86 protein-coding genes, 1 tRNA gene and 1 pseudogene (2 of these 88 cut by a window edge) are annotated in these 115,343 nt (G+C 71.3%); 50 read left to right on the top strand and 38 right to left on the bottom strand.

Annotated elements, in window-relative coordinates; all coding sequences use genetic code 11:
* From WME76_RS23705 to WME76_RS23685, 5 genes are all read left to right on the top strand, one after another.
* Window positions 1-1,680, top strand: the 3' portion of a protein-coding gene (locus tag WME76_RS23705; RefSeq protein ID WP_437954558.1) for a hypothetical protein. 507 nt of this gene lie to the left of the window's left edge; only the last 1,680 of its 2,187 coding nucleotides appear in the window; the start codon falls outside the window, past its left edge; it ends in the stop codon at window positions 1,678-1,680.
* A 79-nt stretch (window positions 1,681-1,759) separates the two neighbouring features.
* The gene (locus WME76_RS23700; protein ID WP_437954557.1) at window positions 1,760-3,268 is read left to right on the top strand and encodes an FAD-binding oxidoreductase; all 1,509 of its coding nucleotides are present in this window, start codon (window positions 1,760-1,762) and stop codon (window positions 3,266-3,268) included.
* Between the two features lie 4 nt (window positions 3,269-3,272).
* Window positions 3,273-3,812 carry a crossover junction endodeoxyribonuclease RuvC gene (gene ruvC / locus WME76_RS23695; RefSeq protein ID WP_437954556.1) on the top strand — a complete coding sequence of 180 codons (540 nt, stop codon included), beginning with the start codon at window positions 3,273-3,275 and terminating at the stop codon, window positions 3,810-3,812.
* A gap of 196 nt (window positions 3,813-4,008) precedes the next feature.
* Window positions 4,009-4,698 carry a LolA family protein gene (locus WME76_RS23690; RefSeq protein WP_061619525.1) on the top strand — a complete coding sequence of 230 codons (690 nt, stop codon included), beginning with the start codon at window positions 4,009-4,011 and terminating at the stop codon, window positions 4,696-4,698.
* A gap of 351 nt (window positions 4,699-5,049) precedes the next feature.
* Entirely contained in the window at window positions 5,050-6,750 is a 1,701-nt protein-coding gene (locus WME76_RS23685) for a PrsW family glutamic-type intramembrane protease (RefSeq protein WP_437954555.1), read from the top strand.
* 27 nt (window positions 6,751-6,777) lie between these two features.
* Here the strand turns inward: WME76_RS23685 and WME76_RS23680 are convergent, their stop codons facing one another.
* Window positions 6,778-7,347 carry a serine O-acetyltransferase gene (locus tag WME76_RS23680; RefSeq protein ID WP_437954554.1) on the bottom strand — a complete coding sequence of 190 codons (570 nt, stop codon included), beginning with the start codon at window positions 7,345-7,347 and terminating at the stop codon, window positions 6,778-6,780.
* A gap of 247 nt (window positions 7,348-7,594) precedes the next feature.
* On the opposite strand from WME76_RS23680, the gene WME76_RS23675 reads away from it, so the two are divergent.
* From WME76_RS23675 to WME76_RS23645, 7 genes are all read left to right on the top strand, one after another.
* Window positions 7,595-8,302: a response regulator gene (locus WME76_RS23675; protein WP_437954553.1), complete on the top strand. Its 708-nt coding sequence runs from the start codon at window positions 7,595-7,597 to the stop codon at window positions 8,300-8,302.
* Window positions 8,303-8,479: 177 nt separating this feature from the next.
* Window positions 8,480-9,253, top strand: coding sequence for an energy transducer TonB (locus WME76_RS23670; RefSeq protein ID WP_437954552.1), 774 nt, complete (start codon window positions 8,480-8,482; stop codon window positions 9,251-9,253).
* A gap of 57 nt (window positions 9,254-9,310) precedes the next feature.
* Window positions 9,311-10,018: a MotA/TolQ/ExbB proton channel family protein gene (locus WME76_RS23665; RefSeq protein ID WP_437954551.1), complete on the top strand. Its 708-nt coding sequence runs from the start codon at window positions 9,311-9,313 to the stop codon at window positions 10,016-10,018.
* Window positions 9,972-10,430, top strand: a complete 459-nt coding sequence (locus WME76_RS23660) for an ExbD/TolR family protein (RefSeq protein ID WP_437954550.1) — start codon at window positions 9,972-9,974, stop codon at window positions 10,428-10,430. Before WME76_RS23665 ends, WME76_RS23660 begins: the two co-directional genes overlap by 47 nt.
* 4 nt (window positions 10,431-10,434) lie before the next feature.
* Window positions 10,435-10,872 carry an ExbD/TolR family protein gene (locus WME76_RS23655; protein WP_437284470.1) on the top strand — a complete coding sequence of 146 codons (438 nt, stop codon included), beginning with the start codon at window positions 10,435-10,437 and terminating at the stop codon, window positions 10,870-10,872.
* Window positions 10,873-11,064: 192 nt separating this feature from the next.
* Window positions 11,065-13,989, top strand: a complete 2,925-nt coding sequence (locus WME76_RS23650; protein ID WP_437954549.1) for a TonB-dependent receptor domain-containing protein — start codon at window positions 11,065-11,067, stop codon at window positions 13,987-13,989.
* A gap of 103 nt (window positions 13,990-14,092) precedes the next feature.
* Entirely contained in the window at window positions 14,093-15,496 is a 1,404-nt protein-coding gene (locus tag WME76_RS23645; protein ID WP_437954548.1) for a T9SS C-terminal target domain-containing protein, read from the top strand.
* A gap of 128 nt (window positions 15,497-15,624) precedes the next feature.
* Here the strand turns inward: WME76_RS23645 and WME76_RS23640 are convergent, their stop codons facing one another.
* A complete protein-coding gene (locus WME76_RS23640; RefSeq protein WP_061617161.1) occupies window positions 15,625-16,272 on the bottom strand; it encodes a hypothetical protein in 648 nt (215 codons plus the stop codon).
* A gap of 206 nt (window positions 16,273-16,478) precedes the next feature.
* Between WME76_RS23640 and WME76_RS23635 the strand changes: the two genes are divergently transcribed.
* Window positions 16,479-17,873 carry a sigma 54-interacting transcriptional regulator gene (locus WME76_RS23635; RefSeq protein WP_437954547.1) on the top strand — a complete coding sequence of 465 codons (1,395 nt, stop codon included), beginning with the start codon at window positions 16,479-16,481 and terminating at the stop codon, window positions 17,871-17,873.
* Window positions 17,874-18,905: 1,032 nt separating this feature from the next.
* Window positions 18,906-20,222 carry a GRAS family protein gene (locus WME76_RS23630; protein WP_437954546.1) on the top strand — a complete coding sequence of 439 codons (1,317 nt, stop codon included), beginning with the start codon at window positions 18,906-18,908 and terminating at the stop codon, window positions 20,220-20,222.
* 46 nt (window positions 20,223-20,268) lie between these two features.
* On the opposite strand, the gene WME76_RS23625 is transcribed toward WME76_RS23630, so the two are convergent.
* The 4 genes from WME76_RS23625 to gltB all read right to left on the bottom strand — a co-directional run bounded on the left by WME76_RS23625 (window position 20,269) and on the right by gltB (window position 28,311).
* Window positions 20,269-20,685, bottom strand: a complete 417-nt coding sequence (locus WME76_RS23625) for a hypothetical protein (protein ID WP_437954545.1) — start codon at window positions 20,683-20,685, stop codon at window positions 20,269-20,271.
* 584 nt (window positions 20,686-21,269) lie between these two features.
* The gene (locus tag WME76_RS23620; protein ID WP_437954544.1) at window positions 21,270-22,265 is read right to left on the bottom strand and encodes an MDR/zinc-dependent alcohol dehydrogenase-like family protein; all 996 of its coding nucleotides are present in this window, start codon (window positions 22,263-22,265) and stop codon (window positions 21,270-21,272) included.
* A 9-nt stretch (window positions 22,266-22,274) separates the two neighbouring features.
* On the bottom strand, window positions 22,275-23,714 hold the full coding sequence (locus tag WME76_RS23615) for a glutamate synthase subunit beta (protein ID WP_437954543.1): 1,440 nt from the start codon (window positions 23,712-23,714) through the stop codon (window positions 22,275-22,277).
* Complete coding sequence (gene gltB, locus WME76_RS23610) at window positions 23,707-28,311, bottom strand: glutamate synthase large subunit (protein ID WP_437954542.1); 4,605 nt, start codon at window positions 28,309-28,311, stop codon at window positions 23,707-23,709. Before gltB ends, WME76_RS23615 begins: the two co-directional genes overlap by 8 nt.
* A 253-nt stretch (window positions 28,312-28,564) precedes the next feature.
* Here gltB and WME76_RS23605 point away from each other — a divergent pair, with 253 nt between their 5' ends.
* Window positions 28,565-29,404 (top strand): metallophosphoesterase family protein, encoded by an 840-nt coding sequence (locus WME76_RS23605; protein WP_437954541.1) that lies wholly within the window; start codon window positions 28,565-28,567, stop codon window positions 29,402-29,404.
* Window positions 29,405-30,145 (top strand): 4'-phosphopantetheinyl transferase family protein, encoded by a 741-nt coding sequence (locus WME76_RS23600; protein ID WP_437954540.1) that lies wholly within the window; start codon window positions 29,405-29,407, stop codon window positions 30,143-30,145.
* Between the two features lie 84 nt (window positions 30,146-30,229).
* Here the strand turns inward: WME76_RS23600 and WME76_RS23595 are convergent, their stop codons facing one another.
* Window positions 30,230-31,840 carry a metallophosphoesterase gene (locus tag WME76_RS23595; RefSeq protein ID WP_437954539.1) on the bottom strand — a complete coding sequence of 537 codons (1,611 nt, stop codon included), beginning with the start codon at window positions 31,838-31,840 and terminating at the stop codon, window positions 30,230-30,232.
* A gap of 278 nt (window positions 31,841-32,118) precedes the next feature.
* Between WME76_RS23595 and WME76_RS23590 the strand changes: the two genes are divergently transcribed.
* From WME76_RS23590 to WME76_RS23570, 5 genes are all read left to right on the top strand, one after another.
* On the top strand, window positions 32,119-33,354 hold the full coding sequence (locus WME76_RS23590) for a YncE family protein (protein WP_437954538.1): 1,236 nt from the start codon (window positions 32,119-32,121) through the stop codon (window positions 33,352-33,354).
* Window positions 33,351-34,106, top strand: coding sequence for a c-type cytochrome (locus WME76_RS23585; RefSeq protein WP_437954537.1), 756 nt, complete (start codon window positions 33,351-33,353; stop codon window positions 34,104-34,106). The genes WME76_RS23590 and WME76_RS23585 overlap by 4 nt, the downstream gene beginning before the upstream one ends.
* Before the next feature lie 6 nt (window positions 34,107-34,112).
* On the top strand, window positions 34,113-34,742 hold the full coding sequence (nth, locus tag WME76_RS23580) for an endonuclease III (protein WP_437954536.1): 630 nt from the start codon (window positions 34,113-34,115) through the stop codon (window positions 34,740-34,742).
* Window positions 34,743-35,006: 264 nt separating this feature from the next.
* Window positions 35,007-36,059, top strand: coding sequence for a 3-oxoacyl-ACP synthase III family protein (locus tag WME76_RS23575; RefSeq protein WP_437292363.1), 1,053 nt, complete (start codon window positions 35,007-35,009; stop codon window positions 36,057-36,059).
* A 530-nt stretch (window positions 36,060-36,589) separates the two neighbouring features.
* Window positions 36,590-38,266 carry a protein kinase domain-containing protein gene (locus WME76_RS23570; RefSeq protein WP_437954535.1) on the top strand — a complete coding sequence of 559 codons (1,677 nt, stop codon included), beginning with the start codon at window positions 36,590-36,592 and terminating at the stop codon, window positions 38,264-38,266.
* A gap of 39 nt (window positions 38,267-38,305) precedes the next feature.
* On the opposite strand, the gene WME76_RS23565 is transcribed toward WME76_RS23570, so the two are convergent.
* Entirely contained in the window at window positions 38,306-39,286 is a 981-nt protein-coding gene (locus WME76_RS23565; protein ID WP_437954534.1) for a BON domain-containing protein, read from the bottom strand.
* A 205-nt stretch (window positions 39,287-39,491) separates the two neighbouring features.
* On the opposite strand from WME76_RS23565, the gene WME76_RS23560 reads away from it, so the two are divergent.
* Window positions 39,492-41,189, top strand: coding sequence for a MutS-related protein (locus WME76_RS23560; protein ID WP_437954533.1), 1,698 nt, complete (start codon window positions 39,492-39,494; stop codon window positions 41,187-41,189).
* Window positions 41,190-41,243: 54 nt separating this feature from the next.
* Complete coding sequence (locus tag WME76_RS23555) at window positions 41,244-42,227, top strand: aldo/keto reductase (protein ID WP_437954532.1); 984 nt, start codon at window positions 41,244-41,246, stop codon at window positions 42,225-42,227.
* Window positions 42,228-42,498: 271 nt separating this feature from the next.
* Here the strand turns inward: WME76_RS23555 and WME76_RS23550 are convergent, their stop codons facing one another.
* A complete protein-coding gene (locus WME76_RS23550) occupies window positions 42,499-42,858 on the bottom strand; it encodes a phage holin family protein (protein ID WP_437954531.1) in 360 nt (119 codons plus the stop codon).
* A 133-nt stretch (window positions 42,859-42,991) separates the two neighbouring features.
* Window positions 42,992-44,344, bottom strand: a complete 1,353-nt coding sequence (gene argG / locus WME76_RS23545; protein ID WP_437954530.1) for an argininosuccinate synthase — start codon at window positions 44,342-44,344, stop codon at window positions 42,992-42,994.
* Between the two features lie 196 nt (window positions 44,345-44,540).
* Here argG and WME76_RS23540 point away from each other — a divergent pair, with 196 nt between their 5' ends.
* Window positions 44,541-45,368 carry a GNAT family N-acetyltransferase gene (locus WME76_RS23540; RefSeq protein WP_437954529.1) on the top strand — a complete coding sequence of 276 codons (828 nt, stop codon included), beginning with the start codon at window positions 44,541-44,543 and terminating at the stop codon, window positions 45,366-45,368.
* 455 nt (window positions 45,369-45,823) lie between these two features.
* On the opposite strand, the gene WME76_RS23535 is transcribed toward WME76_RS23540, so the two are convergent.
* The 3 genes from WME76_RS23535 to WME76_RS23525 form a co-directional block, all read right to left on the bottom strand.
* Window positions 45,824-47,977: an anthranilate synthase component I gene (locus tag WME76_RS23535; protein ID WP_437954528.1), complete on the bottom strand. Its 2,154-nt coding sequence runs from the start codon at window positions 47,975-47,977 to the stop codon at window positions 45,824-45,826.
* A 91-nt stretch (window positions 47,978-48,068) separates the two neighbouring features.
* Window positions 48,069-50,222, bottom strand: coding sequence for an aminodeoxychorismate synthase component I (gene pabB, locus WME76_RS23530; protein WP_437954527.1), 2,154 nt, complete (start codon window positions 50,220-50,222; stop codon window positions 48,069-48,071).
* Between the two features lie 97 nt (window positions 50,223-50,319).
* Window positions 50,320-51,600, bottom strand: coding sequence for an isochorismate synthase (locus WME76_RS23525; protein WP_437954526.1), 1,281 nt, complete (start codon window positions 51,598-51,600; stop codon window positions 50,320-50,322).
* A 736-nt stretch (window positions 51,601-52,336) separates the two neighbouring features.
* Between WME76_RS23525 and WME76_RS23520 the strand changes: the two genes are divergently transcribed.
* The 3 genes from WME76_RS23520 (at window position 52,337) to WME76_RS23510 (ending at window position 55,665) form a co-directional block, all read left to right on the top strand.
* Window positions 52,337-53,743 (top strand): ABC transporter substrate-binding protein, encoded by a 1,407-nt coding sequence (locus tag WME76_RS23520; RefSeq protein ID WP_437954525.1) that lies wholly within the window; start codon window positions 52,337-52,339, stop codon window positions 53,741-53,743.
* A 103-nt stretch (window positions 53,744-53,846) separates the two neighbouring features.
* The gene (locus WME76_RS23515) at window positions 53,847-54,779 is read left to right on the top strand and encodes a carbohydrate ABC transporter permease (protein WP_437954524.1); all 933 of its coding nucleotides are present in this window, start codon (window positions 53,847-53,849) and stop codon (window positions 54,777-54,779) included.
* Between the two features lies 1 nt (window position 54,780).
* Window positions 54,781-55,665: a carbohydrate ABC transporter permease gene (locus WME76_RS23510; protein WP_437954523.1), complete on the top strand. Its 885-nt coding sequence runs from the start codon at window positions 54,781-54,783 to the stop codon at window positions 55,663-55,665.
* A 30-nt stretch (window positions 55,666-55,695) separates the two neighbouring features.
* Here the strand turns inward: WME76_RS23510 and WME76_RS23505 are convergent, their stop codons facing one another.
* The 3 genes from WME76_RS23505 to WME76_RS23495 all read right to left on the bottom strand — a co-directional run bounded on the left by WME76_RS23505 (window position 55,696) and on the right by WME76_RS23495 (window position 57,357).
* On the bottom strand, window positions 55,696-56,232 hold the full coding sequence (locus WME76_RS23505; RefSeq protein WP_061619504.1) for a hypothetical protein: 537 nt from the start codon (window positions 56,230-56,232) through the stop codon (window positions 55,696-55,698).
* Entirely contained in the window at window positions 56,229-56,888 is a 660-nt protein-coding gene (locus tag WME76_RS23500) for a DUF4166 domain-containing protein (protein WP_437954522.1), read from the bottom strand. The genes WME76_RS23505 and WME76_RS23500 overlap by 4 nt, the downstream gene beginning before the upstream one ends.
* Window positions 56,889-56,979: 91 nt before the next feature.
* The gene (locus tag WME76_RS23495) at window positions 56,980-57,357 is read right to left on the bottom strand and encodes a hypothetical protein (RefSeq protein ID WP_437954521.1); all 378 of its coding nucleotides are present in this window, start codon (window positions 57,355-57,357) and stop codon (window positions 56,980-56,982) included.
* Between the two features lie 207 nt (window positions 57,358-57,564).
* On the opposite strand from WME76_RS23495, the gene WME76_RS23490 reads away from it, so the two are divergent.
* From WME76_RS23490 to WME76_RS23460, 7 genes are all read left to right on the top strand, one after another.
* Window positions 57,565-58,830 carry a hypothetical protein gene (locus tag WME76_RS23490; RefSeq protein WP_437954520.1) on the top strand — a complete coding sequence of 422 codons (1,266 nt, stop codon included), beginning with the start codon at window positions 57,565-57,567 and terminating at the stop codon, window positions 58,828-58,830.
* A gap of 80 nt (window positions 58,831-58,910) precedes the next feature.
* A complete protein-coding gene (locus tag WME76_RS23485; protein ID WP_437954519.1) occupies window positions 58,911-59,594 on the top strand; it encodes an RNA polymerase sigma factor in 684 nt (227 codons plus the stop codon).
* Window positions 59,595-59,602: 8 nt separating this feature from the next.
* On the top strand, window positions 59,603-60,790 hold the full coding sequence (locus WME76_RS23480; RefSeq protein WP_437954518.1) for a hypothetical protein: 1,188 nt from the start codon (window positions 59,603-59,605) through the stop codon (window positions 60,788-60,790).
* Between the two features lie 314 nt (window positions 60,791-61,104).
* Window positions 61,105-63,042 (top strand): hypothetical protein, encoded by a 1,938-nt coding sequence (locus tag WME76_RS23475; RefSeq protein ID WP_437954517.1) that lies wholly within the window; start codon window positions 61,105-61,107, stop codon window positions 63,040-63,042.
* A 167-nt stretch (window positions 63,043-63,209) separates the two neighbouring features.
* Window positions 63,210-65,183 (top strand): hypothetical protein, encoded by a 1,974-nt coding sequence (locus WME76_RS23470; protein ID WP_437954516.1) that lies wholly within the window; start codon window positions 63,210-63,212, stop codon window positions 65,181-65,183.
* Between the two features lie 180 nt (window positions 65,184-65,363).
* The gene (locus WME76_RS23465; RefSeq protein ID WP_437954515.1) at window positions 65,364-67,478 is read left to right on the top strand and encodes a hypothetical protein; all 2,115 of its coding nucleotides are present in this window, start codon (window positions 65,364-65,366) and stop codon (window positions 67,476-67,478) included.
* Between the two features lie 455 nt (window positions 67,479-67,933).
* On the top strand, window positions 67,934-68,692 hold the full coding sequence (locus tag WME76_RS23460; protein ID WP_437954514.1) for a hypothetical protein: 759 nt from the start codon (window positions 67,934-67,936) through the stop codon (window positions 68,690-68,692).
* Window positions 68,693-68,755: 63 nt separating this feature from the next.
* Here WME76_RS23460 and WME76_RS23455 read toward each other — a convergent pair whose 3' ends face one another.
* From WME76_RS23455 to WME76_RS23445, 3 genes are all read right to left on the bottom strand, one after another.
* Entirely contained in the window at window positions 68,756-73,696 is a 4,941-nt protein-coding gene (locus tag WME76_RS23455; protein WP_437954513.1) for a translocation/assembly module TamB domain-containing protein, read from the bottom strand.
* A gap of 237 nt (window positions 73,697-73,933) precedes the next feature.
* Complete coding sequence (locus WME76_RS23450) at window positions 73,934-74,209, bottom strand: hypothetical protein (protein ID WP_437954512.1); 276 nt, start codon at window positions 74,207-74,209, stop codon at window positions 73,934-73,936.
* 32 nt (window positions 74,210-74,241) lie between these two features.
* Entirely contained in the window at window positions 74,242-74,406 is a 165-nt protein-coding gene (locus WME76_RS23445; RefSeq protein ID WP_081426868.1) for a DUF1328 family protein, read from the bottom strand.
* A 363-nt stretch (window positions 74,407-74,769) separates the two neighbouring features.
* Between WME76_RS23445 and WME76_RS23440 the strand changes: the two genes are divergently transcribed.
* On the top strand, window positions 74,770-76,077 hold the full coding sequence (locus WME76_RS23440) for a DUF362 domain-containing protein (protein WP_434041229.1): 1,308 nt from the start codon (window positions 74,770-74,772) through the stop codon (window positions 76,075-76,077).
* Window positions 76,078-76,499: 422 nt separating this feature from the next.
* Window positions 76,500-76,862, top strand: coding sequence for a VOC family protein (locus WME76_RS23435; RefSeq protein WP_437954511.1), 363 nt, complete (start codon window positions 76,500-76,502; stop codon window positions 76,860-76,862).
* A gap of 62 nt (window positions 76,863-76,924) precedes the next feature.
* Here the strand turns inward: WME76_RS23435 and WME76_RS23430 are convergent, their stop codons facing one another.
* Both WME76_RS23430 and WME76_RS23425 read right to left on the bottom strand, forming a co-directional pair.
* Window positions 76,925-77,509, bottom strand: coding sequence for a Uma2 family endonuclease (locus WME76_RS23430; RefSeq protein ID WP_437954510.1), 585 nt, complete (start codon window positions 77,507-77,509; stop codon window positions 76,925-76,927).
* 172 nt (window positions 77,510-77,681) lie between these two features.
* On the bottom strand, window positions 77,682-79,733 hold the full coding sequence (locus tag WME76_RS23425; protein WP_437954509.1) for a B12-binding domain-containing radical SAM protein: 2,052 nt from the start codon (window positions 79,731-79,733) through the stop codon (window positions 77,682-77,684).
* Between the two features lie 110 nt (window positions 79,734-79,843).
* Here WME76_RS23425 and WME76_RS23420 point away from each other — a divergent pair, with 110 nt between their 5' ends.
* The gene (locus tag WME76_RS23420; protein ID WP_437954508.1) at window positions 79,844-80,875 is read left to right on the top strand and encodes a synaptic vesicle VAT-1 family membrane protein; all 1,032 of its coding nucleotides are present in this window, start codon (window positions 79,844-79,846) and stop codon (window positions 80,873-80,875) included.
* Window positions 80,876-81,238: 363 nt separating this feature from the next.
* Here WME76_RS23420 and WME76_RS23415 read toward each other — a convergent pair whose 3' ends face one another.
* The 6 genes from WME76_RS23415 to WME76_RS23390 form a co-directional block, all read right to left on the bottom strand.
* Window positions 81,239-82,528, bottom strand: a complete 1,290-nt coding sequence (locus WME76_RS23415) for a hypothetical protein (RefSeq protein WP_437954507.1) — start codon at window positions 82,526-82,528, stop codon at window positions 81,239-81,241.
* Between the two features lie 23 nt (window positions 82,529-82,551).
* Window positions 82,552-83,508: a hypothetical protein gene (locus tag WME76_RS23410; RefSeq protein ID WP_437954506.1), complete on the bottom strand. Its 957-nt coding sequence runs from the start codon at window positions 83,506-83,508 to the stop codon at window positions 82,552-82,554.
* A 263-nt stretch (window positions 83,509-83,771) separates the two neighbouring features.
* Window positions 83,772-83,918, bottom strand: coding sequence for a hypothetical protein (locus tag WME76_RS23405; RefSeq protein WP_437954505.1), 147 nt, complete (start codon window positions 83,916-83,918; stop codon window positions 83,772-83,774).
* A 564-nt stretch (window positions 83,919-84,482) separates the two neighbouring features.
* A tRNA-Thr gene (locus tag WME76_RS23400) sits at window positions 84,483-84,557 on the bottom strand.
* 58 nt (window positions 84,558-84,615) lie between these two features.
* Window positions 84,616-85,581 carry an alpha/beta fold hydrolase gene (locus WME76_RS23395; RefSeq protein WP_437954504.1) on the bottom strand — a complete coding sequence of 322 codons (966 nt, stop codon included), beginning with the start codon at window positions 85,579-85,581 and terminating at the stop codon, window positions 84,616-84,618.
* Window positions 85,582-85,716: 135 nt separating this feature from the next.
* Window positions 85,717-86,493, bottom strand: coding sequence for a peroxiredoxin (locus tag WME76_RS23390; protein ID WP_437954503.1), 777 nt, complete (start codon window positions 86,491-86,493; stop codon window positions 85,717-85,719).
* 78 nt (window positions 86,494-86,571) lie between these two features.
* On the opposite strand from WME76_RS23390, the gene deoC reads away from it, so the two are divergent.
* From deoC to WME76_RS23375, 3 genes are all read left to right on the top strand, one after another.
* On the top strand, window positions 86,572-87,525 hold the full coding sequence (deoC, locus tag WME76_RS23385; RefSeq protein ID WP_437954502.1) for a deoxyribose-phosphate aldolase: 954 nt from the start codon (window positions 86,572-86,574) through the stop codon (window positions 87,523-87,525).
* 93 nt (window positions 87,526-87,618) lie between these two features.
* Window positions 87,619-89,175 (top strand): aldehyde dehydrogenase family protein, encoded by a 1,557-nt coding sequence (locus WME76_RS23380; protein ID WP_437954501.1) that lies wholly within the window; start codon window positions 87,619-87,621, stop codon window positions 89,173-89,175.
* A 119-nt stretch (window positions 89,176-89,294) separates the two neighbouring features.
* On the top strand, window positions 89,295-90,134 hold the full coding sequence (locus WME76_RS23375) for an aldehyde dehydrogenase family protein (RefSeq protein ID WP_437962149.1): 840 nt from the start codon (window positions 89,295-89,297) through the stop codon (window positions 90,132-90,134).
* Between the two features lie 34 nt (window positions 90,135-90,168).
* Here the strand turns inward: WME76_RS23375 and fmt are convergent, their stop codons facing one another.
* Both fmt and WME76_RS23365 read right to left on the bottom strand, forming a co-directional pair.
* Window positions 90,169-91,104, bottom strand: a complete 936-nt coding sequence (gene fmt, locus WME76_RS23370; RefSeq protein WP_437954500.1) for a methionyl-tRNA formyltransferase — start codon at window positions 91,102-91,104, stop codon at window positions 90,169-90,171.
* A 73-nt stretch (window positions 91,105-91,177) separates the two neighbouring features.
* Window positions 91,178-92,011: a formylglycine-generating enzyme family protein gene (locus tag WME76_RS23365; protein ID WP_437954499.1), complete on the bottom strand. Its 834-nt coding sequence runs from the start codon at window positions 92,009-92,011 to the stop codon at window positions 91,178-91,180.
* A 341-nt stretch (window positions 92,012-92,352) separates the two neighbouring features.
* Between WME76_RS23365 and lon the strand changes: the two genes are divergently transcribed.
* Both lon and WME76_RS23355 read left to right on the top strand, forming a co-directional pair.
* On the top strand, window positions 92,353-94,806 hold the full coding sequence (gene lon, locus WME76_RS23360) for an endopeptidase La (RefSeq protein ID WP_437954498.1): 2,454 nt from the start codon (window positions 92,353-92,355) through the stop codon (window positions 94,804-94,806).
* Between the two features lie 372 nt (window positions 94,807-95,178).
* Window positions 95,179-96,282 carry an FHA domain-containing protein gene (locus WME76_RS23355; protein WP_437954497.1) on the top strand — a complete coding sequence of 368 codons (1,104 nt, stop codon included), beginning with the start codon at window positions 95,179-95,181 and terminating at the stop codon, window positions 96,280-96,282.
* 3 nt (window positions 96,283-96,285) lie between these two features.
* On the opposite strand, the gene WME76_RS23350 is transcribed toward WME76_RS23355, so the two are convergent.
* Together WME76_RS23350 and WME76_RS23345 are read right to left on the bottom strand one after the other, a co-directional pair.
* Window positions 96,286-97,350 carry a hypothetical protein gene (locus tag WME76_RS23350; protein WP_437954496.1) on the bottom strand — a complete coding sequence of 355 codons (1,065 nt, stop codon included), beginning with the start codon at window positions 97,348-97,350 and terminating at the stop codon, window positions 96,286-96,288.
* 101 nt (window positions 97,351-97,451) lie between these two features.
* A complete protein-coding gene (locus WME76_RS23345; RefSeq protein ID WP_437954495.1) occupies window positions 97,452-98,078 on the bottom strand; it encodes a hypothetical protein in 627 nt (208 codons plus the stop codon).
* Window positions 98,079-98,303: 225 nt separating this feature from the next.
* Between WME76_RS23345 and WME76_RS23340 the strand changes: the two genes are divergently transcribed.
* Window positions 98,304-99,011, top strand: coding sequence for a hypothetical protein (locus tag WME76_RS23340; RefSeq protein WP_437954494.1), 708 nt, complete (start codon window positions 98,304-98,306; stop codon window positions 99,009-99,011).
* 128 nt (window positions 99,012-99,139) lie between these two features.
* Here WME76_RS23340 and tssG read toward each other — a convergent pair whose 3' ends face one another.
* The 5 genes from tssG to tssD (WME76_RS23315) form a co-directional block, all read right to left on the bottom strand.
* Window positions 99,140-100,273, bottom strand: a complete 1,134-nt coding sequence (gene tssG / locus WME76_RS23335; protein WP_433926679.1) for a type VI secretion system baseplate subunit TssG — start codon at window positions 100,271-100,273, stop codon at window positions 99,140-99,142.
* The gene (gene tssF / locus WME76_RS23330) at window positions 100,237-102,006 is read right to left on the bottom strand and encodes a type VI secretion system baseplate subunit TssF (RefSeq protein ID WP_061619265.1); all 1,770 of its coding nucleotides are present in this window, start codon (window positions 102,004-102,006) and stop codon (window positions 100,237-100,239) included. Before tssF ends, tssG begins: the two co-directional genes overlap by 37 nt.
* A 73-nt stretch (window positions 102,007-102,079) precedes the next feature.
* Window positions 102,080-102,499 (bottom strand): type VI secretion system baseplate subunit TssE, encoded by a 420-nt coding sequence (tssE, locus tag WME76_RS23325; protein ID WP_433926678.1) that lies wholly within the window; start codon window positions 102,497-102,499, stop codon window positions 102,080-102,082.
* 46 nt (window positions 102,500-102,545) lie between these two features.
* Window positions 102,546-103,031 carry a type VI secretion system tube protein TssD gene (gene tssD, locus WME76_RS23320; protein WP_437954493.1) on the bottom strand — a complete coding sequence of 162 codons (486 nt, stop codon included), beginning with the start codon at window positions 103,029-103,031 and terminating at the stop codon, window positions 102,546-102,548.
* Window positions 103,032-103,165: 134 nt separating this feature from the next.
* Window positions 103,166-103,675 carry a type VI secretion system tube protein TssD gene (tssD, locus tag WME76_RS23315; protein ID WP_437954492.1) on the bottom strand — a complete coding sequence of 170 codons (510 nt, stop codon included), beginning with the start codon at window positions 103,673-103,675 and terminating at the stop codon, window positions 103,166-103,168.
* Window positions 103,676-104,214: 539 nt separating this feature from the next.
* On the opposite strand from tssD (WME76_RS23315), the gene WME76_RS23310 reads away from it, so the two are divergent.
* The gene (locus WME76_RS23310) at window positions 104,215-105,132 is read left to right on the top strand and encodes a hypothetical protein (protein ID WP_437954491.1); all 918 of its coding nucleotides are present in this window, start codon (window positions 104,215-104,217) and stop codon (window positions 105,130-105,132) included.
* A 307-nt stretch (window positions 105,133-105,439) separates the two neighbouring features.
* On the opposite strand, the gene WME76_RS23305 is transcribed toward WME76_RS23310, so the two are convergent.
* Together WME76_RS23305 and WME76_RS23300 are read right to left on the bottom strand one after the other, a co-directional pair.
* On the bottom strand, window positions 105,440-106,180 hold the full coding sequence (locus WME76_RS23305; RefSeq protein WP_437954490.1) for a hypothetical protein: 741 nt from the start codon (window positions 106,178-106,180) through the stop codon (window positions 105,440-105,442).
* 39 nt (window positions 106,181-106,219) lie between these two features.
* Window positions 106,220-107,518 (bottom strand): type VI secretion system-associated FHA domain protein, encoded by a 1,299-nt coding sequence (locus WME76_RS23300; protein ID WP_437954489.1) that lies wholly within the window; start codon window positions 107,516-107,518, stop codon window positions 106,220-106,222.
* Window positions 107,519-107,707: 189 nt separating this feature from the next.
* Between WME76_RS23300 and WME76_RS23295 the strand changes: the two genes are divergently transcribed.
* From WME76_RS23295 to tssM, 6 genes and pseudogenes are all read left to right on the top strand, one after another.
* Window positions 107,708-109,546 (top strand): transglycosylase SLT domain-containing protein, encoded by a 1,839-nt coding sequence (locus tag WME76_RS23295; RefSeq protein ID WP_437954488.1) that lies wholly within the window; start codon window positions 107,708-107,710, stop codon window positions 109,544-109,546.
* A 37-nt stretch (window positions 109,547-109,583) separates the two neighbouring features.
* Window positions 109,584-112,065: pseudogene (gene tssH, locus WME76_RS23290) on the top strand (type VI secretion system ATPase TssH); the annotation flags it as partial.
* 35 nt (window positions 112,066-112,100) lie between these two features.
* The gene (tssJ, locus tag WME76_RS23285) at window positions 112,101-112,919 is read left to right on the top strand and encodes a type VI secretion system lipoprotein TssJ (protein WP_437954487.1); all 819 of its coding nucleotides are present in this window, start codon (window positions 112,101-112,103) and stop codon (window positions 112,917-112,919) included.
* Window positions 112,920-113,063: 144 nt separating this feature from the next.
* Window positions 113,064-114,425 (top strand): type VI secretion system baseplate subunit TssK, encoded by a 1,362-nt coding sequence (gene tssK / locus WME76_RS23280; RefSeq protein ID WP_437954486.1) that lies wholly within the window; start codon window positions 113,064-113,066, stop codon window positions 114,423-114,425.
* A gap of 34 nt (window positions 114,426-114,459) precedes the next feature.
* Window positions 114,460-115,137: a DotU family type IV/VI secretion system protein gene (locus tag WME76_RS23275; protein WP_437954485.1), complete on the top strand. Its 678-nt coding sequence runs from the start codon at window positions 114,460-114,462 to the stop codon at window positions 115,135-115,137.
* Between the two features lie 42 nt (window positions 115,138-115,179).
* Window positions 115,180-115,343, top strand: the 5' portion of a protein-coding gene (gene tssM, locus WME76_RS23270) for a type VI secretion system membrane subunit TssM (protein ID WP_437954484.1). Its footprint extends 3,553 nt past the window's final position; only the first 164 of its 3,717 coding nucleotides appear in the window; the start codon lies at window positions 115,180-115,182; its stop codon lies beyond the right edge, outside the window.

The raw sequence follows: 115,343 nt of genomic DNA, 5'->3' as shown, positions 1-115,343 counted from the left end.
GTCCTCTACGCGCTCGACGAGCGCGCCGGCGCGCTCCTGACGCTGCGCCCCGCCCGCGCCGGCGCGGGCGGCCGCCTCGACGTCGAGCGCTGGGACGAGCCGATCGGCGCCGGCCCATTCCGCGTCGTGCGCCTCGCGCGTCACCTCATCGTCGCCTGTCTCCTCGACCACGCGCTCGTCGTGCTCCCGGTCGGCGCGGACGGCCGCCCGCTCTCCGGCGGCGCCGCGCGCATCCGTCACGACGGCCCCCTCTGGAGCTTCGACGCGCTCGAGACTGAAGGCGGCGGGCTCCTCCTCGCCGCGGGCGGGGTCGAGGATCACCCGCTCGACCGGACCGGCGGCTCGTTCGGCTACATCGACTCGTTCGTCTTCCTCTACCGGGTCGCCACGGGCGCACGGCCCGAGGTGACGCGCCTCTCGGCCGTGAACGTCTCGGAGCACGGCGTCCTCACCCCGAAGGCGATCTCGCTCTCGGCCGTCCCCGGCGCGGCCGACGTGCGCGTGATCGCGACCGGCTACGGCGGCGATCGCCGCGCCGAGCTCCTCTTCCGCGCCTCGCCCGCCGGCCTCTCGCCCGCGCCGGAGGTCTCCACCCGCGCGCTCGTCCCCGGCGTCGCCGCGATGGCGGCGCTCGGCGACGGCGCGTTCGCCTACGCGAACCCCCTGCTCGACGCGTGGCTGCTCGACACGGGCGGCGCGCTCGAGAAGCGGCCGGTCCCCGACGGCGGCGGCGATGCCCGCGCCGAGGAGGTCCGGCTCGGCGAGGCGCTCTTCTTCACGTCGCTGATGGCTCCCTGGAACACGACCGACGGGCCGCTCAGCCGGTTCACGTGCGAGACCTGTCACTTCGAGGGGTACGTCGACGGCCGCACGCACCACACCGGCCGAGGCGACGTGCGCGCCACGACCAAGCCGCTGCTCGGCCTGTTCAACAACCGCCCCCACTTCTCGCGCGCCCTCGATCCGGATCTCACCACGGTCGCGGACAACGAGTTCCGCGTCGCCGGCGCGCTGAGCGGCCACGACCCGTGGTTCTCCCTCCCGAGCGAGGCCGCGCCGTGGCTCGCCGACCTCGGGGTCTTCAGCGCCGGGGGCGCCGAGCGCGCCGAGCTGCCGCCCGAGGCGCTCCGTCGCGCGCTCATGAGCTTCCTCATGGCGTTCTCGCACCGCGCGAACCCCGCCGTCCTCGGCCGCGCGGCCTTCACCCCGCTCGAGCGCGACGGCGCGCGGGTGTTCCTGGACCGCTGCGCGCGCTGCCACGCGCCCGTGCTCCGCAGCGACGATCCCGGCTCCGCGGTGCCGTTCGAGCGCTGGGAGGAGCTCGTGCTCGCGCCCGAGGGGGCGATCGTGTGGGGGAGGGCCGGGTACGAGAAGACCGGCGTCGTGCCGTACGTGCACGAGGAGGGCGCGCGGGTGCCGTCGCTCCGGCGGCTCTACAAGAAGCGGCCGTACTTCACGAACGGCTCGGCCAGGACGCTGCGCGACGTGCTCGAGCGGGCGCGCTTCGCCGCGCCGCTCGGCGCGGGCGCAATCACCGCGCCGCCCGGCGCGGGCCCCTCCGCCGCGCCGGGCGCCTTCTTCCACGACGGCGCGCCCGCGGGCGCGCCCGCGGGCGCGGGCCTCGCCGCGCTGGAGCCCGGCGCCATCGAGGCGCTCCTCGCCTTTCTCGACCTGCTCTGACGGCCCCACCCCCGAGCCCGCCCGCGCGGATCCCGCAGCATCGCCGGGCGATCCGCGGTAAGGTGAGCGGAGCAAGGTCATGCGACTTCACCCTACATTCCCTCGCCCGTCGGCGTCGGCCATCGACAAGGCGCGCCGGCTCCTCGAGCGCGCGCTCGGCCCCTCCAAGGTCATCACGTCGGCCGATGGGTGCGCTGCGTACGCGGGGGACGAGTCGGATCAGCCGCCGGTGAGCCCGGATGCGGTCGTGCTCGCGTCGTCGCCGGCCGACATCGAGAAGGCGGTGCGGGCGGCGAGCGAAGCGGAGGTGCCGGTCGTGCCGCGCGCCGCCGGCAGCGGCAAATCGGGCGGCGCGGTGCCCGTGGGGGGCGGGATCGTCATCGCCACGATCGGCATGAACTCCATCAAGGAGATCAGCCGCGAGGAGCAGGTCGCGGTCGTCGAGCCGGGCGTCATCCTCGCCGATCTGCACGCGGCGGTGGAGGCCGAGGGGCTCTTCTACCCGCCCGATCCGAACTCGCTCAAGATGTGCGCGCTCGGCGGCAACATCGCCGAGAACGCCGCCGGGCCGCGCGCCTTCAAGTACGGCGCCACGCGCGACTACGTGCTCGGCCTCGAGACGATCCTCATCGACGGCACGCGCCTCCGCACCGGCCGGCGCACGGTGAAGGGCGTGACGGGCTACGACGTCACGGCGCTGCTCGTCGGCAGCGAGGGCACGCTGGCGATCACGACGGAGGCGACGGTCCGGCTCATCGCGAAGCCCCCGTCGGTCATGACGATGCTCTGCCTGTTCCCGGACGTCCGCGCGAGCGGCCGCGCGGTGAGCGCGCTCGTCGCGGCCGGCGTCGTCCCGCGCTGCCTCGAGCTGCTCGACCGCCCGACGCTCGAGGCGGTCCGGGCGCGCGGCGTCGGGGTCGACGAGCGCGCGGGCGCGATGCTGATCATCGAGGTCGACGGCGAGCCCGCGGACTGCGAGGTCCAGACCGAGCGGGTGGGTCAGGTCTGCATGGATGCGGGGGCGCTCGACGTGCTCGTCGCGCAGGACAAGGCGCAGCGCGACCGGCTCTGGGAGGCGCGCCGCCAGCTCTCGCTCGCGACGCGCGCGATGGCGCGCCACAAGATCTCCGAGGACGTCGTGGTCCCGCGCGACAAGATCCCGGCGCTGCTCGACGAGGTCGCGGAGATCTCGGCGGCGACGGGCGTCCGCATGCTGACGTACGGCCACGCCGGCGATGGCAACCTCCACGTGAACCTGCTCTGGAACGACCCCGAGCTCGTTCCCCAGGTCGAGACGGCGCTCTCGCGCCTGTTCCGCGCGGTGATCGGCATGCGCGGCACGCTGAGCGGCGAGCACGGCATCGGCACGTCGAAGGCCGAGTTCCTCGGGCTCGAGCAGTCGCCGGAGCTCATCGCGATCGAGAAGCGGATCAAGGCCGTCTTCGATCCGAAGGGCCTGCTCAACCCGCACAAGATCTTCCCGCGGCGCGCGCTCGAGGCGGCCGAGCGCGGCGAGCGTGACGGCGGGGCCGAGCGCGCGCCGGGCTTCCCCACCCACGTCGCGGCGCCGTCGCACGGGGCGTGCTGAGCCCATGAGGGTCCTCGGCATCGATCCCGGGTCGCGCCACCTCGGCTGGGGCCTGCTCGTGCGGCAGGGCACGCGGGTCGAGCACGTCGCGCACGGCGTCATCGACATCGACACGAGCGGGACGTTCGCCGGCCGGCTGGTGGAGATCGACGACGAGCTCGGCAAGGTGATCGCGTCGCACGCGCCCGACGCGGCGGCGGTGGAGAGCCTGTTCTTCGCGAAGGACGCGCAGAGCGCGGCCAAGCTCGGCCACGCGCGCGGGGTCGTGCTGCTCCGGCTGGCGCGGGCCGGCGTGCCGATCTCGGAGTACCCGCCGGCGCTGGTGAAGCGGACGATCGTCGGCCGGGGCGCGGCCGAGAAGGCGCAGGTGGCGCAGGTGATGACCGCGGTCCTGCGCCTCGCCGCGCCCCCGCGGCCCGACGCCGCCGACGCGCTCGCCATCGCGATGACGCACCTCAGCGTCGCGGGCTTCGCCGCCGCGCTGGCGGCCTCCGGAGCCCCCGCCCCGTCCCGGTCCCGGCCGCGCCGGGCGCGCCTGGCCTGAGCGTGGCGCCGGGGGGCGTGTGCTATGGAGGCTGCATCGGACGCGCCCGCGCCGCGTCCAAAATGAAAACGGTGCGGCGCGCCCCGTCTTCAGCGAGGGCGGCGGCCGCCGGGGGAGCCGGCGATCACCACCGGCGCCCCTGTCTCACGGAGCGCGGAGGCGACACGCCTCTGGACATCAAAGGAGATCGGGAAGGATGACGCGAACCTCACTTTACCGCCTCGCCGCCGCGTGCCTCATCGGGCTGACGGCGCCCCTCACGGTCGTGATGGCGACCGCCGGCGAGTCCCAGGCCGCGGGCCCCACCGCCGAAGAGCTCGGCAGGCGCGTCCAGCAGTTCTACGACTCCACGAAGACCTTCAAGGCGACCTTCACGCAGACGTACACGATCAAGGTCCAGGACGTGAAGAAGGTCTCCACGGGCAAGGTGACCTTCGAGAAGCCCGGCAAGATGAGCTGGATCTACGACGCGCCGAACGGAAACCGCGTCGTCTCCGACGGCGTCACGATCAAGGTCTACGAGAAGGACAACGAGCAGATGTTCGAGACGCCGGTGAAGGGGTCGCAGTACCCGGCGGCGCTCGCGTTCCTGATGGGCAAGGGGCAGCTCACCAAGGACTTCTCGCTGCGCCTGCTCGACCCTGCGCAGATGAAGTTCGAGGGCGGCTATGTCCTCGAGGGGACGCCGAAGGAGGCGACCCCTGCCTATCAGAAGATGCTTCTTTACGTCGACGGGCAGACCAACCAGGTCCGCCGCGTGCTGATCCTCGACGCGCAGGGCAACCGGAACCGGTTCGACTTCTCGTCGCCGGTCGTCAACCAGCCTGTCACGAAGGGCGAGTTCGACTTCACGCCCCCTCCCGGCACGCGCGTCGTCCGCCCCTGACGCCATCCCGCCACGCACCGTTCGCCCGCGCCGGGCAGCGACCGCTGCCAGCGCCATCGCCATCAGCTCGCGTCAGATCGCGTCAGATCGAGGAAGCGGAGCGTCACCTCGTCTGCGCGCGTCGCGGCCGCGCGACGCGCTGACGCTTCCGGGATGTATGCCCGGCGCGTCCGCGTCGTGGTAGAAATATCGAGTGACGCTTCGATCCGACGCGCGTGGACGACAGGGCCGAGACGGCCGTCGCCCGCCGCGGATCGTGGCCGTTGCTGGCGGCTCCCTGCGTGGGGTGGGCGTTCGTCTCGGCTGCACGGTCCCCCGCTGCCACGAGGACATCGCGAGCGCGCTCGAGCCATGAACAACCCCCCCGGACACCGTCCCGAGTTCCCCGGCGTGCCGCAGCAACCCCGGCCGGCGGAGCGCCCGAGCGAGCACGCCCACCCGGGCGGCGCGCAGGTCTCCCCGGGGTATCCGGCGCGCGGCGCAGGACATGTCCCCTCGGCTCAGCCGCCGCAATGGCCTCAGCGCCACGGGCAGGCGCCGCAACAGGGCTACGGGCAGGCGCCGCAACAGGGCTACGGGCAGCCGCCGCAACAAGGCTACGGGCAGCCGCCGAAAGGCCACGGGCAGGCGCCGCAACAAGGCTACGGGCAGGCGCCGCAAGGCCATGGGCAGCCGCCGCAACAAGGCTACGGGCAGCCGCCGCAAGGCTACGGGCAGGCGCCGCGAGGCCATGGGCAGGGGCCGCACGTCCACGCGCCGCCGGGCCGCTCGCCGATGCCGGCGCAGGGGCATGCGCCGCAGCACGGCGCTCCCGGGCAGTACGGCTTCCCCGTGCGCCCCATGGCGGGGCCCGCTCCGCACGGCGCCCCGCACCCGGCGTACGCGCATTCCCCCGCCGGCTACCCTGCGGTCATCCGGGTCGCGCGGAGGCCCGACCCGGACCGGCGGCGGCGCATCGCCGGGCTATGGCTCTGGGCGAACGGCATCATCGCGGGCGTGGTCCTCAACGTGATCTTCACGCTCTTCGGCGTGCTCGGGTCCGGGGGGAGCATGCTGAGCGCCATGGTCGTCGGAGCGCTCTTCGCGTTCCCGCCGCTCGTCATCTACCTGTTCGTCCCGATGATCATCGATCGGTACGACCCGGAGCCGTGGTGGTGCCTGCTGATGGCGTTCCTCTGGGGCGCGCTCGCGGCGACCGGCTTCTCGATCCTGATCAACACCGGCGTTCACGTCGGCGTCTCCAGCAGCTTCGGCGAGCCGCTCGGAGAGCTCGTCAGCGCGTCGGTCAGCGCGCCGTTCGCGGAGGAGCTGTTCAAGGGGCTCGGCGTGTTCGGCTTCTTCTACTTCCTGCGCCGGGAGTTCGACGGCATCGTCGACGGCATCATCTACGCCACCTTCTGCGCGCTCGGCTTCGCCGCGGTGGAGAACGTCCTCTATTACGCGCGCGCCTCGATGCAGGGCAGCGACGTGCTCGCCGGCACCTTCGTCCTGCGGGGCGTGTTCACGCCCTGGCTTCACCCGCTGTTCACGTCGATGACCGGGATCGGCTTCGGCCTCGCCCGGGAGTCGTCGAAGACCTGGGTGCGCGTCGCGGCCCCGATCGGCGGCTACCTGCTCGGCGTCGCGTTGCACGCGGTGTGGAACTTCCTCCCGACCGCGCTGGGTCGCGCAATGGGGGACCTCTTCATGCCGTGGCTCCTGCTCTGGCTGTGCTTCGTCGCCTCGTTCTTCGGCATCATCGTGGCGCTCGTGATCCGCAAGGGCTGGGTGATCCGCGATCATCTGCGCGACGAGGTGGCGCTCGGCATGTTGACGCAGGACGAGCTCGAGCTCGTCTGCTCGCCGATCGGCCGGCTCCGGTGCACCCTGGGCTGGCGCGGCGCGACCGGGCGGAGCTTCATCCGCGCCGGCGCGCGCCTCGCCCTCAGCAAGTGGCACACGGCGCGCGCGATGGAGGGTCGGAACCGGACGCTGAGCGCCGACTTCATCGGCCCGCTCCGCGACGAGATCGCGCAGCTCCGGCAAGAGCTCCTCGCCCGCGCCCCCCGCTGACTCCACGCGCGGGCGGCGCTGCGCGGATCAGCTCTGCGAGCCGTTCGTCTCGTCGGCGCTCGGCCGCGCGGCGGCCTGGGCCGCTCGGTCCTCGCGCCGCTGCACGGGCTTCGCGGGGATGCCGACGACCGTCGTGTTCGGCGCGACGTCGTGCACGACCACCGCGTTGGCGCCGATCCGGGCGCCGTCGCCGACCGTCACGCCGCCGACGATCTTCGCGCCCGCGCCGATGAAGAGGTCGCTCCCGAGCACCGGAGTCTGCCGCCGATCGGCGCCGATCGTCACCTGGTGCTCGATGAGCACGTTCGAGCCGCCGCGGACGTTGCCGTTGATGACGACGCCGTTCGAGTGAATGAGCACGAAGCCCGGCCCGAAATCCGCGCCGCGACCGATGACGCAGCCGCCGGCGAGGTTGGTCGCCTTGTTGAGCACCATCTCGAGCACCGGCATCCGGTGGACACGGGCGGCCTGCGTGAACCGGTAGAGGACCATCGCCGCCGTGCCGTCGGTCGCCAGCGTCTTCAGGATCGTCGGCAATGGAGCGCTGCCGTAGCACCATGTCGCCTTCTGGCGCACGTCGGCCGCGATGAGTCGCAAGGTTCGCAGCATCGCGACGAGAATAGCGCATCCCGCCCCGCCGGTGCGACCTTTCGCGGCCGCCACCGCCCGCGTCGGCGACGCGCGCCGCCGTGCCCGCGCCGCGCCTCACGCGCGCCGCCGGGCCCACCTCCACGCGAATCGCGAGCAACGGGGGCACCGTGTCGCCAGGCGAGCTCGGCCGCACGTCGCTGTTGCTGTTCGGTCATCGGCCCGTCACATCGCTCGGGTACACGCGCTATTCAGCATGGCGCGTATTTTGGTTATCGAGGACGAGCCGGCGCTCCAGAAGGTGCTCGACTACAACCTCAGGCAGGCCGGGCATGAGGTGCTCCTCGCGGGGCAGGGCGGTGAAGGGGTCCGGCTGGCGATGGACCAGCGGCCCGATCTCGTCCTGCTCGATCTGATGCTGCCGGACATCTCCGGGACCGAGGTGTGCCGCGCGCTCCAGCAGGGCGAAGGCACCCAGCAGATCCCCGTGATGATCGTCTCGGCGCGCGGAGACGAGGTCGATCGCATCGTCGGCTTCGAGCTCGGCGCCGTCGATTACGTGGTCAAACCGTTCAGCGTCCGGGAGCTCGTGCTGCGGGTGCAGGCCGTGCTCCGGCGCGCCGGGTCCTCCGGGGCAGGGGACCGGTGCATCGAGTTCGGGTGCCTGCGGATCGACGAGGGCGCTCATCGCGTGTGGGTCGACCGCGAGGAGGTCGAGCTGACGCTCCTCGAGTTCAAGCTCCTCGTCGCGCTCTACGAGGCGCGCGAGCGCGTGCAGACGCGCACCGCGCTCCTCGACGGCGTCTGGGGCATCGACGTGAGCATCACGACGCGGACCGTCGACACCCACGTCAAGCGGCTGCGCGACAAGCTGCGCCGCGCCGGCGATTACATCCAGACCGTCCGCGGCATCGGGTATCGATTCGCCGCGTCGCCCGAGGTGCCCGAGAGCCGCAGCGCCTGAACGCGGTATCGGGAGATCCACGACAATCGTTGCCTCCCCGTCATCCTGCCGCAACGCAATCGCACTACGGTGCGGACATCGGCTCACACGATGGGCCACACCGATGAAGCCACCCTGTCCCTCTCATGAGATCAGGCGGTGCTCCGGTGTTCGCGCCACAGGGCGCCGGGAGCTTCGATGCACCTTGAGACGTGGAATGCGGGGGAGGCCGATCCTGACCGGGCGAAGCGGCTCGCCATCGGGTACGCGGCGGGTCTCCTGCTGTTCGCGGGCATCGGGCTCTCCGCGGCCCGCCTGAGCGGCGCGATCAAGCCTCCTCCGCCCGAGGAGGACGTCGTCGACGTCAAGCTCGCCGCCCGCATTCCCGAGGCGCCTCCCGTTGCCGCGGCGCCTACGCCCCCGCCGCCGGCGGCGGAGGCGCAGGCGCCTCGCCCTGCGACGCCCAGGCGCCCGGCGCTGGTCGCGCCGACCGCGGTACCGAAGGAGGCGCCGCCCGAGGCCGACCCGAGCGAGGCCACGCCGAGCGACGACGACACGTACGGGGAGCCCGGCGGTGCGCCAGGTGGCGTGCCCGGCGGGGTCCCCGGCGGGACGGGGACGGCTGTGGTGGAGGCGCCGCCGCCGCCGCCGCCGCCGCCTCCTCCTCCTCCGCAGCCGAGAGGGCCGATTCACCTGCCCGAGAACGCGACGCCGCCGGTCGCGCTCTCCTGCGCGCCGCCCGTCGCTCCCGAAGCTGCGCTGAGCGCGGGGGTGGAAGCAACGGTGGCGGTCCGGTTCGTGGTCACCGAGACGGGCGAGGTCACGAATGTCACGATCGTCCGCGGCCATCCCCTCTTCAATGACGCGGTCCTCGCGGCGATGAAGGCGTGCCGCTACAGGCCGGCGATCTCCGAGGGGAGGCCGGTGTCCGTCTGGAGGACGGTGCCATTCCGCTTCAAGGCGAAGCGATGATTTTCAGCGCACGGCCGCGCACGCGGCCTATCGCGAGAGGAACGAAGGAGGTTAGCCATGATGCAGTTTGATCTCGGGCACATCTGGGCGAGCATGGGGCTCTTGAGCAAGCTCGTCGCGTTCGCCCTCGTGCTCATGGCGCTGGCGAGCGTCGCTGTCGTGGTCGAGCGGCTCATCGCCCTCGCGCGCCAGGCCGCCGAGACCCGGCGCTTCGCGAGCGAGGCGCGGCCGGTGATGGAGGCGTGGGACACCGCGCGGCTCGCGCAGATCGCCGGCGAGTACGAGCGATCGGCGCTCGCCCGGGTCGTCGCGGCGGCGGTGCGCCGGTTCCAGCGCGCCCTCGACGCCGGCGAGGGCGGCGTGCCCCCGGTGGAGCTCGCGCGCCGGGAGGTGTCGCGGCGCCGCGAGGCGATCTCGGCCGATCTGCGCCGCGGCCTCTCGGTCCTCGCCACGGTCGGCTCGGTGGCGCCTTTCGTCGGGCTGCTCGGCACCGTCATCGGCATCATCACCGCCTTCCAGACCATCGCGTCCACCGGCTCCGGTGGCCTCGGCGCCGTGAGCGCCGGCATTGCCGAGGCGCTCATCGTGACCGCGCTCGGGCTCGGCGTCGCCATCCCGGCGGTGCTCTGCTTCAACTACCTCACCACCCGGATCGCCGCGGTCGAGCTCGCGCTCGAGCGCAGCGCGGGTGAGCTCATCGACGAGATGGAGAACGAGCATGGGCGTTCAAGTGGAGAGCAAGCGCTCCGGTCGGCAGCAGCCTGAGCCGGACATCAACGTCACGCCGCTCGTCGACGTGGTGCTCGTGCTCCTCATCATCTTCATGGTCATCGCGCCCCAGATGGAGCACGGCGAGCGGGTCGAGCTCCCGGCGGTGTTTCAGCCGGATTCGAGGTCGAGATCGAAGCTCGATCCCATCTATGTCACGATCACCGGCGCCGGCACCGTGTACCTGGAGAAGGAGGCGGTCGCCGACCTGCGGTCGCTCGGCGAGAGGCTGCGGGCCATCCGCGCCGCGGAGCCGGAGCGCCGGGTGGTCATCAAGGGCGACGCCTCCGTGAGCTACGGCCGCGTGCGGGAGGCATTCGCGCTGTGTCAGGAGGTCGGCTTCAACGGGATCTCGCTGCAGGTGAGCCAGCGAGGCGGCGGGGCCGCCGAGCAGCCGGAGGAGGGATGACGCCGTGGGGATGAGCGGTCCGCAGAGCGGAGGCAGGAGAGGCGGCGTCGCGCCGAGCATGAACGTGACGCCGCTCGTCGACGTGGTGCTCGTGCTCCTCATCATCTTCATGGTCGTGACGCCGCTGCTCGCGAAGCAGTTCTGGCTGAACCTGCCCAGGAAAGACGACACAGCGAAGCTCGAGCCACCCCCGGACGACGCCAGCAAGCCCGTGGTGCTCACGGTGGATCAGCGCGGCGTCCTCCGCATCAACCAGACCGAGGTGCAGCGCGGCGAGCTGAAGGAGCGGCTCGCCCGCATCTTCGCGGCGCGCTCGGACGACGTGCTTTACTTCGACGCGGAGGACGAGGCCGCCTACGCGATCGCGGTGGAGGCCATGGACGCCGCGCGCATGGGCGGGGCGAAGACGATCGCCGTCCTGACAGAGAAGACCGGGCGCTGAGCGGCGCTCAGCCCCGATGAGCCGCTGACGGGGCGCGCACGGGCGCCTGCGCCCGAGGGCGCGATCGCGGCGCGGTGCACACGAGGGGACGGCGGGGAGCTGGCTCTCCGCTCTCCTCATCGAAGGGCGCTGGTGCGCCCAACCATCGGATCGACAGGCGCGCCCGATCTCGGGGCGTGAAGGGACAGGTGCATGATTCGCAGAAGGATCTCGGGGGTAGTCGCGGCGCTCGTGGCACCGCTGTGCTGGGGGGCCGCGGCCCTCGCCCAGGGCGATCCCGGCGCGGCCGCGCCGCCGCCCGGAGGCGCGGGGACCCCGGCCGACGCCTCGGCGGCGGAGAACGCCGCCGGGCTCGACGCGCCGAGCCCGGCGCGCCCGCCCTCCGCCGGGAAAGGCGTCGTGTGGGGCGTCGTCACGGACTCCGCCACGAAGGAGCCCGTCTTCGACGCCCAGGTGTCCGTCATCGGGACGAAGCTCAAGGTCATCGCGGATCTCGACGGACGGTATCGCCTGGAGCTCCCGCCAGGGAGCTACCAGCTGCGGGTCTGGTACGAGGCGTACAAGGCCCAGCGCGTGCAGGACGTGCGGGTGACCGCCGGGCAGGTGGTACAGGTCGACGTCGGCCTCGATCCGGATCAGCAGGTCGAGGAGGTCGTCGAGGTCGAGTTCGAGCCGGAGCGGGCGAGCGTCGCGGCGCAGCTCCTCCTCCGGAAGAACGCGGCCCACGTGGGCGACGCCGTCGGCGCGAAGGAGATCGCGAAGACGCCCGATCGCAACGCCGCGGAGGCCGCGAAGCGCGTCGTCGGCGCGACCGTGATCGACGGCAGGTACGTGGTTGTGCGTGGCCTCGGCGATCGCTACACGAACGCTCTGCTGAACGGCGCGCCGCTTCCGAGCCCCGAGCCCGACCGGCAGGCCGTCCCGCTCGATCTCTTCCCCTCGCTCGTCCTCAGCGACATCACCATCGTCAAGACGTTCACGCCCGACGTCCCCGGCGACTTCGTTGGCGGTTCGGTCCAGATCAACACGCGCGAGCTCCCGACCAGGTTCCTCCTCCAGGCATCGCTCTCGCTCGCGGCGAACACCCACAGCACGTTTCGAGATCGCCTGACCTACTCCGGATCGAGCACCGACTGGCTCGGGATCGACGACGGCGCGCGCGCGTTGCCCGGCGAGATCCCCGAGCACAAGGTGGCCCGCGGGATCCGCCGGCCAGACGGCACGCTGATCACGAGGGACGACATCGCGGTCTACGGGAGGGCGATCAACTCGTCGATGGCGACCCGCCGGTCGTTCACGCCGCCGAACGGGAGCGGCAGCGTCGTCGTCGGCGACACCCTGGAGCTCCGCGGCGAGCAGCGCCTCGGCTACCTCGCCACGCTGAGCTATGGCCGGAAGTTCGCCCCGCGCGCCGACGAGATCGGCCGGACCTACGCGTTCGATCCCACGCGCGAGAGCGGCCTGAGGCAGCTCAACGACTCCGCGGTGGACAGCATCCGCGATCAGGTGTCCTGGGGGAGCTTCGCGAGCGTCACCTACACGCCCGATCGAGATCACAAGGTGATGCTCACCGCGCTCCACAGCCGCTCGTCGGACGACGTGGCGCTTCAGTCGAGGGAGGTCATCGAGGAGAGCGGCGGGGCGGTGTACCGCGACACGCTGCAGCGCTTCGTCTCCCGGGCGCTCACCCTGGGCCAGCTCTCGGGGGAGCATCGCATCGCGGCGCTCGGCAACGGCACGCTCGACTGGAAGGCGTCCGTCTCCCGGGCGACCTCGGACGAGCCCGACGCGCGGGAGAACGTCTACGCGAGGGACGACACGAGCGGCGCCTGGTCCTGGGACGACGGCACGCTGAGCGGTTCGCACGTCTTCATCGAGCTGGCGGACACGAACTACGGCGGGCAGCTCTCTTACGCGCTGCCGCTCATCCGTGGAGACGCCCCGACCCGCCTGAAGCTCGGCGGCCTGCTGAATCTCCGAAAGCGTGAGTTCGACGCGCGCCGGTTCCGGTTCAAGACGCTCCGGCTCGCCGACACGACCGTGCTGCGACAGGAGCCGGGCCCGCTGTTCTCGGACGAGAACATCGGCACCCTCTTCGAGCTGGAGGAGACCACGCGCGACACGGACGACCACACGGCCAGCACCGATCTCTACGCGGGCTACGTGATGACCGACGCCCACGTCACGCGGTGGCTCCGGGCGATCCTCGGCGCCCGGGTCGAGGCCTCCATGCTGTCGATGGATGTCCCGGATGATGCCGAGAAGCATGTCGACGACGAGGACGTGGATCTCTTGCCCGCGGCCAGCCTCGTGTTCAAGACGACCCCGAGATCGAACCTGAGGCTCAGCGTGACGAGGACGCTCGCTCGACCCCAGCTCATCGAGCTCAGCCCGGCGCTGTCCCAGCCGGGATACAGCGCGCGGGAGGTGGAAGGCAATCCCGACCTCGAACGGACGCGCGTGGTGAACGGCGACCTCCGGTTCGAGCTCTTCCCGACCACCGGCGAGGTGGTGGCTGCAAGCATCTTCTACAAGCACTTCGAGGACCCGATCGAGGAGATCATCAAGCCCAGCAGCGGCAAGGGGAGGCTGAGCTGGACGAACGGGGACAGCGGCTATGTCGCGGGCCTCGAGCTCGAGATCAGGAAGAGCCTGGACTTCATCAACCCGCTCCTGCGGGACGTCACCGTGCTCGGCAATGTCACGCTCGCCACCTCGGAGGTCGAGATCAACCCCGAGTCGGACGAGGGAGGGATCGCGATCCAGAGCACCGCGACGCACCCGCTCCAGGGGCAATCCCCCTTCGTCGTCAACCTGGGGCTCGACTACAGCGGCGAGTCGACCGGCACGAGCGCCCGGCTCCTCTACAACGTGTTCGGCGCCCGGCTCCGGACGGTGGGGAAGAACATGCCGGACGAGTACGAGCAGCCGCGGCACCAGATCGATCTCACGGTCGCGCAGCGCCTCGGCGACCACGTCGAGCTGAAGCTGGCCGGCGAGAACCTCATCGATGCTCCCGTCCGCGTGACGCAGGGTAAAGAGAGCACAGACGACAACATCGTGCTCGAGTACCACGTTGGTACGACTGTGACATTGAGCGCGGCGCTGACCTATTGACGGCGTTGCCATTGAATCGTCACGTGGCGACATTCGCGATGTTGCCAGTGCGGACTACTTTCGCCCTGGAGGTAAGAAGACCATGAGGATATCGAGAACTGCCTTGGTTTGCGCGTCGGCGCTCGCCGTCGCGATGGTCGCCGCTTGCGGCGGTGGCGAGGGCGGGCCGAACCCGGTCAGCACGTCGACGACGAGCGGCACCGGCGGTGGGGGCGACGGCGGCGGCGGCGACGGCGGCGGCGGCAGCGGCGGCGACGGCGGCGGCGGCAACGGCCCTGACTGCGCCGCCCCGGTGGAGATCGCCGAGTCGATCGACGCGGACACGACGTGGAGCGCTGATAACTGCTATCTCATGAAGGGCACCCTCTTCGTCGAGGACGGCGCCACCCTCACCATCGAGCCTGGCACGACCATCATGGGTGACAAGGAGAGCCTCGCGACGCTCGTCGTGAAGCCCGGCGCGATGATCGACGCCAAGGGCACCGCCGACAAGCCCATCGTGTTCACGAGCCAGAGCCCGAAGGGCGAGCGCTCCGCGGGCGACTGGGGCGGTGTCATGCTGCTCGGCAACGCCCCCATCAACGTTCCTGGTGGCAGGGCGGAGGTCGAGGGGATCGTCGGCGTCGAGTACGGCGGTGACGTGGCGGACGACAGCAGCGGTGTCCTCCAGTACGTCCGCATCGAGTTCAGCGGGATCCTGCTCTCTCAGGACAACGAGGTGAACGGCCTCACGCTGGCCGGCGTGGGCTCCGGGACGACGGTCGATCACGTGATGGTGCACCACACGCTCGACGACTGCTTCGAGTTCTTCGGCGGCACCGTCAACGCGAGGCACCTCCTCTGCGCGCAGAACGGCGACGACGGCTTCGACTGGGACCTCGGCTACGCCGGGAAGCTCCAGTTCCTCGCGCTCCAGCAGGATCCCACGGTCGCCGACGAGACGAACGGCTTCGAGGGCGACAACGACGCGGAGGGATCCGAGAACACGCCGGTCAGCGAGCCGACGATCTACAACGTGACCCTGTGCGGCAAGGACAAGGACGTCGACAAGCAGCAGTACGGCATGCTGCTCCGCCGCGGCACCAAGGCCCATATCTTCAACACGATCGTGACCGGCTTCGAGGCGGGCCTGGATCTCAGGAACGAAGGGACCGAGGTCGAGCTCGCGAGCTCCATCATCTCGGGCAACGTCAACGCGGAGGCGAACATCGCTTACGAGGAGACCGACGTGAACGAGTCCACCGAGTCGACGCTCGACGACGACGACGACGGCGGCGCGGACGAGGTCGCGTGGTTCGAAGGCGAGGAGACCAACAGCGTCGAGGATCCGGAGCTCGCCGACTGCTTCGCGGCCACGCCGGACTTCCGCCCGGCAGCCACGCTCACCGAGAACGCTGCGACCCCGCCCGACGACGGCTTCTTCGACGCCGAGGCGACCTATATCGGCGCCTTCAAGGCCGATGACACCTGGGCGACGGGCGCCTGGGTCTCGTTCGACGCCGAGTGAGGCCGCGCCGTCCGCCCCATCTCACACGGTCGCTCGGGGCGGACCGGACCCGCTTCACGCAAAATGGCGAAGGCCGGCTCTTCAGCCGGCCTTCATCGTCTCCAGCATCGCGGCTCCGCCGCAGACGCTCAGCGCACCCGCGGCGTGAATCCGGACACGTGGCTCCGGTGCTCGCCGCACACGCCGCGCGCGTCCGGGCTGTCCTTGAATGACACCCTCCCGCACACCTCACAGATGCAGAGGTGTGCGCGATAGAACTCGCGATCGAGCAGGATGTCGGCAGCGAGCAAGCTGAGCACAATGTCACCGAGGAAGTCGATCTCGCGGGGCGAGGCGACCCAGACGGGACGGCCGCCGACCGCGGCCCGGCGGACCCTGCCGCCGTAGATCGCCGCGTTCAGGAACCGATCGTCGGCGACGGGCGCGATGAGCCCCCTCAGCGCCGTGATGACGCGGCCGCGGGCCTTGTAGATCAGCTCCTCGAGGTTGCTGCCGCCGTCGGCGCGCGGATCGAGCATCACGGGCGTCGCGCCGGGCTCGCGCACGATCTGCGGGCGCTTCATCAGGCCCGGGGTCACGAGGTGGTCGACGAACCAGTCCTGAAGATCCTTGATCGTCCACTCGGACGCCGGCCATTCCAGGAACTCGAGCGCGCCGCGCAGGCCGGTGATGCTCTGGAGGCCGGGGTGGGTGGGGAAGCTCGGCAGGGTGCGGGATGCGTGCAGGCGCCGGGGTGATCGGCGACCAGCCTCGTCGATGTTGCGGCCGGAACCCATGTTCACCTCGAGGGCAGACCCCCGGTCCCGATGGATGCGAGCTCGTGCAGAGGCCACCATACCGAGGAAACAAGCACAACTTGTGCCGAAGCTGGCGAACGGGGCGAGCGGGATTTTCCGGGACTTGTACCCCCGGAAACCAGGGGCGTCGCGTAAGTGGCCGGCCACTGGCCGGCCAGGTTCTTGAACGGGTAAGATAGCTCCTGATGGACCACTCCACTGTCCGCGTCTCGGTTCCCCCCGAGCCCTCGGTTGCCGAGCCAGTTCCCGGCATCGTGCTGATTTTCTCGGGGAATCAGCCACGATGCGCGCCGATCCCGCTGGACGGCGGCGCCGTCGTGCTGGGCCGCGGGGGCGTGGGCGGCGTGCCCCTCATGGACGACTCGCTCATGTCGCGGCGGCACGCCCGCATCGCGTACGACGGGGCCGCGTGGACCGTGGAGGACCTCGGCAGCACCAACGGCACCTCGGTCAACGGCGAGCCCATCCGTGGCGAGGTCCGGCGGGAGGCGATCCAGGTCGTCGGCGCGGGGACGTCGGTGTTCCTCGCGCTGCCGGACATCCGGTGCTTCGCGCGCGGGGGCGTGCGCATCGAGAAGGAGAGCGTCCTCGGGCCCAGGCTACAGCAGACCTACGACACCATCGTGCGCGCGGCGGCCGCGGGCGACAGCCTCCTCGTGACGGGCGAGAGCGGCACGGGCAAGGAGCTCGCGGCGCGCGCCTACCACGAGGCGGGGCCGCAGGCGCGCGGCCCGTTCGTGGCCGTCAACTGCGCGGCCATCCCGGAGGGGCTCGCCGAGCGGCTCCTGTTCGGCGCCCGCCGCGGCGCCTACTCCGGCGCGACGCACGACACCGAGGGCTACGTGCAGGCCGCCCACGGGGGCACGCTCTTCCTCGACGAGGTGGCGGAGCTCGACGCGGCGGTCCAGGCGAAGCTGCTGCGCACGATCGACACGCGGCAGGTGCTCGAGCTCGGCGCCGTCGCGCCTCACCCGGTGCAGATCCGGATCTGCGCAGCGACGCACGACCTGCGCGCCCGCGTCGCCCAGGGCCGCTTCCGTGACGACCTCTACTACCGCATTGGTCGTCCCGAGGTCCGGCTCCCGCCGCTCCGCGAGCGGGTCGAGGAGATCCCCTGGCTTCTCGCGCAATGCGCGAAGGCGGTCGGAGCGACGTTGCACGGCGCGCCGCCGACGATTCACCATTCGCTGATCATCGCGTGCGCGCTGCGCCGCTGGCCAGGGAATCTGCGCGAGTTCGTGGGCGAGGCGCGGCGCGCGGTGACGCGCGCGCTCGACGAGGGGCGCCACGCGGTCGAGGCCAAGGATCTGGACCCGCTCGCGGGCGTCGGGCTGGGCCCGGAGGCGCTCGACGCGCACGCCCGGCAGACAGCGAGCGATCTTCGGCCGGCGCCGGCGCGCGCGAGTCAGGCGCCGCCTGAAGATGAGATCGCCGAGGCGCTTCGCCTCGAGCGAGGCAATGTGTCTCGCGCGGCCAGCAGGCTCGGCGTGCACAGGAATCGAATTCGACGCTGGCTGGAGAAGAATGGCGTGGATCGCTCGCATTTCGCCGAAGGAGGCGAGCTGCCCGATAACGACTGAGCCGCGCCCGCCGACGTATGCACAGGCACAGGAGCGGGTCAATGTCGGCGCCGCCTCGCGGACAGCGGTTGCCCGCCTCGCCGCGGTCCGATGACGACGTCACGCCAGGCGTAGGCGGCTGAGCCCGACAGGGCGGCCGTTCCATACATTGCCTCCGGCGAGCGCTGAGTCCCTCCACGGCATTGGAGCTCGACGTGACGGCGCGCTCTCTCGGCGACGACGAGCCCGGTCGTCGCAGGGTTGCCTTCATCCGGCGACGCGGCGCCGGCGCGATTCGACCGTACAGCCATGTACAAGGTCTTTACAGACCCCGTTATGCAGGATGTAATATGGTGTGTAAGCCCCGTCCCCGGCGACGGTGCTGTCACGACCACGGTCAAGTCAACGCGTCCGGCGCGCGCGGCGCGCCAGGTCGAAGCGCGCGCTGCGCCATCGCGACGCGCCATCAAGAGAGCTGCGGTGATGTGCCCGGTATGCTGTGCCTCGCGCTCGGTCCGTGTGTTCGAGTCCACGCGCGCGTCGCGCGGCCGGTGTGTTCGAGTCGGCGCGCGCGACACGCGCGGCCCGCGTGCTCGAGACCGCGCGTGTCGCGCGGCGGGGGATATCCACCTGCGTCGGGGCCGCGGCGCCCTCGTCGGACGCCCACGCGCGCCTACGTCTGCCGCCAGGAGGCTCGCGTGGCGCGAGGGACACGAGGAAGGCAGCGCCACGCAACATGACCATCTTGGGCTTGACCAAGCGGGCGGCTTCATCGATGAACAAGTACAGGGAGTTGCTTGTCGGGCCCTCGTGCGAGCTCCATCCGATCGCGTCACGGGCGGTCGCCGCGCTTCGCGGCCTCGCCGCGTGCGCTCTGAAGCGGAGCGCCTGCTCCCCTGCTCGCCGTCGGGCTCTCCCGCAGCGACGTCAGCGAACATTGAAACCCCCGGCTCCTGCGAGGTGGTCGACCTCATGCGTTCGCGCTTGAAATCGGCTGATCGCGGAGAGCCCAGCCAGGACGGCGGGCCTCCTGGCTGAACAGCCCTGGACACCATGACCGCGATCCGTAGATACGCATCGTCCGAAGAGGCGCCTGTCGGCCCGGGAGCGCACGTCGAGGGGCCCGCGAGCGGCGCCGCCTCGGCACCCGGGGCGGGGCAGCAGCCGAGCTCGGGAACCCGGCAGACGCACTCCCGACGCCGGCCGTTCCTGAGCCGCCTCCTGGCGGCGGGCGAGGCGATCGACGTGGGAGACCGCGAGCGCGCGCGGGCCCTCGTGGAGGGCATCCTGCGGGCAGAGCCCGATACGGGGGATGCCTCGGAGCGCATCTCGGGTGTGTTCGGCCGGGCGCTGCTCGCCCGCCTGGACGGAGATCGCTCCGGCGACGGCAACCTGTACCTGCGCAGCGCCGGCCCGCGGGACATGCTCGCGGCGTTTCAGCTCCTCGTGCACGCGACGCCGCTCATCCGGTTCGGCTACCTCAGCGCCAACGCGGCCATCGTCGAGGCGTTCCAGGGGGAGGATGAGGTCCATGTCATCGACATCGGCGTCGGTGGCGGGACGCAGTGGCCCTTCCTGCTACATCGGCTGGCGTCGCGGCCGGGCGGCCCGCCGCGGGTCCGCCTCACCGGGATCGACCTGCCGTGCCGGGGCCCTGATCCCGAGCAGCGGCTGCGCTGGGCGGGCGCGTTCATCGGGGGCTGGGCGGAGCGGCTGAACGTCCCCTTCGAGTTCCACGGCGTCGCTTCCTCGGTGGAGCGCGTCGACTGGGCCCGTATCGCGGCGCGCTCCGCGGCGCCGATCGCCGTGAACGCCGCCTTCGCATTGCACCACGTGCCCGACGCGTCGGTGCACCCCACCGCGAACCGCGACACCATTCTCACCAGGATCCGCGCGCTGTCGCCGCGCGTGCTGACGCTGGTCGAGCCGGACGTGGAGCACAACGCGCTCCAGTTCCTCCCGCGGCTGTCCGAGGCGATCGGCCATTACTATGCGGTATTCCAGGCGCTCGAGGCGCTGCTCCCGCCGCATATCGCCGCGCGCGAGACCATCGAGCAGGTCTTCTTCGGGCAGGAGGTGATGAACGTGGTGGTGGGGGAGGGGGCGGCGCGGGTCGAGCGGCACGAGCGCCGGGGCGCCTGGCAGCGCCGCCTCCGCATGAACGGCTTCGAGCCGCTGCGCGTCTCGCCGCACGAGCCGCTGGTGCGCGGAGGGCTCCGCCTGAACCAGGGGTTCGACGTCCGGTCGGACGAGCCGGCGCTCCTGCTCATGCGCAACGGGGTGTCCATCGTGGCCGCGTCGGCGTGGCGGCCGCGGCAGGTCCCGCCGCCTTCGCGGTTCATCTCCGGGCTGTTCCGCCGGGCCGGCTGAGCGCTCCCCTGCCGAGAAACGCAGGCGATGCGAGCGGCGCGGGCCCTCAAGGCCTCAGGCTTGCGAGCGCCGCCCAGAGCATCAGCGCGCCGATCGCGACGGCCGCAAGGACGAGCCACGAGGCGCGGCGCCTGCGCGAGAGCATGGCGCCTGCGCCCGGCAGGAGCTCCGGCGTGCGACCGACAAGGCCCTCGGCCTCGGGCGCGACGTCGCGCGGAGGGAGCGGGCTCAGGCCATGAGTCCTGACCATATCGAAGAGCACAGAGCCGCGCGCCTGCGCCCGCGCGAGCCGCTCCAGCATCTCACGACGGCAATGGAGACAGAACATCGACGCATCGACCTCGACGTCATCGAGGCCGAGCTCCCGTAGCTTCTGCTGCTCCCAGCTCTCCCTTGCTTGCCGGGCCTCGCGCAGATCGTCCGCTCGACGGCCGTGGTGGTGTGGGCTGTCCTTGGCGCTCATCGCTGCTCCTGATCCCTGCCGCAACGTGCGACTCCTACCAGGATCTATTCCTGTTGGCTGCGTGAAATTCTCCTGCGGCGCGCGCCGAGGGGCCTCCCGCATCCCGGCGCGCAGAGCCGAGCAGGCGCCTTCCGATGAGAGGCCTGCGGCTCCTCGCGGCTGTTCGGGTTTGCTCACAGGACTTACGGCTGCCGGGGAATTTCGTCACGAAGACACGGAGGTTCTCTGCGTCTGGTTCGATTGTTTCATGTCACGACGTCGTACCCAGCGATCTGGGGCGGCGTCCGTTCCCCTGGGCGCTGGGCAACTCCGTCGTTCTGCGGACGCGTGCGTGGATGCACGGCGTGCATGACATGTCGCTGCCGTGCTGCACGGAACTCATGGCGTGGTGGCGCGAGAGAGGACGGGCGAGCACATGGGCCGGAGGTTCTCGCGGGAAGATAGAAATGAAGGAGACCTGCCTGTCGACGAGGTGAAGAACACAGGGACGGCGTCGAGCGACAGCCGACCTCGCCGAGGGCGAAGGGCGCGCCGCGCTGGTCTCCGTGCCCAGGTCCAGGCTGCCGGAGAGCCGCGGCCCGAGCTCAGCGCGTGACGAGCACCTTGAGGGCGCCTGGCGCCGCCGCGGCCTGCAGCGCCTCCGCGGCGCGCTCGAGCGGGAGCCGTGCAGACACAAGGGAGCGGACGTCGATGCTGCGGTCCTCGAGGGCGCGCAGCGCCGGCTCGAACAGCCCGCAGCGAGACCCGACGACCGTGATCTCGTGCACGACGAGCTCGGCGAGGTGGACGCTGGAGAGCCCGGCCACCGTGCTCTTCAGCACGAGCGTGCCGCGCGGCCGGGTCGCGCGGACCGCCCTCGCGAACCCCTCGGCCGTGCCCGTGGCCTCGACCACGAGCTCGGCCGGCTCGCCTGCCCACGCGCCCCGGCGAGACGCCGCGCCGGCGTCCGCCTCGCCCGTGGCCTCGGGGCGAAGGACCTCGGTCGCGACGCCCCGCGCGCACAGCAAGGCGAGCTTCTCCTCGTGCTTGCCGACCGCGAGGACGCGGGCGCCCGCCTGCTGGAGCACCTGCGCGATCAGCAGGCCGAGCTTCCCGTCCCCGAACACGAGCGCCGACGTGCCCGGCGCCACGCGCACCTGCTCCAGGATCGCGAACGCCGCTGCGAGCGGCTCCGTGAACACCGCCTCCTCGTCGTCCACGCGGTCGTCGACCGCGTGGAGGTTCGCGACGGGCACGGCGACGCGCTCCGCCAGCGCGCCGTCCGCGCCGACGATGCCCATCACCGTGCGCGCCGCGCAGTGCCGCCCCAGCCCGCGCGCGCAGGTGCCGCAGCGGCCGCACGCGAAGTTGATCTCCCCCACCACGCGGCGACCCCGCCACGCGGCAGGCCCGTCCACGACGTCGCCGACGAACTCGTGCCCGAGCGTGCCCCGGAAGCCCATGTACCCCCGGACAATCTCGAGATCCGTGTTGCAGATGCCCGCGCACCGCACCTCGACCACGGCCATGCCGGCCGTGGTCGAGGGGGGCTCGCGGTCGACGACGCGCGCGACCGTGCCGTCCCAGACCAGCGCGCGCACGGGCGAGCTCTAGCTCGCCGCCAGCGCCAGCCGGCGCCTCGCCGGTTGCATCAGGTACGCGTCGACCGCGTCCGCGGCCTTGCGCCCCTCCGCGATCGCCCAGACGACGAGGCTCTGGCCGCGCGACATGTCGCCCGCGGCGAAGATGCCCTCCACGCTCGTGCGCCCGCCCGGGGCCTTCACGTTGCCGCGCTGGTCCATCTCCACGCCGAGCTGCTCGATCAGGCCCTCGCGCTCGGAGCCGACGAAGCCCATCGCGAGCAGGACGAGCTCGCACGGGATCTCGAAGTCGCTCCCCGGGACGGGCACGAACTTCCCGCCCTCCAGGCTCACCCGCGTCGCCTTGAGCGCGCGGACGTGCCCGCGCTCGTCCCCGAGGAACGCCGTCGTCGAGACCGACCAGTCCCGCTCGCCGCCCTCCTCGTGCGAGGACGACGTGCGGAGGATGAGCGGCCACGCCGGCCACGGGTTCGTCAGGGAGCGCTGCTCCGGCGGGCGCGGCAGGAGCTCGAGCTGCGTGACGTGCGCGGCGCGGTGGCGGTGGCTCGTGCCGAGGCAGTCCGAGCCGGTGTCGCCGCCGCCGATGACGACCACGCGCTTGCCCGTCGCGAGGATCGCCTCGCTGTCGGGGATCACGTCGCCGGCGACCCGCTTGTTCTGCTGGGTCAGGAAATCCATCGCGAAATGGACGCCCTTCAGCTCCCGGCCCGGCACCGGCAGGTCGCGCGGCCGGCGCGCCCCGCCGCAGAGCACGATGGCCTCGTACTGCTCGCGCAGCGCGTCGCCGGTGATGTCGACCCCGCAGTTCACGCCCGTGCGGAAGGTCACCCCCTCGGCCTGCATCTGCTCCATGCGCCGGTCGATGAGGTGCTTCTCCATCTTGAAGTCGGGGATGCCGTACCGGAGCAGGCCGCCGATGCGATCGTCGCGCTCGAACAGGGTCACGTCGTGCCCCTTGCGCGCGAGCTGCTGCGCGGCCGCGAGGCCGGCGGGCCCCGACCCGATCACCGCGACCTTCTTGCCCGTGCGCTGCTTCGCGACGACCGGCACGATCAGGTTCCGCTCGAACGCGCGATCGGCGACGCCGCGCTCGACGTTCTTGATCGTGACCGGCGTTCCCTCGATGTTCAGCACGCACGCCGCCTCGCACGGCGCCGGGCACACGCGCCCGGTGAACTCGGGGAAGTTGTTCGTCGCGTCGAGCGCCGCGATCGCCTCGGGGAGGCGCTCGCGGAACATGTGATCGTTCCAGTCGGGGATCAGGTTCCCGAGCGGGCAGCCGTCGTGACAGAACGGGATGCCGCAGTCCATGCACCGCGCTGCCTGATCGCGCAGCTCGGTGTCAGGGATCGGGAGCTCGAACTCCTGCCAGTCGTTCAAACGCTCGGAGACGGGCCGCTTCTTGATGTCGACCCGCTGGATCTCGAGGAAGCCTCGTACCTTACCCATGGGCGGCCGACCTCTCTCCCGTGCTCGCGGGACCCGCGTTGGCGGGGATGTAACGTCCAGTGGAAACGTAGGGGGTGGAGGGTGAAAGGAGCGACACGATCCCGCTGGTCGCGTCCGCCCCGTTGGTCGCGGGCGCGGAAGCGGCCTCGAGGGCGCGCCGGTACTCGCTCGGGACGACCTTCACGAACTTCGGCAGGACGGCCTGCCAGGAGTCGAGCAGCTCGGTCGCCTTGCGGCTGCCCGTCCGCCGCACGTGCTCCTCGAGCAGCGCCCGCACCGACTCGGCGTCGGCCGCGGTCATCGTCTCGAGCGCCACCATCTCCTTGTTGCAGCGCGCCTCGAACAGCGCGTCCTCGTCGAAGACGTAGGCGAGCCCGCCGCTCATGCCGGCGCCGAAGTTGCGGCCGGTGGTGCCGAGGATGATCACGGTGCCGCCCGTCATGTACTCGCAGCCGTGGTCGCCCACGCCCTCGACGACGGTGGTGGCCCCGCTGTTCCGGACCGCGAAGCGCTCGCCGGCGCGGCCGTTGAAGAACGCGCGGCCGCCCGTCGCGCCGTAGAGCACGACGTTGCCGACGATGACCTGATCGTCCGCCTTGAACGGCGCCTCGCGCGGCGGGCGCACCGCCACAACGCCGCCCGAGAGGCCCTTGCCGACGTAGTCGTTCGCGTCGCCCTCGAGCTCGATCGTCATGCCGCGCGAGGCGAAGGCGCCGAAGCTCTGGCCGGCGCTGCCGGCGCACTTCACCACGATGCTGTCCTCGGGCAGCCCGGCGCCGCCGTGGCGGCGCGCGATCTCGCCGCTCAGCATGGCGCCGAGCGTCCGATCCGAGTTCCGCACGCGGGTCTCGATGACGACCGGGGGGCCGCCGTCGATGGTCGCGCGCGCCTGCTCGATCAGCTTGAGATCGAGCACCCGATCGATCTTGTGATCCTGCAGCTCGACGCAGTGGGTCGGGCTCGTGAGGGCCTCCTTCGGGCGGTAGAGCACCTCGGAGCAGTCGATCTTCCTCGCCTTCGCGTGGAGCCCGGTGCGCCGCTGCACGATGCAGTCGGAGCGCCCGACCATCTCGGTCAGCGTGCGGAAGCCCAGGCTCGCCATGATCTGCCGGAGCTCCTCCGCCACGTAGAAGAAGAAGTTGATGACGTGCTCCGGCGCACCCGTGAACTTCTTGCGGAGCTCCGGGTCCTGCGTGGCGATGCCGACCGGGCAGGTGTTGAGGTGGCACTTGCGCATCATGATGCAGCCCGTCGCGACGAGCGGCGCCGTGGAGAAGCCGAACTCCTCGGCGCCGAGCAGGGCGGCGAACGCCACGTCCCGGCCGGTCATCAGCTTGCCGTCGGTCTGCACGATGGCGCGGCCGCGGAGCCCGTTCATCACGAGCACCTGGTGCGCCTCGGCCAGCCCGAGCTCCCACGGCACGCCCGCGTGGTGGATCGACGTGAGCGGGGAGGCGCCGGTGCCGCCCGAGTCGCCGCTGATCAGCACGACGTCGGCGTGCGCCTTGACGACGCCCGCGGCGATGGTGCCGACGCCGGCCTCGGCGACGAGCTTCACGCTGATGCGCGCCTTCGAGTTGATGTTCTTCAGGTCGAAGATGAGCTGCGCGAGGTCCTCGATCGAGTAGATGTCGTGGTGCGGCGGCGGCGAGATCAGCGTCACGCCGGGCGTGGAGTGGCGCACCTTCGCGATCACCGCGTCGACCTTGTGGCCCGGGAGCTGGCCGCCCTCGCCGGGCTTGGCCCCCTGCGCCATCTTGATCTGCAGCTCGTCGGCGTTGACGAGGTACTCGGCGGTGACGCCGAACCGCCCCGAGGCGACCTGCTTCACCGAGCTCCGCTTCGAGTCGCCGTTCGAGAGCCGGAGGAAGCGCGACGGGTCCTCGCCGCCCTCGCCCGTGTTCGACCGCGCGCCGATGCGGTTCATCGCGATGGCGAGCGTCTCGTGCGCCTCCGCCGAGATGCTCCCGAAGGACATCGCGCCGGTGGCGAAGCGCTTGACCAGCGAGGCGGCGGGCTCGACCTCCTCGATCGGCACCGGCGGGCCCGCGGGCCTGAAGTCCCACAGGCCGCGGAGCGACATCGGGTGCTCCTGCTGCTCGTTGATGACGGCCGCGTACTCGCCGTAGCTCTTCGCGTCGTTGAGGCGGACCGCCCGCTGGAGCGTCGAGATCGACTGCGGCGTCCAGAGGTGCCGCTCGCCGAACACGCGGAAGTGGTGGTGGCCGCCGACGTCGAGGTGCGCGCGCGCCCGCTCGCCGTACGCCGCCTGGTGGCGCGCGAGCGTCTCCTCGGCGATCTCGCGCAGCCCGACGCCGCGGACGCGCGACGCCGTGCCGGTGAAGTACGCGTCGATGATGATCTGATCGATGCCGATCGCCTCGAAGATCTGCGCGCCCTGGTAGCTGGAGAGCGCGCTGATCCCCATCTTCGACATGATCTTCAGGATGCCCTTCTTGAGCGCCTTCACGTACCGCGAGCTCGCCGCGGACGGCGAGAGGTCGCCGAGGGTCCTGTCGCGGCACATCGCCGCGATCGACTCGAACGCCATGTACGGGTTCACCGCGCCCGCGCCGTAGCCGATGAGCAGCGCCATGTGGCCGACCTCGCGCGCCTCGCCGGTCTCCACGATGATGCCGGCGCGCGTGCGCGTCCCCTCGTTGATGAGGTGGTGGTGCACGGCGCCCATCGCGAGCAGGCTCGGGATCGGGGCGAGCGTCTCGTCGATGCCGCGGTCGCTGAGGATGAGGATGCTCGCGCCGTCGGCGATCGCGCGGCTCGCGTCCTTGCACAGCTTCGCGAGCGCGGTGCGCAGGTTGTCCTCCGGGTCACCGTCGACCGGGAAGTACATCGGCAGGGTCGCCGCCCGGAAGTCGGGGAAGACGTTCTTGCGCAGCTTGGACAGATCGTCCTGCGTGAGGATCGGGTGCGGCAGCTCGAGCATCCGACACTGGCGGGGCGTCTCCTCGAGGAGGTTGCCCTCGCCGCCGACGCAGCTCACGAGCGACATCACGATCTCCTCGCGGAGCGGGTCGACCGGCGGGTTCGTGACCTGGGCGAAGAGCTGCTTGAAGTAGCGGAAGAGGAGCTGGGGCTTCTCGGAGAGGACGGCGAGCGGGATGTCGATGCCCATCGACCCCACCGGCTCCTCGCCGAGCGTGGCCATGGACGCGAGGATCATCCGCAGGTCCTCCTCGGTGTAGCCGAAGGCCTGCTGCAGGGTCCGCAGCTCCGCGTGCGGGACGGTGTAGAGGCTCGGCACGTCCTCGAGGGCGCGCAGGTCGATCTTGTTCTCGGCGACCCACGCCGCGTACGGCTTCTGCGTCGCGACGCGGCGCTTGATCTCGTCGTCGCTGACGACGCGGCCCTCGCTCGTGTCGACGAGGAACATCTTGCCCGGCTGGAGGCGCCCCTTCTGGATGACGCGCGCCGGCTCGATGTCGAGCACGCCGAACTCGCTCGCGAGCACGACGAGCCCGTCGCTCGTCACGACGTACTTCGCGGGGCGCAGCCCGTTGCGGTCGAGCGTCGCGCCGATCAGCCGCCCGTCGGTGAAGCACAGCGCCGCGGGGCCGTCCCACGGCTCGATCAGGCAGCCGTGGTACTCGTAGAAGGCCTTCTTCTCGGCCGACATGTCCGGGTCGAGCGCCCAGGCCTCGGGCACGAGCATCATCATCACGTGCGGGAGCGACCGGCCGCTCGCGAGCAGGAAGTCGACGACGTTGTCGAGCGCGGACGAGTCGGACCCGCCGGGGCGGATGATCGGCTTGAAGTCCTCGATCGCGTTCGCGAACACATCGCTCTTGAGCAGCGCCTCGCGGGCGCTCATCCACGCGGTGTTGCCGCGGACGGTGTTGATCTCGCCGTTGTGCGCGATGACCCGGTACGGGTGCGCGCGCTCCCACGTGGGGAAGGTGTTCGTGGAGAAGCGCGAGTGCACCATCGCGAGCCGCGACACGGTGCGCTTGTCGGAGAGGTCGGGGTAGAACGCCGAGACCTGCTCCGCGAGCATCAGGCCCTTGTAGACGACGGTGCGCGACGAGCAGGAGGCGATGTAGAAGTCGTCGGCGTGCGCCGTGCGGCCGGCGCGCTTGCGGATCGCATAGAGGACCTGCTCGAAGGACTGGCGAGGCGCGACCCTGCCGATGAAGAGCTGGCGGATCGCGGGGCGCGAGTCGCGCGCGACGGGGCCGATGGCCGCGTCGTCGATGGGGACGTCGCGCCAGCCGAGGACGCGCTGGCCGTGGTGCACGACGGCGGCCTCGAGGATCGCCTCGCACTGGCGGCGGCGGGCCGGGCTCTGCGAGAAGAACACCGTCGCGACCGCGTAGTCGCCAGGAGCAGGCAGCGCGATGCCCAGGGCCGCGAGGGACGCGGCGAACAGCTCGTGCGGGATCTGGAGGAGGACGCCCGCGCCGTCGCCGGTGCAGGGGTCGCAGCCAGCGGCGCCGCGGTGGGTTAGATTTTCGAGGATCTCGAGCGCTTGGCAAACGACCTCGTGCGTCGCTTCACGGCGGAGCGTGGCGACGAATCCGAGACCGCATGCGTCGTGTTCGAAAGCCGGATCGTAAAGACCTTGTCGTTGGGGCAGAGGCATGGTGCTGACTTCACACGCGCGTAGCACAGGTGGCACAAGGATTGGAGCCCTAGTTAATGCGCCGCGCCAGCTCCGGAGGAATCAGGCGTAAATCGGGCGTAAATTGAGCTTGGCTCGGGCGGCGCGGTCCCCCTCTCCGGGGCCGGACGGGGGGAGGGCGGCGGCGCTCGGCAGTGGACGCCCGTCGTCGCCCGTGGTCTGTGGGTGGGGCTGGCCGGCCTGCTGGCTCGTCCGCCGGCGACGTGTCATTAGGATGAAGCTCTTCGCACTCAGTGATCTCCACGTCGGCTATGCGGAGAACCGGTGGGCCCTCGAGCGCGTCACGCCGCGGCCGAGCGACTGGCTCATCCTCGCTGGGGACCTCGGGGAGACGGAGCAGCACCTGCTCTACGTGCTCGACACGCTGGGCCCGCGGTTCAAGCAGCTCGTGTGGGCGCCGGGCAACCACGAGCTCTATACGATGCCGAGTGAGCGCGGCGGGCCGCGCGGGCAGGCTCGGTACGATCGGCTGGTCGAGCTGTGCCGGAGCCGCGGCGTGATTACGCCGGAGGACCCCTACGTGGTTTGGGACGGCGAGGGCGGGCCGCACGTCCTCGCGCCGATGTTCCTGCTCTATGACTACAGCTTCCGGCCGGCCGACGTGCCCGAGCGCGACGCGGTGGCGTGGGCGGTGGAGAGCGGCATCCTCTGCAGGGACGAGGAGCTGCTCGACCCGGCCCCGCACGAGAGCCGGCCGGCGTGGTGCCGGGCACGCCTCGCGCAGACGGAGCCTCGACTCGCCGCGATCGGAGGGCGCCCCACGGTGCTCATCAACCACTTCCCGCTGCGCGAGGAGCTCGTGCGCTTGCGGCACATCCCGCGCTTCTCGATCTGGTGCGGGACGCGGCGCACGCACGATTGGCACACGCGGTTCAGCGCGCGCGTGGTCGTGTCGGGCCACCTCCACATCCCGCGCACCGACTGGATCGATGGTGTTCGTTTCGAGGAGGTATCGTTTGGTTATCCGCGCCAGCGCCCCATCGACCGCACCGCCGACAGTTGCCTGAGGGAGATCCTGCCGGGGCCGGCGGCCGCGGCGCAGCCGGGGGCGTAGATGCTCGAGATCGGTCCTGGCGCCGCGCACCTCTGGTACGTCTTCTCCGACGCGGTCCGCGACGAGGCCCTGCTCGCGGCGTACCACCGGCTGATGGCGCCGGACGAGGCGACCCAGCAGGCGCGCTTCCTGTTCGCCGACAACCGGCACGAGTACCTGCTGACGCGGGCGCTCGTGCGCACGGTCCTCTCGAAGTACGCGGACGTCGCGCCCGAGGCGTGGACGTTCGTCCGGAACGAATTTGGCCGGCCCGCGATCGCGGGTCCGCCGGGCGTGCCGCCGCTCCGGTTCAACCTGTCGAACACGCAGGGGCTCATCGCCTGCCTGGTGGCGCTGGACCGCGACGTGGGGGTCGACGTCGAGGACACCGAGCGCGCGAGCAGCGCGACGGAGATCGCCGACCGGTTCTTCTCGCCCGCCGAGGTGCGCGCGCTGCGCGCGCAGCCGCCGGAGCGGCAGCGGGCGCGCTTCTTCGAGTACTGGACGCTCAAGGAGTCGTACATCAAGGCGCGCGGGATGGGGCTCGCGATCCCGCTCGACCGCTTCTCGTTCCACCTCGACGACGGCCCGACGATCGGCATCTCGTTCGATCCGCGGCTCGACGACGACCGCGCGGCCTGGCAGTTCGCGCTCTACCGGCCGTCGGCGCGGCACATGATGGCCGTCGCCCTCCGCCGGGGGAGCGACCCGCCGCTGTCGATCGAGCTGAGGGAGACGGTGCCGCTGCGCGACCGGGGATGAGCCGCGGCGGGCGTCGCCCAGCGTGAGGCGCGCGGCCTCGACGTGCGCTCGCTGTCAGCGCCGCGCGCCGCGCACGGCTCGCCGTCAGTCCGGCCGCTCGATCGAGAGCTCGACGTTGCGCCACGAGGGATCGCCGCTGCCGTCGCGGCCGAAGCCGGATGTTACGTCCACGACGGCGCGACGGCGTCCCTCGGCGGCGACCGGGTCGTCGTCGACGGCGTAGTCGAGGGCGACGCCGCGGATGGCGAGGAAGCCGTTGTCCTCGTCCCAGATCTCGATCACGCGGACCTGGTGCGGGTAGTCGGAGAGCGCGGAGGTCTCGACCTCCCAGTAGGCGTGCCCGCCGCTCGGCCTCACCTCCGTGACGCGGTGCACGTGCGTGTGGCCGGCGAGGTGGAGCAGCACGTTGTCGTAGCCGCCCACGAACGCCTGCCATGCGTCGGGGGTGAGCGCGCCGGGCACGGTGGGCGCGCCCGTCCCCGCGAACGAGCCGTCGCCGAGCAGGCGCGACGCGTGGTGGGAGGCGAGGATGACCCACCTGCCGTCGTGCTGCGCTCGGTCGAGCGCCGGTCGGATGAACCGATCGACGTCGTCCTGGACGATCACGCCGCCCGGCCCGCCTGTCTCGGCGGCCGTGTCGAGCACGACGACGCGCAGGGGCGTGTCCTTCACGTCGAACGCGTAGAACGCCTTGCCGTACGCGCGCGTGTCCGGCCCGATCCCGTGACCGTCGCCGGACGCCGCGAGCTGATCGAGCAGGGCGGGCCGGCTCAGGAAGGCCCTCTGCGGGTCGGGGATGACCTCGCCGGTGACCACCGGGCCGCCGGGGAGCGACCAGTCGCGCGTCCCGCCGTCCGACGTGCTCCCGATCGCGAGCTCGGCGCGGGTGTCCACCGGGAAGTTCCCCTGGTGCAGGACGTCGTGGTTGCCGGTCACCCAGCGCCACGGCACGAGCAGCCCCTCGGCGAAGAACGGGTCCTTGGGATCGTTGCCCGGGCCCTGCACCGGATCGTCGTCGGCGCCCGAGTCGCACTCGACGCGCTCGGCGCCGTCGAGGATGGCCGTGAACCACGAGATCTCGTTCGTCTGCGCGCTGTCGGCGTTGTCGCCGCCGAGCAGGACGAAGTCGACCGGCGTGCTCCGGTGGAGCGCGTTGATCGTGCGGACGGCGGCGTTGAGGATCCGGCACTCGTGCCCTTCCTGCGGGCGGAACGCCGACGCGAAGGGGCCGGGCCCGTCGAAGATCGCGAGGCGGGCGGGCGACTCGTCGTCGGCGAGCTGGGTGTCCGCGAGGTGGACGAAGCGCGTGAGGAGCTTCGGCCGCGGGCCCCGCGGCGGCGGCACGGCGTCCTCGAGCGTGGCCGGCGCGAGCGGCTGCCCCGGCCCGACCTCGACCTCGCCGTAGCCCTCCGCGAGCAGCGCCTCGATCACCGCCGGCACCGCGGGGTTCCTCTCCGGCGGATCGAGCACCGCGGAGCGCGGCATCAAGGTGCGATCGGTCGTCAGCGGCGGCGCGCCGCGGAGCGCCGGCAGCGGCTCCGGCGCAGCGAGGGGCGCGGGCGCGACGGACTCCTCCGACGCGCAGGCCGCGAGCGCAAGGAAGAAGAACGCCGCGGGGCGGCCCCGGCGCGCGCGCGGGATCAGCGGCCTGCCGTGCTCTGCCGCGCCGGCGCCCACAGCTCGTGTCTGGCTCATCGCTTCCTTACATGACAACACGACAGCGCCTGATCAACCTGATCGAGAAATGTTCATCCTGGCGGTAAGAGCGTTGTCGACAGCGGGCGTCGATCGAGGGCACGAGGGGAGTCCCGAGCGGGCGTGGTGCATCTCACGTCATGCGGCAGGACGTCGCAGGGCGTCCTGCGGATGCGCACGAGCGGGCTGAGCCATGGTAGGGCGATGTCGCGGCCCTCGCGCCGGCGGCTGCTAGGATGCGGCGCGTCGGGGCTCCGGGCTCCCTCTCGAGGTCATCCATGGTCCTTTCGCGATTCCTGGGCTGCGCGCTCGCGGCGGCGACGCTGGCGAGCTGCGGCGAGCCCGATCCCATCATCGAGACCCGTTATGATGCGTACGAGGGGGACGCCTATCCGAACCGGCGCCCCGGCATCGAGATCCCCGAGGGGGGAATGGGGGTGGTGAGCGATAGCCTCTCTGACACGATCTCCCTCGTCTCGCTCGCGACGGGGGAGCGGTTCGGCGTTCACCCCGTGGGACGCGATCCCGTGACGATCGACGGGCCTCATCACGTGGCCGTGGACCCCTCGGGGGACGCCGTGTATGTCGCGCTGTCGTATCCTGCCCTCGCGGGCACGATCGGCCCCCACGCGACCCACGGCGAGAGCGTGATGTCAGGCTATGTCCAGAAGCTCGCGCTCGACGACATGCGCGTCCTCGGGCAGGTGCGCGTCGAGACCAACCCGGGTGATCTCGTGATCTCCGAGGACGGCAGCCGCCTCGTCGTCTCTCATTTCGATCTCAAGCGCGTGATCGACAATCCCGGCGACATCGAGGCGCAGCGCTCGTCTCTCGCGGTGATCGATCCCCGGAAGATCCTCCTCTCGGGTTCTGCCGAGCCGGTGCTCATCCCGGTCTGCAGGGCCGCCCACGGGATCGTCCTCTCGCGCCCGGACGCCGCGCGCGCCTACGTCGCTTGCTATAGCGAGGACGTCCTCGCGATCGTCGACCTGACGGACCCCACCGCCGAGGTGAAGCGCGTGCCCGTGGGGCCGAGCCCGTCCCGCAGCCCCGACCCGTCCTACGGGCCTTACGCCGCCGCGATGTCGCCCGATCAGAAGACCATCGCCGTGAGCAACACGAAGAGCAGGGACGTGCGCTTCTTCGATGTCGCGTCGGAGACGTTCGACGATTCCCTGACGATGCCCTTCTTCGGCGCGCCCTACTTCGTCGCGTGGACCCCCGACGGGAGCCGCATCTACGTGCCGACGCAGGTGCCCGACGCGATCGCGCTGGTCGGCGTGGATCCGGAGCACAGCGACGCCATCTCCCGGCAGCTCTCCGGGGAATGCTTCAGGCCGCACCTCGCGGACCTCGACGAGGAGAACGGGCTCTTCGTCGTCTGCGAGGGGGATCAGACCACCACCCCGGGCCGGGTGCTCCGGCTCGACCCGGAGACGCTGGAGACGCGCAGCGACACCCAGGTGGGCCTCTATCCCGACGCCTTCGCGCGCGTCGCGGCGGAGGCGCCGTGAGGGCGCCCGGAGGCCTCGCGGCCGCGCTCGCCTGCGCGGCGCTCGTCGGCGGCGTCTGCGGATGTCCGGGCGATCCCGAGACGAAGATCGTCGACGCGACCGCCGTCGAGCACGGCGCGGCGCTCTTCCGCGACCCGTCCATCGCCGAGACGAGCTTCAACCGTTATTCCTGCGCGACCTGTCATGAAGCCATCCCCGGCGACGCGGGGGACGCCATGCTCCCCGGCGCCCCGCTCGCCGGCGCCGTGAATCGTCCACATTACTGGGGCGGGCAGGAGGTCGATCTCCTCGCCGCGATCAACCATTGCCTCTATTACTTCATGACGAAGGACCTGCCCTGGACCGCCGACGACGAGGCCGCCCAGGCCATGTACGCCTACCTGGAGTCGCTGCCCGGCGACGGCGCGGCGGCCGAGGCCGCCCCCTTCACGCCGGTCTTCGCGCTGGGCCAGCCGCCGCCCGGGGACCCGAAGAAGGGCGAGCTCATCCACGAGCGCGCCTGCGCCTCGTGTCACGGCCGCGCTCGCTCGGGGGAGGGGAGGCTCGTCGCGCGCGCTCCGGCGCTGCCAGACCAGACGCTCGACGAGCACCCGCTCGGCGAGTACACGGAGGCCGACCGGCTGCTGGTCTTCGTCGAGAAGGTCCGGCACGGCGGGTTCCTCGGCTACGGCGGGCAGATGCCGCCTTTCTCTCTCGAGGTCCTCTCCGAAGAGGAGTTCGGTGATCTCCTCTCGTTCTACGAGCTGCCCTGACACGCCGTGAAGCGCGCCGACAAAGCCGCGAGGATCGGCGAGGTCCTCGATCGCTTGTACCCGCAGCCCGCCATTCCGCTCGTCCACGAGGATCCGTATTCGCTGCTCGTCGCGGTGATGCTCAGCGCCCAGACGACGGACAAGATGGTCAACGCGGTCACGCCGGCGCTCCTCGCGCGCGCCCGGACGGCCGCGGAGATGGCGGAGGTGCCCGTCGAGGAGATCGCCCGGCTCATCCGGACGGTCGGGCTCGCGCCCACCAAGGCGAAGAACCTGAAGGCGCTGAGCGAGCGGATCGCGCGCGAGCACGGCGGCGTCGTCCCCGCCTCGTTCGAGGCCCTGGAGGCGCTGCCGGGGGTCGGCCACAAGACGGCCTCGGTGGTCATGGCCCAGGCCTTCGGCCACCCCGCCTTCCCCGTCGATACCCACATTCACCGGCTCGCGTTCCGCTGGGGGCTGTCGTCCGGAAAGAACGTGGTCGAGACGGAGCGCGACCTCAAGCGCACGTTCCCCCCGGAGCAGTGGAACAAGCTCCACCTGCAGCTCATCTACTTCGGCCGCGAGCACTGCCCGGCGCTGCGCCACGACCTGGCGAGTTGCCCCATCTGTAGCTGGGCCGCGCGCCGACGGCGCTGAGCGCGGCGCCCCGGCGGCCCAGCGGCCGGCCGGCGCACGCCGCGGCTGGCACACGCACCCCGCCCTCGGGAAGGGCGCCAGGCTATCCGGAGCGCCGGTGGCCGTCAAGCAGGGCGCACCGCGCCGGCGAGGTCAGGAACGCGGGCGCGAGCGCGTTCCGCCGGCCGTTCGCCGCGCCGCGGCGTCGCCCGTTTCGCGCGCGCTCCGGTGCGGATCCTCGTCGCCGCGGGCGTGCGGTTCGAGTAAGGCATCCCGGTGGCAAAGATGGGATTTGAGATCATCGGGACGGGGCACTACGTGCCCGGCGAACCAGTCACCAACGACGACCTCGCGCGGGTAATCACGACCTCCGACGAGTGGATCTACCAGCGCTCCGGCATTCGCCAGCGGCATTACGCGCCGGACGGCGTGGGGGTGAGCGACCTGGCGTGCGAGGCGGCGAAGCGCGCCATCGAGTCCGCCCGCATTTCACCGTCGGAGATCGACTACATCCTCTTTGCCACGATGACGCCGGACTACATCTTCCCCGGCTCGGGGGCGCTGCTCGGCGCCAAGCTGGGGATTCCCGGCGTCCCGGCGCTCGACATCCGGCAGCAGTGCGCCGCCATGCTGTTCGGCCTCCAGACGGTCGACGGGCTCATCCAGACCGGGGCCGCGAAGACCGTCCTGTTCGTGGGCGCGGAGGCGCACGCCGGCTTCATGCCCTGGGAGGACTGGGGAGCGCTCGACCCGAAGAACGGCAGGTCCGCGACGCCGGAGGCGCGGGAGCGCGCCGACCGCCACCGGAACCTCGCGGTCCTGTTCGGGGACGGGTCCGGCGCGCTCGTGCTCCGCGCGACCGACCGGGACGCGGGGCTTCGCGCCAACAAGATCTGCTCCGACGGGCGCTTCGCCGAGCTCCTCTTCGTTCCGGGCGGCGGCTTCCGCTCGCGCCCCTACTGGAAGCAGGGGTCGTTCGAGGACGACGCGCACATCCCCCGCATGGACGGCCGCGAGCTCTTCAAGTTCGCGGTGACCAAGCTCCCGGCGACCGCGCGGGAGCTCTGTGCCTCCCAGGGCGTCACGATCGACGACATCGACGTGTTCCTGGCGCACCAGGCGAACGGCCGCATCAACGAGCACATCCGCAAGGATCTCGGCGTGCCCGTCGAGAAGCTCCCGAGCAACATCGACCGGTTCGGCAACACGAGCGGCGCGACGGTGCCCATCCTCCTCGACGAGGAGATGCGCGCTGGCAGGGTGAAGAAGGGGCAGCTCGCCATGGTCCTCGCGCTCGGCACCGGCGTGCACTGGGGCTGCGCGCTCTGGAAGCTGTGAGCGGCTGAGCTTCCGCACGCGCGCCGCCGGCCTGACCCAGCTGCTGAGTCCGGCGCCGATCACGCTCTGCCACCGGACCGGGCCAGTAAGGTGGAAGCCGTGGAAGCCGTGGAAGCCGTGGAAGGCGCAAGGCCGCACGATTTTCCACGGGAACCGCCAGTGGCGGATTGCACGTGCCGTAGCCTTTGTTACCTTTCATCCACCGCCCGCAGCGAACCCGCGTCCGCAGCGCCGTCGACCTGACGCCGGCCTGCGCGGCGCCTCTCCGGCAGATCCGGCCAACACGCGCAGCGGTGACACGAGCAGCGGTCGTAGGAGCGCGCGCCCGCGCCGCCCAGCACGCGGCGCTGCGCAGTGAACCGCCGAACACCGCGTGAGCGGCTGTGCTCGGATGTCGTTTCATCTCGTTCTTGTGCGCACGATTCCCGGCCCTTCATGCCAGTGGGGCATGTTGCCTCAGCGACAACAACCGAAACTCTTCGTATTGAGTATTGACTTGGACGCGCAATTATTGAATTTTGCATACTGAGGTGGGTGTGACCGGAGAACACGGAGCGTCGATCTTGAGGGACACGCCGACCCAGCTTGGGCTCGGCCGATATCGCCCCATTGCGAAGCTCGGCCGCGGCGGAATGGCCGACGTCTTCCTCGCGATGGCGCACGGGCCGGCTTCCGTGAACAAGCTGGTCGTCGTCAAGCGGCTTCGCACCTTCGCCGACGAAGAGGATCGACACGTCCTCATGTTCATGGACGAGGCGAAGCTCTCGGCGCGCATGAACCACCCGAACGTCGTCCAGACCTACGAGGTCGGCAGCGATCAGGACGGGTACTTCATCGTCATGGAGTACCTCGACGGGCAGCCGCTCAAGCGCGTCATGAAATCGGCCGCCGACCGGGAGCCGGGCACGGGCGGGCTGGTGCGCGCCACATGGCTCCGGATCGTCGCCGAGGTGCTGCGCGGGCTGCATTACGCGCACGAGCTCTGCGATTTCGACGGCAAGCCGCTCGGCATCGTCCATCGCGACGTCTCCCCGCACAACATCTTCGTCACGTACGACGGCGCGGTGAAGCTCGTCGATTTCGGCGTGGCCAAGGCCGCGGTCAACTCCTCCCGCACCGAGAGCGGGACCTTCAAGGGCAAGCTGACCTATATGGCGCCCGAGCAGGTCACGGCGGGCAAGTCGGTGGATCGCCGGGCGGACATCTTCGCGGTGGGCGTCGTGCTGTGGGAGCTCCTCGCCGGGCGACGCCTGTTCGAGGGCGACCAGATCAGCGTGATGCACCAGCTCCTCCTGGGGAAGCTGCCGCGGCTGTCGACCGTGGTCCCGGGGATCCCGATCGCGCTCGACCAGATCGCCGCCAAGGCCCTCGAGCGCGACCCGTCGAAGCGCTTCTCGACCGCGCAGGAGATGTGCGATGTGATCGAGAGCTACCTGCAATGGTCGGGCGAGGACGTCCGCGGCGAGTTCCTCGGCGCGTGCATGCGGGGGATCTACGCGGAGAGCAGGGCGACGATTCGCCACCAGATCAAGGCGCAGATCGAGCGGGTGGCCAAGGCGTCGGGCCTGAGCGAGCCCTCCAGCCCGGTGACGCTCAGCGGCATCGGCCTCGCGATGGGGCCGTCGAGCTCGCGCTCGGGGTCGGGCTCCGCGAGCAAGCTCCCCTATCTCGGCGAGCCGAGCCACCCGGGCATCGAGCCCTATTCGGGCGTCGAGCGGTATTCCGGCCTCTCGCGCCATTCGGGCGTCGAGCGGCCGAGGACGCCCGTGAGCGATTCGGTGAGCCTGCGCGCGACCGCGATGCCGGCGCCGCCCTCGCGGCGCGGCTTCCTGGTCGGAGCGTCCGGCCTGGTCGCGCTGGCCGCGGTGGCCGGGGGCGCGCTCTATGCCGCGAGCCAGCGCGCGCCCGTCGCCGCGCCCGCCGCGGCCGCCGCGCCCCAGGCGGCGGCCGTGGAGGCTGTCGAGAAGAAGCCCGAGGAAGCCCCCAAGGCGAGCGTGGCGATCGCGAGCGACCCGCCGGACGCGATCGTGAGCTGGAAGGGCAAGACGCTCGGCAAGACGCCGCTCAAGACCGAGCTGCCCGTGGGGACACAGGTCGTTGTCGTGTCGAGGTCGGACTGCTTCGATGAGACGATCATGCTGACGCTCGCGCCCGCGGAGACCGTCGAGCGCTCCGTCAAGCTGCGGCCCACGAACTACGCGAAGTAGCCCTGTCCGGGCGAACGCCGCCTCGACCGTCGGCGGTCATCAGTCGTGGCGGACATAGGAGATCACCTTGGTGACGCCGTCGGCGTCCATGGCCTCCTTCATTGCCTCGGTCGCCTCCTTGACGCTGACGACGCGGCCCTGCAGCGTGACGACCCCATTGCGCACGGTCACGCTGAGCTTCTTCACCGCCTCGTGATCGCTGTTCGCGAGCTTGCCGCCCACCGCGTTGCGGAGCGCCTCGTCCGGCGGCCGCTTGTCCGAGCCCTTGGCCTCCTTGGTGGCGACGACGGAGCCGTCGCGGTTGAAGCTGACCTGATAGTCGTCGTCCTTGGCCGCCTGCGTCCAGGCGTCGTGCTCACTCGCCGCGGCGCTCCCGGGCTGCCCCTTGTCCCTGGCGCCGCCGGCCTGACCCTGCTGCGCCTCCTTTCCTTGCTGGCCACCTTGCTGCGGCGCGGCCTGCTCCCTGGGCGCCGCGGGCTGCCCGGCCTGCGCGCGCCCGGCCTGGGCGCGGTCGTCCTTGGGCGCGCCTGTCTGCTCGCGCCCGGCCTGGCCGCGGTCGTCCTTGGGCGTGCCGGTCTGCTCGCGCCCGGCCTGGGTGCGGTCGTCCTTGGGCGTGCCGGTCTGCTCGCGCCCGGCCTGGGCGCGGTCGTCCTTGAGCGCGCCGGTCTGCTCGCCGACCCGGTTCATCTGGTTGCTGACCTCGCTGCCCACCTCGCGCCCTCGCTCGGCGAGCTGCTCGGCCTTCTCACCCACCTTGTCCGCCTGCTCGCGCGCCTCCTTGCCGAGCTCCTGGCCCTCCCGGGCGAGCTGCTCGGCCTTGTCGCCCAGCCGCTCGGCCTGATCGCGCCCGTCTTTTCCGGGCGACTGGCGCTGGCCATCGGGCGGCGCGGCCCTGTCGCCGGTCTGGTCGCCTGGCTCGCGGACCGCTCCTTCGGCTCTCTCGCTCTCGCTCCTGCAGGCGGTGCCGACGAGGGCGAGCGCGAGGATGGTGGGGCCGGAGAACCAGCGTATTCTGCTCATCGTGCAGCGGTAACTCATGGTGCCTCTCCGGCCGTCCACCCAGGCAGACGTCGTGCCATGAACGCGGTCGCCCCTGGCCGTTCGGGAACAACCGCGCGGCGCGCGTGTCGGCACGGCCATGCCGAGAACTCCCCTGGCCACCGCGCGGCGGCGGCAATGGACACCGGACGAGCGCTCCGGCCCGACGCATCGTAGGCTCGAGGCCGTGAGCGCGGCGTCGCCGGAACCCGTCCTGCTCGACGCCCTGCCCGGGCAGCGCGCGGCGCCGGATCTGCTCTCGCACCGGCCCGCGCTCCGGGTCGACGCGCGCGCGGTCAAGGAGTCGCTGACGTTCGCGTTCGCGGGCGGCGCCCCCGCGGGCGCGTTCGACCGGCACATCGAGTCGGCGTCGCTGCCCGCGTCGACGTGGGACCCGGCGCGCTTCGCGCAGCACGTCTTCCTGCAGGAGCTCATCGTGGGCTGCCTCCACTTCACGAGCGACGGGCGCACGTACATCCCGAGCCCAGCGCTGCTCGGGCGCGCGCTCTCCCGGCCGCCGAGCGACCGCGACACCGTCGAGCTCCGGCGCGACATCTTCCGGGAGCTCGCCGGGTCGGAGGCGCTGCGCCGCGATCTCGGCCGCGCGTACGCGGCGCTCCGCCGCTGGGTGGGCCAGCTCGAGACGATCTCGATCTCCCGCCGGGAGGGCAGCCGGCGCCGTCTGGACATCCTCGTGGCCGCGAAGGAGGCGCTGGACGCCCTCGCGGACGGGTTCGCGGGCGCCCGATCCGGCCTCGCGCGGCTCCCCGCGTTCGGCGCCGCGGTGCGCGAGACGGAGGCGTACCGCCGCCTCGCGGACCTGCTCGCGTACGACGAGGAGCTCGCGACGCTGGATGTCCGGATCCGCGTCGGCTCCGACGGCCACGTGCGCGATCTCCGCGCGCTGTCGATCCGCGAGAACGACGGGAACCGCTTCTACCAGTCGCCGATCGGGCGCGTCGTCACGAAGCTCGTGATGCTGTGGCGGGGGTACCGGTTCAGCGACGACGAGCTGCTCACCCGCTACGTCAACAGCGTGTTCGAGGGCATCGAGGACGAGCTCGTCGCGCTCGTCCAGCTCCTCGGAGATCTCGAGTTCTACCTCGCGGGCCTGGCGCTGCGCGATCGCGCCCGCGCGGCCGGCCTCTCCGTCTGCCTGCCTGAGCTCGCCTGGCCAGGCGGAGCGCCCGGCGAGCCCCCGGCGCGCGAGCTCAGGGGGCTGTTCAACCCGCTCCTGCTCGCGAGCGCGGCGAGCATCGTGCCGTGCGACATCGCGACCGAGCGCCACGACGCCACGGTCATCGTGACCGGGCCGAACTCCGGGGGGAAGACGCGGCTGCTCGAGGCGCTCTCGCTCGCGCAGATGCTGGGGCAGGTGGGCTTCTTCGTGCCGGCCGCGGAGGCCCGCCTCTCGCCGTGCCACGGGCTGTTCGTGTCGCTGATCGAGCAGGCGCAGGCGGACCAGAGCGAGGGGCGCCTCGGGATGGAGCTCCTGCGCATCCGGTCGCTGTTCGAGGCGATGCAGGTCGGCGACATGGTGGTGCTCGACGAGCTCTGCTCCGGCACGAACCCGTCCGAGGGGGAGGAGATCTTCCAGCTCGTGATCTCGCTGCTCGGGGAGCTCCGCCCTCAGGCGTTCATCACGACGCATTTCCTGGAGCTCGCGGCGCGGCTCGAGCGGGAGCGGCCTGTCGATGGGCTCGTGTTCCTGCAGGTCGAGCTCGACGCGCAGCAGTGGCCGACGTACCAGTTCGTCCACGGGGTGGCCCGGACCTCGCTCGCGCAGCGGACCGCGGCGCGGCTCGGGGTCACGCGCGAGGAGCTCGTCGCGCTGGTCGAGCGCAGCAAGCGAGCGCACCGCCGCCGCGAGGTCGAGCCCGACTGATCGCGGGCACGGCGCGCTCGCCGTGAGCGGAAAAATCTGGTTGTATCCGCTGCCATGGAATATCGACCTCTTGGCAGAACGGGCTTCCGCGTCTCCACGGTGAGCTTCGGCGCCTGGGCGATCGGCGGCACCTGGGGCGACGTCGACGACAAGGAGTCGCTCGCCGCGCTGCACCGGGCCGTCGAGCGCGGCGTGAACTTCTTCGACACCGCGGACGTGTACGGCGACGGCCGGAGCGAGCGGCTGCTCGCGCGGCTCCGGAGGGAGCGGCGCGAGGAGATCGTCATCGCGACGAAGGCGGGCCGGCGGCTGAGCCCCCACGACGCGGCCGGCTACACAGCGGAGAACCTCACGGCCTTCGTCGAGCGCAGCCTGAAGAACCTCGAGACGGACGCGCTCGACCTGCTGCAGCTGCACTGCCCGCCGACGGACGTCTATTATCGGCCCGAGGTGTTCGATGCCCTCGATCGGCTGGTGAAGGCGGGCAAGATCCGTTTTTACGGCGTCAGCGTCGAGCGCGTGGAAGAGGCGCTGAAGGCGATCGACTACCCCGGCGTGCAGTCCGTGCAGATCATCTACAACGTGCTCCGGCAGCGCCCGGCCGAGCTGTTCTTCCCGGAGGCGAAGCGCCGGCAGGTCGGGATCCTGGCGCGACTGCCGCTCTCCTCGGGGCTGCTCACCGGGAAGATGAGCGCCGCGACGAAGTTCGCCGCCGACGATCACCGCAGCTTCAACCGCGAGGGCGCAGCGTTCGACAAGGGCGAGACGTTCTCGGGGGTCGACTACAACCTGGGCCTCGAGGTCGTCGAGGAGCTCCGCCCGCTCGTGCCCCCCGGCGTGAGCATGGGGGCGTGGACGATGCGGTGGATCCTCATGCAGGACGCGGTGACGTGCGTCATCCCCGGCGCGAAGCGGCCCGATCAGGTGGACCAGAACGCGAGCGCCGCGGACCTGCCCGCGCTGCCGCAGGAGACGATGGCGAAGATCCGAGAGATCTACGACCGCCGGCTCCGGCCGGTGATTCACCAGCGCTGGTAGGGCTCGACGAGGACGCGCCGCGGCCGGCCGGGGCCGCGGCGCCCGCGCGCGTGGCGCCCGGTGCGCGCCGCGCGATCAGAAGGCGCCCACCACCGCGATGCCCTCGCCTGACACGCTGACTGACCACGATGTCCGTGGAGGCTGAGCAGCGCACGAGCGACGTGGGCAGGTGCGCTGTGACAGGACGGACGAGGTGAGAAGTCCGCCGTGGTCGGCGTGGTGAGGAGGGGCGCGCGAGCGCCCTGTTACCGGCCGTGGAGCTCCGTGGAGCTCAGAGGATGCGCGGCAGGAGCCACCCGGCGAAGGAGATGAGGGCGGCCGTGCCGAAGAGCGAGCCGAACCCGCGGATCTCGAAATCGTCGATCAGCTTGTCCGTCGCCCAGAGCAGCACGGAGTTCACGAGGAGGCCGAAGAAGAGGTAGGCCAGGCCGAGCGTGACGACGGCGGCGGGCAGGAGCGCCACCGCGACCAGGAACTTCACGAGCCATCCGAGCAGGAGGTTGAGGAGCGTGAACACCGCGGCGACGACGAGCGCCGTCCCTGTCTTGCGGATGCGCACGCCGGGCATGAGCTTCGTTCCTACGAGGACCGCGATGCCCGCGGCGAGTGCCTGGATGATGAGCGTCTTCATGACCACCTCCCTGGGCCGGCGCCGCTCGGGGCGGGCCGGGGTTCGCCCGCTCTTGGTGACCCAGGCGCGGGCCGGGCGCAACCTCGCCGGTCAGGGAGGGGCTCGCCCCGGACGCTCCTCTGCAGGTGCAGGTTCAGCTCTTCGGCTTGTCGCCGCCGAGCAGCTCGCCGATGGCGGGGGCGCCGCCGGGGCCGAGGGCCTGCGTGCTCTCGATGAGGTGGATCAGGAACTGCCGGTTGTCCGTCACCGAGAGGTTCTGGAGCTCGAGCGCGCCGATGCGGTCCTCGGGGGTGAAGTAGGCCTCCTCGACCTTCTCCATCGAGAGCTTGTCCGGCGCATAGGCCATGTAGTCGGCGCGCGTGTTGAGGATGCTGTAGTCGTCGCCGCGGCGCAGCTCGAGCGTCACCTCGCCGGTCACGCCGGGCGCGATCCAGCGCGAGAGCGCGTCCTTCAGCATCATGGCCTCGGGGTCGTACCACTTGCCCTCGTAGAGCAGGCGCCCGAGGCGACGGCCCTGGGTGACGTACACGTCGAGGGTGTTCTCGTTGTGGATCGCGGACAGGAGCCGCTCGTACACGGCGTGGAGGAGGGCCATGCCCGGCGCCTCGTAGATGCCGCGGCTCTTCGCGTCGATGACCCGGTTCTCGATCTGGTCGCTCATGCCGAGCCCGTGGCGCCCGCCGATCCGGTTGCACTCGACGAACAGGTCGAACAGCGAGCCGAAGCGCTTGCCGTTGATGGTGGCCGGGACGCCGCGCTCGAACCCGAGGGTCACCGTCTCGGCCTCGATGGCGACGTCCGGCCGGAAGGACGCGACGCCCATGATCGGGTGGACGATCTTGATCCCGGTGTCGAGGCGCTCGAGATCCTTCGCCTCGTGCGTCGCGCCGAGCACGTTGGCGTCGGTGCTGTAGGCCTTCTCCGTCCCCATGCGGTAGGGCAGCCCGTGGCGCTCGAGGTACTCGCTCATCTCCTTGCGCCCGCCGAGCTCACCCACGAATTTCGGGTCGAGCCAGGGCTTGTAGATCTGGAGCGAGGGGTCGACGAAGATGCCATAGCGATAGAACCGCTGGATGTCGTTGCCCTTGTGCGTGCTGCCGTCGCCGAAGACGTGGACGTCGTCGTCGCGCATCGCGCGCACGATCGCGGTCGTGGTCACCGCGCGGCCGAGCGGCGTGGTGTTGAAGTACTTCTTGCCGCCCGTCGAGAGGTGGAAGGCGCCGCACTGGATGGCGAGGATGCCCTCGCGGACGAGCGCCTCGCGGCAGTCCACCAGCTTCGCGGAGACCGCGCCGTGCTGCAGGGCGATCGGCGGGATGTCGCCGGGGGAGTCCTCGTCCGGCTGCGCCAGATCGGCGGTGTACGCATGCACCTTGAGCCCGTTGCGCGTCAGCCACGCCACCGCGCAGCGCGTGTCGAGCCCGCCCGAGAACGCGATGCCGAGGTGGGTGCCGGCCGGGGGAAGGGAACGGAAGATCCTGCTCATGGCGGCGCAGCATAGTCACATCGCCCGCGCCCACGCGAGCGTAGATCGCGCGGCGCGGGAGCCCTGGACGGCGGCCGCGGAGCGCGTCGCCCGGTCGCCGCCGGCGCGCGCGTGCTCGCATACACGGAGCGGGGCGCGTCGGACTAGGATGGAGGGGGCCTTCTCACGCAACCCTGCCCGCCGACGAGGTGCACCCATGCCGAAGCTGTCGTACGCCGAGATTGCCCGGATCGAGGAGCGCCGGCTGGCGCTCGGCACCGCCGCCGTGGTCGCCTGCGCGGAGCCCATCGCGGGCGGGTGGATGGCCTTTGATGGCGAGGGCTCCTGGGGCAACTTCGCTGTGGGGCTCGGGCTCGACGGGCGCGTCTCCAGCGAGGAGCTCGACCGGCTCGTCGCGTTCTACACGACGCGCGGCGCGGAGCCGCAGATCCAGGTCTGTCCCTTCGCGCACGAGTCGCTGGTGCGCGGCCTCGCCGAGCGGGGGTTCGTGCTGCGCGAGTTCGAGAACGTGCTGGCGCGCGAGATCGCGCCGGACGAGGACCTCCGCGCGCTGCTGACGCACGGCGGCCCCGACGGGCTCGAGATCGTGCGCGTCGACCCCGCGGACGAAGCGCAGGTCCGGGTGTTCATCGAGGTCTCGACGAGCGGCTTCCGCCCCGAGGGCGAGCCGATCACGCCGGCGCTCTTCGACGTCACCCGCCGCATGGTCGCGCACCCCGGGTGCGAATCGTACCTGGCGCTGGTCGACGGTGAGCCTGCCGGCGGCGGCTGCGTGGAGGTCTCCGGCGAGGGCGCCGCGCTCTTCGGCGCCTCGGTGCTCCCCCGCTTCCGCGAGCGCGGCATCCAGCAGGCGCTCATCGTTCGCCGACTGGAGCGGGTGCGCGACCGGGGTTGTCCCCTGGCGTGTATCAGCGCGAGCCCTGGCATTCCCACGGAACGCAATGCCATGCGGCTCGGGTTCTTCATGGCGTACAGCAAGGGGGTCTTCATGCGACGGAGCGAGAATTCGCAGGAGTCCACCTGAGCGCTCCCCGGGCGCCGCGGGTCCGCGCATTTGCAGGAGTGCAGCTCCGTCCTTGCAGAAGCGAAACAATCGCCCCGGACGTCCATGCGAAATGCCCGGCAATGACAGAGACGTGCCGTGGCATGTCCGGTGCTTAAGACCAATCCAGCGTCGCTGGCGCGGCCTCTCCCCCCCCGAGGCCCCGGCGGCGCTTTTTCATTTTGTGGCCTGAGCCGGTCGCGCGCTCCCGTGTCGAGCCACGCGCTCCCCGTGTTGAGCGCGTGATCAAAGCTCCACGGTAGGCTCCGAGAGAGGGAGTCCGCCGCGCGGCGCGGGGAGGGCCGATGTTTGAGCCCGAGACGATGACCCTCCGGCGGAGCCGGAGGGTCATCGTCTCGGGCGAGTCCGGCGGGGTCCCCGCGCCGCGCGGCGGACTCCCTCTCTCGGAGCCGGGCGACCCGGATCCCCGTCGCGCGTCACCCCCCGCCAGCCCGCCGCAGCTCGGTCACCGCGTTCCGCACGAGCCGGAGCCCCACGTTGTCGTCCTGCGACAGGATCGACTCCGGGTGGAACTGCACCGCCGCGATCGGCAGCTCCGCATGCTCGATCGCCATCACGACCCCGTCCTCGGTCTCCGCCGTGATCTTCAGAGACGGCGGCAGCGCGTCCCGCAGCGCGTAGAGCGAGTGGTAGCGCCCCGCGTGGAACTCGCGCGGCAGCCCCTCGAAGAGCCGCCCGCCGAGCACGCGCACCTTCGAGGCCTTGCCGTGCATCGGGTAGTCGAGGATGCCGAGCTTGCCGCCGAAATGCTCGACCATCCCCTGCAGTCCGAGGCACACCCCGAAGACGGGCAGCCGGCGCTCTAGCAGCGCCGACAGCGTCCCCGAGAGATCGAAATCGCTCGGCGACCCCGGCCCGGGAGAGAGCACCACGAGGTCCGGCGCGTAGCTGTCGAGCTCGCCGTGAGGGAAGCCGGCGCGGAGCGTCACCACCTCGGCGCCCGTCTGCCGGAAGTAGTTCGCCAGCGTGTGCACGAACGAGTCCTGATGATCGACGAGCAGCACCTTGAGGCCGGCCCCCGGCGCCGCGCCGGCCGCCGCCGGCGCCTGCGCGGGGACGCCGCGCGGCCTCCGGATCGCGTCGAGCAGCGCCGACGCCTTCACGTGCGTCTCGCGCTCCTCCTCGTCGGGATCGGAGTCGTAGAGCAGCGTCGCGCCCACCCGGACCTGCGCCACGCCGTCCTTGACCCGGATCGTGCGCAGCGTGAGCCCCGTGTTCATGCTGCCGTCGAAGCCGACGATCCCGACCGCGGCCCCGTACCACGCGCGCGGCGAGCGCTCGTGATCCTCGATGAACTGCATGGCCCAGGCCTTCGGCGCCCCGGTGACCGTGACCGCCCAGGTGTGCGCGAGGAACGCGTCGAGCGCGTCGAACCCCTCGCGCAGGCGGCCCTCGATGTGATCGACCGTGTGGATCAGCCGCGAGTACATCTCGATCTGCCGGCGACCGATCACGCGGACGCTCCCCGGCACGCAGATGCGGGACTTGTCGTTGCGATCGACGTCCGTGCACATCGTCAGCTCCGACTCGTCCTTCGCGGACGCGAGCAGGCGCGCGATCTGCGCCGCGTCGGCGATCGGGTCGCTGCCGCGCGGGATCGTGCCCGAGATCGGGCACGTCTCGACGCGATCGCCCTCGACCCGCACGTACATCTCCGGCGAGGCGCCGACGAGGTACTCGGACTCGCCGAGGTTCATCAGGAAGCCGTAGGGCGCGGGGTTGCGCTCGCGCAGCCGGTAGAACAGCTCGGTGGGCGGGACGGGGCAGGGCTCGAAGAGCGTCTGGCCCGGGACGACCTCGAAGAGATCGCCCCGCTTGAACGACTCGCGCGCGACCCGCACGAGGTCGGCGTACTCGCCCGGCGCGTACTCGTTCTGCGGCGCGCGATCGGCGCCGACATAGGCGCGCGCCGCGCCCTCGCGCGGCAGCCCCTCGGTCGAGCGATCGCCGCACGTGAGCTCGTAGCGCGTGCGCGTCGCGCGCTCGCGGCGATGATCGACGGCGACGATCTCGTCGGGCAGGTAGAGCACGAGATCCCGCTGGTCCGCCGGGCGCTCGAGGCGGAGCCGGATCGGCTCGAACTGGAAGGCGAGATCGTACGCGAACGCGCCGTACAGCCCGAAGAGCGGATCGCCCGGGGTGCTGAACAGCTCGATGAGCCGCCGCAGCACCGAGAAGATGGACGGCTGGCGGCTGCGCAGCTCCTCGGGCACCCGCTCGCCCGGCGGCCGGACCGCGCCGACCACCTCGTCCCCGCGGCGCTCGACGGCCACGACCGCATCGAGATCCCGGAGCGCCTCGTCGATGGCCGGGAGGATCACGCGACCGCGCTCGTTCAGCGCGGTGAACCGGAAGTCGCGGCCCCGGGAGACGAGCACGAGCGGCGGATCGATGAAGCCGATGTCCCATCGCGTGTACCGGCCGGGAACCTCGTAGCTGGACGCCAGGACCACGCCGAGGTGGCTGTCGAGCGCCTCCACGATGGGCTGGATCGCGCCGTCGACGGCGAGCTCCTCGACCACCCGCCGCACCGCGACTCCCTTCCGCGTAACGTTGCTCTCTCGTTTCAAGACCGCGTCTCCTCCTGCGCGGCGAGTATATGCGGTGCGGCATGCGCTCGGCACCGGCTTCTTCGCCGCGGGCACGTGTTCGTCAGGCACGTCATCCGCGCGACGCCCTCGGCGGACGCGGGCGACGCGCGCCCCGCGCGGGCGCTCGATCGGCGTCCGCGGCGCGCTCGGCGAGGTAGACGGCGCGGAGCAGCGGGAAGCTTTTGACGAGGACCTCCTCGTACTCGGCCTCGGGGCTCGACTCCGCGACGACCGCGCCGCCGCTTCCGAAGCTGACCCCCTCGGCGTCGGCGACGAGGGTCCGGATGGCGATGTTCATGTCCATGGGGCCCTCGAAGGCGAGGTACCCGATGGCGCCCGTGTACACGCCGCGCGTGCGCCGCTCGAGCGCGTCGATGATCGAGGTGGTCCGGTGCTTCGGCGCCCCCGTGATCGATCCGCCGGGGAAGCACGCCTCGAGCGCGTCGAGCGCGGCGCGCCCCTCGCGCAGCGCGCCCGTGATCACCGAGGAGAGCTGGAGCAGGGTCGCGTGCTCGGTGATCCGCATCAGCTCCTCGACCTCGATCGACCCCATCGCGCACACCCGGCTGAGGTCGTTGCGGACCAGGTCGATGATCATGAGCAGCTCGGAGCGGTCCTTGTCGCTCGTCGCGAGATCGCGGCGCTGGGCCTGCGTCTCTTCCTCGGTGGCGCCCCTCGGCCGCGTCCCCTTGATCGGCTCGCTGCGCACGCGCCGCGCCCGGTCGACCGAGAGGAATCGCTCCGGCGACGACGACAGCACCGCGCCGTCCGGCAGCCTGAGGTAGGCCGAGAAGGGCGCGGGGTTCGTGCGGCGCAGGACGCGGTAGAGGGCGAACGGGTCGAGCGAGGTCCGCACGTGGAACTCGTTGGTGAGGCACACCTCGTACGTCTCGCCCTCGTGGATCTCGGCGAGGATCGCCCGGACGGCGTCGAGGTGCTCCCTGCGCGAGAGGCGCTGCGACAGCGCGAGGACGTCGGCGAAGCCCTCCGGGACGGGCGGGAGCGCCGGCTCGGCGAGATCCGGGAGGCCCTGGAGCCGCGCCGCGATGTCGTCGAGCCACGCGTCGCACGAGGGCGACGGCGCGGCGATCGGCGGCGGCTCGCCCGCGTCGATCGCGCACGCGTACACCGCGCGCTCGACGTGGTCGAAGGCCAGGAGCCGCCGCGCGATCATCATCGCGCTGTCCGGGAGCGCGCGGCGCGGGTGGGCGGACGCGCCGAAGCCGAGGTGCTCCTTGAGCTCGTAGCCGAGGTAGCCGACGAGCCCGCCGGTGAAGTGGAACGGAAGGCCGCTCGGCTCGAGCGCCACGGACGCGAGCTCCCGCCGGAACGCCGCGAACGGGCTCCCCTCGGACAGGGCCGGGGTGAGGAGGCCCCCCGGGCCGCCGGCGCTCCAGCGCGTCACGGCGGCGCCGTGGCTCTCGATCGCCTCGGTCGCGCTCCCCATGAACGAGAAGCGGCCGTCGCTCCCGGTCGCGCTCGAGTCGAGCCAGAACGCGTACGGCGCCGCGGCGAACAGCCCGGCGAACGCCCGCTCGGGATCGACCCAGGGGAGCCGGACGTGACGCACGCGGCCGCGCCCCAGCGCGCGCGCCACATCGGCAGCCGCGGCCCCGGGCGCCGCCGCCGCTCCCCTCGCGCGCGCGGTGATCTCACGGAAATTGCTGAGGATTTTTCTGCCGTGCTCGGTCCCGATCGACTCGGGGTGGAACTGCACGCCGTAGAACGGCCGGTCCTTGATCTTGAGGGCCATGATGAGCCCGTCGCCGCGCGTCCGCGCGGTCACCTCGATGTCGGCCGGGAGGTCGTCGTCGCCGACGATCAGCGAGTGGTAGCGCACCACCTTGAACGGGCTGGGCACGCCCTCGAACAGCCCGGCGCCGTCGTGCTCGACCTCCGCGACCTTGCCGTGCATCACCCGCGGCGCGTGCCGGACGCGCCCGCCGAAGCGCGCCGCGAGCCCCTGGTGGCCGAGGCACACCCCGAGGATCGGCGTGGTGGAGAGCGACTCGATCACGTCCGCGCAGACGCCGAAATCGGCCCGGCGCTCGGGGCGGCCGGGGCCGGGGGAGATGACGATGTTGTCGACCTCGAGGTCCCTGATCTCGGCGAGCGAGAGGCTGTCGTTCCTGACGATGATCGGCCTCTCGCCGTTCACCTCCCAGAGGTACTGCCCGAGGATGTGGGTGTACGAGTCGTAGTTGTCGATGAGGAGTGTCTTCACGGCGAAGCTCCCCTGGGGGCCCTCGCGGAGGCCGTCAACGCGGGCGCGCCGGCGCGGGGACCGGCGTGGAGGAGGCGCCAGGGCGGCGGCCCCGGCATCAGGGGCGGATGAGGGCCGCGAGCATGGCCTGCAGCTTGAGCTGCGTCTCGACGAGCTCGGCCTCCGGGCTGGAGCCCGCGACGACCCCGACGCCAGCGACCATCCGAGCGCGGGCGCCGTCGACGGTGGCGCTGCGGATGCCGATGAACCAGTCGCCGTCGCCGCGCGCGTCGACCCAGCCCACGATCCCGGCGTAGAGCCCGCGGCGGATGCCCTCGTGCGCGCCGAGCCACGCCTCGGCCGCGTCGCGCGGCGTGCCGCACACGGCCGGCGTCGGGTGCAGCCGCGCGGCCAGCGTGAGCGCGTCCGGCGCCGCCTCCTTGAGCTGGCCGTGGATCGACGTGCCGAGGTGCATCACGTTGCGGAGGCTCAGGATCGACGGCTCGCTCGGCACGTCGAGCGACGCGCACTCCGGCGCGAGCGCGGCGGCCACGGCCTCGACCACGAAGCGGTGCTCGCGCTGGTCCTTGGCCGATTTCCGGAGGACCTCGGAGAACCGGCGGTCGGCGTCGACGTCGGCGGAGACCGCGTAGGTGCCGGCGAGCGGGTGCGACGAGACGGCGCGCGCGCGGCGCGAGAGCAGGAGCTCCGGGCTCGCGCCGAGGAAGCCGTCGACGTGGAAGATCGCGCACGAGGGGTACAGCGCGGTCAGGCGGCGCAGGACCTCCTCGACGACGATGGGCCGGTTCGCCTCGACGTCGACCGCGCGCGCGACGACGACCTTGGAGAGGTCCCCGCGCTGGATGTCGGCCACGGCGTGCGCGATGCGCCCGCACCACTCGTCGTGCGGGACCGCGGACTTCAGCGTGAAGCTGTCGGGCGAGCGCCGGTGGCCCTCGGCCCGCTCGAGGTGCGGCGCGGGCGCGGCGCCCTCGCCGATGGTGGTGACCCACGCGGTCCCGTCGGGGGCCGCGCCGACGAGCTGGGCGGGGATGACGAGCGCGGCCGGCTCCGTCCGGTCGAAGGGGAGGGCTCCGAGCGCCACGGGGCCGCAGCCCGGGCGGCCCACGGCGTCGGCCGCGCCGATCGACGAGAGCACCTCCTGGATCCACGCGACGCCGCCCTCGATGCCGTGCGGCAGCTCCAGGCGGGCGGCGACCCCGTGCGCGATGAGCTGCGCGCTCGGGTGCATCCAGACGCGCGCGCTGTCCCCGGCGAGCGCGGAGATGCCGCCGGGCATCCTCGCGAGCGTGTCAGCGTCGAGCCGGACGGTGCGGGCGACCAGCCGTGCCGCCTGGCGGGGGGCATCGGCCGAAGAGGAAAACGTCAGGGGGGTCATGCACTGCCTGCGCAGGCCGGTTCGGGCTCGTCCTGCTCGGCAGGAGCAGTCTGGCGCCAGCGGGCCGTGCGCCCGCGGCACCATGCCGGATCGCGAGCGCCGGCCGCGCAGCGTCGGCTCTACCGCCTCCGGATGGGCTCCGCAAGCGCAAAGCAGCCCGCGCCCCGGGCGCGCGAGGCAGCGATTCGTCGCGAAAATTGCGCGATCCGGCGCGCATCCGCCGTTCGCGCAACGCGTGCGCGCGCTGGTGTGCGATGCGCGGTGTGCGATGCGCGACGCGCGCGCGTCGCACACCGCGCGACCCGCTCACCTCGTCGTCGCGCAACGCGCGTGCGCACCGCCTTCGTGCAACCCCGTTCGCGCTCCGTCGCGAGTCCGCCACGCGCGCAACGCACACGCGGTTCGCCTCCGCCTCGTGCATGCGCGTCCGCGTCGCGCATCCGCGTCCGCGTCGCGCATGCGCAGCGCGCCTCGTCCTGCGTCCCGTGCCCGCTTCGCTGCGGCGGGGCGCGTCGAGCAGAGCCGTAGGCCTCGTCCCTATCTGTGTTCAGGCGCCTCCCGACCGTGAATCCGCCGCGGACAGGCGGTGCGATCGCTTGCCCCCGAGCGCGTATCTGTTCGATGCTGCCGCGGGGCCTCATCCTTCGCGGCGCTCGTGAGCGGCGCGTCTCGACAGCACCGAGGGGCCCTCGGAACCGTGAAACTCCCTGGCACTGAGCTCAGAAAGGATCCTGCGATGGACCTCACTCGGCAGCATGACCTCCGCGCATGGCGCCCCACGGCGCTGCTCCTCCTCGTCGTCGGTCTGGGCGCATGCCGCGGCGGCGACAAGAGCCCGCCTGCCGGCGAGAGCCGCCCTGGCGCCGCCCCCACGACCGCGGCCGCGGTCGCGGAGGCGCCGGGCGAGAAGGCGATCAAGGCGCAGCCGCCCGCGGTGCCGAACGCCGCCGAGGCGAAGAAATACGCGGGGGCCAAGCTCAAGTATTATGGCGAGTCCGTGGGCGTCGGCGCCGAGCTCGACAAGGCGATGGTCCAGCAGTTCCAGCAGGACACCGGCATCCAGGTGACCATCATCCCCCGGCCGAAGGGCGCGACCGAGACCTACTCCGTCTACCAGCGCCTGTTCCAGGCGCAGTCCGGCGACGTCGACGTGATGATGCTGGACGTCATCTGGCCCGGCGCCTTCGCGCAGAACCTCGCCGATCTGACCGGGAAGCTCGGTGAGGCAGCGAAGCAGCATGTCGAGAGCATCGTCCAGAACAACACGATCGACGGCAAGCTCGTGGCGATACCGTGGTTCACCGACTTCGGGCTGCTCTACTACCGCACCGACCTGCTGACGAAGCACGGCTACTCGAAGCCGCCGGAGACGTGGGACGAGCTCGAGCAGATGGCGAAGAAGATCCAGGAAGGGGAGCGGGCGCAGAACCCGAACTTCGTCGGCTACGTCTGGCAGGGCAAGGCGTACGAGGGGCTGACCTGCAACGCGCTGGAGTGGATCGCCTCGCACGGCGGCGGCGCCATCATCGAGAACGGCAAGATCACGGTGAACAACCCGAACGCGCAGAAGGCGCTCGCGCGCGCGAGGGGCTGGGTGGGCTCGATCTCGTCCGCCGGCGTGACGAGCTACGAGGAGGAGGACGCCCGGAACACGTTCCAGAGCGGGAACGCCGCGTTCATGCGCAACTGGCCCTACGCGTACTCCGCGGGCAACGCCGAGAAGTCGCCGATCAAGGGGAAGTTCGCGGTGGCCCCGCTGCCGCACGAGCCCGGCCAGAAGAGCGCCGCCGCCGTCGGCGGCTGGCAGCTCGCCGTCTCGAAGTTCTCGCAGCAGCAGGACGCGGCGATCGAGCTCGTTCGCTACCTGGCGAGCCCGGAAGGGCAGAAGTTCCGCGCGCTCGCGGCCTCGCTCATCCCGACGGTCCGATCGGCGCTCGAGGATCCGGAGGTGGTGAAGGCGATGCCCTTCCTGGAGAGCGCGAAGGACCTCTGGCTGGTGCCGCGCCCCTCGAACAGCACCGGCCCGCGCTACAACGAGGCATCCATCGCCTTCTTCCAGGGGGTGAGCGAGGTCCTGCAGGGCAAGGATCCGAAGGCGGTGCTCGGCCAGGTGGACCAGCGCCTCACGCGCACGCTCAGGTAACCGCCGCGGAGGTCGCGCCTCCGGCGGCCGCGCGCTCCCCCGCCGCCGCGGCGCCGCTGGCGCGACCTTCCGGCCACACCGCCTCTCGAGAACGGAGCTTTGCATGAGCACGCCGGCTGACCCGAAGGCCACGATCGAGGCGACCCCCGCGCGCGGCGCGTCGTTCGAGCGGCGGCGGACCACGATCGCCTGGCTCTTTCTCCTGCCGACGCTCGTGGTCGTCGGCTTCATCGCCCTCTACCCGCTCGTCCAGACGTTCTACCTGAGCTTCACGAACACGCGGCTCGGCACCGGGGCGCCGGCGGCGTTCGTCGGGGCGCAGAACTACGTCGATCTCGCGCAGGACAGCTACTTTCACGACGCGGTCCTGCTCACGGTCCTCTTCACGGTCGTCACCGTGCTGAGCGAGCTCGCCCTCGGCCTCGCCATCGCGCTCATCGTCAACTCGCAGTTCAAGGGGCGCTCCGCCGTGCGCGCGGCCATGCTCATCCCCTGGGCGATACCCACCGTCATCTCGGCGCAGATGTGGAAGTGGATGTACAGCGACGTCTACGGCGTCTTCAACGACATCCTCGTGAACCGCCTGCGCGTCGTGGATCGCAACATCGCGTTCCTCGCCGATCCGGACGTGTCGTTCTGGGCGGTGGCGCTCATCGATATCTGGAAGACGACGCCGTTCATGGCGCTCCTCCTGCTCGCAGGGCTGCAGCTCGTCCCCAGCGACCTCTACGAGGCCGCCCGGGTGGACGGCGCGACGGCGCTCCAGCAGTTCACCCGCATCACCCTGCCGCTCCTCAAGCCGTCGCTCCTCGTGGCGCTCATCTTCCGCACGCTCGACGCGCTCCGGGTCTTCGACGTCTTCTACGTCATGTTCGGCAACCGGCCGGACATGCAGACGATGGCCACGTATGCCCAGCAGACGCTGGTCAGCATCTCCGACATCGGGTACGGCTCGGCCATCTCCGTCGCGCTGTTCCTGGTCATCGCCGTGTTCATCATGATCTATCTCGCGGTGTTCCGCGCGGAGGAGGCTTGAGATGAATGGCTCTCCCGGAGCTCCGGGCGGCGGGCACCGTCGGCGCGGCGGGCAGGTCGCCCTGCGCGTCCTGTTCTACCTGCTCGTCGCCGCGGTCGTCGTGTTCACCGTCTTCCCGTTCGTCTGGGCGTTCGTCTCCTCGATCAAGCCGGACAGCGAGCTGTTCACGACCCCGGTCCGCTACTGGCCCGATCGCGTGACGCTCGACAACTACCGCGCCGTGCTGGAGGACGGCCAGTTCCAGACGGCGCTCCTGAACAGCGTGATCGTCGCCGTCTCGGTCACGGCGCTCTCGCTCGCGGTCGGCTCGCTCGCCGCCTACTCCCTCGGCAGGTTCCGGTTCCGCGGGCGCAGCGTCGTGCTCTACGCGGTCCTGGCGATGACCATCTTCCCGCAGATCGCCGTGCTCGGCGCCCTGTTCGAGATGATCAACTTCTTCAAGCTCTACAACCAGCTCCCCGCGCTGATCCTGACCTACCTCATCTTCACGCTCCCGTTCACGGTCTGGGTGCTCACCGGCTTCCTGAAGGCGATCCCGCGCGAGGTCGAGGAGGCGGCGTACGTCGACGGCGCGACGCCCTGGCAGGTGTTCACGAAGATCATGCTGCCGCTCTCGGTCCCGGGGATGGCGACGACCGGCATCCTCGCGTTCATCGCCGCCTGGAACGAGTTCCTGTTCGCGCTCTCGTTCACCCAGACGCCGGACAAGCGCACGGTGACGTACGCGATCCAGGCGTTCTCGACCGCCACCAGCGGGCTCTACGAGATCCCCTGGGGGCAGACCATGGCGGCCTCCGTCGTGGTGACCGTGCCGCTGGTGGTGCTGACGCTGGTCTTCCAGCGGCGCATCCTCGCGGGGCTCACGGCGGGCGCGGTGAAGGGCTAGCGGGCGCTCGCTGCACGCGGCCAGGGGCCGTCACGCGCGCCCCCAGGGGAAGCGGAGCCAGCGAGGGCCGTAGACGGCGCCGAGATCGCGCAGCCCCGAGAGCAGCACGCCCGCGGCCATCGCCGGCAGGAGCACGCGGAGGGCGAGGGGCGCTTCCCAGCGGGAGAAGCCGGTGGGGGCGAGCGCCCAGCGCCAGAGCTCGGGGAGGAGGTGCGCGAGGGCGGCGCCGTAGACGATGCCCATCACGGCGTGCATCACCCGCTCTCCCGGGTAGACGCCGCCGAGCGGCCGCCGGACCGTGTCCTCGACGACGAAATCGCGGAGCGTGATCGCGATCTCCGCGAGGAGGAGCGCCGCGAGCGCCCACGCGGCGAGCCCCTCCCACCGCACGAACGGCAGCGTGGCGAAGAGCACCGCGTACACGAGGTCGCGGACGGCGTGCAGGACGAGCTCGGGCGCGGTGCCGGGCACGCCGCCGGGCAGGCGCGCGCGCCACTCGTGGTAGTAGAGCGTGTCGAACGCGCCGAGCGCGCCCTGGACGGCGAACAGTACGAGCGCGGTGATCACGCGCTCGACCCTCGCGCCGGCGCGCCGGCGCTCGCGGAGGCGGTCTCGCCGGCGCTCGCGGAGGCGGTCTCGCCGGCGCGCGCGGAGGTTGGCTCGCTGGCGAGCGCCGAGGCCGCCTCGTCCTCTCCGCCGCGCCTCACGCGCCCCTCGTACGCGACGAGCAGCCCGGCGACGGGCGCGAAGATCCGCACGTCGACATGGACCTCGTCGCGCAGCGCCTCGGCGCGGCCCTCGACCCGCGGGGCGAGCCACCGGGGCAGCGGCAGCCCGAAGCTGCGCAGCCCGATCGTCGACCGCACCTGCTCGAACACGAGCGCGCCGCCCTCGGCGCGCAGCCGGAACCAGCACTGGACGAGGCCGAGCGCCTCCACCAGCAGATCGCCCGAGCGCCACTGCGTCGAGCGGAGCAGGCGAGCCCCGAAGGTGCGGATCCACCGCTCGCCGTCGGCCCGCGGCTCGACCGCGAGCGTCACGGCGACGTCCTCCGCTGCCTCCGGCATGCGCAGCAGGGCGGCGAGCAGGCGCGCCGCGAGCGCGCGGCCGCGGCGCACGCGGAAGCGACCGCGAGCGCGCGCGCCGCCCGCGTGGAGGCGCTGGACCGGCGGCGCGAGCGCAGACCACGCGGCGCCGAGCAGGGAAGGGTAGAGGGAGGGCATCGGAGCAGCGCGCGTCGCGCTCGCTTCCACGTGCGCCGCGGCCGCGCGGCCGCGGCGCACGCGCAGGCGCGGCGCGTCGGCGGGGCCGGCGTCAGCCGTCCTCCGGGAGCATCTCGCGCGGCAGCGCGGGGCTCCTCGCGGCGACGGCCGCGTCGGCCAGGTCTCGGACCTTGACGAGGATCGCCTGCTCCGCGTCGCTCTCCGCCTCCTCGCAGAGCGACCGGATCTGCCAGAGCAGCTTGCGCGTGCGCCGCAGCTCGAAGACGAGCCACCGGGTCTCCGGTCGCGCCTCCAGCGGGTGGCGCTCCAGCTCGACCTCGATCTCGCGGATGCGCTCCTCGATCTGCTCGCCGGTCGGAAAGATGCGGCCGTTCCCGTTGCAGTCCTTGCACAGGTAGGGTCCGGAGTCCGTGTTGATCTCGCCTTCGCCGTAGCAGCTCGCGCACGTGATCAGATCGTAGGAGTTCATGCTGGGCACTCTATCCGATCCTGCGGCGCACCGGAGAGCGCGGTGCGGGCCGGCAGCGCAGCAGCATCCCGACCTCGCGGGCCCGCCGGGGGCGGAGCGGTCGGCCGCGCCGGCCCCGCGATCGCCGCGCGCCGGCCCAAGCTGGCCGGCATCCGCGCGTCCTAACTTCGCTTGCCCCGCTCCTTGCGATAATTGGGAGGCCTCCCCGTGACCTGCCCTCGTTCCTCGCTCCGGGGCGCGCTCTGCGTCCTCTCCCTGTGCGTCCTTTCCCTCGGCTCGCTGCGCGTCGCCTGGGCGGCCCCGCAGCGCCCGCGGCTCGCCGTTCACCGGGCGCCGTCGGCGGCTGACTGCCCCGATGCGCCGTCGCTGGCCGCGGCGGTCGAGCGCGTGATGAAGCAGCCCGCCCTCGACCCGGTCAGCGCCCCGGCGGCGGCGGACGGCGCCCCCGCGGCCGCGGGCAGCGCCCCGGCGGCTGCGGGCAGCGCCCCGGCGGTGGCGGGCAGCGCCCCGGCGGTGGCGGGCAGCGCCCCGGCGGCTGCGGGCGGCGCCCCGGCGGCTGCGGGCGGCCTCCCGGCGGCCGCCACCCCCGCGCCGTCGCTCGCCGGGGATGCCCCGTCGACCGCCGGGGCCGCTGCTCCGGGCGCCGGCGATGTGCCCGAGTACGAGGTCCACTTTCTCCGGACCGAGACCACCTACACCGCCGTCCTCCAGGCCGGAGGCCGCGCCCGGCAGCTCTCGTCCGAGGCGGGGGCGACCTGCGGCGAGCTCGTCGAGGCGCTGGCCCTGACCATCGCCATCCTGCTCGACAGCGAGCCAGCGCCCGCGCCGCCCCCCCCGGTCGCGCCCGCGCCGCCCCCTGCCGCGCCCGCGCCGGTCGTGCCCGCGCGCAGGCCCGCGCCGCCGCCCCCTGCGCGTCAGCCGCCGTCCTGGGACGTCTCGGCGGAGCTCGGCGCCGCGGGGACGGTGGGCATGCTCGACCCGTTCCGGGCGGCCGCCACGGGCGGCGTCTCGCTGCGGCGCCGCGCGTGGTCGGCCGGGCTCGGCGCTGTGTGGCTGCCGCGCCAGGACATCGACATCGAGCCGGGCGTCGCCGCCATCGGGCTCGTCGCGGCGACGGCGCGCGGCTGCGCCACGATCGCCGGCGAGCTCGACGAGGTCCGGCTCTCGGCCTGCGCGGCGTCGATGCTCGGCGCCGTCCACGGCGCGGGCAGGGGGTTCAGCCCGAACCGCGAGGACTCCGCGCTCTGGTTCGCCGTGGGCGGCTCGGCCATCGCCGAGGGGCCGCTCTTCGGCACCCGCGCGCTGGGCTGGTCCGCGCGCGCGACGCTCCTCGCGCCGATCGCGCGGGCGCGCTTCACGGTCGACCGCCGCGCGGGCAGCGACGCCGGCGCGCCTGTCACGACGGACGCCGTGCTCGACCCCTCCCCGGTGGGGTTGCTCGTGGGGCTGGGGGCCCGCGTGTCGATTTTCTGATCCGACGTGTCGATTCCCTGATGGCGAACCAGGCGACCTTCCACTGAGGGGGCGAGCATGACGAGAAGCGGCAGGCCACGATGACCTTCGGAGAGGTCTATGCGCAGCATTTTCGGTTCGTGTGGCGTTCGCTGCGCCGGCTCGGCGTGCCCGAGAGCGACGCCGCCGATGCGGTCCAGGACGTGTTCCTGGTCGTCCACCGCCGGCTTCCCGAGTTCGAGGGTCGGTCAAAGATCACGACCTGGCTGTACAGCATCTGCTTTCACGTCGCCCGCGACCGGCGCAAGCTCGCGCACATGAGACGGCGCGCCCACGACGACGAGCCGCTGCTCGACTGCGCCGACGACCGCGCCGACGTCGGCGCGCAGGCGGAGCGACGGCAGGCGATCGAGCTGCTCGAGGCGATCCTCGACGAGCTGCCCCTCGAGCAGCGCGCCGTGTTCACGCTGTTCGAGCTCGACGGCATGGGCGGCGAGGAGGTCGCGGAGCTGCTCGACGTCCCGCTGGGGACGGTCTACTCGCGCCTCCGCCTCGCGCGCGACGCGTTCCGCCGCGCGGTGGCGCGCCTGAACGCGCGCGACCAGTTCCGCGTGGGCGGGCCGACGGTCACGAAGTCGCAGCCCGTACTGAAGGCAGCGGCCGTCGACGCCGGGATCTCGGCCGCGGAGCGCGCGCCGGCCGCGCGGGGGCCGGCGTCGAACGTTCTGCCCTTGCCGGGGGTCGAGCGGCAACCCGTCTGGAAGCACGCGGGAGGGGAGCGATGAGCGATCCGATGCGCTGGATCGACGCCGACGGGAGCGCGCTCGAGGTGGAGCGCGAGCTCCTCCGCGCGGCGCCGCCGATGGACCCGCCCGACGGAGAGCAAGAGCGGGTGTGGGCCGCGATGGCCGCGCAGCTCGGCCTCGCCGCCGGGGCCGCCACGCTCGGCGGGGCTCAGGGCGCCGGGGGAGGGGCGCTCTCGGCCCAGGCGGGCAGCGCGGCGAGCGCGGGCAGCCTGGGCACAGGCGGCGCGGGCCAGGCCGCCGCCGCCGCGTCGGCGGGCAAGGTCGCGGTCGCCGCGCCTGCGGCCAAGGTCGCGGTCGCCGCGTCGGCGGCGGGCAAGGTGGCGGCTGCGGCCGCGGGCGGCGGCGGTCTCGCCGGCGCTGCCGGCGCGGCGGGCGCCGCCGGCGCGGCGGCCGTGGCGGGCACCGCGGGCATCGTGAAGTCGATGCTGCTCGGCGCCGCCTGCGGGGGCCTGTTCCTCGCAGGCTATGCGGTCGTGGTCCCGACGGCCGTCGCGCCGCGGGCGCAGGTCGTCGAGGCCGCGCCGGCCGTCGCGCCGCCGGCTGCCGCGCCGGTGGCGCTGCCGGCGAGCCGGACGCCTGCGGCGCCCGCCGAGGCGGAGGCCGAGACGGCGGCGCCGGCCGAGACGGCGGCGCCGGCCGAGGCGGCGGCGCCGGCCGAGGCGGCGGCGCCAGCCGAGACGCCTGCGCGGGTCGCGCCGCTCGCGCGCGCCGAGGCGCCCGCGCCGGCCGCCATCCCGACCGCGCCCCGCGCGGCCGCGGCGCCTCCGAAGCTGGCAGCGCCGCGGCCCGAGCCCGCCGCGCGCCAGGCGCCCGCAACCGAGGCAGATGGCACCGGGGCCGCACCCGCGCCGGACGCGGCAGACGCCGCCCCCGGCGCGGACGGCGCGTCCACCCCGGCGGCGCTGCGGGAGAGCCGGCTGCGCGAGGAGCTGACGCTCCTCGGCGACGCGCGCGCGGCGCTCCGGCGCGGCGACGCCGCGGGAGCGCTGGTGATCGTCGAGCAAGCGCGGCTCCGCTTCCCTGGCGGCGCGCTCGCCCAGGAACGCGAGGCGCTCACCATCGAGGCGCTCTGGGACAGCGGCCAGCGCGCCGCAGCCGCGCAGCGCGCATCGGCATTCCTCCTCGCCTACCCCTCGAGCCCCCACGTCTCTCGCCTCCAAGCCTTCACCCGCTAGAGCGGGGCGCTCCCGCTTCGGATACGGGCCCATCTCGGCGTTTTCGGTGCTCGGCGTACTGGAGTACGCCTCCGCGCCGAAAACGCCGATCTGGGCCCGTCTCCTGTGCGGGAGCGCCCCGCTCTGAGGCCGCAGAGGAGGATCCGGGAAGGGGGGGAGCGGGAGAGAGAGAGAGAGGGCGTTGTGTCGACTCGGGGGGCACGGATTTGTTGGGTGGAGGTGCTTTTTTGAAATGGGGGGCGGGGTGAGCGCCCCTTCATGCTCGTCAGTGCCGGTGCTCGGCGGGGCCGCTTGGCGCCGCTCAAGGAGAAGCCATGATGCCGAAACTCTCACGATCCTTGTCGTCCTGCGTCGTCCTGGGCGCCATCGTGGTCGCAGGATGTCAGGTGGAGGTGTCGCTCGGCGAGGTAGACGCCAGCTCGAGCGCGGGCGGCGGAAGCAGCGGCACCACCACGGGCACGGGCACGGGCACGGGAGGCTGGGACGCGCCGCAGTTCACGCCGGATAAGGTCGATCTGCTGTTCGTGGTCGACAACTCCGGGTCGATGACGGACAAGCAAGAAGTGCTGCGCCTGGCGCTCGCCGATGTCGTCAGCGGCATGACCAACCCGCCTTGCCTCGAGCCGAGCGGACGTCCAGCGAGCACGCAGCCCGGGAGCGGGTTGAGCCCGTGCCCGACAGGCACGTCGCGCGCGCGCACCCCCGTGAACGACATGCACATCGGCGTGATCAGCAGCAGCCTCGGCGGCCATGGGTCGGGCGCCTGCCCTCAGCAGACGTCCGTTTCCAACGACGACAGGGCCCACCTCCTCGCGCGCTCGGATCCGCAGTCGGCGGAGAACGATCTGCCAACCTACCTGGACAGAGGCTTTCTCGTGTGGGACGCGGCCGGGAATCACGGCCCCGCAGGAGACTCCGATCCGGTCGAGCTCGCCACCAAGCTCGGCGCGATCGTGGAAGGGGTCGGGCAGGCGGGGTGCGGCTTCGAGGCGCCGCTGGAGAGCTTTTACCGCTTCCTCGTCGACCCCGAGCCGTATGGCACAATCGAGATCCAGGGGGATGCCGCCGTACCCACAGGGATAGACGAAACGGTCCTGCAGCAACGGAAGGACTTCCTCCGGCCGGACTCGCTCCTGCTCATCGTGATGCTGTCCGACGAGAACGACTGCTCGATCAAGGACGGAGGCAGGGATTACCTCGTCGCCGAGACGAGGAACGGCTTCAGGCTGTGGCGGCCGCGAAGCGAGTGCGCCACCAACCCGAACGACCCGTGCTGCAGGTCCTGCTCCCAGGAACAGACCGGCTGCCCTGAGGACCCGACCTGCACCGGCGCTGATGGTTTCGCCGCCAGGCTCTCCGCGGCGGAAGACCCGGTGAACCTGCGGTGCTGGGACCACAAGCGCCGCTTCGGATTCGATTTCCTCTATCCGATCGAGCGCTATATCGAGGCGCTCACGTCGCCCACCGTGCCGGCGCGGAACGGAGACCTCGTGCCGAACCCGATCTTCGCGGATCTGGACCCCGAGGACGGCAACACGCGGACCCGCGGGCCACAGCACATCGTCTTCACAGGCATCGTCGGGGTGCCGTGGCAGGACCTCGCGCGCCAGAACGCGGACGGGATCCCCGATCTCGTGGACGGCCTCGACGCGGAAGGCAACCCGGTCGGCGGGCTCAAGGACGCCGCCGAGCTCGACGCCCCGGTGCCCGGCGGCTTCAGCAGCACCTGGCAGATCGTCCTCGGCGATCCGGCGAACCACGTGCCGCCCGCGGACCCGTTCATGATCGAGTCGCAGACGCCCCGCTCGGGCGCAAACCCGATCACCCTCGATCAGCTCGTCCATCCGGACGCCACGGGGTGGAACGCGATCAACGGCCGGGAATACACGATCCCGCCGGGGAGCACGGGAGACCTCCAGTACGCCTGCATCTTCAACCTCCTCACCGAGCGCTCCTGCGTTGAGAACTCCCAGAGCTGCGACTGCCGCGAGATCGGGACCAACGTGAACGACAGCCCGCTGTGCAAGCCGGAAGGCACCAACGGCCTGGAAGATCCCGGCGACCGGGAGACGATACAGCAGCGGGCCAAGGCGTACCCGGGCCTCCGCGAGCTGCAGCTCCTCCAGCGCCTCGGGGAGCAGGGCGTCGCTGGATCCATCTGCCCGGCGCAGCTCTCGGACGCCTCGTCGCCCGACTACGGCTACCGGCCGATCATGAACGCGGTGCTCGACCGGCTCTCCTCCGCGCTCTGACCACGGCGACCGGACGATGCCGCCCGGCCGCATGGCGGAGCGCCGGTCCTCCGGACCTCCGTCGAACGAAGATGATTTTTTGAAATGGAAAGCCGCGCGTGCCTCCCTTCACGCTCTGCCACAGCGAATCTTCCGCGGCGCCTCCCGGCTCCGCTCAAGGAGGCATCATGTCATCGAAGCTCTCGCGAAGCCTGCCGCCCTGCCTCGTCCTGGGCGCCATCGCGCTCGCAGCATGTCAGGTGGATCTGTCGCTCGGCGGGGCAGACGCGAGCTCGGGCGTCGGGGGCGAAGGCGGGGGCAGCGGCGGGACGGGCGGCCTCGACAGCCCCGTCTCCAGCACCAGCGTCAGCACCACCACGGGCGCAGGGGGCTGGGATCCCCCGGAGTTCACGCCGGACAAGGTCGATGTCCTGTTCGTGGTCGACAACTCCGGCTCGATGGCAGACAAGCAAGAGCTCCTGCGCCTCGCCCTCGGCGACTTCGTCTCCGGCATCACCAACCCACCCTGCGTGGAGCCGGACGGCTCGGTGCGCGGTCGACCCGGGAGCGGGCTGAGCGCATGCCCGGAAGGCTCAGCGCGCGTGCATACCCCCGTGTACGACATGCACATCGGCGTCATCAGCAGCAGCCTCGGCGGCCACGGGGCGAGCGCGTGCTCGAGGAGCATTTCCCCCTCCAACGCCGACATGGCTCACCTCCTCGCCCGCTCCGATCCGAGCGTGACGACGAACGATCTGCCGACCTACCAGGACAGGGGATTCCTCGTGTGGGACGCGAAGGGGAGCCATGACCCCGTAGGGGACTCCGACCCGATCACGCTCACCACCAAGCTCGATAACCTGGTGCGGGGGGTCGGAGAGGCGGGGTGCGGCTTCGAGGCGCCGCTGGAGAGCTTCTACCGGTTCCTCGTCGATCCCGAGCCGTACCAGACGATGGCCATCGAGACCGAGACCGCGGTGCCGGCAGGGATCGACCACACGGTGCTGGAGCAGCGCAAGGGCTTCCTCCGGCCGGACTCGCTCCTGCTCATCGTGATGCTGTCCGACGAGAACGACTGCTCGATCAAGGACGGAGGCAGGAACTACTTCGTCGCCGAGACGAGGAACAACTTCAGGATGTGGCGGCCGCGGAGCGAGTGCGCGACCAACCCGAACGACCCGTGCTGCAGATCCTGCTCCCAGGATCAGAGCGGCTGCCCCGCGGACCCGACCTGCACGGGCCCGGACGGCAATGCTGTCAGGCTCACCGCGGAGGAAGATCCGGTGAACCTGCGGTGCTGGGACCAGAAGCGCCGCTTCGGGTTCGACTTCCTCTACCCGATCGAGCGGTACACCGAGGCGCTCACGTCGCCCACCGTGCCGGCGCGGAACGGAGACCTCGTGCCGAACCCGATCTTCTCGGATCTGGATCCCGAGGACGACAACACGCGGACCCGCGGGCCGCAGCACGTCGTGTTCACGGGGATCGTCGGGGTGCCGTGGCAGGACCTCGCGCGCCGGAACGCGAACGGCGTCCCCGATCTCCTGGGCGGCCTCGACGCGGAAGGCAACCCGGCCGGCGGGCTCAAGGACGCCGGCGAGCTCGGCGCCCCGGTCGACGGCGGCTTCAGCAGCACCTGGGAGATCGTCCTCGGCGATCCGGCGAACCACGTCGCGCCCGCGGATCCGTTCATGATCGAGTCGAGGGCGCCCCGCGCGGGTGTGAACCCGATCACCGGCGATCAGCTCGTCCACCCGGACGCCACGGGGTGGAACGCGATCAACGGTCGCGAGTACACGGTCTCGCCGGGGAGCACGGGAGACCTCCAGTACGCCTGCATGTTCGACCTCCTCAACGAGCGCTCCTGCGAGGGGAGCAGCCAGAGCTGCGACTGCCGCGAGAGCGTGACCGGGGTGAACGACAGCCCGCTGTGCAAGCCGGAAGGCACGAACGACCTCGGCGATCCCGGCGACCGGGATTCGATACAGCAGCGGGCCAAGGCGTACCCGGGCCTCCGTGAGCTGCAGCTCCTCCGGAGCCTCGGGGAGCAGGGCGTCGCGGGATCCATCTGCCCGGCGCAGATCTCGGAAACCTCGTCGCCCGACTACGGCTATCGGCCGGTCATGACCGCGGTGCTCGACCGGCTCTCCTCGGCGCTCTGACCCCCTGCGATCACGGGGACCGGCCGTCGCAGCGAGGCCTCACGCCGTCGCGCCGGTCCTCCGGAACCTCGTCAAACCAACAAGCTCTCTTTTTGAAATGGGAAGCCGCCCGTGCGTCCCTTCATGTCCTGTCACGATCGGTCTTCGGCGGCGCCTCCGGGCCCCGCACAAGGAGGAACCATGTCATTGAAGATGTCACGAACCCTGTTGCCCTTTCTCGTCCTGAGCGCCGCCTCGGTCGCCGGATGTCAGCTCGAGGTCTCGCTCGACGGACTCGACGCCACCACCGTCTCGAGCTCGGTCGCCGGCAGCAGCACCAGCGTCGGCAGCGGCGGCAGCGTCACCAGCGTCGGCAGCGGCGTCTTCGGCGGCAGCAGCACCAGCGTCGGCAGCGTCGTCAGCGTCGGGAGCGGCGTCTTCGGCGGCGAGGGCGGCGGCGGCTTCGGCGGTGAGGGCGGCGGCGGCGGCTTCGGCGGTGAGGGCGGCAGTGGCGGCCTCGGCGGTGAGGGCGGCGGCGGCTGGGATCCGCCGCAGTTCACGCCGGACAAGGTCGATCTCCTCTTCGTGGTCGACAACTCTGGAACGATGGCGGACAAGCAGCAGATCTTGCGGTCGGCGGCCGCCGACCTCGTGTTCGACATCACCAACCCGCGCTGCGTGGACGGCGCCGGCCACCCGGTGGCGGAGACGGAGCAGCCCGCGAGCGGGATCGAGCCATGCCCGGAAGGCACCTCGCGCGCGCGCCCGCCCGTGAACGACATGCACATCGGCGTGATCAGCACCAGCCTCGGCGGCCACGGGTCGGGCGCCTGCGCTCCGACGACGTCCGCTTCCAACGTCGACATGGCCCACCTCCTCGCGCGCTCCGATCCGGGGGTGGTGGGGAACGACCTCCCCACCTACCTGGACAAGGGCTTTCTCGTGTGGGACGCGGCCGGGAGCCGCACCCCCGCGGGAGACTCCGACCCGGCCGCGCTCGCCGGCAAGCTCGGCAACATCATTCAAGGGGTCGGGCAGGCGGGGTGCGGCTTCGAGGCGCCGCTGGAGAGCTTCTACCGGTTCCTCGTCGATCCGGAGCCGTACCAGACGATCACCCTGGATGACGACTCCGCCGTGCCCGTCGGGATCGACGTCACGGTTCTGCAGCAACGGAAGGAATTCCTCCGGTCGGACTCGCTCCTGGTCATCGTGATGCTGTCCGACGAGAACGACTGCTCGATCAGAGACGAAGGCAGGAACTACCTCGTCGCCGAGACGAGGAATGGCTTCAGGTTGTGGCGGCCGCGGAGCGAGTGCGCCACCAACCCGAACGACCCGTGCTGCAGGTCCTGCGCGCAGAATCAGGACGGCTGCCCCGCGGACCCGACCTGCACGGGCCCGGACGGCAATCCCGCCAGGCTCTCTGCGGCGGAAGACCCGGTGAACCTGCGGTGCTGGGACCAGAAGCGCCGCTTCGGGTACGACTTCCTCTACCCGATCCAGCGGTACACCAACGCGCTCACGTCGCCCACCGTGCCGGCGCGGAACGGAGACCTCGTGCCGAACCCGATCTTCTCGGATCTGGCTCCCGAGGACGGCAACACGCGAACTCGCGGGCCGCAGCACATCGTGTTCACGGGGATCGTCGGGGTGCCGTGGCAGGACCTCGCGCGCCAGAACGCGAGCGGGGTCCCCGATCTCGCGGACGGCCTCGACGCGGAAGGCAACCCGGTCGGCGGCCTCAAGGACGCCGGCGAGCTCGGCGCCCCGGTCGACGGCGGCTTCGACAGCACCTGGGAGATCGTCCTCGGCGATCCGGCGAACCACGTCGCGCCCGCGGACCCGTTCATGATCGAGTCGCGAGCGCCCCGCTCGGGCGCGAACCCGATCACCGGGGATGGAATCGTCCAGCCACACCAGACGGGGTGGAACGCGATCAACGGCCGCGAGTACACGGTCTCGCCGGGGAGCGCGGGAGACCTCCAGTACGCCTGCATCTTCGATGTCGAGGAGCGCTCCTGCGAGGGAGCTGCCCAGAGCTGCGATTGCAGGGCGATACCGGGCGTCACCATCGACAGCCCGCTGTGCATGCCCGAGGGCACGAACGACCCGGCGGAGCCCCTCCCGCGCACGACGACGCAGGTCAAGGCCAAGGCGTACCCGGGCCTCCGCGAGCTGCAGCTCCTCCAGAGCCTCGGGGCTCAAGGGGTCGCGGGCTCGATCTGCCCGGCGCAGACGGCGGACACCTCCTCGCCTGACTACGGCTACCTGCCGGTCATGAGGGCGGTGCTCGACCGGCTCGACGCGGCGCTCTGACGCAGGCGGCGGTCGATCGTCGCGACCTCGTGCGCGGGCGGCGCGCGGAGCGCACGCGCCGCCCCGTCGCACAAGGGGAGAGGACCTCCGCCCGGGGGGGCCGGCTCACCCTGTGGCCAGGCCGTTGGCACAGATGAGACACTACTGAGACACAGCGAGACATCTCGATCGCGCGGTGAGCGCCTCGGAGAGGGTGAATCTCCGCGCGAAATGCGGCGCGTTCCAGTGGCACCGAAGCTGCTTGAAGTGGCACCGAAGCTGCTTGAAGCGGACGCCAGGATGGGAAGCCGTCCCGGAGGACGCTCTGCGGGCGAGCGCAGACCACAGCATTCCTGCTGGCGGTCTGGCGGTCGCCGGGGGCGTTCTCCGCGGCGGCGCCCGCACGCCAGGGTTGTCGCGCGGTCATCGTCTGGAGGCCGCAGCGGGGTTCGGACAGGCACAACGCGGAGGTTCTGATGCGCCACAAGGGACTGGCTTTCTTGCTCATCGTGATCGGACTCGTGGGCTGCGCGAAGGAGGACGACGGCGATACAGGTGAAACGCAGGATCCGCAGGGAACGGAGTCCTGCGGAGGGTTCCTTGGGACGAGCTGTCCAGAGGGCCTGGCGTGCGTGGACGACCCGAGCGATGACTGCGACCCGGAGCACGGCGGGGCCGACTGCCCAGGCGTGTGCGTCGACGAGCCGCCGCCGCAGGTGTGCGGGGGCTTCGCGGGGCTGCCGTGCCCCGACGGGCTGGAGTGCGTGGACGACCCGGGCGACGACTGCGACCCGGAGCGCGGCGGCGCGGACTGCATCGGCGTCTGCGTGGAGCCGAAGCCCACCGCGACGATGTGCGGGGGCTTCGCGGGGCTGCCGTGCCCCGACGGGCTGGAGTGCGTGGACGACCCGACCGACGACTGCGACCCGGAGCACGGCGGCGCGGATTGCGGCGGCATCTGCGTCGAGCCGAAGCCCACGATGTGCGGCGGGATCGCTGGGTTCCCGTGCCCCGAGGGGCTGGAGTGCGTGGACGATCCGGGCGACGACTGCGATCCGAGGCACGGCGGCGCGGACTGCGGCGGCATCTGCGTGGTGGCCGAGCCCGCGCCGACGATGTGCGGCGGCATCGCGTCGATCCCGTGCCCCGATGGGCTCGTGTGCGTCGACGATCCGCGCGACGACTGCAGCCCGCCGATCGGCGCGGACTGCGGCGGCATCTGCGTGAAGGGCTGAGCCGGCGCCGCGCAGGAGGCGCGCCGTCCCGAGGGACGAGGGCGCGCCCTGCGCGGCGGGCGCTCAGTACCGGTGCTTCCAGAGCAGGTCGAGGGTCGTCCCCGCCTGCGCGCCGGTCGCCATCCCGGCCCGCACCGACCAGTCGCGGCGGAAGCGCCACTCGAGGCTCACCTCGGCGCGGCCCTGGGCGCCGGCGGAGCTGCCGCTGCGCGACGTCCCCGTCCCTTGCCCATCCGTCGGGCCCGCCTCGTAGCTCGCGCTCGCGGTCACGCGCTGCCCGAGCTGGTAACCCACGGTCGTCTTCAGCGCGCCCTGGTCGGTCGTGTCGAGCTGCGTCTCGAAGTTCTGGAGCGGCCCGATGCTCTGGAGGATCATGTTGATCTGCGCGGACGCGAGCCCGGTGCCCACGCCGGCCGCGACCCCGCCGGCGGCGCTGCTGCCGCCGCCGGAGCCGGGCTCCTCGGTGGACGTGCCGCCCGCCAGCGTCCCCTCCGCGTACTCCTTGCCGAGCAGGAGCTCCGCGATGACCTCGTTCTCCGGGCGCGGTGGCTCCGAGCGGAAGGTGATCTTCTCCTCGGTGATCGGGTTCAGCTCGCCCACGTAGTCGATGTAGATGCGGGTCCCCTCCGGCGTGTCGTGGAACGCCTTCACGTTCAGGTACGGGTTCGAGGGATCCCCCTGCAGCGCGACGACGCCCGGCTCGATCTCGAACTCCTTGCCGATCACCTCGAGCTTCCCCGAGACGATGTTCACGTTGCCCTCGATCTTCGTCTCCCCCGCGACCGTGATGCGGAGGGGGTGCGCGCGATCGCCGGCCAGCGAGGCCTGCACCATGTCGCCCTCGATGCCGATCCCGCCCAGGTGGACCTCCATGACGAGCGGCGTGCCGCCCGCGTCCTGCTTCGGCGCGCCGTCCGGCGGCTCGGCCGGCGCGCGCCGCGCCTCGTACTCCTCCTGGCTGAGCGGCGCCGAGGTGACGATGTCCTCGTTCTCGTCGAGCGGCTGGACGCTCCGCCCGATCGTCGGCGGCAGCGTCAGGTTGAGCGTGGGCACGTCGACGCGGACGGCGATCTGGTCGTCCCGCTGCTGCGCCGCGAGCACCACCTTGCCGCGCACGTCGCCCATCGGGACGCCCTCCAGCGCGATCGGGAGATCCCGGCCCTTCGGGATCTCGAGCTCGGCGCGGGCGCTCTTGAAGGCGAACCCTTGCATCTGGAGCGTCGCTCCGCCGCGGACCAGGCCGCTGCCGGCCTCGGCGCGAATGTCCTCGATGCGCAGCTCGCCGGAGGGGCTCGCGGTCACGCGGAACGAGGCGTTCTCGAACGGCTGGCCGATCGTGGCCACGTGGACGAGGCCCTTGGTCAGGCGCATCTGGCCGGTGAAGCCCGCGTGCTCGCCGAGCCCGAGACGCACGTCGCCGTCGAGGGTGCCGTCGAGCCGGTTCACCGAGCCCTGAACGAACGGCTCCACCGCCGCGAGGCGGAAGCGGTCGACCGACAGCGACACCTCGGCGTTCTGATCGTCCGTGAGCGTCGGGATCGCGTTCGCCTCCCACGTCACGGGCGCCTCCGCCTTCGCCTCGAGGCGGCCGCCGTCGCGCGCCACGAGCCGCACGTCGGCCACGGCCGCGGTGCGCCCGCCGTCGCCCGGCGGCGGGATGTTCAGCGACACCTCGGCGGTCTCGTACTGCGCGTCGGGGCCGAGCTTCAGGCCCGGGAACTGGAGGCGCGCCGCGACCTCGGGCGCCGCCCCGAAGAGGCCGCGCACCGTGACCTCGCCGCGCGCCTGGCCGCTGACCTGCATGTCCGCGAGGACAGGGATCTCGGCGAGCGGCAGGTCCGCGATCTTCGCCTCGAGGTGGCCCTCGCTGAAGAGCGGGGCGCCCGGGGCGCCGCCCATGAGGGCGGCCGCGTTCGCGCCGAGCTTCGCCTTCGCGGTCATGTACGTGCGCGGGCCGCGGAACGCGTACGCGTCGAGCGCGGCGTCGCGCCCGTCGTAGACGAGCAGCGTGTCGAGCCGGAGCTTGCCGAGCGGCGAGGGGCCGCCCATGCCGCCCACGTTCGCCGCCGTCGCGCGGGCCACGAGCCTGGGCTCGGCGATCGTCCCCGCGAAGTACACGTCGACCCCCGCGGCGCCGGACAGCACCGGGGTCCGCTTCCCGAGCGCGGCCAGCTCGGCGAGATCGTTGAGCTTTCGGCGTGGCACCTGGAAGTGCGCCGCGATCGGCATCCGCGGGAGCGCCGCCGCCGGATCGGCGAGGAGCGCCGGGAGATCGGCGTCGAACGCGGCCGAGAGCTCCGCCACGAGCCGGTGATCGAACACCGAGAGCGTGACGTGCGCGTCGCCCGTCTTCGCGTCGAGGTCGCCGGCGAGCCGGGCGTCGAGCTTCCTCGACACCCACGCCGGCACCCCCGTCTTCTCGTCGAGGGGCCCGGCCGCGCGCAGGCCCTCGGTGCGGATCAAGAGGCTCCGCACCGAGGGGAGCCGCTCCCCGGCCTCGCGCACCACCGCGAGGCGCGCGGTGAGCCGGCCCGCGAGCTCGCTCAGGGCGACCGGCACCGGCGACGCCTGGGCGAGGCACCCGAGCTGCCACGCGTCGGCTTCCATCCGCGCCGAGCCCGTGACCGTCTGCCAGGTGCGCTCCGAGAGGAGCGAGCCGCGCAGGTTCGCCGCGCTCCCGTCGACGAGGACGCGCGCGATCGCGCCGCGGCACACAGGCGGCGGCGGCGCCTTCGGGCGCTCCGCGAGGTCGCCGATCGTGGCCGACGGCTTGCCGGGCGTCGCGCCCTGCCGGTGGGCCTCCCGGGACTGCGCGGGCGGGGGCTCGGGCGGGGCGATCAGGCGGACCAGGCCGTCCGCCTTCAGCGCCTCGCCCTCGATGCGCGCGGTCATGTTCATCGACAGGCGCGGCGCCATGCCCGGCACCGATCCGTCCTCGAGCTCGACCAGCACGTGCCCGGCGCGGCGCTTCCCCCGGCCGCGCATCGACACGTCGAGGTTGGCGAGGCCGCCGACCCCGAGCGGCACGCCGGCGACGTCCGCGATGCGCTGGAGGTCGATCGCCGTGCCGCGGAGCTCGCCCTCGAGCTCGTCCCCGACGAGCGACAGGCTGCCCTGGAGATCTCCCACGCCGTCGCCGCGCAGGGCGAGGTCGCGGACGGCGATCCCGCGGTCCCACGCGACGCGGGCCGCCTGCGCGACCATCTCGTCCTCGCCGCGCGCCACCGTGACGCGGATCCGCCGCGCCTGGCTGCCCGGGATGTCGAGGTCGGCGGAGGCGGCGATGCGGCGCTCCGCGCTGGCCAGCGACACCCGCACGCGCGGCGCGGTGACCGGGCCCGCGGCGCTCGCGGCGACGCTGTCGAACGCGTACTGCTGCGCGCGGAGGTCCGCCCCCCGGAACGCGCCGTCGATCGTGAGCTTGTCGAGGGGACCGGCGGCCTTGGCCCTGATCTCGCCGCGACCGAGCTGCAGATCGGATCCGACGCGGAGCCCGGCGACGCGCACGGTCGCCCTGGCGTCGAGCGCGTCGTTCTTGAGCGCGCCCTCGACGTGGAGCGCGGCGCTGCCGTGGATGCCGCTCGGCACGCGCTGCACCGCGCTGAGCGACGGGATCTCGCTCCGCGCCTCGAACTGGATCTCGCCCTCCTTCGAGAGGGCGACGCTCGCCTCGATGGGCGCGCCGGGCTCGTGGATCGTCGCGTCGGCCCGCAGCGCGCCGCGCTCGAAGGTCGCGCGCGCCTCGGTCGCCGGCACGCGCTGCCCCACGACGAGGAACGGCTCCGTCTTCGCCTCGGCGACGATGCGCGGCCCGCCCTCCTCGTCGAGGGTGATGTCGCCGCGCGCCTCCGCGCTCACCCGCGCGGCCGGCGCCGCCGCCCCGACGAAGGCGCGCGGATCGAGCTCGGTGATCCGGACCTCGGCCGTGATGCGCTTCGGATCGAGCGCGTCGAGGCGCGCGCGGGCGGTGATCTCGCCGGTCACGGCGTCGTCGGTGACCAGCGGATCGAGGACCGCGACGCGCGCGGTGACCGAGAGATCCGAGAGCTCCCCGTCGGCGGTGACAAGGACCGAGAGCGGCCGCGCGAGCGGCACGCTGGGGTCGATCGCGAGCGCCGCCTCGGGCGTCACGCGCGCCGACGAGACCCGCGCCGAGACGCGCTCGTCCTTCAGCGTCCCCTCGGCCGTGATCGGGATCGCGCCGACGCTCCCCTCGACCCGCGCGGTGAGCTCCATCGGCGCGTCCGCGGGGACGCTCACGTTCCCGGCGATGCTGGTCGCCTCGACCGGCACCGGCAGGAGGCGCCGCTCGGTGATGCGCACGCGCTCGATCGCATACCGGCTCTGGTCCGCGACGACGATCGCGCCGGCGAGGTTCTCGATGGTCGCGTCGATGGGGCTCTCGGGGGCGACCGTGCCGTGGACCGCGGCGTGGTCGAGGATGACGCGCGAGAGCTCGAGGCGGAGCGGCCGCCCGTCCTCGGCGGGCGGCTCCTCCGACGGCTTCGGCGTGAACGCCTGCGCGAGGGTGAGCGCGCCCTGCTCGTCCTGCTCGAGCAGGGCGTCCACGTCGCCGACCCGGACGAGCGGGATGGTGATGGCGAGGTCCCCGTCGCCGAGGAGGAGCTCCTTCACGATCGCGAGCGCGTTGAAGTCGGCGTGGACGCCGCTGACGCGCAGGAGCTCCGTCCCGCGGGGGTGGCGCACGGTGACCGTGGAGACGTCGGCGGTGAAGAGGCCGAGACGGTCGATGTGCGCGATCTCGATCTGCCCCTCCAGGCTGGATCGCAGGATGTCGTTGACGAGCTGCCTTGTGAGGTTGCGCGTCGAGGCGACGTTCAGGTGAACGACCGCGCCGACGGCCGTGGCCGCGACGAACACGCCTCCCAGGCCGATCACGCTGGCCGACACGGCGGCCGCGCGGGCGAGCGCCCGGCGGAAGCGGCCCTGCCGGTGCGGGACGGCTGCGCTGGACACGGGCGGGAGGGTGGGATCTTCGGGCATGGTGATCAGCTAGGGATAGAGGTCAGCATCGCAGCTCCGCGAGGCCAACCAACCGACAAATCCGGGGAGACCCGATGGGCTCTTGCAGATCTCCCTGAGGGCGCGGCAGGCGGTCGCGCCGTCCGACGCGAAGCCGGGGGCCACGGCACGAGCGCGCCCGCCGTCTGCTGGACGGCGGGCGCTGTCGATCGTCGTGCCCCGCGGGGGCGGGGCTCCGGTCGCTCGCCTTCCGTGCGGTCACGCGCGCGGGAAGTCGTGGCGCGGGACCTCGTACGGCGATGGATCGGGGATCTCGTGCGTGTGCGCGGGCGCCGGCACCTCCGGTTGGTGCTTCTCCGGAGCCCCTCCGGGCGTGGGCTGCTCCGTCGTGCCCGGGAGATGGATCTCACGGTCCGGCGACGTGCGCCCGGGCGAGCCGGGGGTCTCCGGCGGTTCGCCGGGGGGGCTCATGATCGGCTGCGGCACGCCGGGCCGCCAGGGCTCCCCGTTCGGCGGTTGAGTTGCGTTGCTCATGGCTTCACCCAGTCCTTTGCGCATGCCGTGCGTCACGAGGGGACGCGGCGCCCGAGCGCGAGCGAGATCACGGCGAGCACCAGGAAGGCCACGAACAGGATCTTCGCGATGCCCGCGGCGCTCGCGGCGATACCGCCGAAACCGAAGATGGCGGCGATGATAGCGATGATGAAGAAGGTGACAGTCCAACCGAGCATGATGTCCTCCAAGGGGTCTCAGGGCGTCGATCCGTTGTCTTTGTGGAGACGACCTCAACGCGAGTTCTGATTGCCGGATTGCACCCCCCGTGCCGAAGCGTGGCAGAGGCTGGCGGCCGCCGCGCGCCGCGGCCTTCCGGGCCGGACGCGGCCGCAAGACGGCGAGCTCGGCGCCGCCGCTTCCGTCCGGGCACGCGAGCGGCGCCCTTTTTGTGGGGCATGATGCCCCGATCGTGACAGGGTGGACCTGTGCGGGCGCCGGGCGCGGCCGCGCGGCGTGGGTCCCGCTGCACGAAGGCTGCACGCGGACGCCCCACAACTTCCCGGATCGGGCGACTCCGGACGGGTTATAAGGTCCTCGCCATGCCGAAATCGAAGGTTGCTGTCATCCGCACGTCCCCCGCGACGGTGCTCTCGGACTACCACCGGCTGATGAACCTGGCCGGTTACCAGGATGTGGTCGCCAAGGACGCCGACACGGCGCTCAAGGTGAACATCTCCTGGCACTTCTTCTACCCGAGCTCATCCACGACGCCCTGGCAGCTGGAGGGTGTCATCCGGGCGATGACGCAGGACGGGTACTCGAAGGACCTGATCCACGCGTGCCACAACCGCACGGTCGTCATCGACGCCCACCTGGGTGAGCGCGAGAACAAGCAGGTCGACGTCGTGCAGGCGCATGGCCTGCGCAACGTGCACCTCTACGAGGGGGAGGAGTGGATCCCGATCGGCGATGCGGTCGGCGATCTGCGGAAGAAGTTCCTCTGTCTGAACGAGGTGTACCCGAAGGGGTTCTCGATCCCGAAGCGCTTCATCGGCGAGAACATCATCCACCTGCCGACGGTGAAGACCCACATCTTCACGACGACGACGGGCGCGATGAAGAACGCCTTCGGCGGCCTGCTCAACGAGCACCGGCACTGGACGCACCCGGTCATCCACGAGACGCTCGTGGATCTCCTGATGATCCAGAAGAAGATCCACCGCGGGGTGTTCGCGGTGATGGACGGCACCTTCGCGGGCGACGGCCCGGGGCCGCGCTGCATGGTGCCGCACGTGAAGAACGTCCTGCTCGCGTCGGCGGACCAGGTGGCCATCGACGCGGTGGCGGCGAAGCTGATGGGGTTCGACCCGATGCGCGACTGCAAGTTCGTGCGCCTCGCGCACGACCTCGGCCTCGGGACGGGCGACGTGCGCGACATCGAGCTCGTGGGCGACCTGGACGCGGCGAACGAGAACTGGAACTTCGACGGGCCGTTCAAGGAGATGACGTTCGCCTCGCGCAACCAGCACCGCATCTACTGGGGTCCGCTCAAGAAGCCGGTCGAGTGGTCGCTCAAGACCTGGCTCGCGCCCTGGGCCTACGTGGCGTCGGTCACGTACCACGACATGTTCTGGTACCCGCGCTACGCGAAGGAGAAGATGGCGCCCGTGCTCGAGAGCCCGTGGGGCCGGCTGTTCGCGAACTGGGGCAAGGTGCAGCCCGACGCCGAGGGGCGAGGGTACCCCGACGTGGGGACGGCGAGCCCGGATCTGGTGCGCACCGGGATAAGGCACTTCCTGGAGGGCATGCGCCTCGTGGGGATGGCCGTCGCGGAGTCGCCGGAGATCCAGGTCCGCAAGCGGGCGCGCGCGCAGGCGGCCGGCGGGAGCGGGGCGCCGGCGGTGTAGCCGTTGCGGCGAGCCGGCTCCGGAGCGCGGTGCGCGCGGGGACGGTGCCGCTCCTCGACCTGTGAGGAGCCCAGGGCCCAGCGCCGGCAGACGCCGGTGCTGGGCTTTCGCGCATCATGGGCCGGAACCCGTGGGGGGCGCTGCTTGACGCGCCCGTCACCATGCGCTTTCATTGACGACACGTCGAAAAAGGCGGACCGGTTCGGTGAGCCCCGGTCACTTCCGCAAGGAAGCTCTGTCCGACGCACAAGCGCCAGGACCCACGACGAGCAGGGCGCAGTTTGTGCTGCGCCTTGGTCGGGCGTCCATGGGCGAGCACATCCATCACCAGCATCTTGCGAGGGCGCGCGCCGGCACACGTCGGCGCCGGAGCGCTCGCGCATGGCGGGGCCCGACCTTTCATCCACCTGAAAGGACCCGACATGCACCTCAATCATCTCGATCTCTGCGTATCCAACGTCCGGGAGACCAGCGAGTTCTTCGAGCGGTTCTTCGGCTTTCGCTGCCAGCGGGAGAAGGGGCGCGACGCCCTCGCCATCCTGCAGGACGAGGCCGGCTTCACGCTCGTCATCAGCCGGCTGCGCGCCGACGATCCGACCAGCTATCCGGCCCAGTTCCACGTGGGCTTCCTGCTCGAGAGCGAGGCCGCGGTCCACGAGGCCCATGAGCGGATGACGGCGGCCAGCGCCGGCATCGTCTCCCCGCTGCGGGACGTCCGCGGCGGGCCGGCCTTCTACACGCGCGCTCCCGGCGGCGTGCTCGTCGAGGTCAGCCACCGTCGCTGACAGCGCTGGGGCGACGCGTAGACCGCGAGCGCCTCGCCAGGCAGCGCGTCGCGCGGCGTCGCTCAGGCGTCCGCGGGCCGGGCGAAGACCTTGAGATAGAGCTCGTCAACCGCCAGATCGCATCCGATCGAGGCGAGCTGAAGCTGCTCGCCCGGGCCGAGCACCCGGAGGAGCCAGGTCCCGTCCGGCTGGCGGCAGAAATGCTCGATCTCCACGTGCAACTGGGAGAGAAGGACGTAATCGGTGATCGAAGGGATCCCCCGATACAGGGCGAACTTGTCGCCGCGGTCGTAGCGCTCCGAAGACTCGGAGAGGACCTCGAAGACGGCCGTGGGGTTGAGGAGCGTGTCGCGGCGTTCGTCCTCGAACAGGGGTTGACCGCAGACGACCGACGCGTCCGGGTAGACGTAGCGGTTGGCCGTCACGTTCTTGATCCGCAGGTCGGACGCGTGCGCCTCGCACGGCCGCGCCCGCAGGGCGCTCCGGAGCTCACCCACCACGTTGGCCGCGATGAGGCTGTGCTCGCGCGTGCCGCCTGACATCGCGAACACCTCACCGTCAGCGTACTCGTGCTTCTGCTCGGAGGAGCGCTCGAGCGCCAGGTACTCCTCCGGGGAGAGCTTCGCCTCGGATGCCTTCTGGGCCATGCGGCATGGTAGCACCCGCCCCCGACGCCGGCGCGGCGCTCCTTGATCCGCCGCTCAGCAGGACGGCGCGGCGGGAACCTGAGAGGGAGGCGCGTGGCGCCGACGATGGCCGTGCGCTGCCGACCGAGACCACCCGCGCCGCCGGCTCCTTCCCGCAGCGCTCAGCGCGTGCTCAGCGCGCCGCGCTGGTGGCGTGCGACGGCCGTCGCCCCGACGTCACCGCCGGCGCGGCGCCCGCGATGAACCTGACGCGCACCGGCCTCGGTCGGAGCGGCGGCAACGACCGCGCGAGCGCCTCGTAGGCGTCGCGCCCCACGCGCCGCGCCTCGTGCACGAGCGTCGCCCAGATCTCGGCCTCGCGCGCCTCGGCGTTCTCGGCCGCGCGCGGATCGAAGCGCAGCCCGCGCTCGATCGGCTCGGCGCCGGGCACGCCCTCGGCGGGACGCTGCGCCGCGCGGTCGCGGAAGACGCCGGGCCCGAAGCGGTCGTACTGGAGGATCGTGTGCGCGGTCGACACGGCGCCGGCCCAGGGATAGGTGCGCAGGGTCCAGCCGCGGGACAGGTCGGCGAGCCGCTCGTCGACGTCGGCGCGCTCGGCGTCGGTCTTCCACGGCTCGCGCGGGACGAAGAACAGGCCCAGCCCGAGCTCGTCGCCCTCGAGCTCGAACACCTCGTCGATCCCGAACCGCTCCGGCGTCTGCGCGACGAGCGACCCGTGCGTGAGCCCGAACTCGCCGACGATGTAGACCGCGAGCGCCTCGCGCCGCGCGCGCAGGAAGTCGAGCGTCGCGACGGCCTCGGCGTGCGTCTCGGTGGGGAAGTCCGTGAAGCACATCGCCTCGGCGGCCACGCCCGCGGACGCGAGGTGGTCGATCACGTCGGAGACGACCTCGACGGGCGCGCCCTTGTCGATGAGGCCGAGGACGCGCGGCGACGCGGACTCGACGCCGAGCGCGCACGCGACGGCGCCCGCGCGGCGCAGCACGTCGGCGCGCTCCTGCGTGAGGTACTTCTCCGGCTTGAGGTCGGTCGCCCACCGGACGTCGAGGCCGGCGTCGAGGATCGCCTGCGACATCTTCACGAGCGTCTTCGGCGCGACCGAGTCCTGCGACAGGTAGAAGTGGCGCGTGCCGTGCCGCGCCGCGAGCGCCCCGAGGTGCGCGACGATGGTCTCGACCGCGCGCTCGCGGTACGCCGCGGTGCCGACCTCGGCGAGGCCGTAGTGGCAGAAGGTGCACTTGCCCCAGTAGCAGCCCCGCGTCGGGTCGTACGGGAGCACGAGCGCGGGCGCGAGGTAGGCGTGGAGCGGGAGCCCGTCGAAGTCGGGCGCGGGGAGCGCCTTCAGGTCCTCCATGCCGTGCCCCGACAGCCACCGCGCGCCCAGCAGGCGGTCGCGCACGACGACGTTCGGCACGTCGCGCAGCGGCCGCCCTTCATCGAGCGCGCGGGCGAGCGCGAGGAGGGTGTGCTCGCCCTCGAAGAGGCACGCCGAGTCGAACGGGCCGAGCGCTCGCGAGAGCCGCTCGCCCGAGAGCCGGAGGAGCATCTGCGTGACGCCCGGCCCGCCGCACGTGACGTGCACGCCGGGCAGCGCCTGCTTGATCTTGTGCGCGAACGCGTACGCGGGCTGGAGCTGGCCCGGGAAGCACACGGAGAGGCCCACGACGTCGGCGCGCGCGTCGCGGAGTCGGGGCACGAGCGTCTGCTGCACCCAGCCGTCGAACGGGTCGTGCTCCGGCCGGCTCGACCGGGCGATCTCGTCCATCGAGAGCAGGCCGAACGGGGTCCGGTACGCCGTGAAGTCGAGCTTGAGCGGGTGGTGCGTGGCGGAGACGACGCCGAGCGCCGCCTCGATCGTCGCGACCGCGCGGGCGTAGGCGTCGGGGTCGTAGAAGCCGTCGCCGGAGCGCAGCGTGGCCTTGGCGTGGTCGATCGCGGCGGGGACGGCGTGCGCGTCGCCGCGCGCGCGGGCGAGCGCGAGGTACTCGAGCTGATCGGCGTGCGGCAGCGCGGGGCGGCGGTCGAGCTCGCCGAGGCGCGCCTCGAGGCGGTCGCGGAGGCCGGCCATGCTCTCGGGCGTGAGCAGCGCGTCGAAGGCCTCGACGTTCGCGTCGACGGGCAGCACCTCCACGCCGTTCGCGCGGAGGAAGCCGGTCAGCATCGGCACCGCGAGGTACGGCGCGGTGGGGTCACAGGTCGGCGGGTAGACGAGCGCGATGCGCATTCGGGCGGCGGTCTAGCACGGAGCGGGGGTAGCGTCCGGGCCGGTCGTGGAGCAGGGAATCTCCTTGTGCCGTTGCAGCGGTGAAGCGGCAGTCTCCAGGGGAGGTGTCCATGCGCAAGATCGTCGTCCACGAGCCCGGCAGCCACGACAAACTCCGCGTCGAGGAGCACCCCGACCCGAGCCCTGCGCGCGGCGAGGTGCTCGTCGACGTGCAGGCAGCGGGCGTCAACTACGCCGATTGCGTCGTCCGCATGGGCCTCTACGAGTCGGCGAAGAAGTACGTCGGCTGGCCGATCACGCCCGGCTTCGAGGTCGCCGGCACGGTCGCCGCGCTGGGCGAGGGCGTGTCCGATCTCGCGCCAGGGGCGCCCGTGTTCGCGGTGACCCGGTTCGGCGGCTACGCGTCGCGCGTCGTGGTCCCGCGGCACCAGGTCTACCCGCGGCCGGCGCGCCTCACGCCGGAGCAGGCGGCCGGCTTCCCGGCGGTCTTCATGACGGCGTACTACGCGCTGTACGAGCTCCTGCGGCTGCGGCCGGGCATGGTGGTGCTGGTGCACTCGGCCGCCGGCGGCGTGGGCGGCGCGCTCGTGCAGCTCGGCAAGATCGCCGGCTGCCGGGTGGTGGGCGTCGTGGGCGCCGCGCACAAGGTCGAGGCGGCGCAGCGCCTCGGCGCGGACGCGGTGATCGACAAGAGCCGCGAGCCGCTCTGGTCCGCGGCCGAGCGGCTCGCGCCCGAGGGCTACGACGTGGTCCTCGACGCGAACGGGGTCGAGACGCTGCGGCAGAGCTACCGGCACCTCGGGCCGGCGGGGAAGCTCGTCGTGTACGGCTTCCACACGATGCTGCCACGGCAGGGCGGCCGCCCGAATTACCCGAAGCTCGCGCTCGACTTCGTGCGGATGCCGCGCTTCAACCCGCTCGACCTCTGCAACGACAACAAGAGCGTGCTCGCCTTCAATCTCTCGTACCTGTTCCACAAGACGGAGATCCTGCGCGAGGCCATGGACCGGCTCGTGGGCTGGCTCGAGGAGGGGCGCCTGTCGGCGCCGCCGGTGACGACGTTCCCGCTGGAGAGGGCAGGAGATGCGCACCGGGCGCTGGAGTCGGGGAGCACGGTGGGCAAGCTGGTGCTGACGATGTAGGGCGCGAGCGCTGTCGGAAGGTCCGCGTGGTGGATCGAGGGGGCTCTGGCCGGCGGGCGCGGTCGCCGAAGGGCAGAAGCCGGCCAGCACGAAGTCGACAGCGGCGGCCGTGTCCGTCTTCGATCGGCAGGGGGCGCTGGGCTCCGGGGAGAACTGAATTTCAACCTGGAGGGTGTCGAGAGGCGCCGGGAGAATTGAGATTCAACCTGGAGGTTGCCAGTAGCCGCCGGGAGAATTGAATTTCAACCCGGAGGCTGCCCGGGGGTGTGTCGCCGATCCTGCACGAAGGCCTGCACGTCGCGTGGGGCGCAGGACGCCGAGCTCGGCCGACACACCTTGTGAGCTGAGCTCCCGCGGCTCGCCTCACGGCGTGCCGTATTCGTGCCGCGCGCGCCGCAGGATCGCCCGGATCGCGGTCTCGCTAGGGCGACCACCGAGGAAGAGGACATCGGAGATCACCCCATCCCACCGAAAGCTGTTCTGCGAGTCGCCGCCGATCGTGTACGCCGTGAGCGGCACGTTATTCAGGGACACCACCGCGGACGTGCCATCCACGATCAAGGCGGAATTCGCACCATCCACAATCACACCGTACAGGTGAGGAATGAGCGGGTCGATTCCGGACATGTTGCGCTGAACCTGCCCGTCGTTGAACGCGAACGAGGTGGCGGTGTTGACATACATCAGGGCGCCCGTCGTGAGGCTGCCGTTTCTGCCAACCAAAGTCCCGGCCGCCGCGGTGCCGTTCTTTTTTGCGACTGCAAAGATTGCGTAGGGAGGGTTCAGTGTGACGCCCGCGAGGCGGTACTGCTGCATCACGCTTCCGAAGGAGAGCGCCGGCTTGTGCCCGAGGCTGTCCGCCTCATAGGTTGCCAGGTTGGCCGAGGAAAAGGCCGAGACGTGGCGCAGGTTGCCGCTCATGTCCACGAGCTGCCCCACCCCGAGCTTGTGCTCCCAGTACATCAAGTTGTTATAGCTGCCGGCCGGGAAGGTGAGCACCACACCCGTGGTACCGAGCGTGTAAACGCCGTTCGCTGGCATGGCGACGTCGTTCTCACCCCAGATCCCACCGCGGAGGAACGACCACGCGAACCGCGGCGCCGGGGTGCCGCCGCGCGTGCCGCCGCGGGTCATCTCCACGCGCAGGTGCCCCGGAACGGTGGAGGTGCCGGAGATGGCGAGCGCTGGCGCGCTGTTGAATGCGGTGGGCGTGCCGGCCACGGGGCCGCCGAGGAGATCCGCGCCGGCCTTGTAGTGAGCGAATACCGTGCCGAGGTCCTCCGGGCGGAAGGGGAAGTCATCCCCCACGCTCCCGGCGGTCATCTTCTCCTGGCCCCAGTCGTTCGGGTGGACGGGGTCTGTGGTGTTGTGCAGGGCGGCGTCCTCGAGCGTCCAGAAGTCGCCGCCCCAGATCACATCACACCACGGCGAACGGGTTGCGGCGAGCGCCGCGAGCGCGTCCCGCTGCGCGTCCCACGCCACGCCAGCAACGGCGTTTTCCGTCACCTCCCGCGTGTACGTCATGATCCGCACGCGCACTGAGGGGTTGGCCTCGTGGATGGCATCGGCCAGGTACCCGGCAGAGGCCACGGTGTTGGCGGGGCTCATTTTTGCGTTAGCGTAGTCGTTCCGAGTGATCTGCAGGATCACCACCTTCGGGTTCTGTTCCAGGAGCTTCAGCGCCAGGGGGCGATAAGCCGCGAGGGGGGGGTGCCGCCCACGAGGTGAGCGAGGCCATCGCCTCCGGCCGCATGAGCGATGAACGCAACTCCCTTCCTCGCCATCATGAAGCGCCAGGAATTGACGCCGGGGATTGAGCTGTGCGCACCTGCGCCCTTGCTGTCCGCGATCGTCACGACCGGCCGGTTGGCCGGGAGCACCAGATCCACGGAGGCGCTCCCGGGGAGGTACACGCCCACGGGGAAGACACCTCGGTTTTCTCCACGGATTGCGTCCAGGTTGGCCGTGGATGCAATCAAGCTGGTCATCTGCGGGCCGGAGTAGATCGCGAAGGAACGCCAGGCCCCGTTGCGCGCGCCAGGTACCGTGATCCGGCCGAAGGTGGCGGTGTTCGCCACGACCGATACAGCGGGGTCAATCGGCTCTCCGTCCACCCACACGGAGGGATTCGCGCGCTCCGCACCCATGAGGCGCTTGACGGTATCGACGTACTCCACGTCAAACTCGCTGGCATCGGTTTTCAGGAGGATGTGGGCAAACTCGGACATCTCGCAGTGCCGAGGATTTCGCCACGCCTGGAGGCACTCGTGGGTGGGCTCGTTCGTGGCGTGGAGGATGGCCGGGTGGACGTTCACCCGCATGAAATCGTTGTAGAGGGAGCTGTCTGCGCCGACAGGCCGCACCCGGAAGCGCCCGCAGAGAAAGCTGGCTTGCGCCGCACCGCTCCGCACCACGATCCTCGCGAGGTACGGCACGCCCGCGGGGAGGGCGACCGCGGGGGCGACCACGTTCTCCGGGGCCGTGGTGGGGGTGTAGCTCGAGGTGGCGATGACCGTCCCGCCCACCGCATCGGTGATCTGAAACTGGATCGCGCCGGCCGGGGTGCTCGGGGGAAGCACGACGTGGTCGAGCTCCAGGCGCACCGCCGGCACGCCGGCCGGGAGCTGGAACATGCGCTCGAGTCGCGCGCCGTCCGGAGCTCGGCGATCGTAGTTCACCCACACGAGGGAGCGAGTGCCGGCCCCCGTGTCCACTCCCGCGAAGGGGAGGCGCCGGGGGGCGAGCGCGGGCCGGTGGACGTGCCAGGCGATGGAGTCCAGGGCGCCGGGGACCAGCGAATTGCGGTCCAGGAAGATCGAGGCATCCGTGATGGGGATCGGGCCAGGGAGGTGGTTTGCCATGCCGTGGGATCTGACCACGGCACCGGCGGTTCCGTCTACTCGACCACCGGATAGCCGGTGCGGGCCGGGTCGACCGAGCTACGAATCGTCTCGCAAGCGCCGTTGCTCCGCGCCTCGTCTGTGGTGTTGATCGTCTCGGCCCACCTTTTGAGCGTCTCATCCCAGTCCTCGGCATGGTTCACCCCATCTGGTCGCGCGGGGTATTCACGCAGAACGCCTGCCGCTCCGGCAGAGGTCCACGCCCGCCGCACCCGACCGGGGCTCTCCAGCACCCGTCGTGCCGGCTCGATCAGGGGATGAGATACGAGGAAATGCTCGCCCTGGAGCGGGCGGGAGGTTCATCGCGATCAGGCGGGGAGCTGCCAGCGATCAGCCAGGCGCAGAGGGCGAGATGGCGACACGGATGTCGCACGAGCAGTCGCGGAGTCGAGGTGGAGCCACCGGAGGCATGCCGGCTCATGGAACCCCTCGACCTGTCCAGCCGGGGAAGGGTCCGGAATGGGGCCGATACTCGCCTGCCTGCAGCGGGGTTCACGAGCACGCCCCCTCAAAGGTCAGCCGGAAGGCATCTGCTCATCCCCGGACGGGCCGGTCCATGGCATCCCGCGATGCTCCTGGTGAGCTCCCCTGCGCCGCGCATCAGGCCCCCAAGCTCACCGAAAACCGAGCTCACCGCGCTCTGCGCGAACCACCACGTCAGCGGTCTCCTGCTCACCCGGCGGTGAGCGAACACGCTGACACTGTCTTGGAGCCACCTTCGGGACTTGAACCCGAGACCTACGGTTTACGAAACCGTTGCTCTACCACTGAGCTAAGGTGGCACGCCTCGCGTTGAGGAGGCGCGCAGATTACCCACTCGTCCTGCCAAGTCAAGCGCTTTTATTCTCGCCCCCGGGCAGCCCCACCTTGCCCGTCACGTTCCCCGGCTTTCTCCGGGACGCGCTCCCGCTCCGCCGAGCCTGGGCGGGCGTCTGCGCTCCCTCTGCCGAAGAACTCCCCCAGCCGCTCGGCCAGTTCCCCCGCCGCCGACCAGTGCATCATGTGCCCGGCCTCGGGCAGCTCGACGTGCTCCGTGCGCGGGAGCCGCGCCGCCCGCTCCGCCTCGTCCGGCGGGTGCCACCCGTGCGGCCCGCCGCTCACGACCAGCGTGGGGCACGCGATGCGCTCCAGGAACGCCTTGAACGCGTCCACCTGGAACATCAACGGCGATGTCGTCCGGTGCATCGGATCGTACGCCCACGCGAGCCCTCCGCCCGGCTCCTCGCGCGTGAGCAGCGGTGCGCGCGTCGCCAGCACCTCGCGCGGCACGCGCGGATGGTTTGCCACGAGCCGCGCGATCGCGTCCTGCATCGACGAGAGGCGCCGCGGCGCCCGATCGATCCCCTTCATCTCGCGCAGCCACGTCTCCATGCGCGTGACCGCCAGCTCGGGCGCGTTCGCCGGCGGCCCCATGCCCTCGAGCAGCGCCAGGCGCTCGACGCGCTCGGGGCACGCGCCAGCGTAGTACACCGCGACCGCGCCGCCCATCGAATGGCCCACGACGCCGAGCCGCGCCGGCGCGAGCGCGTCGACGAGCGCCGCGACGTCCGCGATGTAGTCGGGGAAGTAGTAGTAGCTGCCTGCGCCCACGCGCGCGCTCCGGCCGAAGCCGCGCAGGTCGGGCGCGACAACGTCGTGCCCTGACCGCGCGAGCGGCTCGGCCACGAGGTCCCACGTGCTCCCGGCGTCGAGGAAGCCGTGGAGCAGCAGCAACGTCAGGCCGGTCGGCCGCGCGCCCTCATCGCGGAAGCGATGGACGCACAGCTCCAGCCCGTTGACCTTCCAGGTGTCCGACGACCTACGCACCACGCGCGTGCTCGCCCGTGCGGAGGCTCCCGTCAACCCCCCACGCGCACCGCGCTCGCCGCCCGGTGCGCGCCCCTTTGCTCCGCGTCGCGCGCGACGTCCATCCCGCGTCGCGTGCGCGCGGCGCGCGCGTCGTCACCGCTTCGCCGGCGTCGGCGCAGGGGCCGCGGGGGGCAGTATGACCCCGGTCGCCACCGGCACCGGCGTGCCCGTCGCCGCTCCCGCAGGCGCCGCGCTCGCAGCGCCCGGCGCCGCGCTCGCAGCGCCCGGCGCCGCGCTCGCAGCGTCCGGCGCCGCGCCGTCCGACCCGGCCGGCGCGGCGCTGCCAGGCGCCGCGGGCGCCACCGGGAGCGCCGCGCCCGTGAGCTGCGCGGCGTCCTTCAGCACGTCCTCCGCGTGCACCCCCGGGTCCACGTCCGGATACACCTTGGCGATCTTGCCGTCGGGATCGATCAGGAAGGTCACGCGCGCCATCGTCCCGAGCCGCATGGGCACGCCGAACGCGGTGGCCCACGTGTGATCGGTGTCGACCAGGATCGGGAACGGCAGCTTGTGCTCGGTCGCGAACGCCTCGTGCGACTCGCGCGTGTCGGACGACACGCCGAAGACCTGGACGTTCGCCTGCTTGAAGCGATCCCACGCGTCGCGGAACGCGCACGCCTCCTCCGTGCAGCCCGGCGTCCCGTCCTTCGGATAGAAGTACACGACCACGGCCCGACCCCGCTGGTCCGACAGCCGCTGGATCGCACCGTGCTGATCGGCGGCGAACACGTCGGGCGCCGGCGCGCCGGCCGGGAGTAGCCCTTGTCCACCATCGGGTCGCTCGGCCGCGCCGCACCCGAGCAGCGAGACAAAGGCAAAGACGACAGCAACAACGACAAAAACGAGGGCAGTCGGGAAGCGTCTCTTCATTAGAGCGCCACGTTAGCACGCACTCGGTAGGATCGATCCGACGCTTCTGATACGTTGCGCCGACAGGAGACGAGACCGATGGCGATCTTCGGAAGCGAGCGCGGCGCCACCGACGGTGCGGTGCGCCAGGGCAGGGGAATCACCTACCCCGATTTCTCTTCGCCCACCGTGGATAAGGTCATGGTCGAAGAGCGCGCAGCCGGGCTCGGCAAAAGGAGCATCAAGGGCCCGGCCAAGGTCGCCGGCCTCAAGCTCGCCATCTCCATGATGGACCTCACCACCCTCGAAGGAAAAGATTCGCCGGGAAAGGTCCAACAGCTCTGCCAGAAGGCGCTTCGGCCCCACGAGCGCGCGGACATCCCTTCCTGTGCGGCGGTGTGCGTTTATCCCAAGCTCGTGCCGGTCGCCAGGCGAGCGGTCGAGGGCTCGTCCGTCAAGGTGGCGAGTGTGGCGACCGCGTTCCCGAGCGGCCTGTCGACGCTCGAGGTCAAGCTCGCCGACGTGCGCCAGGCGGTCGAGCTCGGCGCGGACGAGATCGACATGGTGATCGACCGCGGCGCCATGCTCTCCGGCGAGTACGCCGCGGTGTACGACGAGATCGCCGCCACCAAGGAGGCGTGCGGGTACGCGCACCTCAAGGTGATCCTGGAGACAGGCGAGCTCGGGAGCTACGACCGCGTCCGCAAGGCGAGCCGCATCGCGATGCTCGCCGGCGCCGACTTCATCAAGACCTCGACAGGGAAGATCACCCCGGCGGCGACGCCCCCGGTGACGCTGGTGATGCTGGAGGCGATCCGGGATCACGCGCACGCGACCGGCCGGCGCGTCGGGATGAAGCCGGCCGGCGGCATCCGCACGGCGAAGCAGGCGCTCCACTACCTCGTCATGGTCAAGGAGACCCTCGGCGACGCCTGGCTCACGAGCGACCTGTTCCGCTTCGGCGCGTCGACGCTCCTCAACGACGTGCTCATGCAGCTCGAGAAGGAGCGGACGGGCGCCTACCAGAGCGGCGACTATTTCAGCAAGGACTGACCCGGCGCGGCCGCCGCGCGCGATCCGGCCTGCCGCGCGCGGCCACGCCCGCTCCGATGTTCAACCAGCGGCCGGGGGCGTAGAGTGCGCGCCATGAGCGACAAGAGCACCGCCGCCGTAGGCGGCGACGGGGGCGCGCCCCGGGAGACGATCGCCGCTCGGGACGCGGGCCCCGCGCGCGACGCCGCCGCGGACGCGGCCATCGTGTTCGGCGACGCGTGGCGCTACGCGCCGGCGCCCGAGGGACGCGACCATGTGAAGATCGCGCCGCGGTACGACCTCTTCATCGGCGGCGCGTGGCGCGCTCCGGAGTCGGGCCGCTACCTCGACAGCATCAACCCGTCGACCGAGGAGAAGCTCTGCGAGTTCGCCGAGGCCTCCGAGCGGGACGTCGACCTCGCCGTGCAGGCGGCCCGGGCCGCGTACGAGAAGCACTGGTCGCGCCTGCGCCCGCTCGATCGCGGCAAGTACATCTACCGCATCGCCCGCGCCCTCCAGGAGAAGTCGCGCGAGCTCGCGGTCGTCGAGTCGCTCGACGGCGGCAAGCCCATCAAGGAGTCACGCGACGTCGATCTCCCGCTCGCGGCCGCGCACTTCTTCTACTACGCGGGCTGGGCCGACAAGCTCGACCACGCCTTCCCGGGGCGCGACCCGCGCCCGCTCGGCGTCGCGGGCCAGGTGATCCCGTGGAACTTCCCGCTCCTCATGGCGGCGTGGAAGCTCGCCCCGGCCCTCGCGGCGGGGAACACCTGCGTCCTCAAGCCTGCCGAGACGACGCCGCTCACCTCGCTCCTGCTCGCGAAGATCATCGAGGAGGCCGACCTCCCGCCAGGCGTCGTCAACGTGGTCACGGGCGCGGGCGCGACGGGCGCGGCGGTCGTCGGCCACCCCGGCGTCGACAAGGTCGCGTTCACCGGCTCGACCGAGGTCGGCAAGCGCATCCAGCGCGCGCTCGCCGGCACGGGCAAGAAGCTCACCCTCGAGCTCGGCGGCAAGGCCGCCAACATCGTCTTCGAGGACGCGCCGCTCGACCAGGCCGTCGAGGGGATCATCGGCGGCATCTTCTTCAACCAGGGGCACGTCTGCTGCGCGGGCTCGCGCCTCTTCGTCGAGGAGAGCATCCACGACGCGCTCCTCCTCAAGCTGCGCGAGCGCATGGCGACCCTGCGCGTGGGCGACCCGCTCGACAAGAACACGGACGTCGGCGCCATCAACTCGCGGGCGCAGCTCGAGAAGATCCAGGAGCTCGTGGCGGCGGGGGAGCGCGAGGGGGCAGCGCGCTTCTCGGTGAGCTGCGCGCTGCCGCAGCGGGGCTACTGGTTCGCGCCGACGCTCTTCACGGGCGTCGCGCAGTCGCACCGGATCGCGCGCGAGGAGATCTTCGGCCCGGTGCTCTCCATCCTGACCTTCCGCACGCCCGAGGAGGCGATCGAGAAGGCGAACAACACGATGTACGGGCTGTCGGCCGGCGTCTGGACCGGCAAGGGCTCGAAGAGCTTCTGGGTCGCGCAGCGCCTGCGCGCCGGCGTCGTCTGGGCGAACACCTTCAACAAGTTCGACCCGAGCTCCCCGTTCGGCGGCTACAAGGAGAGCGGCTTCGGCCGCGAGGGCGGGCGCCAGGGGCTGCTCGCCTATCTCGAGGTGGACTGATGGCGCTCGGCAACCAGGACAGCAGCGGCAACGAGGGACGCGCGTCGACGGGCGATGGCGCCGCCGACGCCACGGCGGGCGAGGCGGGCGCGCGGGTCGGCGTGCGCAAGGCGTACAAGATGTTCGTGGGCGGCGCGTTCGTGCGCTCGGAATCCGGGAGGTACACGCAGGTGCGCGATCATGGCGGCGCGGGCGCGGTCGAGACCATCCCGCGCGCGTCCCGCAAGGACGGGCGCGACGCGGTGCTCGCGGCCGCCGGCGCGCTCGGCGGCTGGTCGTCGCGCTCGGCCTTCAACCGCGGGCAGATCCTCTACCGCCTCGCCGAGATGCTCGAGGCGCGGCGCGCGGAGCTCGCGGCCTCGCTCGAGCGCGGCGGGCTCGACGCCGGCGCCGCGCAGCGCGAGGCCCTGTCGACGATCGATCGCGCGGTCGCCTACGCGGGCTGGGCCGACAAGTACCAGAGCCTCTTCTCCAGCCTGAACCCGGTCGCCGGTCCGCACTTCACCTTCACGGTGCCCGAGCCGATGGGGGTCGTCGTCATCGCGGCGCCGCCGCGCCCGGCGCTCCTCGGCCTCGCGGGCTCTCTCTTGCCGGTGATCACCGCTGGCAACACCTGCGTCGTGCTCGCGAGCGAGGCGGATCCGCGCACGGCCCTCGTCTTCAGCGAGGCGCTCGCCACGAGCGATCTCCCGGGCGGCGTCGTCAACATCCTCACCGGCCAGCTCGCGGAGGTGCTGCCGCACCTCGCCGCGCACATGGAGGTCGCGGCGCTCGATCTGCACGGCGTGGACGCGGCCCTGCAAAGGCGCCTCGAGGACGCGGCCGCCGCCACGGTCAAGCGGGTGCGCGCCCGCGCGCTCGACGAGGCGGCGTGGTTCGACGACAGGGCGGCGACGTCGCCCCGGTGGATCGAGCGGTTCGTCGAGATGAAGACGATATGGCACCCGGCAGGGCCGTGACGCCGGGGCGCCGGAGGCGCGCCCCGCCCACGGCTCAGCGACCGAGCACCATCCCCGTCTGCAGCGTCCGCCCGGCCACGAGATCCGCGGCCGCGAGCGGCTTCCGTCCCTCGGCCTGAGCCCGCAGGATCTGGATCGCGCCCGAGCCGCAGGCGACGATCACGACGCCGCGGGCGGCCATCACCACGGTCCCCGGCGGCGCCTCGCCGTGCGCGGCCTCGCTCTCGACGCGCGCCGCCAGCACCTTGAGCGCCTTGCCCTCGATCGTCGTGAAGGCGCCTGGCCACGAGGTCATCCCGCGGATGTGATCGTGGATCTGCCGTGAGCTCCGGTCCCACCGGATGCGCCCGTCCTCCTTCTTCAGGAGCGGCGCGTGCGTCGCCGTCGCATGGTCCTGCGGCTTCAGCGCGAGCTCCCCGTCGACCGCGCGGCGGAGGTCGTCGCGCACGACGCGCGCCGCGAGCGCGCCGAGCTCGGTCGCGAGCTCATCGGCGGTGGTATCCGGGCCGATCGGCGTGCGGTGCACGGCGTAGACCGGCCCCGTGTCCATGCCCTCGTCCATCTGCATCAGCGCGATGCCCGTCTCCGCCTCGCCCCCGACGATCGCCCATGTGATCGGCGCGGCGCCGCGGTAGCGCGGCAAGATCGACGCGTGCAGGTTCATGCAGCCGCGCCGCGGCGCCTCGAGCACCGCCCTCGGCAGGATGCGCCCGTAGGCGATCACCAGCGCGACGTCGGCCTCGGCGTCCCGCACCCACGCGGCGAACTCGGGCGTGCGGATCTTCTCGGGCTGCACCACCGGGATGCCGAGCTCCGCCGCCTTCACCTTGACCGGCGGTGCCTTCAGCTCGAGCCCGCGCCCGGCCGGCCGATCCGGCTGGCAGACGACGCCGACGACGTCGGCGATCGACGCGAGCGCCTCGAGCGAGGGTACGGCGATGGCTGGGGTTCCGAAGAAGAGCGCGCGCACGCCGTAGCTCTAGCAGGAGCTGCGCGCTTTCTGGCCGTCTTCTTCGCGGTGCGCCGCCGCGCGCGGCGCGGCGTCAGGGCCGCGTCGCCGGCGGACCGCCGCGCTCGTCCTCGCCGCCGCGCCCCGCCGCGCTCGTCCTCGCCGCCGTCGGGCGCGGGTCCGCGCAGCACCGGAAGCCCGTCTCGTAGAACACGAACTTCGGGTCGTGCGCGTCGTTCGTACCGCGGCACCCCGTCCACGGCTTGGCCCAGAAGCCGCCCATGAGCGCGCCCGGCCACCGGCGCCCGCGGCGCGACGCGACCCACTCCTCGACGTTGCCCATCATGTCGAAGATGCCGAAGGCCGACGCGCACGCCGGGTAGGAGCCGCTCGGGGCGCCCTGCCAGAGCCGCTCCACCTCGCGCTGCGCGACCTCGCCGGAGGCGCCGAGCTTCCGCTCGTCGACCTGCCGCCAGGCCTTGCCGCTGTTGCAGACCGCCCTGTCGACGCGCCAGCCATAGACGAGCGGACGCCGCTCGGGGCCCTCGCACGCGAGCTCCCACTCCTGCTCGGCGCACACGCGCTTGCCGCGCGCCGCGCACCAGGCGGTCGTCATCTCGAACGACTGCATCACGAGCGGCTTCGCGCCCCGCTGGTTCGGCGCCTCGAACTGGTCCATGCACACCGAGATCTCGGTCGTCGGCCCCTCCTCGGCGGTGATGCCTTCCCAGTAGGCGAAGCAGTGGGTCGCCTTGCCGCTCTTGACGGGTTCGACGCAGACATGCTGCACGTCGTCATGGTGCGTCCCGGTGACGAGCCGCATGTCCGCCGGGCACGCCGCGCTGGGCCCGGGATCGAGGGAGGGCGCCGCTGGCAGGCTGAGCATCGCGAGCGCGAGCGCGCCGAGGCCGAGCAGGGGATCGATCATCGTTCAGCGAGGGCTCCGGCGATCGGTCCTCTCCGCTGCGGATCCGCCGTGGAGGATCCTGCGCCGCGTCGACCAACGGGCGAGCGCTGCAGGTCGGAGCTGACCGCAGCGTATCCTCATTCAAAAAAATGGCCAGGGCTGTGGCACGCGGCATGCGCCGTGTCTATGGTGAGCTCCCGTAGCCTCGCGGGCTGTCTTCACGCCAGCAGGCTCCGCGTCGCACGATTCTCATCCGTCTGGATGCAAGCCAAGATGACCGGGGCGCGCGTCGACCGCGCGGCCCGGCCGCAGGTTCATGAAGGGGTTTACCTCCCCCGGTCGGGTGCCTAGAGGAGATCGCCATGTCCGAGAAAAAGAACCCGCCGATGCCGCCGCGCTCCGAAGAAGAGGTCGTCTTCGGCGACGAGCTGCCGGTCCTGCCGATTCGCAATGCGGTCCTGTTCCCGGGCGCCGTTGCGCCCTTCGATGTCGGCCGCGAGAAGTCGGTCGCGCTCGTCGAGGATGTCGACAACCTCCCCGGCCCGGTCATCGCGATCTTTGCCCAGCGCGATCCGTCGACCGACGATCCCGGGGCTGAAGACCTGTACCCCATGGGCTGCGCCGCCCGCGTGCTGAAGGCGCTCAAGCACAGCTCCGGCAACTACTCGCTGATCCTGCAGGGCCTCACGCGGATCAAGCTCGACAGCGTCACCGCGCACACGCCGTACCTGCGCGCGAAGATCCGCCGCATGGACGAGCCGGCGACGGAGGACGTCGAGGCCGAGGCGCTCGCGATGAGCCTGCGCGACATCGCGAAGCAGGTCATCCAGCTCATGCCCGAGCTGCCGCGCGAGGCGGGCTCGCTCATCGACTCCATCCAGGCGCCCGGCGCGCTCGCCGATCTCGTCGCGGCCAACCTGGACGCCCCGGTCGAGGAGAAGGCGCAGCTCATCGAGACGATCGACGTCAAGGAGCGCATCCGCAAGGTGCTCCGGCTGCTCACGCGGCAGCTCGAGATCCTGAAGATGCGCGAGCGCATCAACTCCCAGATCAAGGAGGAGATGGGCAAGAACCAGCGCGAGTACGTCCTGCGCCAGCAGCTCAAGGCGATCAAGGAGGAGCTCGGCGAGGACGACGGCGATCAGGGCGATCTCGACGGCCTCGAGGATCGCATCGCGAAGGCGAACCTGCCGACCGAGGCGGAGACGGTCGCGAAGAAGCAGCTCAAGCGGCTGCGCACGATGCAGGTCGGCTCGGCCGAGTACACCGTGGTGCGGACGTACCTCGACTGGATCCTCGACGTGCCCTGGACGCAGTCGACGCAGGACAACCTCGACATCGGCAGTGTCCGCAAGGTGCTCGACGAGGATCACTACGGCCTCGAGAAGGTCAAGAAGCGCATCCTCGAGTACCTCGCGGTCCGCAAGCTGAAGCAGGACAAGAAGGGTCCGATCCTCTGCCTGCTCGGGCCGCCTGGCGTCGGCAAGACCTCGCTCGGCCGGAGCATCGCGCGCGCCCTCGGCCGCAAGTTCCACCGCGTCTCGCTCGGCGGCGTGCACGACGAGGCGGCGATCCGCGGCCACCGGCGCACCTACGTCGGCGCGCTCCCTGGCCAGATCATCCAGGGCATGAAGAAGTCGGGGACGATCAACCCGGTCTTCATGATGGATGAGGTCGACAAGATCGGGCACGACTTCCGGGGCGACCCCTCTGCGGCGCTCCTCGAGGTGCTCGACCCGGAGCAGAACAACACGTTCGCGGATCACTACCTGGAGATCCCGTACGACCTGTCGCACGTGATGTTCGTCGCGACAGCGAACGTGGCCGATCCGATCCCGCCGCCCCTCCGCGACCGCATGGAGATCCTGGAGATCCCCGGCTACACGCGGAAGGAGAAGCTCGCGATCGCGCGCCAGCACCTGCTGCCGAAGCAGCTCTCCGAGCACGGGCTCACGACCGAGCAGCTCGAGGTCACGGACAAGGCGCTGGAGGAGATCATCGATCACTACACGCGCGAGGCCGGTGTCCGCTCGCTCGAGCGGCAGATCGCGGGCGTCATCCGCGGCGTGGCGGTGAAGGTGGCGGAGGGCGACACGCAGAAGCGGCGCGTCGACAACGAGGACGACCTGCACGAGTTCCTCGGCCCGGCGAAGTACACGAGCGAGGTCGCCGAGCGCACCGCCGAGACCGGCGTCGCGACGGGCCTCGCGTGGACGAGCGTCGGCGGGGAGATCCTCTTCATCGAGGCGACGAGGATGTACGGCACGGGCAAGCTCCAGCTGACCGGCCAGCTCGGCGACGTGATGAAGGAGTCGGCGCAGGCGGCGCTGTCCTTCGTGCGCAGCAACGCGGCGAGGTACGGCATCGCGAAGGACTTCCTCGAGAAGAGCGATCTGCACATCCACATCCCCGCCGGCGCGATGCCCAAGGATGGGCCGAGCGCGGGTGTGACGATGTTCACGGCGCTCGTCTCGCTCCTCACCGGGATCAAGGTCCGTCACGACGTCGCGATGACGGGCGAGATCACGCTCCGCGGTCGGGTGCTCCCGATCGGCGGTCTGAAGGAGAAGGTGCTGGCGGCGCACCGCGCCGGCATCAAGCGGATCATCGTCCCCGAGCGCAACCGGGCGGACCTCGAGGAGGTCCCGAAGGAGGTCGTGGACGAGCTGCAGTTCTTCTTCGTCAGCCGGATGGAGCAGGTCCTCGAGGCCGCGCTCGAGCGGCTGCCCGAGCCCGCGCCCGTGACCGAGGAGTCGAAGGACGGCGAGAAGAAGGATCTCGAGAAGTCGGAGAAGAGCTCGATCGCCAGCAACTGATCTCTGATCGCTGAGCGACCTGTCTCCGTGGGCGCCGCGCGGCTTGAACGCGCGGCGCCTTTTTCGTCAAGAGGGGCGTGGGCGCGATGACGCCGGCTGGGCGCGCGCCGTCTCAACCGCTGTGCGCGCGGTGCCTTGGCTTCGCGTCACGCCTCCGCTTCACCGAACAACACGTGCATCGCATCGCGTCGCAGCACCCGCGCACCGCAGCACGCGCGCGGCGCATGCGCGATGCGCGCGCTCCTGCCGTCGGCCTTTCGTCTCGACGGATGTCAAGCGAATCGGTAGCCTCATCGACGCATGAGGCCGTGCCCGAATTGCGCGTGGATGCTCAAGGAGACCGACACTGCTTGCTCGATGTGTGGGGCGAGCGTGGCCGGCGCATCTCCCGGAGCCTCTGTCCCGGTCGCGCCGCCGCCGGTGCAGGCGGGGGGCGCCTACGCTCAGCCCGGCCCTCCGGGCTACCCGGCGCAGCCGGGCGTCTCCGGCTATGGCGCCGCGGTGCCGCAGCCGGTGTCTCCGGGCTACGGCGCGATGGGGGGCGGGCAGGGCGCCTATCCGCCTCCGCCTCAGCCGGTTGGGCTCGGGGGCAGCCTTGCGGCGCCTGCCTCGCCTGGCGGCGCCATCCCGTTCTCGACGGGCGCGGACGCTCCCTTCCCGGTCTCTCCGTGGGCGCGCGCGGCGCCCTCGGCGGGGCTCACGTCGCAGCCGTCGTCACCTCCGCTGAACGCGCCCGGGATCACGCCTGCCCAGCCGCCGCTTGCGTCGCCGATCCCGGGCATGGTGCCCGGCGCGGGCCTCGGCGGCGCGATGGCGCAGCAGCCCGTCCAGCAGGCGCCGGTGTTCGGCGCGCCTCCGCAGATGGTCGCGCCCCCGCCGATGGTCACGCCGGGGCTGGTAGCGCCGCCGCCGCTGGTGCAGGGAGGCGCGGTCGCGCCGCCGCCGCTGGTGCAGGGCGGGGTGCCCGCGGCGGTACCGACGGGGACGCCGGGGCTGGTGGCGCCGCCGCCGCTGGTGCAGGGAGGCGCGGTCGCGCCGCCGCCGCTGGTGCAGGGCGGGGCGCCCGCGGCGGGGCAGGTCAGGGCGCCAGCGATCGTCGCGCCGCCGGTGGTTCAGGGCGTGGCACCGGCGGTATCGGCGCAGCCGTCGCGCGTCCTCGTTGGCTTCATCGTGACGTTCCAGAACGATCCTGGCGGCAGCTTCTGGCCGATCTACAGCGGCCGCACCCAGGTCGGGCGCGCCGGGGCGGACCCGGGGACGGGGATCGGGCTCGCCGACGCGAGCGCCTCTTCGCGTCATGCGTCGCTCCATGCGGACCCGACGACGGGCCAGGTCTTCATCGAGGACGACGGCTCGCGGAACGGCACCTTCGTCAACGAGCAGCGCCTCGCGCAGGGCGAGCGCCGTCAGCTCCGCGACAACGACCGGCTACGGCTCGGGAGCACGACGTTCGTGGTGAAGGTGCTGGTGGCGTGAGGGCTACTCTCCGCCTGCGCTTCCCGAGCCGCCGGCACCCGCACCGCCTCCCGTCGAGGCGCTCGCGCTGCTGTCGTCAGGCGCCTGGCATTTCAGGAATCCGCTGCTGTCGAGCGTGCACGACATTCCAGGCGAGCAATCCCCAACCACAGCACAGGACTGACCATCGCCGCACCGCTTGTCGCAAAGGGTGCCTCCGCAGTCGACGTCGGTCTCCAGGCCGTCCTTCTGACCGTTCGCGCAGATCGGCGCAGGAGGCGGGATGCGGCAATTGAAGTATTCGATGACCTCAGGGTCTTTGAAGACCTGCTTCACCTTTTTGCCGTTCTCCTCCACCTCCTCAGTCGCCTCGCTCTGCGGGTAGCGAATGCTGAGTTTGATAAAACCACCATAGGTCTCCGTCGTTTCCGGAACCGTCGGGTCCGCATCCGGCGGAGGCTGGTTGCCAGGGTTCGCCTCCAGCACGGCTCGAGGTTGCAGCTTGGCTTGTCCTCTGACCGCACACTCCTGGATGTCGGCGCGATTGAAGTGGTGAGATGTTCCGTCCGCACAACTCACGTCGAGGACGTCCCTGGCTTCTGGAGTCGCCAGTGTGATTGTCCTGCCGATTTGGCCGGTGCTGTCGGTGGCGGGATCCGCGCACGCTTCTGCGCCAGCGTCGACATCCTCAGGGGTGCAGGGGACCTGAACGGTCACCGAGTAGCTGAATTCTCCTGAGAGCGTCACAGCGCCGCACTCTGCTGCCTGGGTATCGAGGCGCTTGAACGCGATGCTCGTCGGCGGAAACGCCGCGATGTCAAGGGGTGGATCGAAGACGATTTGCCCGCCACCTTCGAGGAAGCAGACGTCCAGCTTCTCTCGACTTGCAAAGGTACCGACTGGTGAGCTCTCGCCGGACGGCCAGCAGCGGGTCGAGGTTTCGGTCCGGAATTCGTGGTAGCAGCTGCTCGAGTCGTCGAGGAAGACGCAGATGTTCTCGAACTCCTCGCCACAACCGGGCACAGAGACGGCCGCGGTCACGGCGAGGATCGGGGCGACGGCGGCGGCGAGCAAGACGTAGCGGCGCATGGGCGCAGTCTACGCGGTCTCCCTGCGGGGAGGCCAGACTCGCAGAGGTCGCCCGCAGCGGCGCCGGCGTGCGCCTCCGCCCCCCGCGCCGGCGGCTCGGCTCACAGCTCGGCGTAGGGCCCGGGGACGACGTACGCGTCGTCGTGTCCCGCGTACGTGAACACCCCCCAGCAGACGAGCTTGTACTTGATGGCGAACGCCATCGCCTCCTTCAGGCTCGCCTTCGGCGCGAGCACGGCGAGGTTCGAGCGGCGGACGCCCCACCAGCCCGGACCGTGCTGCAGCACCGCGTCGTGGAGATCCTGCGTGGCGTGCTTCGGGTCCTCGAGCACCGCGAGGCGCAGCCGGACGAACGACTTGTCGCTCGACGGGAAGTCGAACCAGTACAGGTTCGACCGCGCCTGCTTCGGGGCGATGCTCCCGGCGCCCTGCGCCGCAAGGAAGCGGGCGAGATCGTCGGGCGAGAGCTTCTGGGTGACCGGGTGCGTGTCGACGCCCTGGCACGTCTCGGGGCCGACCTTGAACTCGCCCAGCGTGAGCGACGGATCCGCGCCGTTCTCGGGTGTCAAGAGGTACCGGTCGATGTCGGGCAGGTCGCTCGGGTACTCGACGCCGGCGTCGATGCCGCTGCACGCCGGGACGCCCAGCGCTAGCGCGAGGGCCGCTGCCAGCGCAGGGCGTCGGGGCGCGCGGCGGCTCGGCGCCGGACGCTCGCGATCGGGGCTCATGCTGCGGGGGGGGCTCGGCGCGCTCGCCGGTGCTCCGGCGGGCGCGCCCTTGCGGCTCGGTTTGCTTTCGTTCGACATGGCTCTCTCGCGGCACCTGGAGCGCCGCCTCGATCGGCGGACGCAGCGCTGCCCGGGCCGGGCAATCATTCAATGCCGGACGCCTCGAGGGCAAACTCCTCTGCGAACATTTGGCTGGCGCGCCCCCGCTGGCCTAGAGTTCGGCCGATGAGGCACCTCGGAATGCCGATGCTCGCGCACGCCCCCGCCCTCCGCGCCAGGGGGCCGCTCGCAGCCCCCCCACGGCGCGCTGGAGCGTCCTGCGCGGTCGTCGCCGCGATCGCGCTGCTCGCAGGCTGCGGCGGGTCGCCCTCCGCCCCCAGGCAGGACGACGTCTTCTACCTGCACGGCGCGGCCGGCCTCCTGAGCAAGGACTCGAGCTTCGAGGTGTACTTCCCGCCGCTCGACGCCCCGGCCACGGAGCGGGTGCCTCGCAGGATCGGCGTGGGCCTCATGAACGGCGACGTCCGCATGAGCCGCCCGATGGACTGGAACGTCGGCGGCGCCGACTACACGGCCGAGCGCCGGTTCATCACGTACCAGTCCCCGCGCCAGTTCCTGTTCTCGATCTACGAGCGCATCGACAGCCCCGAGGATCCGTGGCCCGACGTGCTCAAGCGCTACGAGGCCGACCTCGAGGAGCAGGGCGCCGAGATCCTCTCCGGCCGCGCGCCTGTGGCGACCGCGAACACGCAGGGGCGCAGCTACGTCGTCAAGGCGAAGATCCCCTCGAAGCCCATCTCCGAGGCGTTCGCCCACGAGATCCTCATCCGGAGCCCCCGCCGCATCCTGCTCGTGCAGATCGTGCACCACGAGAACATCGACGCGAACGCCGACGAGATCACGGCCGCGCTGCAGAGCCTCACCGTCTACTGACCGTCGGGAGCCGCGTCCGCGCTCGCTCACGCTGGCGGTCGCGGTCATCGGACGCGCGGCGACCTCGCTCACCGGCGCTGCGCGTCGCGATCGCGGCGCGCTGCTCCGGCGGCTCCGCTCGACCTCGCTCACATCGGCGGGGGCTCGCCCCGATCCTCGTCGTCCGCATCGTCGCTGCCCGCGAGGTGCTTGTCGTCGAGCGGGATCGTGATCACGAGCCGCTCCGCCGCGGAGCCGCCGATCCACGCGGTGCGCTTGAGCGTCGCGGCGCGCGGTGAGCCGAGCTGGAACCGCGGGGCCTCCTCCGTGTCCACGTGGATCTCGAGCATCACGTCGTGGATGCCCGGCGTGAACGTCTCGATGATGCCGCGCACGAGCTCCTGACGGTGGCCCCCGGGCAAGAAGGAGAGGTACTCGTCGTAGCCGACGGGGCCGAGCACGACCTTGTAGCGGCCCGAGCCGTCGAACACGTAGCGCCCCAGGGTCAGGCTCTCGCCGAGCTGGTGGTTCATCACGCCGAGCTTGTTCCTGAACGGCTTCTCGATCTTCGTCCAGTGACCGACGAACTGCTCGATGTGCACGTCGATGTTCCCGAGCATCTCCGACAGCACGGTCTCGAGGCTCCGCGCCGAGCGCGACTTCGAGGCGAGGATGGGCGCGTAGCGGAGGAAGAAGAAGCGATCGAGCGGCGTCTCGTAGTCGCGGAACCCGTCGAGCCCGACCGCGCAGAGCATGCGGCGCGAGAACGGATCGGCGCCCTGCTTGCGGTAGGTGACGGGCAGCCGGTACTTGGTCCACGCGCGGTAGAGCAGCGACAGGAGCCGGTGATGGAAGACGTCGAGGAGCTCGCGGATCGGCTGCGGCCCGCCCTGGTAGTCGGCCAGCGCGATCTGCTCGATGAAGTACGCCGGCAGCGGCGACACCGAGCCGTACAGGCCGAGGAACGTCGTCGAGACGCGCGCGCGCTGCACCGCGTCCGGCGACTTGACCACCGCGAGCTCGCTCACGTCGCTCGACGCGAAGATGAGCGATGGGTCGCCGCGCAGCCGGATGCGCTCGTCCTGCACGGGCCCGAGCTGGCCCACCGGCGGCGCGGCGGGGAAGAGCCGCTCGAGCAGGTAGATGAGGCGGTAGTACGAGAAGCGCGGCGCGGTCGCCTCGAAGCGCCGGAGCGTCTCCAGCGCGGCGGGGTCGGCGCTCGCGGCGCCTCTCGGCGCAGCGGCCTTCAGATCAGGGTCAGGCTGCCGCTCTTCGGCTCCCATTTGTGCACCACGCGTGTGTTCGTGCCGGTGACCGTCAGCTGCGTGAACGAGTTCAACGAGACGTAAGACCCGAGCATCTCGTTCAGGATGCTCGCAAACAGGTACATCTCCCCCTCGCCGACGAACCCGCCCTCATCGAGCTCGATGTCGACCGCCACGCCGCGCACGGGCGCTCCGCGGTACAGCCGATCCGTCGGCCGCACCCGGATCGACTTGATCGCGGCCAGGCGGAGCTGGTTGGCGCGCGCCGCCTGGCGGTCGACGATCGCCTGAAAATTGTAGAGATCGACCGTCGCCCGGAGCACCTCGAGCTCGGTGATCGATCGGTAGCTCATGGCCATGTGCGCCAGCACGCGCCACTGCAGCTCGCGCCCGATCGGCGGCGGGAGCGGCGCGGTGACGCCGGTGAGGTTGGTGAAGCTCGCCACCGCGGGAGAGGTCGCCGTCGGCACCCGGAGATCGCCGACCCTGAGCTGCGCCGGCAGGCGGCGGTTCGTGCTCGTCGCCTCGATGCTGATCACGTCGAACTCGGGCAGGGCCCCCGCGTCCTGCGGCGAGCCGAACGACAGGTACATGTCGATCCCGTCGCCGATCGCGGCGGGGCGGAGGTGCGCCTGATAGAAGATGGTCCGCGCGGCGGCCTCGGGATCGAGCTCGTGCTGGAAGCTGAAGAACGAGGGGATCTCGACGCGCTGGCTCGTGCGCCGGGCGATCCCGACGACCTTGTCGATGCTGTGGATCTCGAAGGCGGAGGGCGCCGCGCCCGCCGGGCGGCAGAGGTACTCGTGCTTGGTGGCCTCGGGCTTGATCGGATCGCTCGTGTGCTCGAACAGGTTGACGACCGGCGAGCAGAACAGCCGGAGGTTCTCCTTGCCGACCCGCGTCCCCGGCGGGAGCCCGTCCTTGAACTGCAGCAGGATCGCGAACCGATCGGAGATCCGCTCCGCCGAGAGCGCCTGGAGGCCGGTCACCTCGAAGAACGCGAACTTCTGCGGCAGCGTGAAGAACTCCTGGAGCAGCCGGAAGCCGGGGTAGACGGTCTTCGGGTACGGGATCAGCGCCTCCTCGTCGGTGAAGCCCGTGAGCCGCACGGCGCGCGCGGGGAGCGACGCGATCGTCGTGTCGCGGCCCGCGGCGTCGACCGCGGCGAGCGCGACGGTGTCGACGTGCGCGCCGACCCAGAGGCGGAGGTCGTCCTGGAGCCGGCGCTCGCCGTGGATGTAGAAGCGCAGCGACGAGAGCGACAGGCTCGACAGCGCGGCTCCCCCCGTCAGGCGGAGCTCGATGCGGAGCGTCTGCGCGAGCTGCGCGCCCGTGTCGACGCGCACGTCCTCGACCGCGAGCGGGACCAGCTCGACGTCCTGCGTCGTGCGGAACCGGCACGAGATGCCGTCGACCGGCACCGACCCGACCTCCGCGTGCCGGGCCACGACGAGCTTCTCGCGCACGACGTTCGGCAGCGGCGTGAACTCGATGATCGACGTCGCCGGGATCTGACGGAGGTAGTGCGGGAAGAGGAGCGACGCGACCGAGTGGATCACCTCGGGGAGCTCGTCGTCGAGCTTCTGGCGGATCTTGCCGGTCAGGAAGGCGACGCCCTCGAGCAGACGCTCGACGTCGGGGTCGCCGCCACGCTCCGCGAGCATGGGCGCGATCCCGGGATAGGCGGCGGCGAACTCCCGCCCCAGATCGCGCAGGTAGGTGAGCTCGTCCTGGTAGTACTTGTTGAACATCCTCTCGCCACCGCCAGTCGACCGCCGGGGCCGAAGCGTGTCAACCGCCGAGCGCCCCGGCGGCCCATCGACGCTACGTCATCCGGACGTTGCCGCTCTGGTCCACCGCGGCGCCGAGCCGGAGCGCCTGGCGCCGGCCGTCCGAGAACTGGATCTGCGCGGTGATCTCGAACTCGAGGACCATGGCCTGGATCGCGTCGCTGCGCAGGTGCCGGACCTGGACGTTCTTCAGCCGTGGCTCGTAGGTCTGGATGCAGTTCTTGATCGAGCGCTGCACCAGGCCGATCGCCTCGGGGAACTCGTGCAGCACCTCCGACACCTCCATGAGGCCGTAGTCCGGGCAGGTCAGCGAGCTGCCCTGGCGGGTGTTCAGCATGTGCCCGAGGTGCGTCAGGATCGCCGACTCCAGGTCGTGATCCCGGTACGTGTGCCGCTCCGTCGAGTGCGGGTCGGCAGCGTGCATGATGCGGGTAAGGAGCGATGCGCCGGCCACGGCGCAATCGTAGACCAGCTCGCGCCTCGAGCGGAAGCCCGCTCGTTCAGCGCGGCGTCAGCCAGTCGTCCTCGGCGGAGAGGCCCCCATCGTTCCAGGTCCAGATGACCTTCTGGTACGTGAACGCGACCTCCTCCTGCTCGGGCACGCGCGCCAGCACCGGGTTCCTCACGTTGAAGACGTGGAACTGGATGCTCGAGATGTTCGCGTTCGTGAGCTGGACCGTGAAGATCGGCCGCTCGACGCCGATCGCGACCGACCGGTAGAACTGGAGCTCCCAGTGCGGGATGTTCTCGTTGTGGCTGAGGATGTCGAGGAGGTGGGGGGTGGACCGGTCGAGGTCCTTCGTGACGATGAACGGCTTGTGCATCCGCTTGCCCGTCGGTCGCCCGGTCACCGGGTCGCGCGGACCGACCAGCGAGTGGAATACCTCAGTCACCAGGATGCTACCTTCACGCCCCTTCTGCGTGACGGAGCCCCTGATTTCCCCTTGTCTTGCGCCGACGAGTCTGAGGTAGGCGTGGAGGGGCATGCCAACATTCTGATCCTGCTGCGCGTGATGGCCATGCCTGATTTGAGGCCCCCTGGCACCCCCAGATCAGGACGACAAACGCAACCGGGCGACCCGAAGGCCGCCCGGTGCGACGAGACCTCAGCCGCTAGGGGCTACTGGTTCGGCGACTCCCAGTCGTCGTCCGCCTGGCGGGCGCCGTCGCCGTCATCGTACGACCACTCGATCTTCTGGTACGTGAAGGCGATCTTCTCGTACTCGGGGATCTCCCGGGCGTCGGGCCGGCGGGTGTTCTCCATGTAGAAGTCGATGCTCGCGACGGTCGCGTTCGTGAGCTTGACCGTGTAGTGGTTCTGCTCCTTGCCGATGTTCTTCGCCGCCTGGGTACCCGGCGTGTAGAACTTGAGCTCCCACTCCGAGATGCTCTCGTTGTTGACCAAGGCGTTGTAGAGGAGGGGGGTGGCCTTGTCGAGCTCCTTCGTGATCACGAAGGGCTTGTGCTGGCGCTTCCCGCTCGGCATTCCGGTCGCCGGATCACGCGGGCTCACGATCTGATGCTGCACCGCGATGATGGCGACCGACTTCTCGCGGCCCTTCTGGGTGACCGAACCGTCGATCGGACCCTGCGTGACACCCTTCAGCTTAAGATGAGCTTGCAACGCCATGATCAAATGCCTCTTCCTTCAAGGTCTCGCCGCCTGGGCTCAGTCTACGCCCCATTGCGCGCTGGCAGACGGTTCGTCCCGTCGGGAGTAGGAGTCTGGATATCTAGAGATAAGACTCTCATCGTATCTCTATCCCTGCTCGTCGCAGGGAGTCCAGAAGGTAACTCCCTATATGGGAGCGTCAAGACTTTTGTGTCCCAGAACAGCGGGTGCGCTGGGCGCCCCCTGGTCCCCGATGGCCGAAATATTCCGTCGGCGTGACACCGCTTCGATAAGGAGGCATGGGCGTGTCCAGCGCGTTACCAGGCCGCGGACACTGTGCGCGACGTGACGATGAGCGATGCGGCGGCTCGATCCTGGGGTGGGCGCGACAGCCGACATGGAGAACAAGGTGGCCTGGCCGGCCAACGCGGCTGGCCGGCCAATGTGTGGCCGGCCAGCATGTGGCCGGCCAACGGGGCAGGCAGGCCACGCGCTGGCCGGCCAGGTGTTCGGTCGCGAACTCGCCTCGGCGACGCCTTGCATGATACGAAGGGCGCGTGAGCATCGTTCGTTTCGGCTCCGTCGTCGGCCTGGGGCTCGCCGCCGCCCTCACGGGCTGCGGATCGTACCCCGAGCAGCCTCACGGCGAGCTGCAGACACGCAAGCAGAACCCGATCCCGGTGTGCACCGCCCAGCTTCCGCCCGCGCGGCGCGCGGCGGGGGACAAGGCCGCCGTCCGCACCCTCGACGCCGATCAGTGGCTGGGGATCGTCGTCCCCAGCTACAGCGAGGAGCGCGGGATCGGGGCGACCGACGTCGACTGCACCGGCCACTACGTGTTCGCCAACGAGACGCTTCGCGGCGGCATCTCGAAATCCGGCTGGCCGCGCAAGATCGACCCCGACGAGGTCGAGATCCGCTCGGGGCCGGAGGGGCTGCGCGCGATCTGGGTGCGCGTCCTCAAGTTCGAGAACGGCGACGAGGGCGGCCTCGTCGCGCTCGTGCGCGCGGCCGGCGATCGCGCGGACGTCTACGGCGTCGGCAGCTTCCGCGCGCCGGCGAAGGGGACCAAGCTGTCGCCGGTGCGCCTCGGCAACGACAACCTCGTCGTGGCCGAGACGAAGAGCTGCCCCGATCCCGACGACTGCAGGCAACGAGCCCACTTCTACCTCGCGCGGAGAGGGCGGCTGATCGAGGCCGCCTCCGTCGACCTGGAGCGGACCGCGGTGGTCCCCTCCGTCACCGAGCGCGGGCTCTACGCCCGCTACGTGCTGCGCACCGACGTCTCGTACAAACCGAACGGGATCCAGCTCCTCGAGCAGGTGCGGGTGAAGATCGTGAAGTACGAGGACGGCAGCCGCGACAGCGACCGCGAGCTCCGCCGCGTCGAGTTCCAGCGCTTCCTCCGGGTGGAGCGGGATACGCTCTTCTCGTCGAACGATCCGCTCTGGGAGCGCGTCGTCGGACAGGACTAGAACGGCAGCGGCGGGCAGGAGGCCGGAGGGGGAGCGCGGGGGGGCGGGCGGGGGCCCGCCGGACTCGCAGGACGCGCGGCTCGCCCGCGCGGGGCGCAGACGAGCCGCGCGTGGATCTGCTCGGACATCGGCCCGTACCCGCCCGCGTCCCGCGGTCCCCCCTCCCGCCCCCCGGCCTCTCCACCGGGAGGAAGGAGGGGGCGCCGGCGCGAGGGCGTGATCTTGTGGCGAAGCTCGAGAAGGGTCGTCCGACGACGGCGCGGCGGTTCGCCGGCGAGGTCACAGCCTCGCCGGCGAGGCGGGACGGCTACCAGCAGAACAAGGCGTTGCCGTAACCGCAGTTCGGGCGCTGGAACATCGCGTAGGCAGTGCCGACAGCGAGGCCGCTCAGGAAGCCGGTGACGCCGCCGATCGCGATCTGACCGGCGTGCTCGTGCGGCCGATTGTCCCCGGGGGCGACGCCGCGGGCGATCGAGGTGACCACCGAGGCGGTGAGGGGGAAAGCCACATGGCCGATGAAACCACCGGCGTTGAAGCGGCCAGAAGAGTAACGGAAGGTGTCGACCAGGAAGATGCCCGTGCCCGCGCCCGTCGCGCCCCACGAGGCGAACGCGTGCGTGGAAGGGCCGCCGAAGGACTCGCAGTTCGAGTCGGACACGGCCGTCTTCGTCTGGTCAATCCCACAACCCCGGCGCGGCGATTCGATCGCGTCCTTGATCGGCAGGTCGACGAGCAGCGTGAGCGCCGTCATGGTCATGGCAGGCGCCAGGACCGAGAAATGCCAGCGCCCCTTCCAGCCGACCGTGGCCTCGGGATCGCTGTAGTAGACGCGCGGCATCAGGAAGACGACCGATGTCCCCAGCACGAGGCTCACATCCGAGACGGTGGCCCAGTTCTCATCGCGGCGTACCGTCTGCGCAGCCGCCTCGCCGGGGGCGAGGAGGCACGCGGCGACGGCCAGACAACCTGCTGCTACGACTTTCTCCCTGATTCGCATGAACGGCGCCTCGCGTTCGGCTGCGCCACCGGCGAAGATCGGCGAGCCCAAGGCGCGGCTCGCCGCGTGAAGCCCCGCCGTTGAGGGGCGCTACCGTTTGTTCGGATTCCCAGAGACGGGGAAGCGGACGATGCTCCGGCCTCCCGACTCGCCGGATGACACGTAGTCCTCTGCGGCGGTCGCAGCGTACGCCCGGTAGAACTGCTCGCCAAATATTTCCCGAAACGTCTCCTTGTCCTCGCCCGAGTAGTCGCCGTGGCGGCGCTCGTACAGCCGCCAGAGCTCCTCGTACTTGTTCGAGAACAGCCCGCCTTTCTTGCCCTCGCGCTCGAGCTTCTCCTCGAGCGTCTTCGGCGCGAGCTTCACGAGCAGCGACCGGACACCCCCCATCACGCCGCTCAGGAGCGCCATCTGGTGGCTCATCACGTCGGCGAAGATCTCCTGCAACTGACGCGCGGCGTCCGCGCCCCCCTCGGGCGTGAGCAGCACCGTGCCGAGCGCCTTCGCGTCCTTCACGGTCGCGACCTTGTCGGTCTCCGCGGAACGATCGCGCGCGAGCACCTCGGCCTCGAACGTCTGGTAGCCGTCGCGCAAGCTCACGAAGCACTTCAGGAAGACCTCCATCGTGTCGCGGAGCCGCCGCGCGAAGTTGACGATGCCCGCGACGTCGTCCGGGGGCTTCGTGCCGGGCGCGAGGGCGCTCGCCAGCTCCGAGAGCGCCGCGAACGCGGCGTTCGCAGGGGCCAGCTCGCCGAGCGTGCGGTAGTCGACGCCGTAGTACTGAGAGATCTTCTGGAAGTCGCGCTCCGCGAGGACGCTCGGGTGCTCCTCGCCCAGCCGGCGCAGGTAGCTCTGGCGCGCGTCGGGCGGGAGCCGCGCGAGGTGATCCCAGATCATCCGGTAGACCGCGGCCCACGCGGTCCGGTACGCCTCCAGGTACGGGACCACCTGGCGCAGGTACGGGTCCTCGCCGCCCGGCGCGGCGCGCTTCTGCGGCGTGAGCAGCGCCGAGAGGTGCTCGCCGCTCGTGCCGAGCAGCGTGCCGTCGTTCGGGCTCTCGGCCTTCAGCGGCGCCTCGATGATGGCGAGCCGGATCTGGATCGGGCCGATCGTGATCTCCGGCTGGCTGCTCACGTCCACCGACGTGTCGCGCGCCAGCCGGTGCCCCGCGAACATCGTCCCGTTCGTGGAGCCGAGGTCGCGGACGAGGATCCGGCGATCGCGGACGTCCACGTCCACCGCCGCATGGAACTGGGAGATGTACGGCCGGTCGATGTGAAGATCGTTCAGCTGGTTCCTGCCGATCCGGACAGGGAAGCGCTCGAACGAAGCGTCGAAGCTTTGGTTGGCCTGGGTGTCGGACACGCGGGCCGAGAGCGCCGCCGGCATGGGTGCAGACTAGCAGACCCGCTCCGCCGCACGGGAGTGCCTGACGTCGCTCCCCGCCACGCGGTCCTCCGTCGCGCGCCCCGGCCGCCGACCCGCGGCGCTCCCGCGCGCCCGGCGGGTTTCTTGACCTGTTTGCCTACATGGTGCGACCTTAAACCACACATGAGCCTCGTCCATAAGATCCCTCCCATGGTCTCGGCCCTGGCGTTTGGCTACGGGGTCGGGATGGCGGCGCCGCAGTCGGCGATCTCGTCGGTCCAGTCGGCGGTGTCGACCTACCAGGTGGGCGGAGCGCGGACCACGGCGCCCATCACGGCCGCGGCGCTCGCCGCCGCGCCGCCGACGTACGCGCCGCCAGCGCGCGGCCTCGGCGCCACGGCGGCGACGCCGGGGAGCGAGTCACGGGAGCTGTCGCGGCTGCGCGACGTGGGGGGGCGCGACGCGCGGGAGGGCGCCTCCTGCGAGCTGGATCGGCCGAGCTACTCGCGGCCGCCGCGCGCGTTCTCCGCCGAGGGCAGCTACGCCGACGACGTGGACGACCTCGACGCGGCCGGCGCCGAGGCGCTCTCGAGGCTGCAACTGCCAGACCTCCGGCTCGCCGTGTCGCGCCGCACCCTCAAGTACGTCCGCTTCTTCACGCGCACCGACCGCGGGCGGCAGATGTTCGAGACGTGGCTGAAGCGCAGCGGGCGCTACCAGGAGATGATCCAGGCCGAGCTCAGGGACCGGCGGCTGCCGGAAGATCTCATCTGGGTGTCCATGATCGAGAGCGGCTTCGACCCGACGGCGAAGTCGCCGGCCGGCGCCGTCGGGCTCTGGCAGTTCATGCCCGCGACCGGGGCCGTCTACGGGCTCCAGCGGAGCCAGCACCTCGACCAGCGGAAGAACCCGCGCCTCGCCACGCAGGCGGCCGCCCACCACCTGCGCGACCTCTACATGCGCTTCGGGAGCTGGGACCTCGCGCTCGCGGCCTACAACATGGGCTACGAGCAGCTCCTCGACCGGATCGACCGGTACGGCACGTCCGACTTCAACGAGCTGGCGCGCCAGGAGGCGATCCCGTCGGAGACCGCGGCCTACGTGCCGAAGATCGGAGCGGCGGCGATCGTGGCGAACAACCTGGAGCGGTTCGGCTTCGATCAGGTCGAGGTGAGCCGGCCGGTCGACGCCGCCGAGATCGCGGCGCCGCCGGGGACGCCGCTCAAGACGCTGGCCAAGGCGGCGGGCGTCGCGACCTCGACGCTGCGGAAGCTGAACCCCGACATCCTGGGCGACCGCGTGCCGCCCGGCCGCGGGGACTTCCTCGTGATGCTCCCGTCGGACACGCTGGCCCGGGCGCAGGCGGCGCTGCCCGCGATGCTCTCCACGGAGCTGCTCGCCACCGACGACTCGTCGATCCTCGATCCCGTCGACCTGCTCGGCGGACGCGACTTCGCGCCGCGCAAGGGGTATCGCGACGACGAGAGCTTGCTCTCGCTCCTCCCGAAGCCGCGGAAGCGGACGGTCGACCCGATAGATTCGGCCGACGACGATCGCGTCGCGAGCCGCAAGCGGCGCGCGATGCGCGACCCCGTGGCCGCGGCGTCGCTCGACGACGGCGCGGACGGTCCGCCGGACGAGGACGACGGGGGTCGCGCTCCGCTGCGGTCGAGGCCCGCGGGTGGGCAGGCGAAGCGCGAGGTGATGCTCTACCGCGTCGGGCCCGGCGACACGCTGATCGGCGTGGCGCGGCAGTTCGTCATAGACGTCGAGGACGTCGCGCGCGATAACGGCATTGACCCGGATCAGAAGCTCCGCGTCGGGGCCCTGCTGAAGCTGCGGATACGGCCCGACATGGTGGACCGCGCGTCCGCCGGCGAGGCGCACGCCGCGCAGGCGAAGGACGACAAGCGCCCAGACGACGCAGCGCCGCGCAGCGAGGTGACCCGCGGCGGGGCCAAGCCGCCCGCGCGCGAGCGCGGCGAGGCCGGCGGGGCCGAGGGCCGCGCCCCGGAGGCCGCGGAGAAGAAGCGCAAAGGGCGAGGCTGACGACGGCGCTTTCGGACGAGGGCGCGCCTCGGTTAGCATGCCGCGCATGCAGCTCGTCGACACCAAGGCCATCGTCAAGCGACTCACCAAGAACTGCACTTCAGCCCTCGAGGCGGCGATTGGCCAGTGTGTCAACGCGCGCCATTACGAGGTCACCCTCGAGCACCTGCTCCTCGCGCTGCTCGACGACGCGAACTCCGACATCGCGTTTCTGGTCTCCCACTATGATCTCGATCCGTCGCACCTCCGCGCGGCGCTCCAGCGCAGCCTGGAAGAGCTGAGGAAGGGCAACGCCGGGAGGCCCGTGCTCTCGCCGACGATGCTCGAGTGGATGCAGGACGCCTATCTGGTCGGATCCATGGAGTACGGCTACCAGCGGGTGCGGAGCGGCGTGCTCTTCCAGCGCCTCGTCCAGCAGCCGACCCGCTACTCGGTGAGCAGCATCGGCGCTTACCTCGAGGGCATCTCGAAAGACGATCTCAAGAACAACCTCCCCAAGATCGTCTCCGGCTCGAAGGAGGAGGCCGAGGCCGCCGCGGCGTCCGCGGGCGCGCCCGGGGCGGGGAAACTACCGGCAGGCATGGCGAGCGCCGGGCCCGACTCGGCCCTCGCGAAGTTCTGCGTCGACTACACGGGCAAGGCGCGCGCGGGGCAGATCGACCCGATCTTCGGCCGCGAGCGGGAGATCCGGCAGGTCATCGACATCCTCGCGCGCCGGCGCAAGAACAACCCGATCATCGTCGGCGACGCGGGCGTCGGGAAGACGGCGCTCGTCGAGGGGCTCGCGCTGCTCATCGTCGAGAGCACGCCGGAGAACCCGAAGGTGCCGCCGCTGCTCCAGGGGGTCGACATCCTCGGGCTCGACATGGGGCTCCTCCAGGCAGGGGCCGGCGTGAAGGGCGAGTTCGAGAACCGGATGAAGCAGGTGATCGCCGAGGTGAAGGGGTCGCCGAAGCCGATCATCCTCTTCATCGACGAGGCCCACACGCTGATCGGCGCGGGCGGGCAGCAGGGCGGCGGCGACGCGGCCAACCTGCTCAAGCCGGCGCTCGCCCGCGGCGAGCTCCGGACGATCGCGGCGACGACGTGGAGCGAGTACAAGAAGTACATCGAGAAGGACGCGGCGCTCGAGCGGCGCTTCCAGCCGGTCAAGGTCGACGAGCCGAGCGAGCCGGCGGCCGTCGTCATGCTCCGCGGGCTGCGGCCGAAGTTCGAGCAGGCCCACAACGTCATCATCCAGGACGAGGCGGTGACCGCGGCCGTGCGGCTGTCGGCGCGCTACCTCACCGGCAGGCAGCTCCCGGACAAGGCGGTCGACCTGCTCGACACCTGCGCGGCCCGCGTGAAGGTCGCGCTGCAGCAGCGCCCCGCCGCCGTCGAGGACGCGGAGATCCTCATCGTGAACACCGAGACCGAGCTCAAGGCGCTCGAGCGGGATCGCGACAGGGGCGTGCACATCGATCAGGAGCGGGTCGGCGCGCTGACGGACAGGCTGGCGAAGGCGAAGACCGAGCTCGAGACGGTGCGCGCCGCGTACGCGAAGGAGACGGCGGGCACGCAGCGGGTCATCGACGCCCGCAAGAAGATGGACGAGGCCAAGACGAACGAGGAGCGCGACGCCGCGCGCCGCGAGGTCGTCAAGGCCCTCGACGAGCTCAAGCAGAGCCAGGGCGAGGTGCCGCTGGTCCGGCCGGACGTCGACGAGGCGATGGTCGCGAGCGTCGTCGCGGCTATGGACGGGCATCCCCGTCGGCAAGATGGTCCAGGACGACGTGAAGGCGCTCCTCGAGATGGAGGACCGGCTGACCCGGCGGATCAAGGGGCAGACGCACGGCATCGTGAGCATCTCCAAGGAACTGCGGAGCGCGCGCGCGGGCCTGAAGCCGCTGAGCACGCCGCAGGGCGTGTTCCTGCTCGTCGGGCCGAGCGGCGTCGGCAAGACGGAGACGGCGCTCGGGATCGCCGACCTCATGTTCGGCGGCGAGCGGATGATGACGGTCATCAACATGTCCGAGTTCCAGGAGAAGCACACGGTCTCCCGGCTCATCGGCTCGCCCCCCGGCTACGTCGGCTACGGCGAGGGCGGCATGCTCACCGAGGCCGTGCGCCAGCGGCCCTACACGGTCGTGCTCCTCGACGAGGTCGAGAAGGCCGACCCCGACGTGATGAACCTGTTCTACCAGGTGTTCGACAAGGGCATGCTGAGCGACGGCGAGGGGCGGCTCGTCGACTTCAAGAACACGGTCATCATCCTCACGAGCAACCTCGCGACCGACAAGATCACGAACATGACGGTCGCCGCGCGGGAAGAAGACCCGGCGCGGCGGCTCGACGCGGACGGGGAGTTCATCAAGGAGATCGTCGAGGCGATCAAGCCGACGCTCTCGGCGCACTTCAAGCCGGCGCTGCTCGCCCGCATGACCACGGTGCCGTACCTGCCGATCTCGCCGGACGCGCTCGGCGAGATCACGCGGCTCAAGCTCGGGACTGATCGACGCCGCCCGGCGCACCGAAAGTTGTACGGGCCGCGGGACTCCGCATAAATTGGTGGAGCATGGTCGCGTTCGCCAAGCTCCGACAGCGTTCGATGTGGATCGGGGCGCCGCGCTCGCCCTCGCCGGAACCGGGAGGGGAGGGCGCGGCGCGCCGGCCGGGGTCCCGACGAGGGCCGGCGTCGCTCCCCCGCGGGGCGGCGTCGCTCCCCCGCGGGGCGACCCTGGCCAAGGTCGCCGCCGCCCTCGCCGCCGCGACCTTGGCCGCCTTCCTGGGCGCCGCCCTGCCCGTCGCGATCGCGGGCTGCACGTCCGCCGCGCCGCCGCCCGCGGCGCCCGAGCCGTGCGACGTCCAGATCGTGACGCTCTCGATCTACGCGTCCGACAACATCAACCCCAACGAGAACGGCAACCCGCGGCCCGTCGTCGTGCGGCTCTACCAGCTCAAGAGCAGCGCGCGCATGGAGAACGCGACGTACGATCAGATCCTGCTCCGCGACAAGGAGACGCTCGAGGACGACCTCGCCAAGGTCGACGAGGTCGAGGTCTTCCCGAACGACCTCGTCGAGGTGAAGTTCGAGCGCCTGCCGGACGCGAGCCACCTCGTCGGCGCCGCCCTGTTCCACAGCCCGAAGGGCAATAGCTGGAAGACGTTCTACGAGTTCCCGCTCCCGCCCGGAGAGGCGCAGTGCGGCGGGCGCGAGTCCGACGCGGGGCCGCCCGTCGCAGACCCGCGGGTCGCGTTCTTCATCGACTCGACCAAGATCGACAACGGGGTCGAGTTCGACGAGTCGATGTTCCCCAACGCGAGCGCCGTGCGCCGGCTCAGCCTGCCGAAGAAGGTGGCCGCGCCAGAGGCGCCCGCCTCGACGGGGAAGTAGGGCCATGGAGCGCCCCGGTCGTCCTCGGTGCGGTCGTCGCGGCGGCGCTCGAACGACGCGCGCGCAGCGGCGTCGCGGCGCCCCGCGCTCGGCCAGCTTTCGCGCCGCGGCGCACGGCACATCTGATAAGACTGGACGGGCGACATGATCCACCCGCGTAAGCCTGTCTGGACCGAGGGGCTCTTCATGACCCCTCAGCATCTTCAGCAGTCGGACCTGTACCACGAGACGCTGGTCCACGCGCGCCTCCACGCCGTCGTGGGCTACGACTGGGGCATCACGTCCGCGCAGTTCGATGAGCGCGCGCTCTCGGCCGGGCAGTTCAAGGTGGTCAAGTGTCACGGCGTCTTTCCCGACGGGACGCCGTTCTTCATCGGCGACCGTGGCGAGGACCAGGTCGAGGCGCGGCCGCTCGAGGGCGTGTTCCCGGCCGCGCTGGAGTCGCTCGACGTGTTCCTCGGGATCCCGAACCTGCGCGAGACCGCCGCGAACATCAGCCTGGATCCGGCGAAGGTAGGGCCGGCCCAGCGGTTCGTGGCGTCGCAGACGACGGTCCCCGACGTGAACTCCGGGCGCAACGACACGTCGGTCACCTGGGCCCGCGCCAACCTGCGGCTCATCTTCGGCACCGAGCCGCGCGACGCCTACCAGACGGTGCGGATCGCGCAGCTCGTCCGCGACCGCGCCGGCGCGATCGTCCTCCGGAAGAGCTTCATCCCTTCGGTCCTCCGCATCAACACGTCGGACCACATCATGTCCGGCCTGCGGCGGGTGCTCTCGGCGCTCGTCGGCAAGCAGAAGTCGCTCGTCGAGGGGCGGCGCATGCGCACCGCGGCCTCGGTCGACTTCCAGGCCTCCGACATCACGAAGTTCTGGCTGCTCCACACCGTGAACTCGTACATCCCGATCGTGTCGCACCTCGTCGATCACGGCGCCGCGCACCCGGAGCAGTGTTACGTCGTCCTCGGCTCGCTCATCGGCGAGCTCTGCACCTTCTCGGCGGCGGACAGCGACCCGACGACGATCCCCAAGTTCAACTACCTGGAGCTCGAGGGCGTCTTCGAACCGATGTTCGACCGGGCCGTCACGCTCATCAGCGGGCTCGTCACGGATCAGTTCGTCATCGTGCCGCTGGAGAAGCGCGAGGACGGCATGTACCTCGGCAGGTTCGAGGACCCGAAGCTGCCGCGCAACCACGAGATGTTCCTGGAAGCGAAGGGGGCGGACGAGGGCACGCTGCGCGAGCGGCTCCCTCGCCTGCTCAAGATCGGATCGTGGACCCAGATCGGGCACATCCTGCACTCCGCGACGCCCGGCGTGCGCGTCGCGATCGAGTACCGGCCGCCGGGCGCGATCCCCGTCAAGCCGGGGCTCGTCTACCTGCGCGTCGACCAGGCCGGCGATTACTGGAACGACATCCTCGGCTCTGGCACGATCGCCATCTACCAGCCCATCGAACCGCAGAAGGTCGACCTCCGGTTGATCGCGGTCCCGGCAGGGAAGTGATCGTGCCCGGCCGTCCCTCCCGGGTGAGGAGCCCATGAGCCTCTCGCAGACGATGTACTTTGTTTGCTCCGACGTGCTCTCGCTGATCCTGCAGCTCAGGAACTCGCGCGATCTGCCGGCGCCCGACATCCTCCAGCGGCGTGTCCTCGGCCTGTTCGACACGATGATGCAGAACGGGCGAGAGGCCCGCATCCCCGAGCAGGACATGATCGACGCGAAGTTCGCGCTCGCGGCCTTCGCCGACGAGGTGATCTTCAACTCGAACTGGCCGGGCAGGACGCAGTGGCTTCAGAACCCGCTGCAGTTCCAGTTCTTCCAGCTCAACACGGCCGGCGACGGGTTCTTCACGAACCTCGACAACCTCTACGGTCAGCGCGGCAGAAACCACGTCGCGCAAATCTACTTCCTGTGCTTGGCCCTCGGCTTCCAGGGGAAATATCGTCTGCGCCAGCAGGAGGGCCTCGGCGCTGTCGTCGAGGGGGTGGGCAACTACGTCGCGGTCAGCGAAGGAGGCGGGGAAGTCCTCGCGCCGAACGCGGAGCGCAAGGACGGCGGCGCCGGCGCGGTGCGCCGCGAGCTGCCCTATCTGGCGATCGCGCTCGGCTTGCTCGTGCTCGCCGTCCTCGTGGTCATCGTGCTCCGGCTCGTCGTGGCCTCGGACGCGGAGAGCGTCGCCGACCAGATCAAGAAGCTCATCAGCACAGGTACCTAGGCGGCTCCGCCCGTCCTCTGCTGTTCCCGAGGGAGACTTCCGATGTGGCTGTGGATCCTGAGCGCCCTGTTCCTCACCGCCGTGTGGGGAGTGTGGTTCATGCTGCGACCCGGGGCAGGGGAGGGGACCGAGGCGTTCCCGATCGAGATCCCGCTCGCGGCGACGGCGGCCATCGTGGCGCTGCTCGTCGGGCTCGCGGTCTACCG

The sequence above is a fragment of the Sorangium sp. So ce119 genome (genome assembly GCF_051524405.1).
GTDB classification, from domain to species: domain Bacteria; phylum Myxococcota_A; class Polyangia; order Polyangiales; family Polyangiaceae; genus Sorangium; species Sorangium cellulosum_G.
The sequence above is the reverse complement of the archived record's forward strand: the minus strand, read 5'-3'. Positions and strand labels throughout refer to the sequence as shown.

Bases quoted from the DNA above. Each gene is read 5' to 3' on its own strand.
- WME76_RS23410 (WP_437954506.1), bottom strand. From the start codon at position 83,508: ATGTTCCAGCTCCCGGCCGGCGTGCCGGCGGTGCGCCTGGAGCTCGAC.
- WME76_RS23635 (WP_437954547.1), top strand. From the start codon at position 16,479: ATGGACCACTCCACTGTCCGCGTCTCGGTTCCCCCCGAGCCCTCGGTT.
- WME76_RS23640 (WP_061617161.1), bottom strand. From the start codon at position 16,272: ATGGGTTCCGGCCGCAACATCGACGAGGCTGGTCGCCGATCACCCCGG.
- WME76_RS23595 (WP_437954539.1), bottom strand. From the start codon at position 31,840: ATGAGCCAGACACGAGCTGTGGGCGCCGGCGCGGCAGAGCACGGCAGG.
- WME76_RS23565 (WP_437954534.1), bottom strand. From the start codon at position 39,286: ATGAGCAGAATACGCTGGTTCTCCGGCCCCACCATCCTCGCGCTCGCC.
- WME76_RS23275 (WP_437954485.1), top strand. From the start codon at position 114,460: ATGAGCCTCTCGCAGACGATGTACTTTGTTTGCTCCGACGTGCTCTCG.
- WME76_RS23540 (WP_437954529.1), top strand. From the start codon at position 44,541: ATGCCGAAGCTGTCGTACGCCGAGATTGCCCGGATCGAGGAGCGCCGG.
- WME76_RS23300 (WP_437954489.1), bottom strand. From the start codon at position 107,518: ATGCCGGCGGCGCTCTCGGCCCGCGTGTCCGACACCCAGGCCAACCAA.
- WME76_RS23470 (WP_437954516.1), top strand. From the start codon at position 63,210: ATGTCATCGAAGCTCTCGCGAAGCCTGCCGCCCTGCCTCGTCCTGGGC.
- tssJ (WP_437954487.1), top strand. From the start codon at position 112,101: ATGGTCGCGTTCGCCAAGCTCCGACAGCGTTCGATGTGGATCGGGGCG.
- WME76_RS23390 (WP_437954503.1), bottom strand. From the start codon at position 86,493: ATGAAGAGACGCTTCCCGACTGCCCTCGTTTTTGTCGTTGTTGCTGTC.
- WME76_RS23425 (WP_437954509.1), bottom strand. From the start codon at position 79,733: ATGCGCATCGCGCTCGTCTACCCGCCGACCTGTGACCCCACCGCGCCG.
- tssD (WP_437954493.1), bottom strand. From the start codon at position 103,031: ATGCCCCTCCACGCCTACCTCAGACTCGTCGGCGCAAGACAAGGGGAA.
- WME76_RS23650 (WP_437954549.1), top strand. From the start codon at position 11,065: ATGATTCGCAGAAGGATCTCGGGGGTAGTCGCGGCGCTCGTGGCACCG.
- WME76_RS23630 (WP_437954546.1), top strand. From the start codon at position 18,906: ATGACCGCGATCCGTAGATACGCATCGTCCGAAGAGGCGCCTGTCGGC.
- WME76_RS23670 (WP_437954552.1), top strand. From the start codon at position 8,480: ATGCACCTTGAGACGTGGAATGCGGGGGAGGCCGATCCTGACCGGGCG.
- WME76_RS23345 (WP_437954495.1), bottom strand. From the start codon at position 98,078: ATGAGCCCCGATCGCGAGCGTCCGGCGCCGAGCCGCCGCGCGCCCCGA.
- WME76_RS23605 (WP_437954541.1), top strand. From the start codon at position 28,565: ATGAAGCTCTTCGCACTCAGTGATCTCCACGTCGGCTATGCGGAGAAC.
- tssG (WP_433926679.1), bottom strand. From the start codon at position 100,273: ATGGGAGCCGAAGAGCGGCAGCCTGACCCTGATCTGAAGGCCGCTGCG.
- WME76_RS23625 (WP_437954545.1), bottom strand. From the start codon at position 20,685: ATGAGCGCCAAGGACAGCCCACACCACCACGGCCGTCGAGCGGACGAT.
- WME76_RS23420 (WP_437954508.1), top strand. From the start codon at position 79,844: ATGCGCAAGATCGTCGTCCACGAGCCCGGCAGCCACGACAAACTCCGC.
- WME76_RS23480 (WP_437954518.1), top strand. From the start codon at position 59,603: ATGCGCTGGATCGACGCCGACGGGAGCGCGCTCGAGGTGGAGCGCGAG.
- WME76_RS23660 (WP_437954550.1), top strand. From the start codon at position 9,972: ATGGGCGTTCAAGTGGAGAGCAAGCGCTCCGGTCGGCAGCAGCCTGAG.
- WME76_RS23365 (WP_437954499.1), bottom strand. From the start codon at position 92,011: ATGATCGATCCCCTGCTCGGCCTCGGCGCGCTCGCGCTCGCGATGCTC.
- WME76_RS23375 (WP_437962149.1), top strand. From the start codon at position 89,295: ATGTTCGTGGGCGGCGCGTTCGTGCGCTCGGAATCCGGGAGGTACACG.
- ruvC (WP_437954556.1), top strand. From the start codon at position 3,273: ATGAGGGTCCTCGGCATCGATCCCGGGTCGCGCCACCTCGGCTGGGGC.
- WME76_RS23380 (WP_437954501.1), top strand. From the start codon at position 87,619: ATGAGCGACAAGAGCACCGCCGCCGTAGGCGGCGACGGGGGCGCGCCC.
- deoC (WP_437954502.1), top strand. From the start codon at position 86,572: ATGGCGATCTTCGGAAGCGAGCGCGGCGCCACCGACGGTGCGGTGCGC.
- WME76_RS23515 (WP_437954524.1), top strand. From the start codon at position 53,847: ATGAGCACGCCGGCTGACCCGAAGGCCACGATCGAGGCGACCCCCGCG.
- WME76_RS23525 (WP_437954526.1), bottom strand. From the start codon at position 51,600: ATGACCCCCCTGACGTTTTCCTCTTCGGCCGATGCCCCCCGCCAGGCG.
- tssF (WP_061619265.1), bottom strand. From the start codon at position 102,006: ATGTTCAACAAGTACTACCAGGACGAGCTCACCTACCTGCGCGATCTG.
- WME76_RS23685 (WP_437954555.1), top strand. From the start codon at position 5,050: ATGAACAACCCCCCCGGACACCGTCCCGAGTTCCCCGGCGTGCCGCAG.
- argG (WP_437954530.1), bottom strand. From the start codon at position 44,344: ATGAGCAGGATCTTCCGTTCCCTTCCCCCGGCCGGCACCCACCTCGGC.
- WME76_RS23475 (WP_437954517.1), top strand. From the start codon at position 61,105: ATGATGCCGAAACTCTCACGATCCTTGTCGTCCTGCGTCGTCCTGGGC.
- WME76_RS23675 (WP_437954553.1), top strand. From the start codon at position 7,595: ATGGCGCGTATTTTGGTTATCGAGGACGAGCCGGCGCTCCAGAAGGTG.
- WME76_RS23435 (WP_437954511.1), top strand. From the start codon at position 76,500: ATGCACCTCAATCATCTCGATCTCTGCGTATCCAACGTCCGGGAGACC.
- WME76_RS23665 (WP_437954551.1), top strand. From the start codon at position 9,311: ATGATGCAGTTTGATCTCGGGCACATCTGGGCGAGCATGGGGCTCTTG.
- WME76_RS23495 (WP_437954521.1), bottom strand. From the start codon at position 57,357: ATGAACTCCTACGATCTGATCACGTGCGCGAGCTGCTACGGCGAAGGC.
- WME76_RS23555 (WP_437954532.1), top strand. From the start codon at position 41,244: ATGGAATATCGACCTCTTGGCAGAACGGGCTTCCGCGTCTCCACGGTG.
- lon (WP_437954498.1), top strand. From the start codon at position 92,353: ATGTCCGAGAAAAAGAACCCGCCGATGCCGCCGCGCTCCGAAGAAGAG.
- WME76_RS23340 (WP_437954494.1), top strand. From the start codon at position 98,304: ATGAGGCACCTCGGAATGCCGATGCTCGCGCACGCCCCCGCCCTCCGC.
- WME76_RS23485 (WP_437954519.1), top strand. From the start codon at position 58,911: ATGACCTTCGGAGAGGTCTATGCGCAGCATTTTCGGTTCGTGTGGCGT.
- WME76_RS23465 (WP_437954515.1), top strand. From the start codon at position 65,364: ATGTCATTGAAGATGTCACGAACCCTGTTGCCCTTTCTCGTCCTGAGC.
- WME76_RS23440 (WP_434041229.1), top strand. From the start codon at position 74,770: ATGCCGAAATCGAAGGTTGCTGTCATCCGCACGTCCCCCGCGACGGTG.
- WME76_RS23455 (WP_437954513.1), bottom strand. From the start codon at position 73,696: ATGCCCGAAGATCCCACCCTCCCGCCCGTGTCCAGCGCAGCCGTCCCG.
- WME76_RS23450 (WP_437954512.1), bottom strand. From the start codon at position 74,209: ATGAGCAACGCAACTCAACCGCCGAACGGGGAGCCCTGGCGGCCCGGC.
- WME76_RS23600 (WP_437954540.1), top strand. From the start codon at position 29,405: ATGCTCGAGATCGGTCCTGGCGCCGCGCACCTCTGGTACGTCTTCTCC.
- WME76_RS23295 (WP_437954488.1), top strand. From the start codon at position 107,708: ATGGTCTCGGCCCTGGCGTTTGGCTACGGGGTCGGGATGGCGGCGCCG.
- WME76_RS23510 (WP_437954523.1), top strand. From the start codon at position 54,781: ATGAATGGCTCTCCCGGAGCTCCGGGCGGCGGGCACCGTCGGCGCGGC.
- WME76_RS23590 (WP_437954538.1), top strand. From the start codon at position 32,119: ATGGTCCTTTCGCGATTCCTGGGCTGCGCGCTCGCGGCGGCGACGCTG.
- WME76_RS23430 (WP_437954510.1), bottom strand. From the start codon at position 77,509: ATGGCCCAGAAGGCATCCGAGGCGAAGCTCTCCCCGGAGGAGTACCTG.
- WME76_RS23350 (WP_437954496.1), bottom strand. From the start codon at position 97,350: ATGCGCCGCTACGTCTTGCTCGCCGCCGCCGTCGCCCCGATCCTCGCC.
- WME76_RS23520 (WP_437954525.1), top strand. From the start codon at position 52,337: ATGGACCTCACTCGGCAGCATGACCTCCGCGCATGGCGCCCCACGGCG.
- WME76_RS23445 (WP_081426868.1), bottom strand. From the start codon at position 74,406: ATGCTCGGTTGGACTGTCACCTTCTTCATCATCGCTATCATCGCCGCC.
- WME76_RS23500 (WP_437954522.1), bottom strand. From the start codon at position 56,888: ATGCCCTCCCTCTACCCTTCCCTGCTCGGCGCCGCGTGGTCTGCGCTC.
- WME76_RS23550 (WP_437954531.1), bottom strand. From the start codon at position 42,858: ATGAAGACGCTCATCATCCAGGCACTCGCCGCGGGCATCGCGGTCCTC.
- WME76_RS23460 (WP_437954514.1), top strand. From the start codon at position 67,934: ATGCGCCACAAGGGACTGGCTTTCTTGCTCATCGTGATCGGACTCGTG.
- tssD (WP_437954492.1), bottom strand. From the start codon at position 103,675: ATGGCGTTGCAAGCTCATCTTAAGCTGAAGGGTGTCACGCAGGGTCCG.
- tssK (WP_437954486.1), top strand. From the start codon at position 113,064: ATGATCCACCCGCGTAAGCCTGTCTGGACCGAGGGGCTCTTCATGACC.
- WME76_RS23575 (WP_437292363.1), top strand. From the start codon at position 35,007: ATGGGATTTGAGATCATCGGGACGGGGCACTACGTGCCCGGCGAACCA.
- WME76_RS23700 (WP_437954557.1), top strand. From the start codon at position 1,760: ATGCGACTTCACCCTACATTCCCTCGCCCGTCGGCGTCGGCCATCGAC.
- WME76_RS23690 (WP_061619525.1), top strand. From the start codon at position 4,009: ATGACGCGAACCTCACTTTACCGCCTCGCCGCCGCGTGCCTCATCGGG.
- WME76_RS23615 (WP_437954543.1), bottom strand. From the start codon at position 23,714: ATGGGTAAGGTACGAGGCTTCCTCGAGATCCAGCGGGTCGACATCAAG.
- gltB (WP_437954542.1), bottom strand. From the start codon at position 28,311: ATGCCTCTGCCCCAACGACAAGGTCTTTACGATCCGGCTTTCGAACAC.